Raw genomic sequence first — 115,343 nt, 5'->3', positions numbered from 1 at the left:
TTACACGAGGGAAGGCGCTAAAATCACCCTTGGATTTGACCCGGAGGATAATAAGAAGGTGAGTATCCGGTACACATTCCCGGAATAACCAAAGACGACCAAGCCCCTGCCCCGCAGGGGCTTCTGCTTTTAGCCCATGAGCCGACCATGGACAAAACCCGGAAATCCGGCTATAACGTCCTGGAGTCAACCAACACTCGGGTACCTATGACCATACGCAACCAAGTCCCCATGAGCGCGAATAAGCTTCCTCATGGGGCTTTTCAGTGGACGCTCAGCTTCAATCTGGACCAGCTCCAGGCCGACCATTTCCTCGTTGAAGGTTTGGAGCTGCCCTCCAACCTCCGTTACGCCGTCAAGAAACGGCAAATCGAATTCCTCTGCGGCCGGCTCTGCGCCAAGGCCTGCATGGAAAACCTCGGCTATGAGGCCCCTCCCCTGATCCCAACCGGTGAAGACCGCGCCCCGATCTGGCCCGCGGAACTGGTGGGATCCATCTCCCATACGGACCGCCTCGCCACCGCTGTGGTGGGACGGGCGACACAAATCGAATCCATCGGCATCGATATCGAGCGCGTGATCGCGGAAGCCACGCCCCAGCTGATCAAACACATCTGCTGCGATCTCGATGAACTCGAGGGGGTCCGGGACGCCCAAAAGATTTCAAGGGAAGAAGCCCTGACCCTGATTTTTTCCGGCAAGGAAAGCCTCTATAAAGCGATCTATCCCCAGCTCCGCCGCTTTTATGGATTTCAGGCCGCACGCGTGAAAGCCTTCGGCAGCAACCGGCTCAAGATCATGCTGGTCACCGACCTCAGCGATAATTTTGAAGAAGGCACCAGCTGGGATCTGCAATCCCGCATGCCGTCCGCAGATTTGATTGAAACCATGGTGTTGAAACCGAGGCTCTGAATCCTAGGCCAGCTTGCGCAGCGAGCGGCCGATGCGATCATTCCAGCGTTCAATGTGTTCGATGCCTTCCCGCAACGCGGCCTGCAGATCAGGTATATGCAAGGGCTTGCGCAGGACATCGCGAGCCCCGACGCTGAAGCAACGCTCCACAATGAGCATGCTTTCGACGCCGGTCACCACATAAACCTGAATCCCTTGATTCATATTCATGCAGGCCCGCAAAAGGTCATCCCCAAACATTTGGGGCATATTGATATCGACAAAGACCAGACGTATCTTCTGATTCCTGATCTCAGCCAGGGCTTCCTGAGGATCCTGGAAAGGCATGACAAGCACATCCTTTTCCTTACTGACGATCTGTTTCATCAGCGAAAGAATCAGAGGATCATCATCAATCAAGGCAATTTTGTAAGGTTTTTCTATGAACATTCATCTCACCGCAGGTTGATTTTCAAAAGCAATTTCGACCCATTCGCCTGGAACTTGACTTGTAATTTTGTAAGATCCAGGCTAAGTGAGATCCCAAGGGAGGTACCTATGCGCAATTTCCAAGTAAAAAAACTGGCAGGACTCGATTGTATCGTGACCGAAAAACCCGGCAATCAAAAGGCCGTGATCCTTCTGCACGGTTATGGCGCTGACTTCCGTGATCTCGCCTCCCTTGCCGTGGAACTCGATCCCGAGGAAAACTATGATTGGTACTTCCCGAACGGCATCCTGCCGGTGGCTATCGGCCCGCATGTGGAAGGCCGCGCCTGGTTTCCTATCGATATGGTGGCGTTGCAGGCCTCACTTCAAACGGGCAACCGCCGTCCCTTCGCCGATCGCGTCCCGGAGGGGCTGACACGGGCCAGCGAAGCCATTCAGGAACTCCTGGGGACTGTGCAAAAAACTCATAAGACCGTGGTATTGGGCGGTTTTAGCCAGGGCGCCATGGTCAGTCTGGATGTAAGCCTCCACAGTCCCGAAAAACCGGCGGCCCTCGTCCAGCTCTCCGGAAGCCTGGTCGCCATGCCGCGCTGGGAACCGCAGCTGGCCCGTCTTGCAGGAATAAAAGTTTTCCAATCTCATGGACAGGGCGACCCTATTCTGCCGTTTGACGCCTCGGAGGACCTGGCTCGCCTTTTCAAGCAGTACGAGTATGAGCTTGAATTTGTTCACTTTCCCGGCGGGCACGAAATCCCCTGGAACGTGATGACGTCCCTCAGGAAGTTCCTCAGCCAGGTCTAATCTACATATTTCCATGTAAGGACGGTCTCCTCAGGCTTAATCTTCATTCCGCGAAGCCGATAATCCTTCTGGATGAGGGTTCATGTAATGAAGTGGCGCCAACAAACCAGCCTCGGCGCGCGCTATACAGCGCGTACACTGGTCATTTTCCTGGTGATCTCCACCTTTTTTACCCTGCTCTTCCAATGGCTTGATCGCTATCAATGGATGACCTCGGCGCATTTGATCAGCTTCTTTGGGCTGTCCGCCCTGCTGGTGCTCGGCTGCGCGCTATACGTGAACAGTCATCTGCAGCTCGTCCGACCGCTGCGCGCCTTGAAAAAAAGGCTCAGCGCGTTCCAGGTGCAAAACATCCTCGACAGGGAAACCTTTTTCGAAGTGAAACGACATGTGGCGAGCGACTTCGATGAGCTTGAGAATATGTTCCTCATCTATCTCCGTCAGGTGCAGATCGAACACCGTGAAGCTCTGGTCGCCAAAAATAATCTGGCCAGCCTGAACAAGAACCTCGAACGGGAGCTTCAACTTCGCAAAACGCAGCTCGAAGAGCAGATCGCGAAATCCTTCAACGATCGCCGGATCGCCGCTCTGGGTGAGATGGCCGGTGGCATTGCTCATGAAATCAACAATCCGCTCGCCATCCTCGTGGGTCGCGCCGGGCAGCTTCGTAAATTCGTCAGCACCTTGAACTGCGATCAGTCCGAGGTCGAGATGATCCTGAACAGTATTGAAAAAACGATCTTCCGTATTCAGGAAGCGGTGACGGATTTGGAAACCATAGCCAGCAACCCCTCCACCGAGGAAGTCAAACTCTTGCATTTCGGGCGCCTTTTGCAAAGGATCCGCGATCTGAGTATCAATCGCTATGCGCCACGCGGCATCCGGGTGGATTTCCCGGAAACCTTTGAAGCGACCATCGAAGCCCGTGAAGTGGAATTGGCCCAGGCCTTCCTTTATCTGATTGAAAACGCGAGCGAGGCGGCCCTTCAGTCCGCAACGCCGTGGTTTCGGGTCGAGGTGCAGACGCTGGATGCCGACACCTTGCGTGTTCGACTGATCGATAGCGGTCAGGGTGTGCCGGAGGACGTTCGTGATAAAATCTTCCAGCCCTTCTTCACCACCAAGGAGGTCGGCCAGGGCCGTGGAGTTGGCCTGAGCCTGGCCATGAGCATCATCGACAGTCATGGCGGTCGCCTCTATTTTGACTTCAACCAGACCCATACCACCGTTTGCGTGGAACTGCCCATATCACGGCAGAATCAGCTCGCGGCCTGAGAATCAACCGCTGCAAATTTCAACTCGCCGCCCGCGGACGAGTCCGCTATAATCCCCAAAAATCCGGTGCAAAACAGGAGGATCTGATATGGCAAGAACCCGCGCACTCGTGGAACGCGACCTTGAAACAGCCACACAGCATATGAAGGCTTTTGAAACGAAACTCGGCGGCAGCCCCGATAAGAAAACTCTGCGCCACGATGCAGCCTGGCGTCGTCTGAAAGCGCAGGTGAACAAATACAAGAATCAGCTGCACTTCATCGATAAGCGCAACAGGAAGCCTGAACCCAAGGCCTGATCAGAGTGGGAGCCACCAGCGCGTTTCCTCAAGCAGAGGATGATGCAGGACCTCGAGAATATCGAGGTCCGCCTCACAAAACGGCAGCTGAACGAGTTCGGGCAGGGTCAGCCAGCGCGCATCACTATGTTCCTTCAATTCAAAGCGCCCACCGCTCAGGGTACAGAGCAGAGGATAGAGCAGAATGCGGCGTTCTCCCAATGGAACAGCCTGGGCCCGCAATGCACCACGGATATGAACATCGATACCCAGCTCTTCCTGCAATTCACGGTGCAGGCAGTCGAAAACATTTTCTCCAGGTTCCACTTTACCGCCTGGAAACTCCCAAAGCCCCGGGTCACGCATTTCCGGGGAACGTTGGACAGCCAGGTAGAGCGGTCCATCACGCAGGACGGCACAGGCGACGGGCACATTGCGCATGATCAAACAGCCTCCTTGTGCAAAACGCGGATGATCGTGGATCTTTTGAGGCAAATATGCAAGAAAACTCTCGATGACGAAGGATACGAAGGGGAATTTCATGTTGCAAGGTCCGACGCTGTTTCAGGCCGAGAATCTCGGTGCTTTTCCTAACTTATCAAATTTGGCGCGCCTGCATTGGCGGCCAGTCAGCGCAAAGAGCCGTCCACCGCGCGCCGCACCTGACATCAGTGTGGAGGACAAGCTGCGGTTTTTGCGGGAACAAAAGATCGGCCGCCTGACGCTCCTGCCCGGCCCCAGACTCTGGCAGGGCGTCGTTGGGGAACAAAGTGGCCCCGCTCTCCGGGCCATGCTGCACCTGGATTATACTGCTTCGGCTCAGGGCCTGGCCTTCATCGAACGCTACATGAATGAGTGTTTGACGACCTATGCCAACACTCACACAGAAACCTCGACCACCGGCCGTTATTCCACCCAGCGTCTGCATGAAGCGATCGAAATCATTCGCCGCCATTGCGGAGCCGGGGATGAAAGTTTTGTCGTTCCCGCCGGCTATGGTGCGACCGGCGCGATCGAAAAAATTCAGAAAATCCTGGGCCTCTATCTGTCGCCCAAAGGACAGAAGCTGATTCAGGAGCAGATCGGCGTCGATCTCAAGAAGTCACTCGCTGAAAAAATCGTGGTCTTTGTTGGACCCTATGAGCATCACTCCAATGATGTCTCGTGGCAGGATGATGCGCTCTGCACCTTCGTCCGCATCAAGGCCCTGCGCGATGGCCCCTGCTCTAATGATGTGGACCTGGAGGACCTTGATCAGCAGCTCTCCAAATATCCGAATCATCTCAAACTCGGTTCCTTCTCCGCCGCTTCCAATGTCACCGGCATCAAAAGCCACCTGCGCGAGATCGCCGATGTCCTGCATAAGCACAAGGCTCTCTTCTGTGTGGACTATGCGGCCTGTGCGCCCTATGCGGATATCAACATGGAGCGCGATGCGATCGATGCGATCTTCCTCTCCGTCCACAAAAACCTGGGCGGCGCGAACATCGGTTTCCTTGTGGGAAGGCGCCATCTTTATGATATGAGCAGCAATCCCAGCTTTGGTGGCGGCGGAACAGTGGCCGCCGTAACGCCCTGGGAATATCACTTTCATCCCAGCATCGAGGAACGTGAATCCGCCGGTACACCTGCTATTCGCCAGACCTGGCAGGCAGCTCTCTCGTTTCAGATCAAGGATTGGGTCGGCAAGGACATCATTCATCGTTTGGAAAGCCAGCTGACCGACAGCATGCTGCAATTCTTCATGCAGCATCCCAAACTCGAGATACTCGGCAACTGTGATCCGGGCAAACGCTATCCGATCTTTTCCTTCCTCGTGCGTCATGGTCAGAGAAAACTTCATCACACCTTTGTCGCGGTGCTGCTGAATGATTTCTTCGGTGTGCAGGCACGCTCGGGTTGCGCCTGTGCGGGTCCCTTTGGCCATGAATTGCTCGGCATCGAACGCGATCTCTCCGGCAAATATGTGGAATTGATTCTGAACATCCTGAATGGTTTCAAACCCGGCTGGACCCGGATCGGCACGCATTACACCATGAATCGCGCGGAACTGGATTACACCCGCAAGGCGCTCAGTGCGATCGCCTGGTTTGGGGCCCTCTTCCTCGACCAGTATCGCTTTGATCCTTATACCGGCGACTGGCAGCACAAGTTTCCCAGCACCACGCAGCCCCGCCTGCAACTGGATGAAGCTCTGACCCTGCAGGACAGCGATCATCTGCTCCCGCAGCTGCCGGATGAAGCCTCGCTGGAAGCCTGCTGGTCGGACCAACTGGAGGAATTTTATCTGCTGGCCGCAGCGCAGCTGGCCCGTCTGATTTTGATCGAAAGTGCCGGCCGTGCCGCGGAAATCTCGCTCGATCAGCTGGCGACCGCCTGTTATCCCCTGATTAAAACTCAGGTGGAGCAGTTCACGACCAGCGAGGAAACGTTCCTCCAGAGTTTGATTCAGACCCTTTGTCCGCTGCTGGTTCCTGCTGGCAAGAAGCCCGAGGATTGCCATCATGATATCGAACAGCTCCTGCGCGGCCTTCTGTTCGCTCCGGAAAAGCATCTGCACCGTTTTGAAAGCTTTGAAGGCATCGATAGCAATCTGCCCTTTTTCTTTGTGGCCAAGGATCATCTGACGCGACCCATCATCTGGGAAAAGGTGCGGCTCAGCAGCTGCACAAGGCCTCTGGTGCAATCCTTACCAATCTGAAAGAGCAGTCGGCCTTGAGTTCGCTTCCGAATCAGCCGAAATCATGGGATGATTCGGAGGCTTCTCCTTATGCCCTCACCGGGTGACCGTCCAGCCGATATTTCCCTCAAGGCGCTGTTCATTGCCGGCAGCCTCTGCCTTCTTGCGCTCTGGTGGACCTGGCCGCGCCTGCAACCCAATCAAAAACTCTATGCGGAGCGGGATACGTCGCAGCTTTTTCGCTATGAACCGCGAGCTCTTCCCGACTTCCGCCTGACTGGTGCCCATAAGCCCTTGACCCGAGCCGCGCTCAAGGGACATTGGACCCTGATTTATTTTGGTTACAGCCGCTGTCCGGAGGATTGCCCGACCACCATGGGAGCTCTGGCATCCCTTTATCGCCAGATGGCAGCCGAAGGCCATGTGAGCAGTCTGCGTATTGTGATCATCTCGGTGGCCGCGGATGATGATGCACAGCGCATCCAGGATTTTGCGGCCTCCTTTGAAGCCAATTTTGAAGGCTATGCAGGAGCGCGCGAGGAACGGGAAAAACTCTTTCTCTTCTTCGATGCCGGGGTCGATCTCGCTCCGGAAAAAGGTCCTTATCAATATCATCATGCCACCAATCTGTTTCTCGTGGATCCTGAAGCCCACTATGTGGCCACCTGGAATAGGGTCCCTGACCGCGATACACTGCACCAGGAAATCTGCGGCTTCATCAATTGCCCACCCTGATCTTTTTCGCTATCATGAGCCCGCGTGATCGTCTTCATCTCCAACGCGAGGTTCGCATGAAACGCATGCAGCTGTTTGAAGTCGAGGATTTCTCATGGTTTCCTGATTATTTCCGGCGGTGCCTGACCATTTATCTGAATACTGTGCATCGCCTGTTTCACACACCGGAAGCCCTGGCGCCTCTTCTGCTCCGCCTGCTGCAAATACACAGGACCCATCATATCCTGGATCTCTGCTCCGGCGCCGGTGGAGCCATGCCGACCGTGGCGCGTCTGCTTCGTGAAAAACATGGGGAGCCCGTGCAGGTGACCCTTTCCGATCTTTATCCCAACAGGGAGGCGGCGGCTGTCATCAATGGTCAGGGGGAAGGCTGGCTGCATTATGAATTGCAGCCGGTGAATGCTGGTCAGGTGGAGCCTGAGAGGCAAGGCGTTCGCACGATGATCTGTTCCTTTCATCACATGCCGCCACCTGTGGCAAAAAAAATTCTAACCGATGCCTTTCAAAAGCGGCAGCCACTTTGCATCTTTGAAATCAGCGACAACTCCGCTCCCAAGGCGCTCTGGTGGATCGCATTTCCGGTGGGCATTCTGCTCGTTCTGCTGGTCACCCCGCTCGTCAGGCCCTTTACGTGGCGACAGTTTTTTTTCACCTATGTGATTCCGATTCTTCCGCTTTGCATCGCTTGGGATGGCGCGGCCTCGAATGCACGCACCTATTCGGAAGCTGATTTGAAGGACATGCTACGGGATCTGACCGCACCTGATTACAGCTGGGAGATCGGCACCGTCCGCCACAGGAACAACCCGAGTCCCATGCTCTACCTTCTGGGCCAGAGCGCCTAACCTGCGTCAGGCTCAACCGAAGCTTCATGAAAGGTCATGCGAAAGTTTTCAATCGCGACACCGAGCAGCGGACTTTGCTGACCGAGGTCAGGAAAATATTGACCATCGCCCATGATCTCCATGATCCGGGCCGTGCGCCCCCAGCCGCGCGCGCTGAGTTCGGTGACGTAGACATGATCTTCCCAGGATTGCATTAAAGTATGAGGGGACAGCGCGCTGTGCACGGGAAAGGGAATCAGACCTTTCTTGACCCGCGCTCGAAAAATTTCAATGCCCCGGAATCGCACCCGCCAAACCTCGGAGCCGTCCGCCTCGTGCACGACCTGAAACTCCGCCTGATCCTTGGGAATCCCCCAATTGCGGCGGCCATTGATCACGCTGGAAATCGACGACACAAAGATGCGCGATATGGAATGCAGTTTGCGACCCTGATACTGAATCCGCCCGGGAATAAACAGGAGTTCATGATAGGGACCACATTCGCCGCTCGAATAGTCGACCAGCATCAGAGTCCCAAAGCCACCGCGGAAATGCGGCTGCAGGTGCGTCCTAAGCATACCGCTCTGACGCACAAAATCCTGGGAAAAGCGATAAACAAAGACATAGCCACGGCCCGTCAGATGCCACGGAGCCGGCACAAATTCCGCTCGTGAGGCCGAGGAAGACACGCCATATCCATCCGTTGTCATGAATCCATCCTTGCTGCTGTCGACTTCGTTCTCAACACACACCTTCGCTCTGGACAAGGGCGGCGGCTTCAGGCAGAACAGGTCCGACGGCATCCTCCGTCAGTCCTGCCATGAGGTTGAGCATGAATCGCAAATCCGCATTATTCCGCAACCTGGCTCTGTTGTTCAGTTTCGCCGCCGGTTATGCTGTTGCAGCTTTAATGGCCGTAACAGCCGACAAGCTGACAGAGACCCCAGCTCCAGTCACCATAACACAGCCTGCCGCAACTGAAGACACAACATCAACAAAGGAACCAGCGCCCGCCCCCGTCGCGACGCAGGACACATCCGATGTGGCAGCCTTGCAGGCACAACTTGCTGAAAAAACAGCCAAAATTAGCGAACTCGAGCGCAAACTGGCCGCCCCAACCCACGAGAATGTGCATCCGGACGACGATACCCCGGAGTACCGCGAAAAGCTGGCCGCTGACCTTTTGGAAGTGACGCGCACCAAGGACATGATCCAGCAGGCCTTCCAGGCCTCGTCGCAGATGGTAAGCAAGGAACTGACCCCTGAAGGTCAGGAGGCCTTGAACCAGGCGATCAGCAAGATCTATGGCTGGGATAAGATGGAAAAGGTCTTCACCAAGGTCTATACCGATGTGTTTTCAGCTCAGGAACTGAACGATCTGTCTGAGTTTTACCGCTCCGACGTTGGCGCGGCGATGCTGAAAAAACAGCCTGAGGTGATGCAAAAGACCATGCAGCTGGTGCAGCAGATCAATCAGGAGGCGCAGCCGAAGCTGATGGCTGAGATGGATGCCATCATGAAAAAGCACCGCCTCAAAACCGCCAGCAAACCGGAATCCACTCCAACAAAAAATTAAAGCCGGAAGATTTCTTCCAGGACAGCCGCCACCCCATCCAGATTGTGATGGGGGGCCAGGCGATCCGCCACCGCCTTCACTTCATCATCACCATTTTCCATCGCAATACCCAGCCCGGCCGCCGCAATCATTTCCAGATCATTGGCACCATCGCCGATGGCAATGACCTCATCCAGGGAAATGCCGAGGTGCTGACACACCACAGTCATGGCCTGGCCTTTGTTGGATTCAAAGGCGCTGAGTTCGATCCAGGGATATTCCCGGAAATAGGTGAAGTGCACGAGTTCACCAAACTGCTCCTGCAGGGTTTGATAGATCACCCGACGATCCTCGCGCGCGTGCACAAGGATGGACAGCACCGGCCCCTGCGGCACCGAATCATAGGTGAACGGCATCGGCTTTTTTCCATACATGCCGATGAATTCATCAATCACGGGATCATCCTGCAGCGCATAAAAACCTTCGGCTTCATCCAGCAGAATATTTCTGACCCCGCCGAGACCTCGGCACACTTCCAAAAGACGATGCATGGTTTCAAAGGGAATAATCTGTGCCGCCAGAGGCTCACCATAAAGGCTCTTATGCACCATGCTGCCGGAAAGGGAAATGACAGGCGCCGGGCTTTGAATCGAGCCCACCAGCTGACGGATTGATTCCACCGGGCGTCCGGTGGCAATCACCACATGGATGCCCTGAGCCACCAGTTTTTTGAGGCAGGCGGCATTGCGCGGAGAAACCTGCGCCTGACGGTTGAGCAGGGTTCCATCCAGATCGATAAATACGGCCTTATAGGGATGCATCATCCTTCCTTATCAGCTGAGTGCGGGGCAGGATCGTCATGAATTCGGGCTCACGCAGAGCCTCATCAATCGTCCTGTCATGTTTCTTCTGAAAATCACCGGAGCAAAGCCCTTCCTTCGTGCAGGCAAGCCAGCGGCAGTAGCCTTTGAACGCGCGCGGGCGGCCGAGGATCAAAGCCTCATCCGAAAATTCCTGGATTCCGGCGCGATATTGGGGACGCACCGTGGCCAGCCACGCGACGGGAAGACTTCGCAGATCGATCTTCATGCGCGTGCTGAATTCCCGCCAGAAAGCGGACTGATGGACTTCGCGCGGCACGGGGGCAAAAAAATGGCACCAATCCTTTTCACGGCCGTCCTTGAGGGCACCACAGGGCAAATCGTGACGGCAGGGTCCGAGTATGTGATGAACAGTCCGCAGCTCATCCCGCACCGCGCTGAGCCGCCGGCTTTCCAATGTCCGCCCGGGTTCAACCCAGATCACCAAAGCCGCAGCCGCGGCCAGTTTCTTGAGTTCGCCGTAACTGTGATCATCCAGTTCAGAGAGGACATGACTGGCCAGCAGCACAAAGGGCTCAACCGGAACCTGAAGTTTCTTCATCAACTCCACGCGAGTGCCAGGAAATTCCCTTTGAATCTGCTGAGCCGCAAAGCGCATGGCTCCCGGCGAGCGATCATGGAGGGTCACCTGCGGTGCGGGCCTCCCTCCCAGCTCCAGAAAACAGCGCGTGGCCATGCCGGTGCCGCAGCCCCAGTCCACAATGCGGCTGATGCCATGGACGCCGGCCAGGGATTCCGCCAGGACCTGCAGGACGGCCTGCCATTTCCAGCGAATCCTTTGGGCCAGCGTTTGATCATAGGCGCTGAGCCAGCGCTCATCATGCCAGTAATCCGGCAAATGGCCGTCGGTGTCGAGGAAGCCTTGGCGCATTTTCTGAATCAAGTCCCAGTCCATTGGATTATCGTGCCTGATCAAAGTGGACGCAAAGAAAGCCCCTAGACTAAGGGATTCCTGGGTACTTTGTCCATGCGAAGTGAGTGTCTTAAGGCGGGGAAATTATTCGTTGCTGGCTTTTTGTTGCAAGCGACGCAGAATGTCCTGGAGCATCTCGATGGAAAAGTGGGTGCGGATGTGTTCGAAATAAAAAGTGTCGGCGCGTTCCGATTCAGGCTTGCTTTGATGGCAGAGCTTGATTTGCTCCACCAATTCGTGGCGTAAGGCCTGTTCCTCCTGCCGTTTCAAACGATATTTTTCAATGTTTATGATCATACCCTACCCTTCACTTGGCCAACGCTGCTTCGTCAATAATCTTAACGGTATCGGCTTTCTGCGCCTTAACGTTTTGCCAACAGCTTTTTAATTTAACCCAGGTTACAGTCTGTTAGCAGCGCCGCCGGAAACAATTACTGTGTTTGTAAGAACAGGAACGCCTGATTCAGCATGTTCTTCTGGCTATTTTCCGGGCCGGAGGCTAAGAAAAGATCCGCCGATCCGGATCGGTATGGCAACGCGTTCGTGCTCTCGGGAGGGTCGACTTTGCACTGCAGGCTTTTGAATTGATTAGGTTTTATTATTTCCTTTATATCTCGGCCGGGAAACTGCCGAAAAGGTAAATTAAGGGGGTTGCAACCATGAAACATTACCTTCACCGTATGAAACAGAGCTTCGGTCTGGCTGCCTGGATTTGTGCAAGCGCAGCCTGTTCCAATCCTGGGAAATCCGGTGGCGAGACCCCCAAAGCGGACCCGCCCAGACAAAGCGAGGACGCCAAGCCTGTTGTCGGCAACCCTACGGATGCAGCGGGAACGCGCATTATTCTCAGCTTCAGAAATCCTGCCGGACTGAAAAACATTACCGGCTATGTCGTGGGCGCTGTGGATCAGCATGGTTTCAAGGCCATCGATGCCGAGCATTTTGCGTTCTTCAGCCTCAAACCGGGGCGCTATGATTTCATCGTCGAAGGACAGCGAGCAGGCGATGATACCAGCCAGTCCAATGGCACCAACGTTGGCATTCGCATTAGCGGTGTGACGGTCAGGGCTGGTGAGGATACCATACTGCGGGAACCGATTGAACTTCAGCCAGCCTTGGCCATCAAGGGCGCGGTGCGTTTGCTCGATGGCGTGACGCACGGCGCCATCACGGTGCAGATTCCCGGAACGCGTATCAAAACCCAAACCGAAGCGGATGGAACTTTCACCCTGAGTCCGGTGCCACTGGGATCGCATGCGATCGTGGCTTCCAATCAGGGTTACATTGATGCCGCCTATGAGAGCCGCAGCTGGACCGATCAGGACACGCTCGAACTTCCAGCGGTCACGCTCCTGCCTCAGGACCAGGCCTTGGCCACGGGCATTCATTACAAAGGTGATGGCCTGCTGCCCAATGACGAAAATATTGTGACTGTATTTTTGGTTCGTCCTGCGGGTATGAATAAATTCCGGATCAGCGAGACGGCGGATTTTGCGGGAGCCACCTGGCAGGAATATCAGTCGTCCGTCGACCTCAAATTTCCGCCCGGTGGAGAGCGCAAGGTCTTTGTTCAATATACGAAGGATCTCCAGCAATACAGCGCTATATTCAGCGCGGATATTCCGATGACCCAGCCTTGATTCCAGGCAACGTACAGACAATCAGTGAAGGACACAGCGGGGAGGTTAGCATGAACTTCATGCTGGATTTGACGTGAATTCTCGTCACCGAAAATCTCTGGTGTGATGGACCCTACAAAAGGCAGATGGCAGGAAGAAGATGCGAGCAAAGTGAAGGTTCGATTGGGATTCCGCAGGAAATTCATGACAACCTCAGTTCCGCAGTGAGACTCAACAAAATCGCTTATTACAAATCATGTGCCAGATGCAGAATACTGGAAAAATCCGGAAATGGGCGGCATCGCAGCGCCTGCCTCCTTCAACTCCGCACCGCCATTTTCAATTGTAACATCATGATTATTCAGGAGTAATTGCCAGAATACGACCCACACGTTGCTGGGGACGGGAAGGCGACAAGACCCGCTTGATTGACCGACAGTGACCAGACTCTGACCATTGGGTTATACTGATTTGGGGTGTCCCGCGTCCAAGCATTGATTGTTGCAGGCGAACCGACAAACACAAACCAGGGAGTTTGGTTTTCGGGTGGTGTGCAAGCCTTTCGTCATGAAAGGAGCCTAAAGCCTGGTGACCAACACCCACCAACATGTTGGTGGGTTCCCTTCGCAAATCAATGTGCGGGACGCCCTACCCACGATTGAGTAGGCGTTTCATCTCTCCCAGCGCTTTTTTGTGCAGTTTCTTGAAGGATGGCAGACTGAGCTGCATTTCCTCAGCGACTTCGCGCAGGGTCTTCTCCTCAAAATACAGACGGGCGATCAGGGTCTTCTCGGGATCAATCATGCGATCCATGGCGTGATCGAGACGTCTTTGATCTTCGATCTCAAGCAGCATCGACAACTGATCCAGCCTTTGGTCCGGGGCTTCGATATCCTCCAGCTCCACGTCCGTTTCAAACTCCAGTCCGTTGCCCCAGACCGCTTCGATCTGCAGGAGTTCATGGAACTCCTCAGGACTCAACTTCAGCCGCGTGCGTATCTCCTCCTTGGAGAAGGTGAGTTCCCGCAGGTGGGCCTCCTCACGCAGGGCTCCGAGAGCCGCGAGCTTTTTCCGAATTTTGAAGGGCACCGGATGCCGCCGCGCCTGTTCCTCGCGCATGCTTTCCCGGATCAAAGGCCAGGCAAAGCCTTTAAAGGACCCGCGGGGCTTTTTATAATATTTCTGTGCCGCCCGAAACAGGGCCTCACGCCCGACGCTCTGCAGCTCCTGAAATTCCGCTTCATTCTCGACCTTGCTGGGGATGTGATAGCGCGCGGCGGCTTTCCTGACGAGCTCCCAGTGAGTTTCCACCAGCTTGTGCGGCATGATCTGGGCGGCTTCATGCAGAGCCCTGGCCAGCTCGTTCGAGCCCGGCAGGGCCGCCAGCTGCCGATCCAGGCGTGCCGGCAGGGGATGCAGCTCCCGGGCGACCAGGAGCAGGAGCCGCAGTCTGTCCGCCTCGCAAGAGGCTTTGTCAGCGTCCAGGTTCCAGCTTGCGGCCTGCGCGGCGACCCTGGTTAAAAATTGTTGAACATCAACCAGGGACAGGGTTTCCAAAAGGCTCTGGCAGCTCGTCCAGAGGTCCATAAATTGCACCTGAATCAAGGAGTTATCGTCCACCGTTGCTTCCTTCCGCTGGCCGTGGTTTCCAACATTTTAGCAGCCACAGACGCATCAGCAAATTCTTGCTTTTTTCGGCGGACTGACCTAAATCATCCATCCAAAGAAAAAATAAGGAGCAGGCCATGCCTCATCTGGCGGTTTACGGAACCCTGAGGGATCCCGATATTATCCGGACAGTTTTAGGCCGTGATCCGGCCCCCTGGGCACGCGGTACGGTGCATTTGCCTCATTGGTCCTGTTATTACGTCGAAGGCGCTGTCTATCCCGGCCTGAAGCGTGAACCGCAGGCTTTGCTCCCTATTCAGTTGTATCAGAATTTGCCCCTGGACTGCTGGGAAAAGCTCGTGGCTTATGAAGGCAACGAGTACAAACAGGTGGGCGTGAAGTTTCAGGGCATCACCTACACCCTTTTTGTGCCGCGCATCTGCACGCGTCTGAGTCCTTCCAAGTGGTCCCTGGAGATTTTTCAGGCCGAGCACAAGAATCGCTTTATGATGCAGCTTAGTCGGGAGTATGGGCAGGGAGCGTAAGGAGTCAGGAGCGAAAGGAGTGGTTGGAGCCGATAGCTCCAACCTGCCAGGAATCAGATTTATTTATTGCGCGAAAGCGAATTCAGCGCGACGATTCTTGGCCCAGGCTTCTTCGCCTTTGCCTGGAACCGCTGGTTTCTCTGAACCAAAGCTCACAGCCTGCAAACGGTCTGCACCGATGCCAACAGTCTCAAGATACTTGCGCACGGATTCCGCGCGGCGCTGGCCCAAGGCGAGGTTGTATTCCACCGAGCCGCGGTCATCACAGTGACCTTCGACTTTCAATTTTTCCTTAGTGTTTTTCATGTGAGCGGCGATGGCGTCGAGACGGGCCATGCCTTCAGCAGTCAGAGTCGCATCATCAAAGGCAAAGTATACGATCTCAGCTTTGAATTCCAACTTCCCGTCCTTGTCGACAGAGAATTTGTGTTCATCGGTTTTCTTCTCGGCGGTTACCACTTCTTCGATCTTCTTTTCATCATCTGTACAAGCGTTGCCGAGAAAACCCAAAACCATGACCGCAGAGAGCATCAACTTCATCTTCATCTAAAATACCTCCAGTTCATTTTCCGGATCATCACCTCGCGGCGAGATGCAAGGAGATTTCCACAATTTCCCAGAGCGTACTTGACTCGAATTGAAGGAGAAATTGTTTTGGCCTGTCGAGTGCTTGAACGATGCCATGTTCAACTCCTTGACACCCCAGGCCAGGACCCACTCCCCGGTTGTCGGTCCAGGGAAAAGGATGTTAGTGTCGGGTCATGATCGCAGAGAGACAGGGCATGGAACACAACGCAACACCAGTCAAGCTTGACAGTCTTTATCAGCGCGGTCGGCGTCTGATCCTGCTGCCGCTCACTCTTTCGTTGCTCGTTCATGCGCTGATTTTGCTCATCCTGTCCTTTTTGCCCGCCCCGGATCGGACCCCGAAAAGCGTCGCCAAGGTGCCGGTGCGCCTGGAGATCAAGGAAGTGCCACGTCAGGCGGATAAGGAAAAGTCGGATAAAAAGGACCTTGCGGAAAAAACTCCCGAGGAAAAAACCATCATCGAAGCGCCGCTGCCTGAGACAGAGGCTCCAACTGATTCGGCCTATCTGGGTGCGCAGGATCACAAAACCGCACAGGAAATGAAGACCCAGCCGCGCCCGAGTGCGAAGGCGGCAGATCCGACTCCATTGCAGAATGGGCCTTTGCGTTTAAAGGTGGAGGAGGCTCCGGGCGGCAAGGTGAAGGTTCCCGCCGGCAAGGACTACAAGGAATTTTTGCCCAAGCAGATCGATGTCATGAACACGGGGCACAATGATTATATCGACAAAAAAATGCCGGTGGGTCCGGTCCTCGATGTGAACACCACGGAGTATCGATTCATCGGCTATTTCACATCGGTGCGCAAGCAGGTGGACCTGGCCTACTATGATATCGGCCCTACGCTGCAGGATAAGGATTATATCCGGGAAAAAGTGGAAAACATCGGCAAGGCGCATCTGCAGGGTACGAGTGTGATTCAACTTACGGTCGCCCGCAGTGGGCTTCTTATCGAAACCAAACTCGTGCAGTCATCCGGTGACAAGGATGTCGATGAATTCTGGGAACGCGTCCTCAACCTCGCGGCCCCCTACCCGCCTCTGCCTCGGGATTTTCCGGAGGAGGAGCTGGTGTTCACCTATAAACTCTACTATGACTTTGTGATCGCCGGCGACCGCCGCACGCGACGTTTTATGTTTTAGTGCGACCCTGGCAGCGCGCGCAGATGCCATCCAATTGAAAGAGATGTTTCTTCGGTTCAAACTGATTCTGGCTTTTCAGATACCAGAGCATGGGCGCGAGCACTTCCTCGGGCACATGAATTTCGCTGGCGGCATCACATTCCGTGCAGTGGGTCATGATATGGGTGCTGGCTTCACAGGCCAGATGCGTACAGGCAATATAATCCCCGTTCGGCGCCACCTGATGCACGAGCCCCAGTTCCGAAAACCGATCCAGAATCCTATAAACGGTCACCGCATCCACCGACTCCTGCCCATCCAGCTGCTCCGCCGTCTTCTGCAGAATAACCTTGGGCGAAAGCGGCACCTTGGAATGGGCCAGGCATTCAATGAGCGCCATCCGCGGCTTGGTGAGCCGTGCCCCGGATTCCTTCAACGTTTTGACACAAAGATCCTTAAAACTCTCGCTCTTGCCCATGCCCTCATCCGCCTTCCCGGCCACAAGCGACCGTCAACCCGGTACTAACCTGGGACCCCGCCTTACGTCAAGCTGCCAGAAGATAACACACCGCCACTCCGGCCGTAAAATTTCCGGCAAGAAGGTGAAAAAACAGTGGAACGGTGATTTTGATTCAGTTAGGATCTGGCCCTCAAACGATTCCTCGATCGTTTATGGAGAGGTGGCAGAGTGGCTGAATGTACCTGATTCGAAATCAGGCGTCTGCGCAAGTGGACCGAGGGTTCGAATCCCTCTCTCTCCGTTCCCCTAAATCAGATTGTTTCCCCACAGTCTTTCAACGAACTCCTTGTATGGCAGTATGAGAATTCCATCCTCGGTGATCCTGGCTTTTTCTTCAAGACAGACAATGCAAGACTTCTTGAGCTCTGGGTACTCCTTTTTCAGTTCCCTAAGGCCTTTGAGATGGTCTCCGTGAATCCTGGAGCTGCTTTTAGCTTCAACTGCCAGTTCCAAGTCACCGACTATAAAATCCACCTCGATGCCGCTTGACAAATGCCAATAAGACAAATCATGCCATGCACCCGAGTAGCGACTGTATGCATGAATTTCGTGGAACACCCAATTTTCAAAGGCTTTCCCGAATGCCATCTGCTTTGGCTCCAATTGTTTTCTTTTCGCCAGTTGATTCACAACGCCAACATCATCGAAATAGAACTTGGGCGCCTGCTTCGTTCGCCTTTTAGGACGTTTGGTAAAAGCTGGCAGCTCCTTGCCAAGCAAAGTATCGACGAGAATCGTGAAGTATTCTTTAATGGTCGGGCTCGAAACGCCAACATCTCGCGCAATTGTTGAATAGTTCAGCACTTCGGTATCACTTAGCGCCGCTATGCGAAGGAATTCCGAGAACACCGGCAGGTTTCGAACTATGCCTTCGGCAGCGATCTCCTCTTTCAAGTAGTCATAGACGTAGGATCGAAGATAAGACTCACTTCGGTCCGGATTCAGATAATGCCGCGGCATGTACCCTGTATTGAGCATAGTAACAAGATCCCAGTCAGCTCCACATTCAGCCGCCGAGAATCCGGTCAATTCGAATCTTAAAGCCCGACCTCCAAGAAGATTGGCATGCCCTCTTTTCAGCTTACGTGCGCTCGATCCACACAAGGCGAAACTATACTGATGACTCTCGATGAGAGAGTGAATCTCATCCAACAAAAGCGGTATTTTCTGAATTTCATCGATTACTATTCTATTTGGCTTATTGGGCAGAGCTTGAAGTTCTTCCCGCAGAAGCTGCGGTCGACTGCTGTAACGAATGAAGCTCTCTGCTCGCAAAAGGTCGACAGAGTAAGCATCAGGATAAAGCTGCCCTAGCAGGGTTGATTTCCCTACCTGCCGTGGCCCCCACAAGAAAAAAGTTTCTGTCTTGCTCGCATCAATTTTTATTAGTCTTTTTAGCATAATACCATCACATAAAGCAGCACTTTAAATATTCATGCAAATTTAAAGTATCACTTTATACATTGATAGACAATGAGAAAATTTAATAAAATTCAATGAATAGAGCTGTCGGTCGATGCTTGCTGGAGCAGCCGCAACGATGCTATTGTGACCTAGACACACTTCCTCACCTGATTCGAAATCAGGCGTCTGCGCAGACCTCAAAGACACAAGAAACTACTAAAACCTTCTCATCTTGATCCCAAACCCTAGCCTCAAAGGCGAAAGATTGTCTGGCATCTGCAACAATCGGCGAGCGGGCTCCGATGAACGTGCGGAACGCTTGGACCCAGAACACACGGCCATTAGGTGACTTTACCTATCCCTTAAAGTTACCAGCCCGGTTTGCTAATATAGGATCAAATACTCTTACCATCGCCGGGAGTCAGCATGCAGAATTTTAAGTTCAGGAGTTTATTTTTGAAGGGCTGCGCAGTAACCGCAGCCTTCCTGGGTCTCACCAATGGATCCGAGGCTTTTGCGGAAAAGGTTCAGCTCAGAATCAATGAATGGCCGACTTACGTTTCCATGCACAAGAAGGAATTTGAGGCTTTTGCCAAGAAGAAGGGTCTCGACGTTGAGTTGATCGTCGTCAAGCCGGATATTAGCGACGAGCAGGTCCTGTTCGAAAACCTGCGAAAAGAAGAGATCGATGTCATAACACCCACCGAATCATTTATCCACGCCCGGCAAGGCAAATTGATGAATCTGATCGCGCCTATCGATGAGAGCAAGGTCGAAGGCTATGAGGTCATACCCGAAAGTTTGAGAAAATCAAAGTTTCACCACGACGACAAAGGCAAGAGCTATGGCGTCGTATTCATGGCAGGTTTGTACGGACTTTATTACAACAGCGAAAAGGTCAAGACTCCACCGACCAGCTGGGATGTTCTCTGGTCTGATGCGGCCAAAGGCAAATACAGTGTCTCGGCAGATACCTACTTTGTAAATGGACACATAAGTCAGTGGACGCTTGACGGACAGAATATCGAAAATGCTTATGACGTCGATAAAATGAACAAAGCCAAGCTCCAGAGTAAGCTGGACCACCTGGCAAAGGAAGCAGCCCACCTTTGGAAGGGCGTCGGGAATACGCCAGATCAATTGAAGAATCTCAATTATACCGCGAGCTGGGGCTTTGAACTTCCTTCCAACTGGCGCCTGGCCCATCCAAAGCCTGGCTCTCCCATGTGGGTGGACGTCCTGTCCATCTCGAAAAAAGCGGCCGCAAATCCTAAAAAACTCCAGGCCTACTATCTCCTCGCCAGCTTCACCAACACCAAGGAAGCGCAGCATCTCTTCATGCAGCGTCTGCGCGCTTTCCCCTTGAATGCCCAGGCGAAAAGCTTGATGAAGCCAGATGAGATTGCCACCTACAGACCTGGTGACAACTCACTTTTCGACGCCCGCTTCTTCTGGCGTCCGCTCACCGACAGAACCGGCAATACACTGATGGAGATGTGGAAAGCCGCTGTGAGCAAGCGCGGCAGTGCCATCTAAATCGAAATCAGATCGCCTCTTTCCATTGGACTGTAGGAGAGGACAGTTGGCCTTGGTCATGGCTTCAAGGACCGGCCAGCTGCCCTCCCCGAATTGATGCATAAATCCAAGCGGGAAAATTATGAAGGGTTGGAAATTAGGCCTCGTCATATTATTCGGAACAACACTCGGCATTATCCTACCCTCGGGTGCATACATGCTCAAGAGTCTTGACGCGAAGCGCAATCAGTTGCAAAAGCAGCTGGATGGGGAACACGCTCGCGCCATGGAACTCCTGACAATCGGCATGGCTGAGCCTGTATGGAACTTCGACAAGCTGAGTGCGGGAAAGCTAACGAGCGCCTTCGCCAAGGATCTCAGATATACCCGAATCGTCGTAAAATCTGCCGACGACACTGTCTTCGTCGATCTCGTCAATCCTGCGGTCAAGGGTGCCTCCATTCTCTCTCGCAAAGCCGGAATTCAGCGGGAGGACAAGGACATAGGAACGGTCGAAGTCGATATATCGACCCATGAGATGGATCAGGCGCTTAACGCTGCTTTCCTTGATATAGTTCTGGCAACCCTCGCACAGGTCATCGTAAGCCTCGGCATGGTTTACACTCTTCTGCGCTTCAAAGTGCTCACGCCCCTTAAACGGTTGGTGGCTCAGGCCAGGAAGCTTTCGAAGAAAGAGCTCGAGGAAACCTTTGAATGGGACGGCGGCGATGAAATCGCCGAACTCGGCTGCAGCCTGGAGTTCGCCAGGAGCGAGCTCAAGCAGCTCTTCGCCGCGATTGAAAAAAAGAACATTGAATTGAAAGGCATAAATCAGAGTCTGGAGCGCATAGTTGAAGAGCGCACGGCTACGATCCGCACCATACTTAACCACGTTCAGGCCGGGTTTCTTCTCGTTGATCAGCAGTTGCATGTGCAGGAGGGGTTTACCCGCAGCTGCAATATTCTGCTCCAGTGCAATGTAACCCATGGCGTGAACCTGACAAGCCTTCTGCGCCTCACGAACCGGGACGCGGATAACTTCAAGCTTGCTGTCGACCAGGTATTCGAGGATTTCCTTCCCGAGAAAGTATCGCTGGCACAGATTCCTGTTCGCCACTTGATTGGCGAGAGCGTCATCTCAGTTGAAGGAAGCACGGTTCGCAATCCCCAGACGGGCAACGTGCAGTTTATCCTCTTCACCATCGTCGATGTCACCCGCCTGCAGCAGGCCGAGGCGGAAAATAGCAAAACTCGCACCCTGGTCACCATTCTTAAGCAGAAGGATGCATTCATAGATTTCGTGCGCGAGTCAATGGGAAGACTCGAAAGTGCCCGGATCGCACTCTCTGCTCGCAAGCAAACCCAGGTCCGTACGGAGATCCATACACTCAAAGGCAACTCCCTGGCATTTTCACTGAATGAAGTGGGACGCTATGCTCATGGCATTGAGGAAGAGGCGGAGATCCGGATCGCGCACCTTGAGGGGATTGAGCAGCGAATCCAGGAGTTTCTGCGCTCCAATTACGAATTGCTACAGATCGACTTCAAAAAGGAATCGGAAAAAACCCATCAAATTCTGCAGAGAGACCTTATCGAGATGCTAAGGCGATTCGAATCACCAGAAATTCCCCAGGACCTTCGGTCGTGGATTGGAAACTGGGCCAGTCGCATTTTGCAACGTCCCGTCAAACAAATCCTCGGCCCATTGGAAACTTATGCTTTGGAACTCGCAGCTCGCCTCGGCAAGGATTTGAATTTCCAGCTTGAAGGGGCCGATACCTTGGTGCTTCCGGAAACCGTCATGCCGGTTATTCAGACTCTTACTCATGTGGTTCGCAATGCTCTTGATCACGGCATCGAAGCTCCATCCGAACGCGGGAGCAAGCCAGCTCGCGGCACGATAAGGATCAGCTTTGCCGATGAAGGCAGGCAGTGGAGAATCAACATCCAGGATGATGGACGCGGGATCAACGTCGCAAAGGTCAAGGCCAAGGCTCTTGAGAACCATGTTGCCACCGCAGAGGAACTGGATAGACTCTCAGAATATGAGCTGTGCGGCCTCATCTTCTCGGACTCCATTTCAACTGCAGACGAAGTCACCGATATCTCAGGGCGAGGGGTTGGGATGGCTGCTTTCCGTAATGCCGTGCAGAGTACGGGCGGAGAGCTGATGTTCAAGAATTCTCCTGGTCAAGGGTTTATGCTTTCCGCGAGCATCCCGAAGCCAGAATCGCTTATAAACGGAAATTTTCCTCTGGCCGCTTAAACTCTCTCCGGGAAGTCTTCGCTGGTCAGTCCGGGCCGCAGCGGCCATCCGTGAATGAGGCCAACGCCGAAAATCAGTTCGGAACGACGATGACGTTAAACGTCGGTGTCCGGTTATTCTTCTCATTCGATTCAGCGACGCGGCAATGGTTTGGCTGGAACTCTTCGCCGGCGCAGCTGTCGACATCGATGTAGAGATTGACGAGTCTCCTGGTCCATCTTTCTCGAAGGTAAACATTCAGGGTCAGCATTTCCGACGCGCCGGCGGCCAGAGCCGTGGGGGAATAGGCGTAGGCCTGAGGCTTACTGCCTATATAGAGGCCGGTATGATAAAAAGTCGAATCATTATGATCCTTGGCATCGACCGACAGCTTGTACCCTGAGGCGGTACGGTTTCCTTTGTTCGTCACTTTTAGCTTCGCAGTGAGTTGGTGGGCGCCGTCAGGAAGGGGCGTGATTTTTACATAAGTCAAAGGCGAGGGTACGAGATCTGCTTTGCGAATAGCCTGGGCGGATGCAAGAGATGAAAAACCAAAAACGGCCGTCAGAAGGCATAATTTCAGCATAAAAACTCCTAAACGGGAAAAATTTTTCCATCATATTTATGGTCCCAGCGGAAGCCTGACGAAATTGGTTTCGTCTTACAGCTTTTGAATCGATATGATGCGACTGCTGGAGCGGGCGTGGACCCAGGATCATCCCATCGATGTTTTTACTTGATCCCACCAGCCGTTTGTGAAACAAGCCAAACAGGTTCGTACTTCCTGATTGTAAGAAAGGGTTCTATGCAGCGCAAACTTGGATTGTTCCTGTTCGTTTCGCTTTTGGCCGGATTGAATCTCGGGCTCACGGCCTGCAAATCCACCCTGGTCAGCTCCGAGCCCTCACAGGTCGCACGCGATACAAAAGTGGATTCGAATATCTTTGGCGGCAGGTTTCCCTTGCTGCAAACCGTCACCGACGACAGCAGCGCTCAATTCAACATTCTGCTACCCAAAGGTTCGTCCTATCGCTTCTCGGTGAAGACCGGGAAAGGCCAGGATCTTGCCGTGAGCCTTCTTCAATCCGTTTCAAGGCCTCATTCCGATCAGACGATCGATCGCTTGAAAGTCAAAGGTCTTAACCCCAAAGAAACCTATCAACTGCTCGTGCACGACGAAAACGGAACCCTTCTGGATGAACGCGAGTTTTCAGCCCTGGACACTCACAGCAACAGTCTGACCTTTGCTTTCTCGTCCTGTCAGCTGGATGATCCACCCTTCCTCGCAACGCAGGCTGCGATCTATGCGAAGTTGAGTCACTCCAAGCCTGATCTCATCATCCTGGGCGGTGACACAATTTATGTGGATACCTTCGCGATCTTTCCCCCCGGAGGACCCAAACCAACCGAAGCCGATATCTGGACCCGTTATGTTTCGACCTGGAGCAAATTGAGTCTTTATCGCCTCAAACGTTTGATACCGACTCTGGCCACCTGGGACGACCACGACTTCGGCTCGAACGACGCAGCGGCCGACTTTCCTTATAAAAACGAAGGGACAGCTGCGTTTCAGGCTTTCTTTCAAGGACAGGAAATTCCTGGGGTGCACGAACATGGCCCCGGCGTGGCCACAAGCTATGACATGGCTGGTCAGCGCTTTATCTTTATGGATAACCGATCCTTCAGAATTCGCCAGGGAAGCATGGAGCGGTACGCGCACTGGGGTGAAAGCCAGGAGCAATGGCTTTTGGAAAAACTGAACGCCTCATCCAAGCCGACCTGGATAGTCGAAGGCAATCAATTTTTCGGCCTTCACCATGCGAAGGGATCCTTCCAGAGAGATCATCCGGAGAACTTCCGGAAATTTATGGACAGCCTCCAGGCGGCCCGTTCTCCGGTCGCGTTGTTGAGCGGCGATCTGCATTTTACGGAAGTTCAGGCTATTTCTTTCACACCTGAGGCGCCGCCGACTTCTTATGAATTCACCTTTAGCCCCTGGCACAGTCGTCCTGCCAAGAGCAGCCTCTACGATACCCAAAACTCGCGGCGTCTGGCCAAAGTCAATAAGCCCAATTTCGGATTGTTCAAGACCCTCGTTCGCGATCAGACTCTCAGCTTGAAGGTCGAAGCCTATGGGCCAGAGCAGGATGAAGCTTATTTTGTCCTGGACGCGTTGGAGATCAGTAAATAAAGTTGGTACGGGTTGAAACGCCGATCCTTTGGGGAACTTCATTGAAGAAGCATGTGCTATTCATTCACAGTGCCGGCTCCAAGAGCGAAGGGAGCGGTGGTTTGATCAATTATATTGCAGACCATCTTGATCAGACCTTCGAGCTCCATGCACCGGACATGCCCGATCCGAACAGCCCTCGCTATGCCGCCTGGAAAAACGAAATCGAAAAAAATCTCTCACTCTGCCCTGGCGAGGTCATCCTGATGGGTCACTCGCTCGGTGGCTCAGTTCTTCTGAAGTATCTGGCCGAGAGAAAAGTCACTCGCACCATCTCCGCACTTTTTCTGATAGCCGTCCCCTATTGGGGTACGAAAAATTGGAAGGTCGATGACTTCATCCTGCCCCAGGATTACTCGGCAGGACTGGCATCCATATCGAGGCTATTCCTTTATCGCGACCAACACGACGAAATTGTCCCAAATGAGCACTTGGAACTGTACAGGAGCGACCTGCCTCGAGCAGAAGTTCGGGAAACTGCTGGGAATGGTCACGCCTTTTTCAAAGGGCTTCCCGAGCTGCTGAGTGATCTGCAGAAGTTGTAGAATGCGAGCGGGAGCCATATCAGGGCATGGTCAAATATTCTTCTGGCAGCGTCATCTCTAACTGGAACTTGACTCGATCCTGGCCTTCAGCTGCTTCCGGATCCAATGCGATGTTTATCTTTCCACCTAAATTTTCCAAATATTCTCTAATGGCGAGCATGCCAACGCCTCGTCCCGAAACTTCACTGAGCCTTCTGCTCGTCGACACACCCAATTCAAAGATTAACATGGCAATCTCATGGTCACTATGATTCTTGTCCAGCTTGTTGATCTGTAGCCCTATCTGTTTCAGGCGCGCTAAATCCAAACCCTGACCATCATCGTCAAAAATGATTTTATAGTCGCGGGTTTCCTTTGTGATCGTAATGCGCATTTTTCCTGCCGGATCCTTACCTTTTTGCCTGCGAAGTTCTGGTGTCTCGATACCATGATCCATGGAATTTCTGAAAATATGGGTGAAAACATTCTTTAACCCTAACTTACCAGCATCATTGATATAAAGGTTTGAAGCCTGCACTTCCAGGGTGGGAACTGGTTTTCCAAGATCTTTCGCTAGCGTTAGCATGATATTTTTGAATTCATGAAACAGCTCAGTCAGGGGATAGTAGATTTCGCCGATGCACCTACGCCTAAGAATTGTCAATTTCTGCGATTGGCTGCTCGAAGGCTGTTTCTTTAGTTCGTCAAAAAAATGCAGAATATCTACGAATAGATCTTTTGAAATGGAAGTTTTTTCCAAGCCGTTGTCTTTTCGACCAAGCTTCTCTGCATTCACAAATTGATATTCCCCCACGATTTTCTCTATTTTATCAATGTTGTTTAACATTTCCACTTTGGGCCAGCTTCGGTCACTTCTCACCTTGGAATAAAAGTGTTCTTCTTCGTGAAAGAGTTCTGACAATTCTTTGAATCGAAAACCTCGAGCCAATCCTTTCAAAGTGTGCACATTGATAAATACGATTTTTAGTATGTCCTCATCGAAGATAGTATTGCACTGTATGAGCCTCTTATTCTCTGCGCTAAATCGTTCGAAGATATTGAAAAAGTCTGCCAGATGATGAGGAGGAATATCGATAAGAGCGTCAATGCGGGAAAGAAGAAGCTCTCTGGCTTCAGATTGCCTCTGCAGCTGATTTTCCTTGGTCACATCCTTTAAGGCGACGAGGATTTTTTCAACAATACCGTCTTGATTGACGACAGGATTCCAATCAGCCATCAGAGAAAGCTGCTCACCATTCGGCTTGATGTAAATAAAGTCCTTTTTTAAGGCATGAGCGTTGAGCTCAAAGCACAGTTCTTCTTCACCAATGGAGGCATGTAATACGGATTCAATAATTTTCCTGTCATCCTTGCTCAGATTGCTGTTTTTCAATAAAACATTGACCAAATCAATATGATTGACCCGGTCGATTCCCATTAAGTCTGATAGATGAGATGAATACTCAGGATCGATCGAACCATCTGGGTTGATCATTAAAAGACCCTGTTTGATATTTCTGAGAAAGGTTCTGACTTTAGCGGTCTTTTCCGAGACCAGCTTTTCCAAATTCCGGTTGAATTGCAGGACGGATTCATGTTCTTTTTGCAATTTCTTGTGAAGACTATCAATCTTATTGTTGGAATCCACCTGCTTCTGCCTAATCTTGTCACCCAATGCGAGGGATAATAATATGATTTCCAAAGCGGACCCGATCTGCATGATGTGGAGGGTAAACATGTTTGTAGGCATGATTCCCAGAGATCTGAATGAAGTCACTGTTGTGCCTAAGATGAAGGCGCCAAAAGCCAACAGGTAAAATTTCGCCTCTCTTTTGCCGCCTTTCAGCGAACTCAATGCAGTTATCACAGCTAAAAGAGCGTTGGGCGCGATCATGACTGCGGCAGCTCGAGTCGCCACGGAATACGGCAATAGAATCCCTGCGATCGCCAGTAGTAAGCTCATACCTGCAAGAAATTGACAACAGCGATTTAACGCTGTGAAGCTTCTATTATTGATCCCTAAAAAGTTTTTAGTGAACATGAGAAACCAGAGGGATACCCAGGATATTGATAATGGAATCGATTTTCCAGCCCATTTTGGGTAATCAGGCCATAAATATTGGAATGAATACCCTTCAAGAGAACTCTGGAAAAACAGGTAAGCGGTGATATAGAGGGTATAGACTATATAACTGAAATCACGGATGAAAAAATATAGGAATACATTATAGATGCACATAATCAGGATGATTCCATAATAGATCCCTATGATAAATCGCTTATGTAAATTGTGTTCAGAGAATCCTTGCATAGACCATAAAACCAAAGGAACCTGTACAGATGACTCTGTTTGAATTCGTAGGTAAAAGGGATGTCCTATATCTTTAGTTGGTACTTTAAAAACAAAATTGACAAAGTCAAATTCTCGCTGATGGAAAGGCAAGCGATCGCCACCGTATTTGACGGTGAAGCCGCCGACAGGATTGGGAATATACAAAGATATGCTATCCAGCAAGGGATAGGCTATTTCGAGCAGTCCTTCATTGTCGGCAAAACCTTGACCGTCCAAAGTGAATTTCAGCCATATGATTGATTTTTTCCAACCTAAATTAAGTGCCTCGGAGTCATTCGCGGTCCATTCGACATCACCTAATCGAGCAATTTGCTCAATAGACTTTTCGCCACTCAGATCTTCAAAGTAGTGAATGGAAGGCCCAATATTAACGCTTTCTATTTTTGAACCAAAAGCGTCCAACGGTTGCATCATGCTGGCAATAAAAATGCCGTATAGAAGCCACCTTGAGCTGCATTTAGCTATTTGGACAGTTGGCTTTTTAATTGGAGCGACCTCTTTCCAGTTTTCTCCAAAAAAATAACTCAGATTCTTATTCATATCGGTTTTTATTAACAAAAGTATAGTGACCCTGCAGGAGGGGATGGTGATCAAACTGAAGTGCCCCAGGGCCTTCCAGCGCCAGATTGCGCTCATGCCCTATTACTGATAGATTTCGCACTATTTATTTTTTGAATGACTCGGCTGAATTCAGATAGTCTAGCAGGGTAATGCGTTGGAACCGGAAGGAGTGATGATAGTGAAAACCGAGACCATCCAGAAATCTGTGATCCTTGAAGCTCAGTACGCCTGTTTCAATCGCCGTAGAACTCTGCGAAGCCTCAGTGAAGGCGAGCCTTCCCTTCGCGAAGAGTCTGGACTCCTCCGTGTGATGGATCCGTCAGCGCCCGAAAACACCTATGTCAATCGCCTAATTGTGCTGCAACCTATCGATCGTATTGCCTTGCTGAGCGCCATCAAAAACCATGACCAACAAAAGTTGAGTTTGTCTGTCGATATCCTGCCCCATACCCTTCGTCCTGATTTGTCTTCCATGCTTGTGGAAGAAAAATTTGTACCAGTGAGAGAGTTGATCGTTCTTCAAAGGAACCTTACGTGTTCTGCTGAAGAAAAGCAGAGTGGAATTTCAATTCGGAAGATAGGCCCAGGCGAAGGCACCTTGTTCCTGAATGCAGTTATGGCGTCCATTGGGCAGGAAGTTGCCCCTGAGATCGTTGCGGCCAAACAGCATTTCTACGAAAGTACGTCTTTCGTTTGCTATCTGGCCTCAGTCGACGAGCAGCTGGCTGGTCTAGCGACCCTTTACCTGGCTGGAGATCAAGCATGGCTCGCGAATGCATTTACATTTGAACCCTTCCGAAAACTTGGCGTGCAGAGCGCACTTATCCAAAGGCGTATCCAGGATGCAGCGGCACTCGGTGTCAGGGCGCTCTTCACGGATGTGGAATTTATGTCGGCCAGTTATCACAATCTGAGGCGATTGGGCTTTGATTTTCACTATGCTATCACAAGCTGGGAAAGGCCGGAGACTTAGCCTCCGACCATCGGCATGGGCGCTGGTTCGGACGTGCACCACACGCAGTATCAGGCACCACCGCCAGGCAAGGCTGGTCGAATGGAACTTTGTCAAAAACAATGTCCTTATATCAGTATATCGTCTTGATCAAACATCGGTTTTTTGTCTAAATCGCACCAGACCACGAGAGAACGTGGAGAGGGCTGCACTAGATGGAACAGGTTACCGTACAATCAGGCCGATGGATCGATAAAATGAGCGACCCTTCCGTGTTGAATGACCTTCTTCACCTGGCAAATTCCTTCGCTGGAACCAAATTCACCCAGGGACGCATACTCTCCCGTCGTTCTGATCGCCTGGTCATTCGTGTGGGTTCTGTCGTGGTGAAAGCGCATGCGCCTGGAACTCATGCTGACAATCTGAGGGCCCGTCTTGAACTTCTGTTTCATGAACCGATGCAGAAGATATTTCTGACGCCTTTACATCACGACGTTTGGCATGTCTCGGGTCAGCTGCTCGCCACACTTTGGCCTGTCGGCGTGCCGCTTGAAGGTCATCTCGGGACGGCGCCCTGGGACAAGGCCGCTTGTCTCCTGGCGCAGCTGCATAGCCTCACCATCACGTCCACCCAGCACGCAAGGAAATTGCCGCGCTGTCGGGCCATGAAGAAAGTTGGACAGACGCTGGCGCAACTCGAAGACGCAGGTTCCGATCCCACGGATCCAGCTGTGAAAGCGGTTCTCAGCGCGGCCAGGACACTGAATTTGGACGATGACGATGGGGAGCTGACAACGATGGTGCACGGAGACTGGCACTTCGGGCAGCTTCTTTCCCTGACACGGGGCGACCACGATACTTTACGTCTGATTGATCCTGATGATATGGGGCTGGGTGACCCTGCTTGGGATCTGGCGCGGCCTGCCGCTTTTTTTGCAGCCGGTTTGATTCCTCCCGATGTCTGGATGTCGTTTCTCAAGCACTACCGGAACGCGGGAGGCCCTGCCATTCCTGAAGACGGTGATCCGTGGCTTACCCTGGAAAAACCTGCGCGCGCGTTGATTGTTCAGTGCGCAGCGTCAGCTCTCATAAGAGCAAGGCGAAAGAAAAGATCCATACTCGACGCGGAGCGACCTTTGCTTGAAGCCTGTCAAAGAATTGCTAGTATGTCTTCACAGGCTTGATTCATAGATTGCAACAGGTATGGCGAATCCTGCCATCCACCTTTACAGGAGAAGTATATGAACATGACCATGCAATGTCCGAAGTGCCGAGGCACGATGCGGACCCACAATCGCCACAATGTCCACATTGAACAGTGCGATAACTGCCGCGGTATTTTTCTCGACTATGGTGAGCTTGAGACCCTGAGCCAGTTGCAAAATCAATGGGTTCAGCAGATGCCACCGCCACCTGCCCAACCTATGCCGGGACATCCGCCCTGGGGCGCTCCGCAGCCTCACTATGCCCATCCGCACTATTATAAAAAGCGCGGGCTGATGGGTATGCTCTTTTCATCCTAAAGCCTAAGATCTCGGACATTGCTGTCCGTAGGGTTCAGGTCGAGCGCCTGGCGCAGAAAAGTCAGGAACGCTCGTTCCTCCCGAATGAACGTGCGTGGTGGATGCATTGAATCCACCGACATTCCATTTAAAGCTGTCTCAAAATCTCGACTATGCCTTGCGCATTCGGAAAGTAATGCATCGCGACCCATGCGAGGGCAACATTGGAGATCAGCACCAGAAGAAAAAATAGATACGTCTTTTTCAAGGCAGTTTGAAACCAGCGATCACCCGAGAATGTTGGGAAATTTCTGTTAAGTCGCCTGGCCAAACCGATTCCCAATACAACCTCCAATGCAACTTCCCCGAGAATGGCTGGAGCCGTTACCAGCATGGTGCCACAGACAACGAGCATGGCAAGGACGGATGAAGCGGCCAAGCCAATCAAGATGATCGGAATGACCACAGGCGCACTCTCGTCGCCAAGGCCAACATCTGGCAGCAACACGTCTTTGGCCGGAACTGAAGGAACCGCCTCGCCTTCCCAGCTGGCCGAAGCTCCTCCTCCCGAAAAGCTTCCTCCGCTTCCCTTTATTTTTTCTGTCGCGACCTGACCTGAGAGGCTAGAGCCGTGTGGAAGAGTCTCGAAATCTCCAATAAGAATGTCCTCAGGTAGAACCTCCAGACGGGAAGGTTTGCTGGGAAATAGACAGAGGATCCAGAGTCTCAAATAGACGAAAAACGAGAGATAACTCAGTACTGTTACGAGAGTATAGCGGAAAACCAGATGATTGAGACCCAAAAGCAGGAGAAGTTTGTTGAACCCGAACGCCGAGACAAGCATAAGCGAGAGAAGGATCGACATGTGAAGACGCAGCGAGTACTTCGCATTCAATCTTTGAAGAAAGGCTTGAAGACGCACGCTTTTTCTATCAGGCAAAGTCATGTTTCTGGGGTCTCCACGAGGCAGTGAATTGCCATATAAATAGTATAGGTTTTTGAGCGTGTCTTCCTTCAATTCTGGAGAGACGAGGACGATTCATTTCTGGAATGCAGGATTGGATCGCTATCAATTCGACAGGGCGGAAGGCACGATTTCAAACTCCATCGCCGCGTCCAAATCTGGCAGGATCGCATTATCTTTCATACTCACAAAGCGGCCGTTGGCCTGCAGGCGCACGGCACCGCGCCCCGCAGAAGTCAGCACATAACTCTGAGCTTCCACCGAAAGTGTGCAGGCCCACAGTACAAATCGCGTTCCCAAACCAAAATCCTCAAGGTCAATACAGCTTTGGCCGCAATATTCCGCCGGCGTGTTATTGAGATCACAGCTCGGCGGTGCAGGATGGGGAACAGACAACCGCCAACCATTGTCAAAATTTGAAAAGCGGAAGCTTAAGGCCGTGCTGCACTCCGTCATGCGCAGGCTTTCCGTGACCGGCTTGCGAGCCACAGTATCATAGGCCCAGGCTGCGTTGCCAGTCAGGCAAAGTCCTGAACCTTTGACTCGCAGTTTATAAGTCCCTTGGCTCAAAGCCAGGGGTCCCATGGCAATGGAAGCCGGGAGGATGTCCAGCAGCTCCACCTGCAACTGAATAGGGACTGCATCGGCGCTGGCACGAATGCTGATGGATAGTTTCGATTGAAGAGCCACGCTTGGAACACGGGTGAGCCATGACCATCGCAGATGATTATCCACGGAGGTAAAGGTCAAGGTTTGCGATTGTATGGTGGCGCTCTCCATTACGAGGCTTCCGCGTCCTAGAACACGACTGAAATTGGCATCATCAAAAGCCTGACAACCGACGGCAACAGAATCTGTCCCTGGATTGATATCCTTCAAAAGATCCGCATCGATCTGCGGATCCACAAAACAACCGAGAAAAGCGCCTCCCACCGAAATCGGTTCCAACGCAACGGCATCCACGGTGTCCACCGCTTCTTCGGTCTCTTCGGCCTCTTCCGGGGCCAAAGTCTCGGCACGCGCGGATTCGCTGGAGGCAGTCGTCGTCTCGCTATCACGATTTTGCGCAAAGTTCATGCCTTTGCATCCAAGCAGCATTGCCAGGCACAGCGCAAGACAGCCGTTCGCCGTTTTCATGACTCCTCCTGATTCGATGGACTCTTTCCTTATCGGATCACGCGCGTTCCACTCTGAATTTCGTTGGGCAGGACCGCCAGGGCCGGCGCGGCTCGGGAAATGTTAAATAATTACATTGAGCTAAACGGCGTTCAAACAGGCGGTTTCAAAACTTTTGCCTGGTAATTATTGGTGAGGGCATCCGGCAAAACCGGCACAAAATTACTAGACAATCTTTATTTCCAATTGGCACGTTTGCTGGTAATCATCCCCTGTATTGCCAGGCGGGGCGTAACCTGTCGCTGCGATTCACTTGTCCACAGCTGTACTATTGTCCGGAGGTTCAGTGGCTCATCCTCATCGACGCCTCACCACGATGGCCTTGCTTCTGGCCATGTTTCTCGCTTCCATGGAAATGACCGCGGTTTCAACAGCGATGCCGACGGTCGTGGGAGATCTTGGCGGCATCCAATACTATGCCTGGGTGTTTTCGGCCTATATGCTCACGTCCACCGTAACCGTGCCGATTTTCGGCAAGCTGTCCGACCTGTATGGTCGAAAGCCGGTCATTCTGTTCGGTATCGTTCTTTTTCTCGTCGGCTCGGTGCTCTGCGGTCTTTCCAGCAGCATTATTCAATTGATCGTATTTCGTGGTCTTCAAGGTTTCGGAGCAGGGGCCTTGCAGCCTATCGCTTTAACCATAGTCGGCGATCTTTATTCGTTGGAAGAGCGTGGCAGAGTCCAGGCGGCTTTTAGCGCCGTCTGGGGCATTGCCGGTATCATCGGCCCCCTGATGGGCGGTCTCATCGTCAAGTATCTGAATTGGCAGTGGGTTTTTTACATTAATCTTCCCTTTGGCATTGCGGCGCTCGTGGTGCTCATGCTTGCGTTTCACGAACAAGTCGAAAATCGACGAAGGCATCTGGATTTTGCGGGAGCGGCTGTTCTTACCATCGCCGTGCTGAGTCTGCTGCTGGCAGCAAACGGCGAATACCCCTTGCTTCTTGGCATCACCGGCATCGCGCTGCTGTTTCTGTTCGTCTTCATCGAGCAGCGTTCGCCAGAGCCTTTGCTCCCGATCGATCTTTTTTCCACGCGTCTCATGGCTGTGTCGAGTCTTGCCGGCGCTTTGCTCGGTGCGGCGATGTTTTCCGTGCTGACCTACCTGCCGCTCTTTGTTCAAGGAGTCATGGCGGGAAGTCCGACCGAAGCGGGTTTCACACTCACACCCATGATCGTCGGCTGGCCTCTTGCAGCCGCGATTTCGGGGCGTTTTATCGCTCGCATTTCGTTTCGCTCTTTCGTTCTTGCTGGCTCTTTTTTGATTCTAGGTTCGGCCGCCGGCCTCGCCCTGGTCGTGCAATCCAAAGCCGGGTACGGGATGATATACGCTGCAATGCTGGCTTTCGGCATTGGTCTTGGTTTAGCCAATACGGCTTTGGTCATTGCAGTGCAGACGCATGTGGAATGGAAGCTGCGCGGAGTCGCTACGGCCAGCACGATGTTTTTTCGCACGATAGGAGGGACGCTGGCCGTGGGACTGCTGGGCGGCATTTTAATGCAATTCCTGACCGATCAAGCGCACATTTCAGCCGAAACAGCCAGCGCCCTTCTTTCACCTCACGGCGGCCAGAGCTTGTCGCAGGAGTTGTTGAGAGAGGCAGCCTCAGCCCTTGGACAATCCCTTGTCCCGGTTTTTTGGATCATATTCAGTTTTACGGTCATTTTGATCTTTGTCGCGCTCAAGTTTCCAGGCCGGACCGTGGACCGGCCGCCTTCATAATTAATGGCCTCATCAGAAACGCGGCCCCTGGTCTCAGACCTGCGTGAACGCTGGACGGACGACGTCCTCACTTAGGCCAGGGGCAAAGATTTCAATAAATCGGTAAGCAAAATCCGGCAGAAAATGCCCCCGAAGAATGCCGACCTTGGTGACGTTTTCGCCGAAAATATGACTCGTGTCCAGCAGACGCAAGCCCTGATCACGGGCCGGATGAAAGGCCATCGGCGCGATAATGCCAATACCGAGCCCGATCTCCACATAAGCTTTGATCACGTCCGCATCAATCGCCGACAAAACGATGTCGGGAGTCAGACCCGCTGCCTGGAACGCGGCATCGATATGAGAGCGGCCTGTTATGGCTGTCTGATAGGTGACGATCGGGTATTTCGCCAGGTCTTCGATAGTGGGCCTGGTGACATCGCAGAGTGGATGCGCGTCGGGAACGATCACCACATGATGCCAGGTGTAGCAGGGATAGGTTGCAATATCCGGACTTTCATCCAAACCTTCGGTGGCGATGGCAAGATCCACTTCGCCGCTGGCCAACATGCTGGCAATTTCACGCGGTCCTCCCTCGTGTAAACTCAAATGCACGCGCGGAAAACTCTCGCTAAAACTCTTCACAACCTCGGGCAAGGCATAGCGGGCCTGGGTATGCGTTGTCGCAATCACGAGGTTCCCCTGATCACGACTGGCAAATTGATCCGCCAGACGCTTCATGTTCTGGCTATGAACCAGAATCTTATCAACCATTTCAGCCAGCTCGCGCCCAGCAGGTGTTAAGCCCAGCAAGCGTTTGCCGCGGCGAACGAAAATTTGCAGGCCCAACTCTCCTTCCAGATCTTTGATGTTGCGGCTGACACCTGGTTGCGAGGTACTGAGGGCCAAGGCCACTTCCGAGAGATTGAAATCGCGGCCGATGGTTTCGCGGATGATGCGCAGCTGCTGGAAATTCATCGATCCCTCGAATACAGCAATTCCTTACTCGCCGTGACGATGAGTTCAACACACTCATCGGCGCTCATCCACTCCGTGCTCACCTGGAGGGAAGGCTGTTCGGGTCTTTCAAAGGGCGAATCGATTCCTGTGAAGCTCTTGATTTCCCCAGCCCGCGCTTTTTTATAAAGGCCTTTCACGTCACGCTGCTCACAGATTTCCAGCGGCGTATCGACAAAAATTTCAAAGTAGCGATCATCGCCGATACACGCCCTGACGATTTCCCGGTCACTCTTGAATGGCGAAATAAAGGACGCGATCACCACCAGACCCGCCTGATTGCAGAGGTGAGCAACCTCAGCCGCCCGGCGCAGGTTTTCCGAGCGGGATTTCTTATCAAAGCCCAGATCCTGACACAATCCAAGCCGTAGATTGTCGCCATCGAGCAGCATGGCATTGATTCCGGCATCAAATAACCGTCGTTCCAGAATCGCTGCAATCGTGGATTTCCCCGAACCGGATAGGCCGGTGAACCAGAAGGTGATGCCGCGATATTTCTGGCGTTCTTCGCGTTCATTTACACTGACCTGACTGATGGTCCGTGTCAGATGCAAGGCGCCTCCCACGGCCTCCACACTCTGGGCGGCGCGATCGATGATCATACCGGCGGCCACGGTTTCATGCGAAATCGGATCCACCAGAATGAACGAACCCGTTTGCCTGATCTTCTGATAGGTATCGACGAACAGCGGCAAGGCTGAAGTCAGGGACACGCGTCCGATTTCATTCATGCGCAGTCCATCGGCCGGCTCGCTGGAGAGATCGTCGATCTTCACCATGTACTTGATATCCGAGATCATCACATTGGAATAACGGGTGGTATGCCGGACCAGATAATTTTTTCTACAGACCAGGGGTTCGGCCGACATCCAGATCATCATGGCTTCAAATTCATGACGGGCCTGGGGCACATTATTCTTACGTACGATCATATCACCGCGACTGATATCCACGGCATCGGCTAAGGTGAGCGTGACCGACATCGGGGCAAACGCTGTCTCCAGCTCTCCATCAAAGGTGTGTATGGCACGGATGCGACTGGTTTGTCCGGAAGGCAGAATCACCACTTCATCACCGGCGTGAATAACTCCTGCTGCAATCGTGCCCGCATAGCCTCTGAAGTCCTGATGAGGGCGCTGCACGAGCTGCACGGGAAAACGAAAATCGACCATATTCTGATCCGACTCCACATAGACATCTTCGAGTCTCTGGATGATCGTCGGCCCTGAGTACCAGGGTGTGTTCTGGCTGCGATTGACGATATTATCGCCGAGCAGAGCGCTCACGGGAATAAAGTCGATATTGCGAATGTTGAGGCGCGAGGCGAAGCCGGTAAATTCCGTCTTGATATCTTCATAAACCTGTTCGGACCAACCGACGAGGTCCATCTTGTTGATGGCCACAATGATTCTTGGGATTTCCAGCAACGAGGAAATAAACGCATGCCGCTTGGTCTGTACAGTGATGCCATGTCGGGCGTCAATCAGGACTATGGCCAGTGAGGATGTGGACGCGCCCGTGGCCATGTTTCTTGTATATTGTTCGTGACCTGGGGTATCGGCAAGGATGAAGTGTCGCTTCTGCGTCGAGAAATAGCGATAGGCGACGTCGATGGTAATGCCCTGTTCGCGCTCCGCTCGCAAGCCGTCGGTGATGGCCGCGAAGTCGATGGCACCGCCCACCGTGAGTTTATTTTTTTGCAAGGCGGCAAGTTGATCTTCGTAGAGCCCCTTCGTATCATGTAAAAGGCGTCCTATGAGCGTGGACTTCCCATCATCCACGCTGCCGGCGGTCGATATGCGGAGCAAACTGCGCCCCTTATCGTCTTTTAGTATCGGCATCAGAAATAGCCCTCCCTCTTTTTCAACTCCATCGAGCCTTCGGTATCATGGTCTATGATCCGAGTCATGCGTTCCGAAACTCTTATCGTCATCATCTCCTCGATGATGGCCTCGATCGTCGTGGCGGTCGACCGAATGGCTCCTGTACATGGACTGCAGCCAAGTGTCCGAAAGCGACACATAACCTTTTCTGGTGTTTCATGCGGGTTGGCCGCGCCGGATTCCAGAGGGATCAGCTGCTGGCCACGCACAAAGACTTCACGTTCTTTGGCAAAGTAGAGCGGAACGATGGGAATTTTTTCGCGGGCAATGTACTGCCAAATATTCAGCTCCGTCCAGTTGGAAAGCGGAAAGACGCGAATTGATTCACCTTCGTTGATCTTGGTATTGAAGAGGTCCCAAAGTTCCGGCCGCTGCAATTTTGGGTCCCATTGGCCAAACTTATCGCGAAAGGAAAACACGCGTTCCTTCGCTCTGGATTTCTCTTCGTCCCGCCGGGCGCCACCGATGGCGCAGTCGAAGCCGGCCTCGGACAAGGTTTGCACCAGGGCCCTGGTTTTCAAGAGCGCGCAGCACTTCTGAGTTCCCAGTGCATAAGGATTGGTACCCTGAGCGATCGCCTCCGCATTTTTTCCGACCACAAGATGTAAGCCCAGTCGCGCGACCATTTCGTCGCGAAAATCATACATTTCCTGGAATTTAAAACCTGTGTCGACGTGAACAACAGGAAAAGGAATTTCACCGGGATAAAAAGCCTTTTGACATAGACGCAGCAAAACCGATGAGTCTTTACCTACCGAGTAGAGTAAGACGGGATGAGAAAAGGCCGCGACTGCTTCCCGCAACATCATGATGCTCTCGGCTTCCAGCTGATCAAGGTAAGATAGCGTATATGGTCCGACCTTCATGTTTTTCTCCATAAAGCGCTGGCGGAAACGATCGAAAGATTTTGTTGGCCCGATGATGGACCAGATTTAAACAGTTCGCAACAAATCGTTATCTGGATGCACATCGGGGAGAACTCTGTTATGGATATCAGCAACGGTCCCTACTTCTGTCGTTCAGTTAAATTAAACTGCCGCGTGTACGCGGTTTGAAGGAGCACGACGATGCGCGCTACCGAAAAACCACCGATCTTCGTCATAGGCACCGGACGATCGGGAACCACGCTCATGCGCCTGATGCTATGTGCCCATCCACGCATCTATATCAGCCATGAAGCATCATTCTATGTGTGGGATGCCCTCTATGCGCGGGGGCGCAATGCACGAGACTTTCTGCGCTATTACGTCCAGACCTTCTCGTTTCGTTGGCTCGGCATCGACCCGACGGATGTGTTGCGCAGCGTCGACGCGTCCTGTCCGCGGGATAAGGCCCACCAGGCCTTCACGGCGACGATGCGACTTAAGGCGGCTCAATACAATAAACCACGCTGGGGTGATAAAACTCCAAGTCATACAGCTTACCTGCGAAAAATTTTTGCAGACTATCCCGATGCGCGGGTGATTCACATGGTGCGCGATCCGCGCGGCGTGGTGATGAGCCTCTCCCGTATGCCCTGGGCTTCGGACAGCCTTGTCGCCAATTCCCTGTTTTGTGAAACGGCGCGCGCCCAGGTGGAACCGTTCAAGGATCGCGTCATCGAAGTGAAACTGGAAGATCTGTTGGCCGAACCGCGGGCGACCATGCAAACGGTTCTGGATTTTGTCGATGAACCTTGGGACGATGCGGTGCTGAATCATTCCGCGCACCTGCCTGATACGGCGGACATGCCTCCTTTTGAATGGCTGGAAGGGGCCGCGCGGGAACGCAGCGCGCCCAAGGCCCGGTGGCAGGATCTCTCCGCGCTGGATATTCGTCTGATTGAATATCTCAATCGCAAGGGTATGAAAGCCTATGGTTATAAGCGTGCTGTGCTGGACACCGAGCCCAGTCGCGTGGCTATGATCGGGCGCTTTCTGCAAGAGCTGCCGGAAGCCCTGCGTTTTGCGTTCTGCTATGCGCGCCTCGGCTGGCATATTCGGCGTGCAGAAGCGTTTGAGAGTCCTTTGGCAAAACGGCTTCTTGCGGCTCTGAATCCGGCGGCCTTGAAATTTTATCCCGGCGAGATGCCTGATCCGCCTGCCTTGAAACCTGGTTGGGAGTTGAGTGTCTGATGGCAGAGGCAAAAAATCCAGTGCAGGGTGACCTGACCGTAACCGCCCTTTATACGTCCATGACCTGGGTCTGGGGTGGTTTTCGGAACGCTGAACTCCTGCTGACACGTGATGCTAAAATCGTTTTCGCTGTGGCCAATGTTTTTTTGGGTGTGATGAAGGCCTTTCGTTGGCGTCTGCCTTCGCTGCGGCATTCGCTTGTGCAGCGCCATGCACTCATCGATAAGGCTGTCCTGAATGCGAACCCAAGACAGGTTTTGGAATTCGCCGGCGGCCTTTCACAACGGGGAATCGAGATGAGCGCGGATCCAGGCGTGCATTACATCGAGCTTGATTTGCCCGCGATGGTGGAAAAGAAACGCCAGCTCTTGCAGAGAACAGGACAGGGAACTGAAATACTTAAGCGGCGAAACTTTCAATTGCACGCGGGTGATGTGATGACAACGGATTGGGAACAGTGGATTGATCCCGAACAATCCGTGTCGATTGTTGCGGAAGGTCTTTTGATGTACTTTTCCGCAGAGGAGCAGCGCCAGCTCTGGAGGCGCTGTGCCGCGGTGGTGCAACGTCATCCGCAAAGCACGTTTATTTTTGATCTGCTGCCTTTCTGTGAACAACCGCGACCAGGAATCCTTGGCCGGACTCTCGAATTCCTGCTGAAGAGATTTACGCAGGGGCAGTCGTTGATCTTTGATCAACGCACGAGGTTTGATATCGCGGCAGAATTACGGGCGGCAGGCTTCTCACGGGTCGATACACTCGAACCCAGGAGCGTCCCAAAATCCTGGGGTATTCCTTACCTGGGACGTCGTACGCAGATGCTGATCTTTCGCTGCTCTTGATGAGGTGAAGTCTTCTTTGAAACTGTCGGCTCTTGACCGGGTTGATTCACCCAGCCGCACATACACTTCTCACAATCAGCGAGCGGAACCTGCTGCTCGCCGCATGAGCTGATCCATCTCAATTATTTGTCTCTTGTATGACCGACACGCTTAACTGCTATCGGTCATTGTTTGTATGAAGCACAAGGAAACAAGGGCAAGTAAAAATTTTATCAGCTGGACACGTTTGTCGTTTTCACGTATCAACGGTGAAAGTACAAAGACCAGATAACCTGCAAAAATTATGTAAAGAAGCAAAGGAGATGTTATGCTTTTTCGCTCTCGCATTGTCCTTTTTTTAATGTGCGCCTTGGGGCTGCAATCGTCGGCCTGGAGCCAGACGGATGCTCTGGAGCCTGTGACAATCGTTGATATACTCAGCGAACCTGAAAACAATTTGCATCACGAATTGATTCTGTATCTCAACGAGCAGGGCGATATCGAAAAGATCAGCCGCGTAAGCCCGGAAAGCGAGCAGTCTTTCACCCTGGACGATCTTTTAACCCAGGAGATCGTCCTCGCGCAAAGCTCGGGTATCGATGCCGTGCTGATCAGTTGCGCCGACTGTGATCCCGACGTTGGTGGCAGTCTCAATCTGCGCTATATTTATAACGGCATCACCAAGACCTATCAAAATTTCAGCATGCGTATCCAAAGAAGCGGTCGCATCTGGACCCTTTTAACCCAGGATGGAACCCCCATCTATTCGCTGACGTTAAAGGCTCGTAAAGTCTTTGGAGCCACTGTTGGCATCAAAGAAATTGGAGTGAATGAATTCAAACCGAGCAACATGTTTGTGGCGAAACGCTCAACTTTGAAGCCACATAGTTGGAATGAATTACAACCGGGCGGCAATACTGTATGTGCGCGCGGCGACGCCTACAAATTTTATGTCAATCCGGGATCCAGCGATAATCTCATCATCGATTTCGTTGGAGGCGGAGCCTGCTGGGACTATGACACCTGTAACAAGGCCACAGCCACCTTCAATGATTCTCCTGACCTGCGTGACTGGGAAAAACAAGGCTTGGAAGGGATTTACAATCGGAATCTAGCGCAAAACCCTTTCCGTGAATGGAATCACGTCCTCGTTCCCTACTGCACGGGTGACATTCATTGGGGCGATTCGGAAATGACCTATAGCAAGGACGGCAAGTCCTTCACCATTCAACACAGAGGCGCGGTCAATGCCCAGGCTGTCCTTCGCTGGGCTCAACAGGAATTCCCCCATGCGAAGAATATTCTGGTCACCGGCACCTCCGCCGGATCCTATGGTTCCGTATACTGGACGCCACAGATCAAGGAAAGTTTCCCCGAAGCCCGTGTTGCACAGGTGGGCGACAGCGGAGTGGGCGTCATCAGCCAGGACTTCAAGGTCAAAAACTTTCCGAATTGGAATCCCTTCGGACACGCTCCCAAATGGATCCCTGAATTGAATGTTTCCGCCGAGGAATGGATCAAGATGGATCTTTTCGATGTGTATGCTGCCGTGGGGCGCCACTACCCGAATATCAACCTTGGTCAGTACAGCTCGATCGCCGATGACAACCAGGTTTTCTTCTATGAAGTGATGGGTGGCAAGGGTGGAGTCGCCGACTGGCAGAAGGCCATGCTCGCATCACTGCACACAATTCGCGATACGACCCCTAATTTCAACTACTATGTTGGAACGGGATCAGAACACTGCATCCTGTATCAGAAGTTTTTTTACAGCATGAATGTCGCCGGGACGGCCTTTGTTGATTGGCTGTGGCAGGCGGCCAACAGTGAGCAGATCTCTCAGGTGGAATAACCGTCCTCAAGGATTGAGCGTATGCGAGTTTGGTCTCGGAGATAACGGGACCCTACTCGCAGAGCGGCCACTGTCGCCCGGTTCCGAGAATGCCATAAATTCCGTGTTTCGTTTTCTGAAAACGTTGTAGCATAGGAGAAAGCAAAACCGGAGCCCTCCATGCAAAAAGCCCAGTCATGGCCGATGATTATCATTGCTCTGTTCCTTCTATGGACTCACCCATCTTTGGCTTATGAGGCCGATCCCATAGTTCCGAACCGGGATGCCATCGCCACAGGTTACTCGATTGAGAAATCCACCCTATACTTGGAAGATCCCAATCATAGCATTGAAATCGAAGCTCTCCTGAAGCCAGAACAAGGCATCTATCCGTTCAAGCGGGTTGAGAAAGGGCTCACTTTTGGGTACACCCATAGCCGATTCTGGATCCAATGGGAAATTACGAATCCCGATGAAAAGCCCCTCTCTTTGATTCTCGCGCTCACCTACCCTATGCTCGATTATGCCAGCCTTTACACGGTGCATGACGGACAGCTCATCAGTAAACAGAAGGGTGGCGATGTTTTTCCCTATGCCTCCCGACTCATGCCGGGCCGGAACTTCACCTATGCCGTCGAAGTCCCCGCTCGGTCGACCCGGACTTTCTTCATGGAAACATACAGTAGCAGCGCCTTGACTCTGCCTTTGACTCTTTGGGAGAAGGATGCGCTCGTGCGTCACGTGGCACAGGAGCAACTCATCTTTGGCCTCTACTTCGGGGCGCTCGCAGCGCTGTTCTTTTACAACGCATTTATTTACGTCTCGACCGGATATAGCCGAGCCTATGCTGCCTATCTGCTGGTCATGGTATCCAGCATTCTGTTCTACCTGGCCTGGACTGGATTCGGGATGCAGATCTTCTGGGGAAATTCGCAGTTCATGGCTCAACGAGGGTGGCCGTTGGCTGGAAATCTGCTGGCACCCTCCGTATACGCCTTCCAGATTTTCTTTCTCGGCTTAAAACAGGCCATGCCACGCGTCTTTCAGGTCTTGAGAGGGATGATCATCTTTCATGCTCTCGTCTTCATTGCCTGTCTTGGGTTTCCTCTTCACGTCGCTCAAAAACTCGGATTCATGTCGGGCGCCCTGGGATGCGTCGTCGCTTTCACGATCAGCCTTTGGTCAGCCATGCACGGCAACCGGCAGGCGAAATTTTTTCTCATGGCCTGGTCGGTTTTCCTTATATTCATCGCCCTGGGAGCGGCCATCACACTGGTTGATCTGCCCCTCCCCATCGCTCTGTCGACCTATGGAAGTCAGATCGGATCTGCGTTGGAATGCATCGTACTGGCCATGGGTCTGGCCGACCGCATCAATCAATTGCAGAAAACCCGTATTCAGCAGTCACAGAAAATCGCAGAGCAATGGACGCAGATTTCATCGCTCAAAGACCGCCTGGAGTTCCTGCTTCAGTTCACCCGGAAGGTCGCCCGCACACGGTCGGCCACCGAAGCTGCTCAGATCGCTCTGAATCTTGTCGAGAAAGTGATGCCGCAGCTGAGGTTGCATCGGGCTCTCTTCATCGGCGAAGATGAGCAGGCTCAGGCTTTGCAATTGTCCCAGCGATCAGCATTTGAGGTCGAGTCCACCACGGGTCATCCGGTCCCGTTGGTCGCCAGTGATCTGGATAAGGATCATGACAGGACCTGGTGTCTGAAGGTGGAAGGACGGGAAAAGACTGAAGGCTGGCTGGTTCTGGAAGCCGATCAGCCGTTCAGCTGGGCTGATCTTGACAAGGTCACCCTTTCCGGCGTCCTGCAGTCTCTCGCGATGGCGCTTGAAAATATCTCACACTTCACCAATCTTGAGCTTAAGGTGCAGGAGAAAACGCGCGATATCCGCTCTTTGCTGCAAAGCAGTAATCTGGGCATCATGGCGGTCGTTGGACCGAACCTTGTGATTGATCGTGAGTATTCGCCTTTCCTGGAAGACATCCTGGCCGAACGCGATTTGGAAGGGCAGAAGGCGCTTACCTTGCTATTCCGCCACAGCAGTCTCAGTATCGATCTTATAGCCAGGGTTGAGCAAACCATGCTCGCGAGCATGAACGAGGATATTCTGGTTTTCGAGATGAATAGCGGAAACTTTCCTCGCCGCATGCAGCTGACGCTGGCCGATGAGAGACAGCGTTCGATCGACCTCGATTGGGCACCGGTTCAGGATCGATATGGAAAGGTCGCTAAAATCCTGGTGACCTGTCGGGATGTGACCGAAATCGAAGCCGTTCGGATTCATGCGGAGGAGCAGGAAGCCGAACTCCAGATCATTTCGCAGCTGATCCACATCTCAGCGGATCAGTTCCAGCGTTTTTATCACAGCAGCCGTCACTTCCTCGATGAGAACCTCCGACTGATTCGTTCCAACTCGAATTTCGCGACGGAGATCATCAAGGTGCTCTTTATCAATATTCATACGATCAAAGGATCGGCACGAACGCTGGGCCTGACAGATTTGACAGACAAGAGCCACCAGCTAGAAACCGAACTCAGCCTGACCCAGCATGATGAGCAAACCTGGAATCAATCTCGCATGGATAACCTTCATCAGGACCTTGCGCTGATCCTCGATCGATATGCGACAGTTAACAAGGAAAAACTGAATCGGCATGATCATCAGAATAATTATGTCAACATAAGCCGTAAGGAACTCCTGCTTTGGCACCGGGAAATTCAACAGATCCTGCGGGCACTCCCTGTACAGCAGTTTCACGCGGTGCTCAAAAGCCTCGATGAACAGCTTGTGCATCAGCTTTTTGTACCGTTGCCCGCCCTTCTTCTCGAAAATCAGATCCCGCTCGTTAAACTTTCCAAGGATCTGATGAAGGAGGAGCCTCACTTTCACATCATGGGTGCCGAAGGGCTTTTCCTGTCGCTCGAAGCGGCTGAAACATTGCGTAGTTCCCTCGTCCATATCCTGCGTAATGTGATGGATCACGGCATCGAAACAGCGGCTGAGCGGGTCGCAGCAGGAAAATCCTCGAAGGGTACAGTCCAGATCCAGGCGATCCATGGAACGGATGGCCTTCAGCTGATCATTTCCGACGACGGTCGAGGTCTCGCGATCCGCAAGATACGGGAGATAGCGATCATCCAAGGACTGGTGGACGAGCACAAGCCGCTCAGCGCCCTGGAAATCGCGTCCATGATCTTTGAACCTGGTTTCTCAACAGCTTCGAGACTCACTGAAATCTCGGGCCGCGGTGTGGGTCTGGATGCCGTGAAGCAGTATTTGGGCCGCTTGCAAGGGTCGATTGACCTGACGCTCTTGAAAGAAAATCCCTCCATTGTTGAGTTCGTTCCGTTCCATATGAACATCAGGCTGCCAGGAGAAACCTGCTTTTTCATGGAACCCTCTCAGGGGGAAATCCTGGATCATGCGGGTTGATGCGAGTCGGGCACGCTTGAATGATGGCAGTTCTGACATGTGAACGGCCAACTCAAGCATAAATGTGGACCCAGGCCCTAATAAGAAGGCTGACCTGCAATATTTTTGGCTGCCTATGTCCTTCACAAGGTTTGTTCCTCCATACCTTGCTGAAGGAAACGTTCATGAAAAATGTCAAATATTATCCCCTACTTCTCGCGTTAGCCTGCGCCTGTGGCAACCCGGATCAAACGTCCGAGCCCAAGACCATCACCAACGGTCGGGTCACCGGCAATTTTTCCAGCTGGATCACGACCAGCTCGAGCACCAAATTTGAGGACTCCAGGACCTGGGCTTTGGAAGGTGGTATGACATACTTTCCTGAAGTGGCCTGGTCGCCGACCGCGGATATCCTGTGGACCTATGACTCGTCCGCAATTCACGCCACCCGTGGTGAGATCAAGGCGAAAGAATTGCAGAAAGACACAGGACCTTCGGCCATCCTCCTGGCTGACTGGTTCCGCTATCTTCCTATTGAAAGCTTTCCAAGTCCCCTATGGTCCACCTCTGCAGCAGGCAACATAAGCTCAGGTTTCTTCTTAATCGACAATGTCAACTATCTTGACGAGTCAAGAGACCTGCTCGATGAAATCTACTTCAAGACTTTTGTCCGCATGAAAGGGGAAAATTCCACTGGCATCGTGAGCACGAAGATCATCGCTGTTTGCAGCGGCCAGGAGCCCGTCGCCCATGGAAACGAAACGATCCTGATGCCCAAACCTATTTTCACGGAAATCGTGCACGAATCCGATCTTCGTCCACAAACCTTAAAATTGAATGATTGGACCTATTTCAAAGCCGATGTCATCGTCAGAGAGGGCGTCTATCAACCCATGGCTGACCGTTGCCGGCCCGCAGAGGGCGAGCTTGTCGCTTATCTCGATATTCAAGTCTCCAAAACAGGCGCTGGCTCAGCCACGACTCAGTTCATCACGACGGAGATGATCACCGTGGGTGGGGATGAATAATGCTGCGCCTCATCCTCATTTCATGCCTGGCTTTATTTTCAAGCGTGTCCCTGCAGGCGACGCCCCTCTTTGATTCAAGCACTCACTGCGTGAAGGACGGGGGATTCTACTTTGGTTGCGCAAGGCAGAAGCACGTTCTTCCCAGTCTTATGTCCAGCGACAGCTCTTTGAAAATCCTGGGCGATCTGCCTCAGAAGCTGCGCCTCGGCTATCGTTTTTATTGCAGCAACGTGACTGGTTTCGGAGATCTGGATGCCAGACTGCAAATCGGCTCCGAAACGGTCGGTTTGAGTCGCACTCAGGAAGCAAAACAGCAGGAGTTGACTTTGCTGCTCGCACCTGGGTTCACACCAACGCTGGAAGTGGGAACGACCAGGAAATCGACAAGACTGGTGGAAGGGTGCCGTTTCGAACTGACTTCGGCCAATGTCCTCCCCCTCACCAGTACCGTCAGTGCCGTCTTTGATCTTCTGCAATCCAGAAAGCAGATCGCGGAATACCTGACCAGAAATGCGGAAAACACTGATGCCGCCATCAACCGATCCTTGGGCTATATGCAAGGAAGGAAAGCCGAATGGCAAAGTCGAATTGATCGCGCGAACAAGGCCATGACTCTGTATCAGAAAAAGCTGGATGGCCTGGATCCGGGCAGCGAGGATCGCTCCAACTATGAGCTCAAACTGGCTGAACAAGCCAAAGCCAAGGATATTTATGAGGATGAAATGTCCACTTTGAGTCTCGTGCTCGCTGACTTTTCGCCTTTATCCGTGAAAGCATACGCGGATGAGCTGCTCCGCAGTTACAACGCAGAAGCCGACTCCCTCCTTGCTTATCTCGACGGCTTCAAGACCGCGGAGAGCGATGTTGAAATCGAGATCGTCCTTTGCACACTCAACCCAAATCGCCCGTCTTGCGGAGAATGATCCATGATGTTCTTTGGGAATGCATTGAAAAAAATAGGGATTTTTGCGCTCCTGCTGGTGGCAGCGCCAGCCTTTTCCTTTAAAGTCGATACTCATGTTTGGATCGCTCAGCAGGTCATAAACGACTTGCGTTCCAATAATAACCATATTTCCATCCCAACCCGGGATCTTGGAACCTTGATCGGGGAAATCGACGTTGGATCAGCGCAGGACATCATCAACTATCCGGCTTATTTCCGTATGGGAGCGATCGGTCCCGATGCATTCCCGGGCGTTCTTGAAGGGCAGATGATTATTCACCCCGGAGCTGATGACCATCGGTGGGGTACCGGCCAGTGGCTACGACACCTTCTAAGCAAGGCCCAACCGGGTAAAGAGAGGGCCTTTGTCCTCGGCTTCCTATGTCATGCCGCAGCCGATATCTTTGCTCACACTTATGTCAACACATACAGCGGTGGTGAGTTTGACCCTAAAAATGGTTACGAGGAGGAGGAGCGGCACTTTACTTTGGAAGGGTATATCTCCGTTCGCAATCCTAAAATTCTGAATGAAAAAGGTGAATTCCTGGGGGAAGCGTACCAGCTGGTTATGGATGGCAATCAACTCGCAGTGCCTGTCGATTTCGTTTTGAACCATATGCTTTTCGGTGACGAGGCGATATCCCAGTTCCAGGGACAACCATCCAGCATCTTCGGCGCTATGAAAGCGACGAAGGATCAATTGGATGACTTGCTGCGACCTGGCGGCAAGATGGATAAGATGGAAGAGGAAATCATCAGGTTCATCGCGCTTCAGCAAGCTGGTTTGGAACTGAACCGCGATGAAGCCAGGAAGCTCAACGAGCTTCTGAGGGAAGTCCAGTCTTTCAAAGACAAGTCCGCAGAAGGCTTGAAAAAGCTTGTCGAGATAACGTCCAAAACCCTCGGTGAAGCTCAAAAGGTTCAGGGACGTTTCGAGCGAGCCCAGATTGATCTTCTCGAAAAAACCAGCAAGAAGAGCCTTGAGCTTGCACATCACACGATTCAAACGCAAATTAAGATTGTGGATTTGACGCGTCAGCTGGCTGAGGTGGTCGTTGAAGAATGCGTCAACGTCTGCGAAACCAAGGTTGTGGAGGAAAAGACTTGTTCTACCGAAAAACCCTGGGGCTGTCTGAACTGGATTATCAATCATACCACCGTTCTCGTTTTTCCCGCCGAGTGCGCCCAGTGCAAGGCACTGCAGGACAGCGGTATACTGAAGAAAAAGAATCTGCAAAAGCTCCTGGATAAAGAAAAGGAACTTTATAGAAAACTCCAGAATGAATTGGATAAAACCTTTGACGAAATCAAGAAGGCGCATGATGAGCTTATCAACGCACGCCTGGCCACTCTAAAGTTTGCGGAGACACTCCTGATCGAGGCGATCGAACAGGCTCGCATTGCGACCTCCACCAACCCCCTCCGGGAAACCCTGAAGAGCTGGTCGCAAAACATAACCTTGGTCGGTCGCGAATATATCAAGGCCAATGGCCAGGTTATCATAAACACGATCAATCCTGATGCCAGCAGTAAGTTCAAACCTTTGCTGGACTGGGTGGAGTGCCAGCTTCCCAAAGCGGCCGGCATCCCAGGTTTCATCCCCAATGTGGCGTGCGCTACCGAAAGCTATGTATCGCAGATGATGGAATCCATCGAAAAAATCAAAAAATCGGCGCTTTACTCGATTCCTATCGTACGTGATGTCCTGGCCTTCCAGGAAAAGATCGTAAACGACGTCAAGGCCAAGGTTACGGAAGAAGCCTTGAATGAGCTCGGCAAGCTCATCAAGGTGGATGTGAAGCATCTCTATGAAATCCTGGCCAAAAAAGTTGATGACAATGAACTGGACGCCTCGTTTATGAACATGAGCCACAGGCGTACAAAGGGACTCATAGTTTTTGATCGACCTGGACAGCGCATGTCAGATCGCGTGAAAGCTGAAATGCGGCTTACGGAATCCGGCACTTTCAATGACAGGCTTTATACGGTCGTCGCCAATGCGATCCGCTTGAGCAAGTTGTCATTGATGGATGGAAGCCAGTTGCATCGGCTCATACGTACTATGAATCAGGATGCGGATGCTCATCCATCGGATATGCAGGCCTTGAGGATAGCTCTTCCCGGCGCCATTCTTTTGAATGCCATTCGCAGTATTGACGGCAATCACCAGTGGATCCAGTCGGCACCCTCCCTCCCCAAAGTGGAAGGCTGGAAGCGTAACGTCTGTCGTGCGAAACGCTTTGCCATGCAGTTCGGCAAAGTTGAAGAAATCCATTACGAGGGCTGTGAGAAAAGCGGCTATCCGGGGTTCGAGTATCACGAAGCACCACATCACGGCTTCCGTCTCTTCATGAATCCCAGCTTGCGGAATACTATCTTCAATCGCATCTTCACGGAGATCCTCGCACCCGGAATTGAAGCCCCTAAGACTTTGAATCCCAACTTCGATGAGGTTCTACCTTCCGGTTATGAGTACCGTGTCTGCGAGAAGCAGCCATTCCCGACGGGCAATCCCAACGACAGCACCTGTGCGGAGCAGGTCGTTGCACTGCAGTTGAAAACTCTTCATGCTGAACTCAAGATTCCTGCTGAAGTCCTGGAACAGGTCAAGCAAAATGTCTCAAAAGGCACGTATTCTTCCCTCAAACCTCTGTTTGACTATGAAGCGATTCATCATAAGTTCAAGGAAGAAAATGCCCTGAGCGAGAACGAACTTCGGGAGATGAGCAGGAAGAGGGCGGCCTGGCAGCAGGATGCGGCCAGGTTCCGGAGCATGCGGGAGAATGTCGTGGCGATTGCCGAAGATGTCCTGGACGGCTCCGGTGATCTGCGAGGGGCTGAGAACCAATTGATTGATATCCGTAAGGTTCTCCGGAACTCTTATTGTGACGGCAGAATGAGCGGCCATCGTGATATTAAAGCGTTCCATGCTGCCGTATCTGCCAGCTACGGTAAACTTGCCTTCAAAGGCCTGGTGGCAAACATTAAATTCCAGGATTATAATTACTTCGAGGACAAAGCCCACGAGCACGTCCAGCTCATCGAGGATCGTTATGCAACCATGAACAGCATGAATAGTGCTACCCAGGCGGAATTTAATGATCTTTATGTGGATGCTCTGTGCAAGGATGTGGATGTTCTCCTCCTTCACCTCGGCGTTAGCATTGACAATGCTGCGATCGACGATTTGAATCGTGAGCTTGCCGATCTGAAGAAACGCATCGAAGGAGACATATCCTCTCCGGGGACCGTTACGTCAGGCGCAGAGGATATCATTCGACTGGCAAAATCGCAGGTGATCGACGCTCTGCTGTTGGAAAACTACAAGGGCGCTCTGGAATTTTACACGCAGGGCATGGCTGAGCTGGATGAGCTGGAGCGTAGCCTGGCCTCACCCATGGCCAACTATAAAGCTCTTATGGAGGCCATTGCAGCCGCACGGGATACCTTGGCTGAGGTTTATCAGCAACAGCTTGAACCCTCGGCGCTGAAGGCCCGAATCAAGAAAGAGCAGAAGGAATTCGATGACAATGCCGAGCTGATCGAGGGGCTTGCCACACCGGGGTCGACTGCCGCCAAAACCTGGAATGTCCAGGCATCGAAGGAACCAGCTGATGTCACACCGTCTGCGTCCCAGGAAGATCTTGTCCATATCTTGCAGTATTACATTGACTCGAATAAGCTCGCTGACGTCTTGATGAAGGAGATCGGATGATGAAATCAGCCAGATTATGTTTCTGTTTGAGTTCCTTCGGATTGGTCCTAGGGATTCTTGCGGCTTGTAAAACGCCGGCAACTGACAAAGCAGGGGAAAAGGCTCTCAGCCCTTGTGTTACTCAGGTCAAGACTGAACAGGACCTTCTCTGGCTTTCATTCGTGGATAGAGCCGTGACTCGCGTTAATGCGCTGTCCATGGTGGATCCCCTGAATCCCCAGGTCGTCATGTCCATCGATACAGAGTACGAGCTCGAGCCTCGCAATGTCCTGACTATTGGGGATACATTCCATATCTTCAGCGATGGTGCTGTCCTGTCCTACGCTGGAATTCAGAGTCGGAAGCCCACGAAAACCGGAGAACGCCTGTGGTCCCAGCGAATCGATGGGAAGCGGGTTATCGTCCATGACGAGCAGCTCTATATGTCAGGCCTTTACCTGAGCCGTGGCGTGATCGAAAACGGGGCGCTGGAAGTCAAGGCGTCCCTAATGAAAGAGGATTTCACCCAGGAGGGTTCCGAGGACATCGTCGTTACCGACGATTATCTTTATAACATTCGGACATACAGTGGGCTGGAAGTGGTCGATTATAAAAACATGCCCAATCTCACTGTCGTGACCGAGATTGATATGCGCCATGCGCAGCGCATGCTCCGTTCGGGGAACTACCTGTATTTGATCGGTACGAGCCGCCTTGAGTCGGTATCGAACGACGAGGTAGGCCTCCAGATCGTCGATATCTCTCAGCCGGCGGCGCCGCGTTATGTGAAATCCATCCCGATTCCGGGGATGGAGGAGGACATTGTGGAGTGGAATGGAAAGCTCTATGTCGGAGGCACAGGCGCCCTCCACACGTTCGACAAATCAGATCCTGAAAATCCGAGGCTGGTGCACAGTCTGGATCTGACAGGATTAGGCGGCAATTCCCCTGGTATTGATGGTGCTGTCAGCAGCATCACTGTCCGCCCTGATGGGATCGCCTATGTATCCCTCGTCTGCCAAGGTTGGATCATCCTGGACCTCCGCGGAAGTTCCCCTGCCCTGGTAAAAAAGCTCTGAAACATGACCTGGACAAGAGCCGATCGATTCAATGCCGATCGGCTCACTGCCAGCACGGAAGGATTGATTGCGAATTTACGGACATTCGAGGTCGCCATACCCCAACCCAGTGAAAGCCAGGCATCACCCCGTCCCTATCGGTATCACCGGACGTCTGAAAAAACGCTGGGATAGATAGATTTGAAAGTACGATGAACGAAAATATACAGCTAATTCAATTAGTTATAGCCACTTAACGGCTGGCCTCAAACGGAGGCGAGTTTTCGCTATTCAGACATGCCGGGACTGGCCTTTTTTGGCCCAGCTGGGGTGCCCGCAACGTCAGTAAAGAAATCGTTCGCGGCATGGTCGAGAAGCCCTGCAATATTTCTTCCTTGTCCGTATCTCCATGGGGTCATACCGATCCACACCGTGACAAGGAAGAAATATGTCTCTCAATAAATCACTCATACTCTTAATGCTCTTCTTGAATGGCCTGCCACTATTCGCTCAAGAATCTTCCACAGAACTTAAAAGAGTTATTGCGGTACAACAGGCGACCATTACCACATTGAATAAGAATCTCGAAGATGCAGCCACCGCCGCAGCCAATGCTCGTAAGGTAGCTGACGAGGCCTTATCAAAAGCAAATGCTGCAGCCACAGCAGCTGCTAATGCCCAGACATCAGCTAATGCAGCCGCGACGTCTGCTGGACGTTTCTTTACCAGTAGCACAGGTGGCGGCGGCCGTTCCTGTCAAACACAATGCGGTTCGCAGGGCGCGTCGTGTGTCGTGGCTTACGCGGGAAATTGGCCTTTCGAAACATGGACCTGCAATGCCGATCCAGCTGGCAACCTTCTATGCCTATGCGCTCGCACCTAGCCTCTTGCAAACGATCCCTGAAAGGTTGAAACATGAAATCCAGGCTTTGCCTGGTTCATGCCGAAACGAGATCACGGCTGATACGTGACGGGATCGCGCAAGACCCCTCTACCTTGACGCACGACACTCGCCTCATAAGATTACCCAGACTCCAGAATCATCCAAACCCACTCCCGGCTTTTCCGCTTGTGAACCGGGCAGGCCGGTTTTATAACTCAGCATAAAGAGGAGACCAGCCATGACAGAACGCAAAAACTCGCGGGAATATCCACAGGAGCTTTGGAATCTTTTCGACCAGTTCGTGCATGGTGATATCGATAGACGAACCTTTTTTTCGCATGCTCAAAAATTCGCAATTGGTGGGCTTACGATCGCTGCCTTGTGGGAGAGTCTCCGTCCTCATTATGCCTGGGCCATTCAAGTTGAAAAGAATGACAAACGCATTAAAGGTGAAACGGTGACAGTGGATTCTCCCCAGGGAAATGGCAAAATCACGGGTTACCTGGCACGGCCGGCCGAACCAAAATCCGGGAAGCTGCCCGTTGTCCTCGTGGTGCATGAAAACCGCGGTCTGAATCCTTATATTGAAGACGTAACACGACGCTTCGCCGTTGAGGGCTTCATCGCCTATGCTCCTGATGGACTGACAAGCGTCGGAGGCTATCCGGGGGATGAAGACAAAGGCCGTGAGCTCTTCAAGAAAGTCGATGAAGGGAAGATGACGGCGGACTTCGAGGCTGCAGCCCGCTGGTTGAAAGCCCGCTCGGATTCCAATGGGAAACTGGGTGTCGTCGGCTTCTGCTTTGGTGGCAAGATCGCCAATACTCTGGCCGTCCGTATGGGAGCCGATCTCCAGGCTGCTGTGCCGTTCTATGGGTCCCAGCCGGCGAGCCAGGATGTGGCGAAGATCCGAGCGGCCCTCCTGATCCACGATGCCTCGCTCGATGAACGCATCATGAAAGGGTGGCCCGCTTACGAAGAGGCACTCAAGGCGAATAAAGTCGATTACACCCATTATACTTATGAGGGTGCGCAGCACGGCTTCCACAATGATACGACACCCAGGTACGATGAGAAGGCTGCGAAATTGGCTTGGTCGCGCACCGTGGATTTCCTGAAAAAGCATTTGAAATGAACAGGCAGGCAACAGAGCTTGCCTAGTTCGCTACCAGCGGGATAATCGATACCGCCCCGCGTGCCAGGCGATCGATTGTGAATTCATTTTTGACCGTCCAGCTATCGTGATAACGATAGAGAGCCGGATAGGAAGACGAGGCCGGATACTTTTTGTTCTTTCGCGCCTTGTTCCAACTCGTGTCCAGATACCCATCAAAGTCCCCGTTCTGAATATCCGCACTCGGAATCCCGGGCATAATCTCGGCCCAGCCTTGGGGATCGCCGGATTTATAACGCTGCCACTGGTAGAGGCCGATCTCATGAACCATCCAACGAGGCCGGCGCTGCGGATGACCAAGGCCGGTAATGAAAGTGCGACTGAGCGGGTTCGAGCCGAGGAGATAGTTCCAGGTTTTAACGATCACGTCGCGATACTTCGGATCGTGGGTCACACCATAGGCTACCATGGCCGGAAAGGCGATGGCATCGCCGCTGAAATACCAGCCGACATTGTTTTGGACAAAGCGCGGCAGCGGAGCCCCGAAAGGAGCCGCATAGGGTTTTCCACTGTGTCCGAGCGTGGTGTCCCCCCAATCCACCAGAGCATCATAAGCCCGTTTTCTCAAGCCCGGTGAGGCCTTGTCAAGAAGCCCTTCGGAAGCGGTAAACATCGAAACGTAAGCCGCCAGCCAGGGGCCAGTCAGCGACCAGCTCCAACGCTTCACCTTTTTCAGATCCGCGGGCAGGGCTCCCTTAAGCGCGCCTGCATACGACGCGTCCCCTGTTGCCACGAGAAGATTGGTGGCGGCGACGAGCATTTCATCAGCCCATTGCGTTGGTCCCTCCGTCCAGGGATCATACCAGCCGGCGTCCTTAAAATACCCCGCATCCTGGTGATGCTTCTGAAAACCCTGGAACGCACGCTTCGCCGCATTCAGATAGGCTTTGGCCTTTTCTGGTGCATATTTCTGAACGAGAGGCGTGTTATAAGCCATCGCCAGCACGCCGGCTGTGTAAAGAGTTTCCGCGCGATTGGGACCCATGGTCTGATCGTAGAGCTTGCGACTCGGCTTGCCCTCCAGAGGTTGGCCCTGCTCATAGCCTCCGGAACCGTCCTGCTTCTGCGGGCGCAGGTAAAAGGGAACGGTGCCATCCTTCGGCGTGTTCATCACAACCTTGTATAGGAAATCAAGTTCATAAAGGGCCTCATCCAAAAGATCGGGAATCCCATTCCCCGACTCGGGGATCTCCAGGGATTCGCCGAGCGTCTCCACTTCATTCGGAAAGAGTTTCATCGCCATAAGAAGTGAGGCCGAGACATCCGCCGTGTTGTGAGGGTACTTGCCGCGATCACCGGCATCCATGTGGCCGCCGGTGAGGTCCGCCCGCTTCCCTGTGCTCTCGATAATGGCATCATCAAGATGAGCCGCTGGGCGATTCCAATGCGTGACGTCTGCATTCAAACCATGCTGGCCATCCCGCTGGTGCAGGAGGCCACGGATCAGCGTGTAGCCAATTTCATTGTAGGCCGTGGAGCTGATACGGAAAGAGAAGGACGAGCCGACGCCAGGCACGTACAGATGATAATGTCCAGGCTGATGAAAGGAGGTAAAATCCAGCGAATAGACATGACTTCGCGACCAGGGTTCCTGATCCGCCGTGACATCGAGGTGGACTTTGCCCTCGAAGACCGCGCGACCGCTCGCTTCGTCAATAAGGTGAAACTTGCCGGCACCGGAGAAATCCACCGTACCCTGACCGGTCCAGGCCGAAAGATAGGCAATCTTCGACTCCTTCGTGCCATAGGCCACCTGATTCACATGAATCACTTCGTTCGGTTTCGTTCCATCCCAACGAAACTCAAAGGAAGTGCCGACGTTCACGCTCTCATCCACGGCCAGTCTATAGGCTTTCCCTTCTTTCAGAGGACGCGGCAACTTCAGGTAGATCCTATACATGACCTGGATCCTGGCGTTGTCCCCGAACTTTTCATCGTCAGACCAGGGTGCATTTTCCGGCCAATGACGTCGCTGCACGAGCACTGGCGTAACGCCGCTTTTAAAATCACCGTCCTCGCTACTGAAGAGACGATACTTGGAATTCTGAGCCGCCTCGGCCGCGCGATACTCCTTCTCGGGAAGGATCAGTTGGATCCAGTCCTGGTTAACAACCACGACATGGGCACGCGCCTCTTCCGGTGGAACCGGCGGCTGTTCTCGCAAGGGTGATCCGGCCAAGGACGGCCCGGTGGTGACCAGGGGACACAGAGTTATCACGCCGACGCTCAGGAGTTCGAATAGCTTGTTTTTCACAATCTTCTCCCTCAAACTGGATTTCATGGAATTTGTATGAGAATCGACTGGCCAGTCGCGGAACGATGCATCCCTTGCCTTTTAGTTCCCTCGATCGAAGCCGTCAACCTCTTTGTGCTCAAGGAAAAGCTGTCGGCAAAGACCGCCGTTGCCGAAAACGGACAGAAAAGATGGTGGAAGGCAAAGTATGAGACGGAGGATGCTTGGGTAGCGGGCGGACAATTCAAACCTGGACAAGGGTTCGGGCTTGCCTCAGGCCTTGGCCGAAACCAATCCTGAGGCCACTGGAAAAATTGCACCTTCGGAAGACTCAGTCGATGCCATTCGCCTGCATTCTCTCCCAGAGCAGACGAGCCATTTTAATGGAACCGGTACGACTCGGATGAATGCCATCCCAACTTATATTCCCTGCACCTTGCATGGCTTCTCGCGTATCAATGACTTCACAACGAAGCGTGGTGCTTGCACAGATAGCCGGCACACGCGACATGGCATAATCAACGGCCTCCTCCAGGCCTGAAGCAAAGGTGGTTGTGTAATAGTAGCCAAGGAAAAAAACACTTTCGACTCCATCCTCCTCCATTTGAGCGACAAGATCCATTCCTTGACTTATGGCTTTCTCTATCACGCCAATACAGGTTTGATTAAACGCTCGGCAGGCTCCCATGTTGGATAAAACATCGTTGCCTCCACCATTCATAATCACGGTCCGTGCAATGCCAGCCTCTCGCGATTGCTGATACTGGCGGACAATTCCACTCATGACGGCACCGTTGCGTGCATACGAATCGATGTCCTTGGACGAGAGCGATTCAAGCTCGCTGTTGATCACACCATTCAAGGCGAAGATGCTGTCGCCTATAATGATAGTTTCATTGGCGACAAGGTTCTCGCTTGTCTCCAACGCATCGTGATATACGGCCTCAGCGTTTCCCGCATAAGCACGAAAATTAACGAAAGATAGGGCAGCAACAACACTCACTTCTAAAAACAGGCGCATGACTTTGACTCCCTCCATAGCAATGGGGAATGAGAAATCTAACATTCGTGAATGGGACGATCGTCTTGCTTCTAATACTTCGCGTTTGTAGGCTTAACTCAATTTACCTTTTATCACCCTGATCCAAATGGGTCGGCAGGAGGGAAGACCTTGAGTTCAGATGAATCCAGGTGTTCTTATCAGCAGCGTGGGGCCTGCAAGCGACCCCACCGTGCTGCCTATGGGCTTCCATACCACCTGGGTCTTACCCAATACCCGATCAACCTGCAGAGCCACCTTCCTGCCAAAAGCCTCGATCAGAATAACTAAACCTTGAGCGTCCTGCTCCATGCCCACATAATCACCCAAACGTATAAAGGCATAGTGGACGTCCTTGATCCGCGTCAGTTGATAGCCGTGTTCCCAGACCTGGCGTTGATTTGATCTCTATGCGTCCGCTGATGGCCATGATATTGGCTTTCACCACGTCCAGCCCCACACCACGCCCACTGACATCGGTGACTTTGTCTGCCGTGGAAAAACCAGGCGAGAACAGAAAGTTATGAATGTCATGATCCGTCAGGACCTCAGTGTTCGCATCAGGATCGAGCAATTTGCGATCGATGGCTCTCCTGATAACAGCCTGCCTGTCAATTCCATGACCATCATCAGCGACCTCGATCAAGACGGATTCGCCTTTGCGAAACGCTTTCAGTGAGATGGTTCCTTCCGGACACTTGTTGGCCGCCTTTCGCTTTTCCGAACTCTCAATGCCATGATCCACAGCATTGCGGCAGAGATGCATGAGCGGATCGGCAATTCGCTCATCCATTGAACGCAAGGAGATCATGTGCATGGACAGGATGCGCTCATGAAGTTCCCTCACGTTCTTATCCAACTGAGCGATCAAGGTGCGGAGCCTTGGATCCAAAGATCTGCGGCTGAGACTCGCTTCGATCTGGCTTTTGATAACAACCAGTTCACCAACCATATCCATCACGGCATTGACGCGAGCCGAATCTATTTTTATCGCTAAATTTGCTGGCTTTGCGGAGCTGCTTCCCATGGTCGTTGACTGCATAGATTTGCGCAGTTCGGGGCCGCTTTCAGCGTCACTGCGGATCTGCCGTAACGCTGTGAGCATACATGAGGACGAGCCCTTCACTGTATGATAGACGCGAAAAATATCAGCCAAGGCTTCAACCCGTCGATCGGCCTGCTCCAGGCTCATCAAGGGCTCTTCACACGCTTCCAACAAAGATGAAGCTTCTTCCACAAATGTTTGGCGCAAGTACGCTGCATCATCATGTTCATTGCTTTGGTTCAGCCCTTGCCCGGCCACCATGATGTCTCCACACTGCAATCGCGTCTCATGGCTACCTCGGTTCCTCTTTCGATTTCTTTAGCTGATTTGTTCATTAACATCACATCGCACGCGACTCATCGACATCATGCGTCCATAGTAAACAACACGCATACAATTCGTTTCAAAAAAAACAGACGCGTGCTGTTAATAAAAATCGAAGCGCGTCCGAGAGGTCCCATGGTTGGTGATACGTTGTGCCTTTATGGAGGAGAGAGCATGCAACAAGATCCGGATCAGCCGGAGGGCAAAGACGAGAAGAGGACTTTTTCCGCGCAAAAGTCCTTGGGACAGAAGTATTTGGGGTTTCGTCTTGATGACGAGATCTTTGGTTTCGAACTCCTGTCAGTTCGTGAAATCATACGGATGACCGACATTACACATATACCCAGGTCACCGGCCTTCATACGAGGCATTATCAATCTACGCGGAAAAATTATACCTGTCGTCGATCTGCGCAAGAAATTCTGCCTGCCTGCCCGTGACGATACCGACGTGACCTGCATCATCGTCGTCGATATCGGCAATATCGAGACAGGTGTGGTGGTTGATCGTGTGGCTCAGGTTCTTTCTTTTGAAAGCAACGATATAGAAGAGTCGCCTTGCTTTAGCGGCAAACATGAAACTGACTATATTCTAGGCATTGGCAAACGTGACAACAAAGTCGTCGTTCTGCTGGACGTCGCCAAAATAATGGCAGCCGATGAAATTGATGAGTTGGTGAATCACGTCAAAGGCATGCAATCCAAAACTGGAACATGAAAAAGGAAAATTCCCGTGAGAAATATGAGTTTAGGCGCAAAATTGTATCTGGTTATCGGCATTCTATCCATCGTCACGCTGATGGTTGGATCCCTGGGTTTAATTAAACTTTCTGATATGAATGATCGTCTCACCGAAGTCATAGAGAAGACGGCACGCCGCGTCGAGCTTGCTCGCATCATGAATCAGGAACTGACCGCGATTCATCGTGCTGAAAAAAACGTCATGCTCTCCGAATCCGAGGAGCAAATGCAACGCTGGGTAACAAGGGCCAAGGAGATTCGCGAAAGCCTTGCGCGAAGAGAAGATGAAATGAAGCGTTTGGTTTCGGAAGTAGGTCGGCGGCAACTCGAGAATTTCGATAAGAAATTTGCTGAGTTTGTTACCGTTCACGAGAAGGTCTTGGAGCTGGCCCAAGCCAATTCCAATATCAAGGCCCGCGACATGTCATCTTCGGCTGGCCGCGAGGCGTTTCGTCGTTCCGAAAGGGTGCTTCGTGACTACATCAAGATCGCTAAAGGCGACCAGGCCCTTCTCGCGACCGATATCCTCGCGGACGCTTTCGCCCTTCGTCAGGGGGAGAAAAATATCATCCTTGAGACGACGATGGAACGCATTGAGCATTTTGAAGCCGAGACGGATCGACTCGCTAATGTCATTGAACAAAAGCTCAAGCAGCTCAACAGCGGTATTACGGGAGAAGAGCGCCGCCTCGTCGAGGAATTTGAGCGCGATTGGGCCGGGTTCATCAAAGTTCAGCAAGGGGTTCGAAAACTATCGCGGGAAAATACCAATTCCAAAGCCTTTACCTTATCCGTAGGACAAGGACGCCAGGCGATAGACGCTGCAGAAGCTGCCCTCATAGAGATTATTGATAGGAACCGCGAGATGATGAAGAATGTCAAGGCAGAGGCCAGGCAGAACTTTGACTCTGCATTCCTGCTGATGGTCTTGATGAGTGTGGCTGGCATTCTTTTTGGCCTTGTTTTTGGCTACCTCGTGGTCCAGGGTGTGACCAAAGTTCTGAAGCAGGTATTCGGAGGGCTGAGAAAGTGCAGCACAGAGGAGCTGGAAGGAGCCAGCGCCACCCTGCGTTCCATCATGAACAGTCTGAGCGACGGATCCCAGCAGGTGTCGTCGGCTTCGACCCAGGTATCGAACGCCTCACAAGCCTTGGCGGAAGGTGCCAATGAGCAGGCCTCTTCACTCGAAGAAACCTCAAGTTCCTTGGAAGAAATGGCTTCGATGACGCAGCAAAATAACAACAATGCCCAGGAAGTGAATAGCCTCATGATGAAGTCGGGCGAACTCATCAACCAGTGTCAGGAATCGATGAATCGCCTGGTCAAAGCCATCGAAGAGATCAAAAGCTCTTCGGATGAAACAGCCAAGATTGTCAAGACTATCGATGAAATTGCGTTCCAAACCAATCTTTTGGCCCTCAATGCGGCCGTGGAAGCAGCGCGTGCCGGTGATGCAGGCCGCGGGTTCGCGGTGGTCGCGGATGAGGTTGGAAACCTGGCGCAAAGGGCCAGTGAGGCTGCTCGCAATACCGGAACGCTGATCGAACAGTCGGTAAAAAATTCCGAACGCGGTGTGGGTGTGGCCCAGGATACCGCGAAAGCCCTGGAAACTGTTATCAGCAGTTCGCAAAAAGTCGCCGGGCTGATCGCCGAAATTGCGGCATCCAGCAAAGAGCAGAGTCAGGGTATTGGCCAGATCAACCAGGCTGTCGCCCAGCTCGATTCCGTCACGCAGCAGAATTCCTCGGCAGCCGAGGAATCGGCAGCGGCCTCGGAAGAACTCAACGCCCAGGCGGATCAGCTTCTGCAGTTGGTACGCAATCTTGAAGCTTTGGTGGGAGTAGCCCAGGCTGCTGGCACGGCCGAATCTGTCACGCGTCCCGTCCAACATGCTATGGCCCGTCCTGCAGCGCAGAAAAAAGTTCTGAACTTCAATGGTGACCGCCGCATGAAACCTGCGATGGGACAGAAGTCCGATCTTAAGCGGAACATGGATCGTGAAGCAGAGAAAAAACTACCATTGGATTCCAATGATGAGAAAGAAGTTATTGGTTTCTAATTAATTCCATCTTCCAGTTGCGGGCTTCTGCCCGCAGCCTTTAAACGGGTCCACCTAGCCAATCACAGAGCCTCTCTAATCCTCTTTATCCAGAAGATTGTGATACACAGTGACGACATCGTCATCTTCTGAAAGAACATCAATAAGATTTTCCAGTTTTACCAGCGCACTTTCATCGGTGAGTTCTTTTTTGGTGAGAGGAATTCTAACGAGAGAGGCTTCGTCAGGAGTGATGCCCAGCTGCATGAGCTTATCCTGAATGGAACCAAATTCTGACATATGACCGGAGACTTCGTAATGATCATCGATAAGTTCGATTTCTTCCGCTCCGCCATCAATCATCGCCAGTGTAAAGTCATCTTCAGAACGAACCGCTTCTTTCGGGATGACGAATAAAGCAATACGGCTGAACACAAACTCCAGTGAGCCCGTGGTTCCGAGCGAGCCGTCATATTTGCGGAAATAGCTGCGCACATTGCCGACTGTCCGCGTTGGATTATCCGTTGATGTTTCAACAAATATGGCCACACCACCCGGTCCATAGCCCTCATAGCAGACGTCTTCAAAGCCTACGCCATCGGAACCTTGTCCTTTTTTTATCGCTTTCTCGATATTCTCTTTGGGAACATTCAGTTTTTTGGCGCGCTCGACCGCGACTCGAAGCAGAAAATTGTTGGCGAGATCCCCACTTCCACCCTTGGATGCCTTAAAAACATCTTTGAGGGCTCGAGTGAAAATTTGTCCCCGAGCCTTATCAGCAGCACCCTTGCGCACGGCTATTTTAGCAGACTTTCTTCCCATATCTTCCTACCTGGTTATCATGGCCTCTTTGACCTGATGAGTACCCTAAAAGAATATTATAGCGATGAACAACGTCAAGAAAAACAAATTCTGGCGAAGCCCATGAAACACCAAGGGACGATATAGCATCAGCTCTGGACTCTGTGCCCATCAATTTTTTTGATTCGAAACGCCCCATCCCACAGCAACACCCTGAACTGCATTGCCGATAGGGTACAGATCGACATCAATTTTCATGTCGTAGAAGACAGTGCACTGCCCAAAGCCTGCATTCTTCCCGTAGTTTGGGCAATGGGTGATGGTGTGATCGTTTCCTTCAGCGCGAAGATGGAGATCGAAATCCTTGAGAATTCCATTGCGGAAATCAGGTTGGAGGATCAGGGCGAAATCCTTGTTTCCTTTCATGGCGCCCTGCCCTGAAAATTGGGGATTTTCGCCGTCCTGTCGCCGAAGATTCACCTGGCATGCGTAGGAATCATTCAGGAATGGCTTCGTTCCGAGCGGGTCCAGGTTCCAACAGTAGAGCTCAGGGCCGAGCTGGGCCCGGATACGCTCCGGATCATAGGGATCCACTCCACTGACGGGTGCGGAATCGAGCAGTTTTCTCGCCCAGGGCCCCTGGAAACTCAGCACGATATTATCCAGATTATGGACGAATTGAGCGGAAGGAGGATACGGGCGACCCTTTCCCGGTGCGCTGGAGAGCTCCAGGCGGCAATCCCCATTTCCATGCAGGGGCGCCTGCTCCTTAACACCCTTGACGACAGGACAGTTCAAAGACCGCTTAAAGGAAAACGCGCCGGGGTAATAAGGGTCCTGCAGCTGCAACTGAATCGTGCTCTTGTCCTCAGGCCCTGCCGTCAGCGAGAGCCGGCCGCTCAAAGTGGTTTGCTTCAGTGGCAGGGTGAAAGTCAGTACGGTGGAGGTCGCTCCGTCATCCGCACCAGGGAGCCATTCCTTGCGGGATAGCCATAGGTAGCAGTCTTCGTGCTCGCTGCAGGCCAGGCTCATCCTCTCGCCATGGTAGCGAGTCGCGCCGAAGTCCATTTCCTGGCGAAAGCGCTCTTTCAGAAATTCGGTCAATCTCTGTGCTTCGGGTCCTGTGAATCGGAGTACAAGATTCTCCTCCTGACCAAGGTCGATCCTGACAGCAGAGAACGCGGTCCAAGGCAAAAACAGGTATAATAGTGTATTGATCGCAAGTTTTTTAATCATGTCTATGCGTCCTTTCTACGAGGTTCGGGCTCAACGCTATAGACGAGATTTCTTTGGAATTTATACAGCGCCTTCGATTTTTCGCCAGGCGCAGAGCGTGAGGAGCTGATGTGTGGCTAAGGTCTGCGGAAGGTGAGTTGTGATAGAGCGCGACCTGATCATTTGAAGATGGTCAGAATCCTTCAAATTCCCCTTTTCTCACGCTCTCGACGGCAGCGGCCACCTGATCCGGGTCTTTTCTTTTAAACCCCTTGTGGCGCATATCATCCAAGTCGCTCGATTTCGATTGAGCTTTGGGTCGAGCATGGCCAATGCTTGAAGGAGCCTTCTTAATTATACGTCGATATTTGGAACTTCCCTCCTCACAGGAAGGGCAAAGGGCCTTCTGATCCCAGCCGGATAGATCATTCATCATGATGGTGGCTGTGCCTTCATATCCGCAGGCTGAACATTGTACATCGTAAACTGGCATGAGACTCTCCGCTTCCGAGGTTCAGCGTGAGCATAGCACAGTCCGACGGTATCCAGCTTAGGCTTTTCCCGAAGCCACGGCGGGACCTGATGCTGGTTAATTTGACGCGGAAACGCGGCTGGACTCCTCAACGTAGCCCATGGACAGAGAGAGGGACCAGTGCTAACTCATAGCAGGCATCTCAGTATCGCAGGAATCGGAACCTGGAGCGGCTTATGATGATTGGCGATGACTTCATTCCACCCGACGAACGTTACGAGCCAGGATCCCATGCGCGGCAATTTTCGAAAGCCGATGCCGCGCGGTACATCGAGCACCTTTATCCGGGAGTCTCCATCGTGGCTCTGGAATATCTTGCTGGTGGATATAGCAGCGCGAATTTTTCCGCGCAGTTGCCACAAGAGAAAATCGTCTTAAGGTTTTTCGCTGGCGGTCGGGATGGTGGCGAGCGTGAAATTTGGCTGCTTCGACTCACGGACCAGATTGAAGTCAGAACGCCGAAAATCTTGAGAGTGCTCCGTGACGGCGAACAGATGATCGCAGCCCAGGAGTTTGTTGAAGGCAAGCTGTTGAGCGCAGTCTGTCAGGATTCCGAACAATGGCGAGAAAACTTTTTCGCTGTCGGTCGAGAGCTGGCAAAAATTCATGCTCAAAGGTTCGGAAAATCAGGGTTTTTCGACCGAAACGGCTCGGTTCGGGAAGGCGGCGAAGATTTTTGCAGTTCCCTACTCGCTTATGTTCGGGAATCGATGCAAAGTCGCGTAGGTCAAAGGTTGGGTTGGCAGCTTGCGGCTGAGGTGGATGCTCTTGTTCAAAAGCATGGGTCGATCGTTGAGGATACTTATAGCGGACCCCGCTTGACCCACTGCGACTTCAATCCAAAGAACATAATTATGACGTCCGAGGGACAGAACCTTCGCGCGTCCATACTTGATTGGGAATTTGGAATTTCAGGCCATCCGCTGATGGATTTTGGGAATTTTTTTCGCTTCTCGGAAGACCATCCAGAGGGGGCTGAAGCGGCTTTCATCGAAGGTTATAGTCTTGGCGGCGAGACATTGCATCCCCGATGGGCCGATGCAGCGAAGCTGTTGGATTTAGCGTCGATGTGTTCGTTCCTGGACGGGGATCTCGAGAGTCCACGATTACTGAGAACGGTTCGCATGGTTGTGAATCGCAGCATTCGGTATCTGAGTCGGGCATAAGCTGACGGTGGAGTATGCCCGGAGGCCGACATCATCGGCTGGTCCGTGGCAAGGTTTTATTGAGCAGACGAGGCCGCTTCATGCGCCAGCCTCGGATCGTGATTCAAAAGCCTCGCATTTCCATCACGGATTTCACGCGATCAACAGCAATATAATAAGCAGCCTCTCGATAGGAACACTTGAACTTCTTCTTGACCTTGATCAGCTGATCCCAGGCCCTCTTCAGCCATCGGTCCAATTCAAGATAAACCTGATCCCGTTCCCATTGCAGTCCCTGCAGGTTCTGACACCATTCAAAATAGGAAACTGTCACACCACCGGCATTGGCCATGATATCAGGGATCACGACCTTGCCCTTTGCATCCAGCGATCGGTCCGCCTGCAGAGTGATGGGAGAGTTGGCTCCTTCGACGATAAGTCTGGCTTTCACCTGATCCACGTTATCACTGTGGATGACTCCCTCCAAAGCCGCAGGGATGAGGATGTCGACCTCATGAAAAAGCGGCGCCTCACTGTTTTCCGAAACAGAGTCACAGGCGATCTCTCGTGCGCAGTCCACCACGCTATCATACTCCCTCCGTTCATAGAGAAACTTGACGAGCTGTTTGACGTCAAGGCCTTCTCGCCGCGAAATGGCTCCTCGGACATCGCTCACCGAAACAATGCGGGCCCCCATGTCCTTCAAGTGAAGAGCCGCTTCACTGCCGACATTGCCAAAGCCTTGAATGGCGACCGTCGCATTCTCAAGCGAAATACCCTCCTCCTCTGTGGCCCAGGCGGTCACCGTCGCAACACCTCGGCCGGTTGCCTCACGCCGGCCTTCAATACCTCCCAGCTGAACATTCTTGCCCGTGGCGACCGCCGGCTGATGACCATAAATCTTGGAATACGCATCAACGATCCAGCTCATCTCTCTTTCCCCTGTGCCCATGTCAGGTGCTGGAATGTCGATACGCGGACCAATCAGCATATGCATCTTCTCCACGTAACGCTTGGTTATGACCTCCAATTCCTGCGGCTTAAAGTCCTTGGGGTTGAGCTGGATCCCCCCTTTGCCACCACCATAGGGCAGATTGAGCAGGGCAGATTTCCAGGTCATGAGCGAGGCAAGGATTTCGGAATGCTCAAGATCAACGCTAGGGTGATAGCGCAGGCCTCCCTTGAACGGCCCACGCGCCGAATTGTGCTGGACCCTGTAGCCATGCAATACAGTCATTTGACCATTTTCGCGAATCAACGGAATTTCAACTTCAATCCGTCGATCAGGATTTTTAAGCAGGACCTTGAGGCGCGAGTCCTCGGCACAACCTAGCATCTCAAAGGCCTTGTCCAGATATCCTTCCAATGATTCATGGATGGTTGAAATGCTGGCTTCCATCGTAACTCCTTTGGATATTTATGTAGTGAAATAGAGCCATAAGGAGACGGGCTCGCCCCCTACGGACCTGATCTTAACGGATGCAGGATCAGGAGTGAAGGCACGATAGAGATCCTAGGATACGCGATTCAAAACCACATTGGCGTTGAGGGTCGATCTTTTGACATCCAATTTGGCTACACGACTTCTAAGAAAAGCCATAATCGCGTCCTGGGATTGGAATTGGCCTCGAATGTCGACGTAGTGTTGAGCCAGCTTCTGATAATCTTTGATCATCAGAAAATACCAGATAGCAAAAAAGTCCAGCCCTTGAAAGATGACCGCATTGTTCTCTTTATACTTCTCAATATTTTTTTGAAATTCCACGGGCATCTCGGTCCAGTGGATGCTGGGCCTTAGATGATGGCCGATGTGATAGCCATCGTTGAAACATATCCTATTGTAGCGGCTGTTGATGCAGGTAATGCTGTTTCTGAAGCAGTTGTCAGGCGCCTCAGCGTCAATGAAGGCATGCTGGGCCCAGTTGCCTGACATCATGGCAAGACGAGCAATCACAAACGGAAGAACAAAAACGACAAAGGTGGCGGAACTATTGAAGCGCCAAAGGAAAGCGCAAAGCAGAAAATACGATAGCTCCCCTAGCAAGACTTTCCTCAGAAAGTGCCAACGTTTTTTTCGCCAGAAATAATAACTGAGGTCGACAATACCGACAAAGAAAAAAGACGTGAAATACTTGAGGAAGTCGGAGAACCTATCGCGCTGGAAGTTCATCGTGCAGCTGAGATCACTGATCGCATTATTTTCGGGATGATGCATCATGATGTGATGCGAATAATAAGTTTCTGGTGTCTGACCAAAAAACGGAGCGATAAACCAGGGTATGATTTGATTCATCCAATGATACTTTTTTTTGAAAAGAGTTCGATGTGAGGTATTGTGCAGCATAAGGATCAGAGGTCCAAGAAGGATTACCGTATTCATCAACAGGTAGGGTACGGCTATCCACCAGCGGAAATCAATAAAAAGATAGACAGCAACGGGCACTGAAAAAGTCAGTATACGCATACAAAGCCAGATGAAGGGCAAATCCCGCTCGTCCCGGATCAATGCCAGGAAAACTTTCTCGAACCGGGAGTAGTTTGCTTTGGGAATGAATGTTGGATCCTTGATGATCAAGTTCATGACTTCTCCATCTTAGGATGTTTTCTGGATTCCTGGCCCAGCTTTGGACTCAAGATCGGGTTCGGTGACAACCTGAAGAAGTCGCGTCAGGCCTTCACCTTTCCAGGCTTTTTCTGAGACCAATTCGGTATCCTCGATATAAGTTCCAAAGAGGCGGTCCATGACCGAGGTCAGAAAACCATAATTCCCCTCAATTCGGGCATGGTGCAGGGAATGGCTCGCAGCCGAGTGCATGATAAGAGCAATTCGCTTGCCACGACTCATGCGTATGAGCCACTCGAAGTTAACATGCTGCATGATGCTACCCATCGAGTTCACAGCAATCAGAACGAACATAGTGATGGGGCTGAGACTATTGAGAGAGGAACTGAGCATGATAGGCAGAACGAAACCAATGGTCAGAAAGCTGCGTTCAAAAACCGACTGATGCAGAACGGAAAGAGGGGTCGTAACCCGGGAACGATGGTGAATGGCATGAAAACGGAAAAACGATTTCTTGTGCATCAGCCGATGAGCTGCATAAAACCATATTTCAAAGAAAGCGAAATGACCAATGAACACAACGGCATCCTGTGTGATCGATGTTACCGAAAAATGCACGATCCCTGTCCGCAGCAAAAAAAACGACGTGACAGAGTCCGCCAGCAGAATCAACAGAGCCTGTTTGAATTCATTCTTATACTGCTGTTTAGTGACGGAAATGCGGTAAATCTTTCTTCGGCTCATTAAGGCACAGAGGCCAAAAGCTATCATGAAATAAAACAGCATTTCGGCATTATGGTTGATGTACTGCTTCAGGAAGGCCAGAGGCCAATCGGCAAGCTTCAGGTCGGGCAGCATCGTGGTTTCAAGTACCTGATTCAAGGACCCACTCTCAAACTGGCTCATACATATTCCTTTGCCATTAGCGACAACAATTTCATATTCAAGCTGTTTGATCGGATTGATTGTCGATCTGCGCAGACTCGTAATCGTAAGCATGGGAGACCGTAAATTTCCCATCCCGGTAAATCCAGGACACGGCCTGACCGGTTTTCAGATGCGAGATTCCATAGCAGTCGCGAGGCAGCTCCGGAGCATGGGATTGAACCTTGCTCAGCAGGTCAGCTATCGCGATAGCACTTCGGGCTTCCCAGACGTTTCGCCCAATATAAATTTGGGAATGCCGCCCCCTATCAAGTGGATAGACAGCAAGATAGGACATATCGGAAGCCTTCAGAGTGCTGATGCTGATATGAGTTCCAGGGTCGTGGTTGAAAACTCTTATACAAAGCCAGGGAAACTGGACCATCACTTCCAAGGCGAGTTTGAGACCTCCCAATCCCGACATTCGGAGTCTGGTCACGGCACAGTAGGACATGGCCATCCAGGTCCCGATACAACCACCAAGTATGACGGTCAGAATAATTTTTATGGTTCCTGGCATGGCATTCTATCCAATGATTCAAGCTTGTCAAAGAACACAAGCGGGATGGGATGATAGGGCAGGCGCGGATTGTTGCCGACCTTGAGGAGATCCGCGACAAAATCCACACAATTCTTCCCCGCAAAGCAGAAAACGGATGCATCCAGATCATTCGCATCGATCAAACTGTGGACATATTCTGAAACCTTGTGTGGGTTCTCCAGAACGACCGGAATAAAGCGCCATTGAAACGCATGCTGAAACACATCCAGCTGTTCCCTGCTTGGAAAGAGAATCAATTCGATGCGAGCATGGTACCCATAACGGATCATGCTCCAAACAGCACGAAAGTTGGACGCCTTGCCATTGGGTTCCTTATGTGCCAGAACATAAGACCCGTCTTCATATTGAAGCAGCAGACTCACATGCCCGGCCCGGAATATCCGGTTACTGGTCACTCCAATCGCTACTGACTGAGTTTTAAGATCGACTGGAATGGCCCGCAACTTTTCAGTCAAAGGTTCCTTTTGGTGAACAGACAGACGCAAGAAAAAGTGAACCGCAAGGAAAGCGGCACAGCCGACAAGGAGAAAAACCATTATCATACGGCCAACTCCGCTTCAGGTGCTTTTTCGGAACGCTGCCGCAGACTGGTCAAAGGTTTGCCAGAAGCGACCTGCAACGTGATGTCATCTGTGTCAGGAATATAGGTTCCAAACATGTGATCCATGAATGAAGTGAAGAGACCGAAGTTTCCATGGATGCGACTGTGATGCAAGGCATGGCTACTGATGGAATGGCCGAGCAGCGATCGCCACTTCTGCCGCTTGGTGCCTGCCAGGACTTCAAGATTGGAATGCAGCATCATGGTCCCAAAGGCATTGGTGATAAGAATTAGATTGAATGCCGCTAGCGGAAGCAGACCGAAGTAGCTGAACGCAAGCAGCGGAATGATAAATCCTGTCGCCGAAAACAAGCGATCCGTAACCGAACCAGAAAAATTGCTAATGGGTGTACAAACACGCGACTGATGATGAATTGCATGAAATTTGAACAGCGCGCGACTGTGGAGCAGACGATGCGAACAGTAAAACCAAACTTCAAAGAACACAAAGTGAGCAGCAAACACCAGGATTGTCCAGGCCCAGTTCAGGCTTGTCAAAGGTCTAAGCAGGCCGCTTTGGAACAAAGCGATTGTCAAAAACGAATCGACAAGCAGGACTACGAGGCTGTGTCTAATTTCGCGTTTAAGCTGATTCTCGCTAACCTTGATGGCAAAAATTCGTCGTTTCTTATGCCACAGATAATAAAAGAAAAAGCCAACACTACACACAAGCGCAATGGCGAGCACGTTCATAACAAAGTGTCCCAGAAGCACTAAGGGAAGAGACGTAGAATCGATCGGAAAATCAATCAAGTTGGTTATCTCCTCGCAACATGGTGTGCCTTGCAATTGGCTTGGTAATTTTCAGAGCAATACTATGGCCAGTGTGAAAAACCCGCTATTACCCATAAGGGTGCCATCCTTCATATAATCTCCCTGAACGAATTTCTTCAGTTCAGCGGACATCTCTCTAGCTTCTTGAGTTAAATTTCTCTTCCAAAACTACTTGAAAACACAGAATTTTTATTGTGAATTTTGATGCTTATCGGTCCCGTGATCAGGCGACTCAAGCCAGACATGGATAACACTTTGGATGCAGCGCCTTAGCTGGCAGTTTATCCAAAAGGAATCGCCTGAAGATTGGAGATTGAAGGTGACAGTAAGTAACAATATATGAGCAACACGACGGGAATGAGGCACTTTTCCAAAGCCAAAGGCCGCCCTTTTTGTGTAGATTTTTAGTGTAAAGATCGCACTTATATATCTGTTATAACAGCATATTTCAGCATCCCTTACTCACGCATTCAATTCCTCCGATACGTTTTCTGTATATGCCATTTAACTCAAACGTTTTGATCAAGGCGCGGCCCTATAGGGTCCGGCGACCGGGAAGGATGAGCATTCGCATGAAGAACGTTTCTCTGCTTTCTTTGCTAGCGTTGGGTATGCTTGCCGTAGCGTGCGGCCCCCATACGGAATTCCTGAACCTGCGGCGGCAGACCAAACAGAAAGAATCCGCAGAGCTCAGGGGAAGTGCGGCCGACGAACTGAAAGACAAGACCTGGCCCACTCTGCAAGCGGAGCGGCAGAAGGAATTGAATGACTTCCTGTCGGCCAATCAAAAGGCACTCGATGCGTTTACGAAAGCTCCGATCGGATTCAACGGCACGCCGGCGATCATTCTGCGTCTCCTTCCCGATGTGATCCCTGAACTCTGGTCCGATGCCTCGGTCGACTCTTTCGCGGGGCTTTTCAAAAGCCAGCCCGGTGACCCCTTCTATTATGGTATGAGTCTGACCAAGGCTCCATCCAGCACGCCCACACCATCCATGGTGCAGTTCACATGCGCCGCCTGTCATACGGGTCGCGTGATCGGATCGGATGGCAAGGAACAGCTGCTGGTCGGCGCTCCCTCCACCCGCTTTGATATCAACGGCTATCGCTCGCTGCTGACCGCCTCGGTCACACATCCCAATTATCTCTACGAAAAGTTCCGCGCGGCACTGCTGACCAAGGCCGATGGCACGCTCTACGGACCATCGCGCATAGCCGACGAGCGGCTGGACAAGGCGATCTTCCTCAGCGGTCCGGAAGGTGGACCAACCGTCGGGCAGACCATGATTGAGCAGTTCAAGGCCAGTCTGCTCCAGCGCGGTGCCTTCGTGCAGCAGACTCTGGGTGCCTTCACCTATCACGGGGATGCGACTCTGCTGAAAAGCAGTCCTGGCCATGTCGAGGCCTTCGGCTTCGCCACCCTTGCTTTCCTGCCTCTGCAGGAATTCCAGGCCAATCCGAGTGCGACGGTGCAAAAATACTTTGGCCGGAATCCTTCGGTGGCCGATATCATGAGCGTCTGGCGTCAGACGGATCGAGTCGCCGCCCAGTGGGATGGCAATATCAAAAACCCTTTGATACGAAACCTCGGCGCAGAGCTCGGGGTCGCCGGTGATGCACGCTTCGTGAACTTCCAGAACGCGGTGACCACGACTCCCTTCGTCTCGGACCTGCCTGCTCCGGTTTATCCCTTTGCAGTTGACCTTAAAAAGGCGCGTGAGGGCCGGGAAATTTACCTGAATGCCTGCGCCAGCTGCCATGAACATGAGAGCTTCATGAGCGTCGACGCGGTGGGTACCGAACCGGGGCGCGCGACCGGGCTGACGGCGGATGCCCGCCTGCTGCTCGTGAAGAACCTGAAAGCTTCGTGCAGCGATCTGGCGAATCCCGATTGCATCGCCCCGGACGAGGATATCATCGTGCCTCGCCAGGAGAATCCTGGATACCTGGCTCTGCCGCTGACCGGCATCTGGGCTCGGGCTCCTTATCTTCATAATGGATCGGTGCCGACCATGACTCAGCTTCTGATTCCATCAACACGCCCCGCCGTCTTCAGGATTGGCAGTCTCAAGTATGATCAAACCAATATGGGCTTTGTCTGGAATGAGGATGGAAAGGCTTTCGATACCTCGATCCTTGGCTATTCCAATCAAGGACATGCCGATATCAAGGTGTTTAATGGTGGCATCGATTTCAGCAAAAAAGAGGATGAGCTCAAGGCTTTGATTGAGTATCTCAAGACTCTTTGATTCGAAGGATTGAGGCAGCCCGCCTCAATCTTCCACCCACATGGGCACCACTGCGTATGAGCCGGGCGAACCCTGGTTCAGACGCTCGGCGGCGGCACAGGCCGTCTCCATAGTCTTATGGGCATAACAGGGCTGCGGGCCTTGCCCGGGAATGAACTTCAAGATCACAAACACGGTGTTTTGATTCATGAAAAGCTTCTCCCTGGATTTGCAGGTCGTTTTGCAGAAGCCCCTTTTTAGCAGCACCCTCTGCCATCCACTGAATTGGGATTGCCCGAAGAGTTTTCATTCAGGATAGGCACAGATTGGAAAAGGTATGTGGCAGCAGCCTTGCGAGGGTCAGGCCCAAGGATAGGTGATGGATAGGATCGAGGATGGAAGGAAGGCCCTCAGGCCTTCCTTCGATATTTCCTTAGGTTCCAGGCGAGAAGTCCCACTTGCCGTTGTTGCAAGTATAGGTATTGCCTTGATAGGTCGTGACAGTGTTGTGCGAATAGATCGTGACACCGTTCGCACCCACGCAGCTCTTGGGAGCCGAGCCAATGCCAGGCGAGAAATCCCATTTGCCATCGTTACAGGTATAGGTATTCCCCTGATAGGTCGTCACCGTACTATGCGGATAGAGGGTCACACCATTGGCGCCGAGACAGCTGCTCCCTGTATTCGGCGTGGGCACGGGGGCTCCGCCCTTCGCTTTCCAGGCGGCTTGCACCGCTGCGAAATGCGGGATCGACAGCATTCGTCTGACTTCGGATAAGTCATAGGCGGAAAGGTTCCCCCCATTCATGAACCGACCGTTCTGTTCACTGTTCATGATGGAGATCGTATTTTGGAATTTATGGGCGAATCCAAAGACGTGACCCACTTCGTGGTTGGCTGTCCAATGCCCTGCCCACTGTGGCGGCACATCAAGCCTATGAACATTGCCATTCAGCGGATGCGCCTGGCCATAATAGGAAACGCCTGCGGGTGCACGATAAAGTTTGACCACGCGATCCGCGCTGCAACCTTTGAACACTTGAATTCGACCATCGCGACCGCCTGCATCCAACCAGATGCGCACAGCCTTGACCACGAGATCAGCAACACCGGCCTTCACACCCGTATCACAAACAGCAATGGTTGCACCGGGTTTCAGCATATAGGGGCTATCAGCCGTTTCCCAACCGTTGCCGACGAGAATGTTTTTGGTTTCACTGGTTTCCGTTTCGGAACTCTTGCCGCAGGACAGAAGGAGGATGAATAAAATGGGGACGAACTGGATCCGACTCGACATAAGACACTCCAAGCTTGCATTGACTGACAGATGTGCGCGTTACGACTCTTACCTTGGGGCAGAATCATTTTTCGCTATGCAAATGCAGGGCCTATGTCCCATGAAACTGGACCCAGAACCCTTGTCCTGTCTTAGCTTGCGGGATGAATGGAAAAATTGGGGTAAAGGGAAGCGACATGTGTTCACAATTTTGACAGGCGCTGAACAGTCTATGGATAGGCCTGTTGCCGCTCTTGACAAAGAAGCAAAGCAGGACGGCTAAGCGGAGGGTATAGCGCCAAGGGCCTTGTCCAGCTTCGATTTCAAAGAGGTTAAGGATTTGGCTCCGATCCAGCGTTCCATGATTTGGCCGTCATGAATAAGGATAAGAGTCGGCAGACCACGGACTCCAAATTCGGTGGCGATATCAATCTCCTCATCTGCATTGATCTTGACGAAGGTGAGAGTGCCTCGGTATCCGTCTTCCAAGGCTTCCAAAGCCCGGTTCAAGTCAAGGCAGGGAGCGCAACTCGGGCCCCAGAAGTCAACCAGAAAACTGCCTTTTGCTTCCATGATTTTGGATCGGAAGGTCTCAATGCCATTCATCGTGATCACAGCGCGTCTCCTTTCAAATTGCAGACTTTAATATAACACCATGGCTCGGGGTGTCTTCATTCATCTTTCCAGGCGCTTCCCAAGCAAACGCACGGAAGGATTGCGTATCATGCGAGTCTTTGCATCGTCACCAATGCACAAAGTTTTGTATTCCCGGCCTTTCTGCCGAACAGCATCCAGGAACGAGGGAATCCATGAACCTGTTGCACATTGTGCTTCTTTTTATACTGCTTTCGTGGAGCGAAACCCAGGCCTTCGGGCTCGATATTGGGGGAAAATATCGCGCCCTCGATACCAGCAGCGTGGAATTCCATGCCGATCCAGGTTGCGCCAAGGCCAACGGAGATCCCTCAGCTCTGGCCCTTCTTCCGTTCGAGAAACGCCAAACCTTGACCATAGGCTTTGTTTCCGACTCGTGCTATATCCTCCGCACCCAGGTCGAGGGCTCGTCGTCTCCGCTCTACATCACCTCCCCACTCAAGTTTCCATTTTCCGTTTATAATGCGACCAATGGGGCGGAGGGCATTCGAGCCGGTTTCAAAATTCTGCATGTGAATACCGTCCCTTTGCAGGATGGGCTTAACGAGCTCTACCTCATTTACCGCCCCTATCCGCAACAGTACTTTTATATTCTGGGTTTCCTCTTCGAGGAGAAGGAGTTCTTTGCCTTCTATCCTGGCTTCATGGCCCTCCTGTCCTTCGCCTATGGCGCCATCATCGTGCCTTTGACATTTTTTATGATCCTGGGCCTGGGCAGTCGGAACTTCATCTATGTACTGTACGGCGCCTTCACGATCTCCTTTCTCATCTATGTCGAAAGTTACAATCAATTCGTCCTAAGTCTCTTTGGACTTTCCGACCTCATCCTTCATAACCGGTTTCAGGAAACGACCACGTTCATCGGCGCGTTCGCCCTGCTTTTCGCGACCCTTTATATCTATGGAATGATCGGGAAGAAAGTGGGAGGCAAATGGATCGATGTCACCGCGCTGGTCCTGTCCCTCTCCTGTCTGGTCCAGGCCTCCTCCTCGTTCATTGACGTACAATTTGCTTTCCATCTGCAGAATCTGACCATAGTCGGCGCCGCGCTGATGGGATTCATCATCTTTATCTTTGCCATCAAAAAACGTCTGCGCGGATCGCTCATCATGATGCTGGGTTATTGCTGGATCGCCTGGTTCGAGAATCACTTCATAGCTTTCATCAACGGCATCATTACGCCGAGTGCCTTTTCGCAGCTCGGACAGGTGATTGGTGGAGCTGGAGAAATCTGCTGTTTTTCGATTGCGGCGGGTATTATCTATCTGTCGGAGTTGAAGAAACGTGTGAAAACCGAGCATGAGCTGGCGGAAAGAATCAACAACCTGAATGGGGCACTCGAACGACACCTTGAGAATGTTCAGAAGACCGTCGCGGAGAAGGTCCAGGACATCAAGATCATCATGAAAAGCATCCAGCAGGGGATCTTTACCATCCTGCCTCAAGGTCTGAAGATCCACGAGGAATACTCCCAGCATCTCGAAACCATTTTTGAAAGAACGGTGATCAAGGACATCGAAGCCTGTGATCTGCTGTTTGCCCATGCCGCGCTTGGAGCTGACGAAAAGGATCAGGCGCGATCCTGCCTGCTTCTCGCGATCGGTGAGGTTGAGATTTCGTTTCAGCTGAATCGCCACTGTCTGCCCGCCGAAATGCAGATCGAGCTGCCATCTGGTTCCACGAAAACCCTGGAACTGGAATGGATTCCGATCGTGCTGGACGGCATGACGGAGAAAATCCTGGTTACGGTCAGGGATGTGACGCAGCTGCGGAAATTATATCGTGAGACCGAAGCCGCCAAGCGTGAGCTGCGGATGATCGGCGAAATCCTCGCGGCTCCCTATGATCATTTCGAGCGTGTCATGCAGAAGAGTCTAAGCCTTCTGGAAGAGAATCGTTCCCTGATCAAGGGGAGTCCTCAGCATGATCCTGAAGTCCTGAATGCCATTTTCATTCGCATGCACACCTTCAAAGGCCTGGCACGTTCCATCGGAGCCCGGGAACTGGCGACGACGATTCATGATGCCGAGCGCTACTATAGCGACCTCCAGCATCGAAGCGACACGATGTGGAACATCGAGAAATTTCAGACGGACTTTGACAAAGTCGATCAGGTGCTGCATGAATACCTGGCTCTTCACAAGCGCAAATTGGGTCGTGGCAGTGATCAGACACAGGGGCATAAGCTCGAACGAACCATGCTCGGACAATTTGTTGATAACCTCTACAGCCTGAAACCTGAAGATATCAGCCTCGCCGGCCGCCGCCTCCTGGCTCCAGTGGCCAAGGGACTGACGGGCCTTTATTTTGTGACAGCAGAAAGTGCTTTTGCTGAAATCGTGAGCGATGCCAGGGATCTGGCTCGGGAATTCCATAAACCCGAACCTCAGGTCCAGGTGAACATCATGCCGTGCTATCTCACCCGTGAAGCTTATGAAACACTCAATAGCATTCTTGTTCATCTGGTTCGAAACTCGATGGATCATGGTATTGAAACCGCAGAGGCCAGAATTGCAAAAGGCAAGAATCCGGCCGGTACGATCACGGTCGGCCTTGAGATGATCGACGGTCAGGCTCGCATCAGCTTCAAGGACGATGGCCAAGGTCTTGACCTCGAATTGATTCGAAAGAAAGCTATTGAACAGTCGTGGATCGACCCGCGACGGGACCATGCTCCTCAGGAGCTGGTCTCGTTTATTTTCGAAGCGGGTTTCAGCACGCGCGAAGTCGCTACGGAGATTTCAGGCCGCGGCATCGGAATGAGTGCCGTGAAAGACTTCCTGTCTCATTTGGGCGGTAGCATCGAAATCAGTTTGCAGTCGGCCGCGGTCGCTGACGTCGGATCCATTCCGTTTGAATTCGTGATGTACCTGCCCTCGTCATGCGGCAAGGTTCAGCACTGGCTGAATGAGGAAATCGAAACCCAGGAGCGTGGGCCACGCAAAGCCGCAGGATAACCAGCACTCGGTTCTGGTAGTGAAGTGATTTAAAATCAACACGCCTCGATAAGTCAGGACCCCCTGCTGCAGGAAATATCGAATCTCCCTGCGGTTCCCATCACCTTTCCCTGTGAAATGCAGCAAGGTATTTCATGCAAGAAAACCAACTCATGTCATCGGAAGACTACAGCACTGCACCTTTCCCTAAACAGTCATCACCCGGGTCCGTTCATTTTTGTCAAATTATCATCCTTCATTTTTGCAGGAACGATTATTGCACCGCTAAAAAAGTAAATTGCATTTGACAATGAACATTTATCACGAGGTAAATTTATGCGTTCTTATTTTGCTGCTGTTGGTCTTGCGTTGGTAACTCTTGCCAGTCCCATGAAAGCTGATTCCATGGAAGCGGAAGAAATCCTGAGTGATGAGGAATTCCTGAGCGAGGAACAAGCGCTTCCCGAACTCGATGCCACGGAAGAGGAGAGAATTGGAAACTGGAATCAATGGAGATGCTATGCCAGATCTCCTGGATTCTATCGGCCGTTTATGGGCGCGAGCTTCTACTTCAGACCAGGATCCGGTGAAGGCCAACGGGCTCGCAGGATCGCCCGTCTGACTGCGATTCGGACCTGCCAGTACTACACAAGGCAGCAGTGTTACAGTAACGTACAGCGGGACTGTTACGTGGTCCGTTAAGACAGAACTCCCGTCATCCTAATCCCAGGGTTCGGACGAAGGCAGCCTTCGGCCCGACCCTGGTCTTTGCGTCTAAACGTGTGCTCGTATCACTTCTTGGTAAACTTCATCGCGTCTGCTGACAGAGCGGTTGCGGTCAGGTCGTCTGCATAGTCGACAGACATGCCGCCGGTCTCGAACTTGACCATGATCAGGAACTTGCCCGTGGCGTCTGCCAGGGTCCCGTTTTCATCGAGTTCCTTCAAAATGTTCATTTCAACATAAAAGTGCTGGCTGCCCAGCTCCTTCACCGCGACGGGTTTTGAGATGCCGAAGACATAGCTTTCAAAGCCTTGGCTTGGTGTCTTGCATGCGTCATCGTCAAAGTCGTGATAGGTGACCTCAATGTTGCCATCGGCCAACAGCTTCCAGCTCTCAGTCGCGCTGAAGAACTGACCGGCAACATCGGGATTTTCAATCTTGATACAGGAACTGGTCCATTCACCTGTGAAAAGCGTTTTTAATTCTGCCTGCTTGGCTTCAGGAAGAGGTCCGACTTGTGGAGTCGGTGTGGGTTCTGGATCAGGTTTCGTGGTGTCATCCGGGTTCTTGTCATCATCCCCGGTTTTGTCGTCAGAAGACGAATCTTTGTCGTCATCATCAGCGACCTTATCCTTGTTATCCGTTGTCTCCTGTGTGTTGCCTTTGGGCGTGCTGCCAACTGTCGGCGCACTCTCTGATTTTTGACAGCCGGAAAAGAGGAAGAGACCAAAGAGGGCGCTGACATAGAACAAAAACAAAGATTTAAAATACGACCTACCGCTCATGAAATTCTCCTTTGAGTAAGTATCTGTGCCTTTTTTCCCGCTAGTGCAAGTTCCGTGACACTAATTTCAAAAATTCAGCTGAGCCCTATCTTTATTTTTTTAGCCTGATTCTTTGCACATGAATTTCCATGCTTTACCACAAGCCTTGTGCTTGATAAGCAAGGCTTCTGTCGGGGTGGCGATATCAGTGGCGCTGTTTATGACTTGACCATCGTCCAGCATTTGTTCGTTCCAGGATTGACAGGCGTCTCACATGCACCGCATCTCCAAGTTCGAAAAGAGGAAAACTCAAAAAAGGAACCACGCGGCGCGCAAGGGAATCAACCATCGACCGCGGTCACCACGTGTCGCAAGCTCAGCGAAAACACAAAGAATCCCATACAGTTGGTAGCACTCGTCAGTGATGATGACAGAATTGGGCCGCGCAGCACCCGGCGGACCGATAACTTCCATCGAGAGCTATTGACTGCATAGAATCACGAGCAGGATCCCATCCGATCCAGACTCGCGAAATCCTTGCAACGATTCCAATCAAAATCTGATGTCTGATCTTTTGGACATTTGTTTTTCGTCTCGTGATGCGTGTCCCTTGGCCTTGGTCATCTTATGTCCGAGCCCGTGGACACGAAGTCCTGCTTGCTGGACAGGATCATGCGAAGATATTTCAGGAAAATTTTTTGGACGAACAACAAAACACTTTCAAACGTGAAACGTTGTTGCTAGAAGAAGTTCGAAATTCTTGAGCCGAAGGCATCGGCTCCATGTGTTGTCATTTATCCAGGTAAAGGAATTCAAATGTCGAAATCTCTTCTGTCTTCCATCGTGCTCGTGGCCTATCTTGGATCATCCGTCCCTGCCTGGGCCAATGTCGAAACCACCTCGATCGCCGTAAGGAATGCGCTCGCGACGAAGTCGGTGGTTCACCAGGAACCTTTCCGGAGTTCCGATGCCTTGCCTACGGCACCGATTGTTCCTGTGACTGCCGTCGATCCCTTGATCGTGGAGGACATCGAAACGGGAACCACATTGCAGCTCTCGTTGCCGGCTGATCGAGCGGTGGAAGGAAACGAAGTGAGCCAGGGTCTGTTTGTGTATGCAGATCCTGAGCAGAATGTTGACCACGCTTTGAAAATTCATCCGGATGGTGCCTTTCAAGCCATGGTCGTGATCAAGGACGCGAGCGCCCCGGACAGCTATGCGTTCCCTCTGGACCTTTCGCATGGCGTTACACCCGAATTGCAGGACGACGGATCCATCGTTCTTCTGTCCGCTGAGGGAGAGATGGTCGGTCGCTTCAATACACCGTGGGCGAAGGATGCTTTGGGACGTCCGGTTCCAACCCATTATACTTTGGAAGATGGTGTTATCATTCAGCATGTGGACCTCTCCCAGGTGACAGCATTCCCCGTTGTCGCCGATCCTGATGGCTGGTTGGGCTGGGCCCGCTGCCTGGCGAGTGTCGCAGCTTTTGCAGCGGAAAATACTTTTATTTTCGCAAAACTCAAAAAGATCGGCGGAGCCAAGAAATTTGTGAATTCCTTAAAGAAGCTGAAGAACAAGAATGAACGCAAGAAAGCCATCTATGAGCTGGTCGGGAATATCACCGGCGTTGATAAACTGAGCGCCTGCTTCTAAGCTCCTCCTCCAGAGATCCAGGCCGGCATCGCAAGGCCTGGGTCTATCCTGCTTCCCCGCATCCGTCACCTGTGGGCAAAAACAACCATTCATGAAACCGATAATGTGTCGATAAGAGATACAGGAAACCCTTGCGAAAATGAACAGGTCTGGCATCGATGCGGTTCTCGATTGAGACATACTTTCGAATTCTGATTCTACTCGGAATCCTCTGTCCTGTTGCCTCCGAAGCACAGGCGGGCGAGGCCTCGATTATCGATGTGCGTGAACTCACAACGCGCCATGGGGCGATCAACCTCGACGGTCCCTGGGAATTTTACTGGCAAAAGTTTGTCGACCCGCTGGATAGGGCGACAGCCCCTGATGATTTCATGCCGGCCGGCACAGGCTGGAAGAAACGGGATTATCCAGGCGAAGGCTATGCCACCTATCGCATACGTGTCAAAGGTTTCGAGTTTCATCAAAAAGGCTATGAAATTGGCCTCTCCTATGTTTTGAGCTCCTATCGACTTTTCATGTATCCGGAACAGGATCCCAGCCGGATGGTGCAATACAATATGGGCGAGCCAGGGGAGACGAGACGCACGACCTTTCCTCGAACTCTGGCCCATGTCTTTCCTTTTCATCCGCGAGGACCTGATGAGGTCTGGGTGATCACGTTTCATATTGCCTGCTTTCAGCATTCCAATGGCGGCCTTCGCAGCACACCCGAGATTGCACCGGGATCCCTGTTGAGCGAGAGAGGGCGTCAGGGAATGGATTCGGCCTTTTTCTGCGCGGGTATACTTTTCATCATGTTTCTTTATAACCTGATGCTTTTCATCCGGCGCCCGGAAGACAAAGCCAGTCTCATCGGAGCCCTGGCGATTCTTGCGATGGCGCTGCGATCGGTCGCCACCGACAACATGCTTTACCACCTCATGGGGAAACCCAATCAGCTGATTCTCGATATCAATCATGTCCTGGAATACACGACGATGACGGGAACCGGCATTCTTTTTTGCTATTTCCTGCAGCTGACATTCCCATCGGCTGCCTTTCCACGTGTTCTCAAAAACTTTTCCATCCTGTCCTCGCCTCTTTTGGTCTTGACGCTCGTCACGCCCCCGACTCTGTTTTCCCGGTTTCTGCCTCTCTACCAGGTCTCCACTGCGTTTTTCATTTTCCTCGGTGTTGTGGTGGTGATACGGGCGTTTAGAATGCGCCTCGATGGTTCCCTGGCGATCTTCTTGAGCGGCATATTCATCCTGGTTTCGTTTTTCTACGATCTTTTAGTGAACTACGGATGGCTGCCTCATCCCTTCATCCTTCAGTATGCCACGGCTGTCTATACGTTCCTCGGCAGCGAAACGCTGGCACGACGGTCTGCCAAGGCCTTTCGGACGGCGGAGAAACTGCAAAAGGACCTGAAAAAGGAAGTCTACAAGCAGACGGCTGAAATCAAGCAAATCATGGCGTCGATTCCTCAGGGCATCTTCACCATGGGACCCAGCCTTTGCATTGAGGGGCAGTATTCGCAGCATCTCGAATTCATTTTACAAACCGAAGCTCTGGAAGGACGCGAGGCTTTGCCTCTCCTCTTTGCCCAGAGCAATGTGGATGCGGAGCAGCTCTCCATGTTGCACAGCGCACTCCTGGCTTCCATGGGCGAGGAGCTTCTGGTTTGGGAATTCAATCAGCACTGTCTCATTCGGGAATTCCAGGTCAACAATTCCAAATTGGGCGTCCGAACCTTTGAATTGGATTGGCATCCGATTCCCAACCCGGCCACCAGGATTGAGCAGATTCTCGTCACCCTGCGGGACGTCACGGACTGGCACATCCTGCAGGCCGCCAACAAGCAGCGCGAAGAGGAATTCAACCTTTTGCTCGAACTGGTGCCGATTCCGGTCGGCCGATGGCGGGACTTCGTGAAGCAGTGCCATGAACTTCTGGCGAAAGTTCTGCCCCAACAGGCACATGACTCCGCACGCACAGAGCCTGATGTGCGTGCCGCAGCCATCGCCTTGCATACGCTCAAGGGTCTGTCCCGATCGATCGGCTGCCGTCATCTTTCAGTGGCTGTGCACAGCGTGGAAGAGCGGCTGCGCTCCCTCACGGAGCACACGGCCTCGTACCGCATCCTGAGGCAATCGGTGGACGAGCTGCAGCAGCTGCTCATCCGTTATGAAACCTTATGGACCGACATGTTGAAACGCAGTCTGGATGAGGGTCAGCGGCAGGATAACCGCGATGATTTGTTGGAGGAACTGGCCTACCAGAGACAGCAGGCGCGAACGGTGCAGGCACCGCAGCCCCTTCATGGATTGATCCAGACGCTGGATAGCTATATTCAGAATTCACTCTATATGTCCCTCTTCAGTCTTCTGCGTGAAGTCACGGAAGCCATGATTCCCTTGGCCAAAGAACTGGGCCGTCTGCCGCCTGATATCCATTTGGAAGGGACCGATGCATGGGTTCACAAGCGAACGGCTCGGGTTCTCCGCATGGCGCTCGTGCATCAAGTCCGCAATGCATTGGACCATGGTCTCGAGACTCCGGACGAAAGGCAGAAGATGGGCAAGGATCCGCGCGGAACGATTTACTGGAAGGTGACGGTCAATGCCGGCAAGGTTTGCATCAGCTGTCGCGATGATGGACGCGGGCTCGACCTGGAGGCTTTGATCAGCAAGGCAGCCCAGCTGGGCTTTTCGCGTGAGGCTTTGAACGCCATGCCTCATGGGGTCATGGATGTCATGTTTATCAGCGGCCTTTCCAGCCGGGATGCCATCAGTGAAGTGTCCGGTCGCGGCATCGGAATGGACGCGCTGCGCAGCATGATTATGGATATCGGAGGCAATGTCTGGGCTCAGAGGCTCGGCCGACAGGAAGCCGAAAAACAGTTGCCGGCCTTTGAGACCGTCATCGAACTTCCCGCCCACCAATTTCTTCCCGTGAATGAACCGGTTCCGCTCAGTGTCGGATTCTGATGACGTTCAACCACAAACTTTGGCACCGCGCTCATAGGCAGGACGGCTCTTGCAACGGGTCATCCAATCCTGGACTCTTTTAAACTCGCCCAGCTTGAGCTGATCACGGCCCTTATAGAAAACATCCAGGCAGTCGACCCAAGGAAAATGTGCGATATCGACGATGGAATACTCCGGACCAGCGATATACGGAACAACGGCCAGGCGATCCTCGAGCACCTGAAGCAGGCGGCGCGTTTCCTTCGTATACCGCTCCACAGGGTAAGGATGATCGCACTGCTGCTTTGCATAGTGGAAGAAATGACCGAACTGTCCAAACATCGGACCGATATGGCCAACCTGAAAGAAAAGCCACTGCAGCGCTTCAAATCGCTCGTGGGCCTTGCGTGGGAAGAGCCGGCCTGCCTTGTCCGCGAGATAAAGAAGGATGGCTCCTGACTCCATTAATGTCAGAGGCTTCCCCTCAGGTCCCTGCGGATCAATGATGGCAGGAATCTTGGAATTGGGACTGATGCGTATGTACTCGGGGAGAAACTGATCCCCGCTGCTGATATCGACGCGATGGGGCTCATAGGGAAGTTCGAGCTCTTCCAGTGCGATGCTCACCTTTTGCCCATTGGGCGTTGGCAAACTGAACAGCTGGATACGATCGGGGTGTTGCATCGGCCACTTCTGTTGCTGGGGTTCACTCATGTTTTTTCTCCATACTGGTGTGACCCGACGACTATCGCAGAATTGGGGAAGCCAGGCAAACCCCCTCGCATCCATTTTGTGAGATCTAATTGAAGAGCATCCCCACAATCACATCCGTGATGCCATTCTCCACCGAGGTCGCAACGACTTTCGGGAGCAGATTGATGGCGGGCGTGATGCTGGATTCATAGATCACCAGCCACTGATCGCTGGAGCATAGTCCGGTCCCTGTACAGGAGACGAGGTTGAGGGAGCCTGTCTGCAGTTTCAAGCCTTCCGCTCCCGTCAGCGGTTTTTCACCGGCCGGGACTTCCTGGGTGCCGCTGGTCTGCGCGATAAATTCCGTGGTCGAGACGGCACCCTGATACGGCTGTTTAAGATGGACGTTGTGGGTGACGCCCCGCACCTTTTGGTAACCGATCGGTGATTTCAGCTTATAGTCATAATAATGTCGCGCGATCACCTTGCCCTGAGCGTCCGTCTTGTCCTTCATGCGTATGCTCTTGGTGAAGACGATATTGTCCGATGCTGTGGACTCGACATATTCAGGCCAACGGGCGAAGGCGAGATATTTATCCAAAAGAGCCTTGCTGTTGGGATAAACATCCTTCTCCACCACCACAAAAAAGAGGATGGAAATGGGAAAGCCTGCGGAAGGAATGACCGCTGCCGTACAATAGCCCTGGTCCGCAATGCCATCAGCACAATCAGCTGGAATGGGCGGCACGGCCTTTCTCTCGTCGCCATGAGAAAGGGTGGCCTGAGTCCATGCATACAAACCCATAACAAGTAATTTCCAAAGTTTCATCGTTATGCTCCTGCAGGTTTTTTGATCCTGGTAAAGTGCGGCGATTATGGATCAGTGCAGGAGGAACGACCATTGAAAACTCGTGATGGCTTCTGGTGATTTTTCGATATGGCTCCACCGGGAGAGCGGGTTTATAATCGCTCTGCAGGGCCAACATTCTGCAGGCGTCCCAGCATACAGGGCCTTTCGTTGCCTTCACTGTAAAGCTCAAACAATCCGCTGGCGCTCCTGCTGATTTTCACCGTGATGTCACGTTCCATATAAAGCGGCCCTTTGAAACTGGCATCATTCCGCACGGGTTTTTCCCAGTCCACACCCTCGACAAACGCCAGGCTGCGGCTCAGGGCCCACATGCCGTGACAGATATCGCGCTCGAAACCGAAAATTTTGGCCAGATAACGGGACATATGAATCGGATTGATATCCTTGGTGATCCAGCCAAACTGCTTGCCGGTCAGCATCGGAACCGGGAACGAGCTCTTCTCCGTGGCATCCGGCAGAGGCTGCAGCAAGCCGGCGCGTGGACTTTCCTTATCCTCGGTCTTGAATTTACGCCGGACGAGAACGGTCGAGAGACTTTCCCACATAAGTGTGGAACCCTGTCTGATTTCGGTTTTGAAATCGATTTCCAGGCCCTGCGGACGGCGACGCTCTTCCGCCAGCCGGAGAAAGGCATCATAACGCTCGCCCAGATGTAAAGGAGCATGCTGGAGGACGTGATTGCGCAGATGAACCGCACCGAGGACCTTGAGCGGGAAATTTTCATCGGTCATCATCTGAAGATGCAAAGGTCCAAAATAGGAATGCGGAAACAGCAGGGGAACCTGTTTGCCATCAAAGGGTGCCGCGCAGATTTTTGCGTAAGCGGCCACGGCGGATGGCGTGAAACGGAAACCGGGCCATTCCAATTTGGTCCGCGGGAGCGTCTGCCCTTCGTGATAGCGACGCCGACCGAGGACAGCTTTGAAGTAGAACGGAAGGGGAAGAGGCAGACGATCGACTTGATAATGCTGAGCTTCCATGAGCTTCTCCATGCCTTGAGGATCAAGGTTTACTCAAATGCAATATTCCTAAAGCCTTAACGTCCTGATAGGGGGCTTGCGGCCCTGGCTTTCTGAATTCCCCATTTGAATGAGTGATGCTTTGAAAAAATATCTCTTATATCCGCTCTTTATTGCCATAATGTCCTGGATTGCCGTCAAGGCCTTTCATCGCGAACCAAAAATCAAGACGCCGTCACCAACAGAACCGTCGCCGCAGGCCAGCGACGGTCCAGCTCCTCAGGATCCGGCCAAGGATGTTTCACCCGCCATAATTACACCTGCCGCACCGAGACCACTGTCCGATATCCAGCTGCGGCTTCAGCAAAGCTACAGCCCGGACGCGGAAAGTGGCGTCAAAAAAATTTTGCAGGAGGAGTTGAAGGTGGATGACCTGCCGGCTCTGATCAAAAGTTCCCATGGCGTGCGCTAGGTCAGCTCGATCCTTCTCCCTTTCATGATGAGACCTGGGACATCGAAACAGAGCTTCACTGGACCGATGAAGGAAACGGCCGTTTTCAATCGGACTACCAGATTACGGCCAGCAGTCCCTCCAAGGGCCGCTTCTGCAATACCAGTGGGACAGGTGCCGCCAGGGCCTTCCGGACGATTCAGGATGCCGGCCTGCTTCTTGAGATCAGTCCCGACATGTTTATTCATGCCTTCCACCTGCCGGACGCCGATGTGCTTTCCGGAAACTTCTATTCCGTCGATGACTCGGGTAAAACCCGCTACCATGGGCCGATTATCCTGAAGAGGCGGTAACGGCTCACGCCGGGTCGCGGGTTTTGAGATTGCAAAATTCCGCCCGCCCTGCCCCGGAGACCATCCCCCTTGGTTTAAAAACGGCATGCAGGTAAGGCAAGTCATTCAGCTGATTTAGAGAAACTGTCAGTATTTGCGGACAGGAGGGTAATTTTGCATTCGCGATATTTTTCATGCTGAGCAAATTCGAACTTCATGTTGAGCAATCGAGGGTTGTATAACTGTACCACTGTACGAGTTTACTCAAGTCTCCAGCTACGAGGCCGCAGGACATGAATGCATATAGTGAATCGCCGTCCCTTGTATTCAGAAACAAGGCATTCAATCCGGAATTGGAAACACTCACGGCAGATCTGAAGGAGATGGGCCGCAAACTCGCGCCTGGCAATTTGAGTCGTGAAGCCTATATTGAAAAAAACGGCACGCTTTCGATTCTCTTCATGATCGATATTCAAAAGTGGAAAATCATGAATTTCGGCAAGCGTGGGGATTGCCTGCAACTCGACATTCCCGAAAAAACAGCCGCCAACTTTTATGACTATTTCCACGCGGCGACACCGCACGAAAAACTTCGAGTGCTTTATCGCATCACACCGTTTCAGGAAAAAGCCGTGATCATGGCTCAATTCCTGAATCCATGACAGCATCACGAATCTGTCCATGCCCCCCGATGCCAAAACTCTCCCCTCACCTTCCAACAGCCTGTCCTGAACCGATCAAACCACCCGCATCGTGATCGATAACTGCCTGAGTCAACCTGTGCCCTGGCATGGGCGATCATTAGTGGCCAAAAAGGCCACATCACGGCAACCCTTGCATGACAAAGAAGGCGACCGGGTTTATAACCCTGGTTGAAGCCACCAACAAGGGCATGTCATGGATTCTGAACTCCTTCTGCAACCCCTGCGTCTCGGACGTCAAACATTTCCCGGCATCTGGCGGGTGATGATGCCACCTGCTTTTCAAAAGCTCCGCTTTCCGGATGAGAAGCAGGCCGATTGCATGAACTGCCCGAAGTCCTGCTATGAGGAGTGGCGCCCGGATTACCGCTGCTGCACCTATCACCCGCGGATTCCCAATTTTCTGCTTGGGCTGGCCTGTCGAACGCCGGAAGGCCATCGCGCGGTCGATGAGCTTCTCGAGCGCGGCATGGTCCTGCCCGAGGGTATGCACAGCTCCCCGCGGCAGTGGCTCGATTTTGTGGATGATGAACACGAGGACCTGTTCGGAAAAAGTCAGAAGGTGCTGTGCCCGATGCTCGACCGGGTGAGCGGTCACTGCCGTGTGCATGCATTTCGCAACTCGGTGTGCTCCACCTATTTTTGCGACAAGGAACAGGGTCACGCCGGTGAAGTCTTTTGGAGCCAGATTCAAACGCTCGGTTCGCAGCTGGAAATGCGTCTGGCGCAATGGGCTTTGCGGGAAATTGGCTTTGACCTCGACGCCTCGATACGGGCTCTTAACGAACTTGCCTCGGATCTGACTCAAGCCTCCAGCGACCAGGGCTGGCATCCTGCGGCCCTGCAGCACATCTGGGGCGAGCATGCGGGTCGGGAAAAGGAACTGCTGCTCGCCTGCGCGGATGTCATTGTAAAAAATCGGGATCGGCTGTGGTCCATCGCCCGGCAGCAGAGGATCGAGGAACCTCATGACTTTGATGCGGCGCTGCTGGAAAAGGTTCCTGAGGAGCAGCAGGAAATCCTGGAGGAACCGGATACGGAATGGACGGAAATCGTGGACCTGGAGGCTCTCTGGGAGGACTGTCGCATCGCCCATGACGCGCTTTGGGAGGAACCCTCCGGACTTTTCACCCTGAGCCCTCAGGTGTCTTTCGTTCCCAATGAGTATCAATCCCAAGAGGAACGTTACCATCAGGCCAGGCCCTTTTTCCTGGAATACCGATTCCAGAATCCGGAACGCTCGCTTTATTTCAGGCTCGCGATCCGTCGCGAGGAAAAGGCCTGGCTCGACTCATTTGCCGGTTCCTTTCGCCCGCTGCCAACGGCAGGAGTGGAAACCCAGGAATTTCTGAAAACGATGATCCATCGCCGCGTGCTGCGGGCTCAGGGACCTGCAACCTGAACGGAACCGGAAGGCACCGGAATTTCCGTCACGAGCGATTTGGGCTGACCGAAGACAGGATTATCGTTCTCATCCCAGGTAAAGCGCTGGGCCCGAACGTCCCGATCCCAACCGGCCCCTCGATAGCGGGCCGCATGATAGACAATCCAATCCTCAAGACCATCCGGCGATCGGGTGAACGAGGCATGCCCTGGACCAAAAACATCCATCGTGCGGGAAAAGGTGGGGCCGTGCTTGACCCAATTCTGGCGGTTCATGATCGCACCGCCCTGAAAGGTCAACTGGATAAGATTGTAATGATCCGTCCAGCTCGCGCTTCCTGAATAGATGACATGAATTTTGCCGTTACGCGCCAGAACCTGAGGGCCTTCATTCACGTAAGGTGCCCCTCCCTTGCGTTCAAAATCATGTTCCGGAATGGACAGAACCACGCGATCACTGCCGACCGGTTTGACTTCGATGCGGTCCAATTCCGCGAAGCCTTCCCCCTTGGCAAAGCGCAGAGTCGTGGGACCGGCAGCCAGCGAGGCAAAGGCCTGGACCGTTTGAAAATTGTCCCAGCCCACGGAGGGATAGGACACAATCTCCTGCGGTCCATCATTGATTTTCAAAACATGCGTGCTCACCGCCTCGGTGCCGTTGGCATAGCGTATATCAATCTGATAATCACCAGCGCGCGGCGTTTCAAAAGCAAATTCCACGAAACTGTCAGCCTGGTCGATATTGCCCACCGTCATGCCTTCGGAGGCCCAGCGTTCGGGTCGCACCAGAGCCTTTTGCAGAACGGCCTGCTCCGCTTCCATGCGAATAAAAGGCTGATCCGGCTGCTGCAGGGTCCACGGGTTGGTCATGGGCGCCATATAAAGATTCTGCGTGATGTCGCGGTCATCATCCCACCCGGACCATATGAAGTACCGCCGGCCATCATCGGCTTCCAGGATGGTGCCATCGATGGCCCAGCGATCCGTGGCCGGCGCGATTTTACCCTTGAATTGATAGGGTCCCAGGGCATCCGTGCCTTCACTTTCCAGGACAAACATGCGATGCGTTTCATTGTCGCCATCAGAGGCGGCATAATAGATGTACCAGCGGCCATCGAGAAATTGCAGCTCCGGAGCCCAAAGCTGATGGGAATGCTCCGTGTCCCTTGGGGCTTCCCAGACTTTGACGGATGGCACACGACCGATATCGAGCAGGCTTCGGGCTTTGGAGATGTAGATCGTGCTGCGGCCATCCGAACGGCAGTAATAATAGAAGCCATCCTTGTACATGACCCAGGGATCCGCGCCGGAACTCACGATGGGATTACGGAACACGCTCCCGGACGCACCGACGACCTGAAAGGAATCCGTATTGAGGTTGATCTCGGGAAGGCGGGGACGGCAGCCCGAGAGGATCAACGCTATCAGGAACATCACATTGTAAAGACCAAACCCTGGTCCTGGCCGCATCACATTCTCCGCAGGGAAGCGTCCGGAAAACTCAAAATAGTCAGCGCCGGCTTGATCAACCTGATCGCCGCGTCCTCAGCGCCGGCTTGATCAAACTGATCGCCGCGTCCTCAGCGCCGGCTTGATCAACCTGATCGCCGCGTCCTTGAGATGTGCTGAGACAGAGGTCTGACAGCACCTGACTTTTTTTTCGGATTGCGGGTATCCGATCCTGATGATCGCACCGGGAATGTTCCGGTTTCTGAGCATCCGATCCCGATGACCGCACCGGGAGTTCTCGGGCGGCGGGCATCAGATCCGCTGATGTCCGCGCCGGGGTTTTTGAATGGTTTATTCTAGACTGCAGAATTGTACGATGTCGAGCATTGGATGCAGGAATCCCTGCAAATCAAGTCTGATAGCTTTGTACCGCGGCCTGGCCAAGACCCTTTAAAAGACGCAGTGTGGCGGCCTCGCTCTCCTTCTGCAAATTCCTTCCCGCGGTGGGAGGGTTTGCCTGGCGGGTGCTGCGATCCGCCCTGGGCAAAAGACGGCTGATCAGGCTCACTCCGTAAAGGGAAAATTCCGGGAAATTCATATAGAGAGTGGCCGCAACTTTTGCCGGTGCGCCCAGGATCTTGAAGCTGTCCTTCATGGCCACGGCCTTCACGATTTTTCGCGCTGCCCTTTCGGCGGAAAGAGAAAGAACGGGCAAGGAGGACGCCACGGAAAACCAACGGTACTCCTGCTCCTTGCGCCCACTGAATTCAGCGTTGATGAAGGATCCGGTCCGCATCAGACCCGGCACGATGGTGGTCACCTGGATGCCCTGCGGTTTGAGTTCCGCATAAAGTCCCAGCGAAAGTCCCAGGGCAGCAAATTTCGCACTGCTATAAGGAATCAGATGAGGAAGGCTGACCAGTGCACCGATGGAGGTGATATTGACGATCTGCCCCTGCCTGCGGGATCGCATGCTGGGAAGAACGGCAAGCGTGGGATAAAGAGCGCCCCAGAACATAACATTCTGGGCTTTCTCAAAATCCTCAATTCCTGTGGCTTCGAGCGGCGCGACTGCGATCGTTCCCGCATTGTTGATGAGGATATCGATCGGCCCATAAACACGTTGCACATGATTCACGAGAACGTCAACGTCTTCACGACGGGAAACATCACAGGGCACAGCCAGAACCGAAGCCGCCGCTTCCTTATGAATCCACGATCGCGCTTTCTCGAGTTCCTCCACACTGCGGGCACAGATCGCGACCCGGGCTCCGGCCAGAGCAAAGTTCCGCGCTAGGATCATGCCAAGGCCTTTGGATCCGCCCGTGATCAGAACAATTTTGCCACGCAAATTTCTGGTCCGTGACCGTGCCTGGTACGATCGCAACCCGAGGTAGCCTCCGGCCAGGACCAGCCCAGTCAGGGCCCAGGTATTCCCTCCACTCTTCATACAAGTTTCTCCCTTCACTTGAAATCCGTCCAACCTTTTGAACTTTGAGAGAGGAGACCATGGATTGGCAAGCGACAAAAGATCAGCCGCATGGATCATATTCACCTTCTGAATATTTCCCTGCAGATGCATTCATGCAGATCTTTGACCGTGTTGCGGGAAGGATGCAGGTGTTTCAACGAAAAGAATGGTAATGCCTATACGAAAAAATAAGATTTCATGTTGCAGAGCATTCATAGACAGCCCAAAGTCTTTCATGCATCCTGAGGCCAGGTCTGATTTCTGGATCAGGCTCTCCACACACCAAATGAAGAGTTCGGAAAAATCCTAAAATAAAAAGTCAGGCACAAAAAAGCGATCGGAGCTGAACCCGTGTGGGCCCGTTCGTGCCTGGATTGGGAAAGGAACATCATGCCAAACACAAAAAAGCTCATCGGTATCATTGGAGCGGGACCGGCAGGCCTTACAGCAGCTTATCTTCTGTGTAAGCGCGGTATGGATGTGGTGGTGCTCGAGGCCGATCCCCATTATGTCGGAGGCATATCGCGAACCGCACAGTACAAGGGTTTTCATTTCGACATTGGTGGGCACCGGTTTTTTTCCAAAGCCCAGGAAGTCGAGGATCTCTGGACCGAGCTTCTGCCGAACGATATGCTCGAACGCCCGCGTCTTTCCCGCATCTATTATAACGGCCAGTACTTTTCCTATCCGCTCAAAGCCTTTGATGCCTTGACCAAACTGGGCATCATCGAATCGTGTCTCTGTGTACTCTCGTATCTGCGGGCGCGCCTCTTTCCCTTCCGCAACCCTAAAAATTTCGAGGAATGGACCACCAACCAATTCGGCAAACGCCTGTTTGATATTTTCTTTAAAACCTATACCGAAAAAGTCTGGGGAATGAGTTGCAAGGACATTTCTGCAGATTGGGCCGCGCAACGCATCAAGGGCCTTTCCCTGGGGAAAGCGATTTTTCATGCCCTGCTGCCGGCGAAAAAAGCCAAAAGGAATGGTCCAGTCATCAAAACCCTGATCGATTCGTTCCGCTATCCGCGCAGGGGTCCGGGTATGCTCTGGGAAGCCTGCGCCGGCAGGGTGCGCGATATGGGTGGTCAGATTCTGATGGGGCATACCATGAAGAGTCTGCACTCTCACGGCGACAGCTGGCAGCTCGTCCATCAGGGAGCGGATGGCCAGCAGCAGGTTCTCAAGGTGGACGAAGTGATTTCGTCCGCTCCGCTGCGCGAGGTGACCTTGAACCTGTCTCCCAGGCCGCCCGAGTCGGCTCTCGAAGCCGCTCGCAATCTTCGGTATCGGGATTTCCTGACCGTTGTTCTTATCGCCAGGGATCAATGTCTCTTTGATGACAACTGGATCTATATCCACGAGCCCGGCGTTAAGGTCGGTCGGATTCAAAACTTTAAATCCTGGTCGCCCGAGATGGTTCCCGATCCTGAACTCTCCTGCTATGGGCTTGAGTACTTCTGCTTTGAAGGCGACGGGCTTTGGTCTGCGGATGACGCGTCGCTGATTGCGCTCGCCAGGCGGGAATTCGCCTCCATTGGCCTGTGTGCCGAGGATAAGATCATCGACGGCTGTGTCGTGCGGCAGGCCAAGGCCTATCCCGTTTATGATGACAACTATGCAGAGCATGTGGAAACGCTGCGCCGCGAGCTGGCAAGCAAATATCCCGGTCTGCATGTGATTGGCAGAAACGGAATGCATAAATATAACAACCAGGATCATGCGATGATGACCGCAATGCTCTGTGTGGAAAACATCATAGCCGGACAGGAGCTCTATGATCTTTGGCAGGTGAATGAGGATGCCGTTTATCATGAAGCCGGCAAGGCTGGGGTGGAAAACGCACTGGCTACGGGGCTTCGGCATGTTCCCATCCGACGTCAGGTCTCGGCTGTTTAAGGATTGAGTCTTGCATGTGACTTGAATTTGGTTGGACACACCTGTGGATGGACACGAACCAAATGGTACCCCTGCAAGATTCCTTCTGGACGGAACAAAACGCCTGGTCTTCCAGCCAGGGCAACGACTGCTGGCTCTATTGTGATGGCGAGGCTTACTTCAATGCCTTCATCAAGGCTTGCGAGCAGGCAAGGGCCACGATCTTTATCCTGGGCTGGGATATACACACGCAAACCAATCTTCAGCCGAAAAAGGAACCACCTGGCTGCCTGAAGGATTGGAGTCTGGTGGCGTTTCTACACAGGATTCTGCAAAAGCAGACGCAGCTTCATATTTATTTGCTCACCTGGAGACCGGCGCCGCTCTATGTTTTGGAACGGGAGAAGCTCCAGAACCTGAAATTCATGCATCCCCGTCTGCACTATCGCGCCGACGCTCACCATCCGGTCGGAGGATCCCACCATCAAAAGATCGTGGTGATTGATGATCAGCTGGCTTTCGCTGGAGGCATCGATCTGACGATAAGACGCTGGGACAGCTGCCTGCATGCAGCCGGCGACCCCCTTCGCAAAGATCCTGATGGTCACTATTATCAGCCCTATCATGATACCCAGATAGGAGTGTCGGGACCTGCGGCCGGGCAACTCGCCTCGCTGTTTCGTCAGCGTTGGAAACAGGTCACGGCTCAGACCATACCCCTGTCCCGACCCTCGCCGGTGCTGCCCAGAAAAACCCTGGATGGAACCGAGGCCATCGCCTCCTTTGTGGACACGCCGGTCAGCATCTCAGTGACGGATCCTGGTTTTCGCAATGCGCCGCCGGCGAAACAGATTGCCCGGCTGTATGAAGATCTGCTCCTGAGGGCTCAAAAATATATCTTCATTGAAACGCAGTACCTCACCTCCCATCATGTGGTGGAGCTGCTCTGCGAGCTTGGGCACCGCGCGGAAGGTCCGGAAATCGTGCTCATCCTTCCGGAGCGTCTGGGTCCGTGGCTGGAAAAAAAAACGATGAGCCACCTGCAGGCCATCGCCCTGGCCGAGGTTTTGGCCCACGATGACTACGGGCGGGTGAACATCTTTTATCCCTTCGATCGGGAACTTCTGCCCATCCATAAATATATCACCGTGCACAGCAAGCTCATGGTGGTCGATGATGAGTTTTTGACCTTGGGATCCGCCAACCTCAATAATCGCTCGATGGGGCTCGATACGGAATGCAATGTCACGATTGATGCGCGAGGCAGGCCGGAGTTGCAAAAGGCCATCCGGCAGACTGTGGCTTACATCGTTGCCCATTATGCCAATCACAAGGCTGACTATGCCTTCCGCAAGATGGAGAAGGCCGGCTCGCTGCTGCCCCTCATTCATTCCCTGCGCATGATCTCCCCTTACAAGCATCTGGCGGATTTCAAAATCCAGGCTCTGCCTGAGGAATGTCTCCCCTGGCTCGATGCGGAACTGCTCGATATGGATCGGCCGTCCACGCTGGAGGTGGCGCTGGATCGCTGGGGACGCATGCTGGAAACCGTGCAGCATCATCTGAAAATTCCACCCCGCATGATTACATTTGTGATGACGGGCCTCGCGGGGGCCGGTATTGCCGCTTCGCATGTTCTCATGGATCAGCCTCTGCATCCAGGTCTTGATCTTTCAGTCTGGGCGCCCATCGAGGATACGCAGCTTTCGGGGCTGCTTCTGATCCCTGCTGTTTACCTGGTGGCCTGTCTGGTGTTTGCCCCGATCAATCTGCTCATTCTCATGGCCGCCGGCTTTTTTCCAAGCATGCTGGCTCTGCCTTATATCATCCTCGGTGTCATCGCCTTGATTTGCGTGGGCTATGCGACAGGTCGCACGCTCGGGCGCATGTTCTTCCCGGACTTTTATGGCCGGCATCATCCTGGTGATTTAGCGGCTCTGTTTCTTTTGCAAGTTATGCCGATCGCACCGCATACTCTCGTCAATGCCGCTGCAGGAGCGGCCGGGGTTCCGTTCTTTCGCTTCATGCTGGCCACATTGGTCGGCATGATGCCCGGCTGTATCATGCTGATCGTGTTTCAGCGCAGTATCATCAAGGCCTTCATGGATCCAGGCTGGAAAACGTTTCTGCCTCTGCTCCTGTTCATCGTCCTCGTGAGTGGTGTGTTTCGATGGTCAAGCCAACGGTTCTCAAATTACGGCAGCCGGCAGGCTCCCCAGCATCCTTCGGACGGTTGATCCGTCTTTGGAAGCTGGCCATACCCGAATGGAAGAAGCTGAGCTGGGGGTTTCTCGCTCTGGTGCTGAGCAGCGGCATGGTCCTCGTTTATCCCAAAGCAGCTCAATACATCATTGATGAAGTGCTGGCCTCCGGGCGCTTCGATCGGCTTAAACCGTGGGTGGGCATCGTCTTTGCGACGTTTCTTTTGCAGGCCGTGTCCTCCTCTCTGCGTTACTACATTTTTACGACAGCGGGTGAGCGCATCGTCTCACGCCTCAGGCAGTCGCTTTATCAAACCATTCTGAAGCAGGAGATTGGTTTTTTCGATGCACGGCAAACCGGTGAACTGATGAGCCGGCTGGCCACCGATGCCACCGTGATTCAAAATGCGGTCACCCTGCATCTCTCGACCTTTCTGCAGAACCTCGGCATTGCGATCGGCGGCCTCATCCTTCTGGTTTATGTTTCCCCGGCGATGACCCTTGGCTTCCTTGCCACCATCCCGGTGATGATCGCTGGCGCCAGCTTTTTCGGGCGACGCATCCAAAAATTTGCGCGGGAAGGCATGGACGCCTGGGGAAGTTCAGCCAGCATCGCGGCGGAAACCATTTCCGGCATCCGGACCGTGCGTTCCTTCATTCAGGAGAAGGGCGAGTCCCGGCGTTATGCGACCGCAGTGAGCCTTGCTCTGGATTGGGGACGTCTACGCATCCAGAATATCGCTCTCTTCATTGGAGTTGGTTCGCTCCTGGGATCGGCAACGCTTGCCGGCGTGCTGTGGTATGGCGGGGAGTTGGTTATCACAGGACGGATGACCCTGGGTGATCTCACCTCATTTCTGCTCTATGCCCTGGCGGTGATGGTGGCTCTTGGAGGTCTGGGATCGCTCTGGACGGAATTCATGGCCACGCTCGGGGCTTCGGAACGCATCTTTGAATTGCTCGACCGCCGCCCCGAAATTCCCCTGGCGCATGGACTCATCCCACCCTCGATTAAAGGTCGCGTTCAGTTCAAACGCGTGAGCTTCCACTATCCGACCCGTCCCGATATCCCGGTGCTTCAGGATCTCAGCTTTACCGCGGAACCCGGCCAGGTGATTGCTCTGGTCGGGCCATCGGGCAGCGGGAAGTCGACCATTGCCGGTCTTCTGACCCGATTTTATGATCCGGTCCAGGGCACGATCCTGCTGGACGCCCATGATATTCGAACCCTCAATGGAGCCTGGCTGCGTCAGCAGATTGGAGTGGTTTCCCAGGACCCTTTTTTGATGAGCGCGTCGATTGCCGCCAATATTCGCTATGGCAGGTCCGATGCCTCGGATGAAGCGGTCCGGCAGGCCGCGCGTGATGCCTATGCGCAAAGCTTTATTGAAGGCTTTCCGCAGGGCTACGAAACACGGGTCGGCGAACGTGGTCTGCAGCTTTCAGGCGGGCAACGGCAGCGCATTGCCATAGCCCGCGCTCTGCTCAAGGATCCCCGCATTCTGATTCTGGATGAGGCTACCAGTGCTCTTGATGCGGAAAGCGAGCACCTCGTGCAAAAGGCTTTGGTTCACCTCATGAAAGGACGCACGACTTTTGTGATTGCGCATCGTCTCTCCACCGTGCGACACGCCGATCGTGTCCTCGTGATGGAACACGGCAAAATTATTCAGTCGGGCACCCACAAGACGCTCATGCAGAATACCACCGGCGTTTATTACCGGCTCGCCTGGCGCCAGCTGGAAAGACTTTGAACTCCCATCGCCGGGTCGGTTAAGATAGGAGCGTTTTCCTGATTTTTTTCAACTTCATCCTTGCGACGTATTATGACTCGGAACTCCTATCGGAAATGCTTTCTTCTTCTGATCGTCTTCGTGCTCTACGCCGGACTCGTGGCTGTGGGAGTTTATCATCATGAACCCTGGTTTGATGAAGCTCAGGCCTGGCTTCTGGGGCGTGACAGTCGACCGCTGGAACTGATTCAGGTTCACCTGCGATATGAAGGCAGCCCCGGACTTTGGCATTTCATCTTAAGTCTTGTGGCGAAGGCGGGTCTCCCTTATGCAGGCATGAATATCCTCGGGGCCTTGTTTGCATGGATCGGTGTGCTCATCTTTCTCGTGTATGCGCCGTTTCCTCTTTTCATCAAAATCCTTTATCCCTTTTCCTACTTTGTGCTCTATCAGTATGCAGTGATCGCGCGAAGCTATGTCCTGCTTCCGGGAGTTCTGTTCCTGGCGGCTGCCCTTTATCCGAAGCGCCAGCAGAGGCCTTTCCTTTATGCGCTCATACTGGCCCTGCTGGCCAATATCTCGCTTCATGGCCTGATCATGGCCTTTTGTTTTGCCACGACCGACTTCGTCGCCTTTCTGTATCATCACAAGACCCTGAATACCGCAGCGAAAAAGCGTTATGTCGCTGCATTTGGAATCGTGCTGATGGCAGGGCTGTTTGCGGTCTGGCAGCTGCGTTTTCCCACGGATCATGCCGCGGTTCATCCGAAGCAGGATTATAGTCTGGCTTTTGCTCTGAGGTTCACGACGCATTTTCTCAGCAATGCTTTGACCGAACGCTATATTCTGAGCGCCTGTATCGTGGCCGTGAGCCTCTGGCATTTTTGGAAGACGCGCGTGCTCAGTCTCTTCCTGGGACCTGTGCTGCTGACAGGTCATCTCTTTGCCTTTGTCTATTCCAGCCCCTGGCATGAGGGGATCCTTTTTCTGCTCTGGATTTTCTGCTTATGGATCAGCTTCACAAAGGATGGGCGTGATTCCGGCCGTCAGGGCTGGAATCGGCCCCTGGTGCAGGCAGGCCTGGTCGTGGTTCTCGGCATTCATATATCATGGGCGTATACGGCTTATACCAACGACTATAAACATACCTATTCTGCGGCAAGGCAGGTGGCTGAGCACTTGAAATCACAGAGAGCGCAGTCACCGTCCATCTTTGCCACCGGGTTTCATTCGATCGCGATTCTTCCTTATTTCGAGCGGAATATCTTTGCCAACTATCATCAGAGGTATGCAGCCGCCTTTTGGGATTGGTCCCGACGGAACACGCTCCAGCAGGATCTGGAGTTGATGGTTCTGGATGGACCGGACACCATTGTCCATGGGATCAAAACCCGCTTCAACACGGCGGCTCCCAGTCTGCCCGGTTATACGTCCCGAAAGTTTACCGGTTACATTTTTTGGAAGAATCGGGTGTTCGAAGAGGATTCGTATATCGTCTATGAGAAGATCGAGTTCAAACCCCGGCTGACTCCCGCGCCGCCGCGCTGGTACAACGCGTCGACGTCACGGGATTCCTTTCCGCGGTGATTGAGGCGGAGATTTCGTCTCCGCCTGCGAAGCTCGTTCAGGGTGTGGTCGAACAGAACTCACGAATAAAGACATTGGTCGCGGCATCCGTCGGGCAGTTGGCTGCCGTTTTCGCGATCGACGTCCCGAGCGGATTATTGGTCAGGTCGATCTCGGACACCACTTTAAGATCCTTCACCGGCGCCACGGTTGCCACCTGATTGCCGGACACCAGAAGATAGCTGAGCTTCGTCAGGTTCAGTGCAGGCGTCAGATCAGAAATCTGGTTGTTGCGGGCCTCCAGCGTGACCATTTCCGTCAGGGTCGCGAGAGGAGCCAGGGATGTGATCTGGTTGTCATTCAGAATCAATTCATGCATGGCGGTCAGCGAGCCGAGCGGGCTGAGATCAGCAATCTTGTTTTTGCGAAGTTCAAGGAGCGACAGTTTCGTCAGCCCGGAGAGAGCGCTCAGGTCGCTGATGGTGTTGTCGGACAAACGCAAGTCCTGCAGATTCGTCAGGCCTGCGACAAAGCTGATATCCTGAAGGCCATTGCCGGTCAACCAAAGTGAAGTCAAAGAGGTCAATGCGCTGAGGCTGTCCCAATCACTGGTCTTGATGCCATTGGCAGCCAGGGTACGCAGCTGAGTCAGCGAGGCCAGAGGAGCCACGCTGCTGATGGGGTTATTGGAAATGTCGAGACGGTCCAGCTTTTTCATCTGACTCAAAGCGCTGAGATCGGCAATGCTATTGCCCGACATATCGATATAGGTGAAATGATCGAAATAGCTGAGAGGCTTCAAATCGCTCAAGCCCTTTTTGCTGAGGAAAGGCTGAGCCTGTTTTTGCAGGTTGAGTTCCAGCTCCGTACAGTTGCGCGCGTTGAACAGCGTGGTGTAAACACCGATCTCACTGCCTGAGCCTTTCTCCAATTCCTCACGGCAGTAGCGACTGAAATCACTTTGGGAGGTGTCTTCCACCGGCGCGGCTTCGGCTGCCGCAACGGGACCACCCTGCTCTTCGGACTTGCCGCTTTTATCATCCTTACAGGCGGTAAGAATTCCGAATGCTGTCAACACTATTACAAATGATTTCATGGCATGCCCCACCCATTCCAGGTTTATATTTTCCGTTCTATCGGCACAACCAGGGAATAACATGAGGGGTTTTTCGAAATGAGCCTGAGCGATCTGCCGTGGTATCTGTCAGATTTGGCTCAATCCCTGCTGGAAAAAACCCCCAGGTCGCCATCACAATTTTGCAACACTGTTTTCCGGAAATATGATGAGCTATAAGAAGATAGGGCCGCTCTGGCCCTAATGTGTCCCTCTTTTCCAAGGAAACGGAACCATGAAAAAAGAAATCAGTGTTGTAGTCCTGTCTTTGCTCACCTCCCAGGCCTGGGCGCAGGCCCAGAATCCGAAGGATCTGCGCAACCAGGGGGAACGAAAAACGGAAGCAAAAATGGCTGCTGATCTGAAAAAAGGAGACACTTTTGCTGAAGCCACTTTGGCTGCAAAGAGCGGGTCCAAGGTCAGAGGAACAGTGCTCTTCAACCGCACGGACAAGGGTGTGCAGGTGATTGCATCCATCACCGGCGGACCAGCGGGCAAGCATGGTTTTCATATTCATGAAAAAGGTGACTGCAGCGCGCCCGATGCCTCGTCGGCTGGTGGGCACTTCAATCCCACCGGAGCACCTCACGCCGGGCTGAATGCTCCCACACGGCATGTCGGTGATCTGGGCAATATCACCATCAATAAGGATGGAAAGGGCATGCTGACAACGGACATACCCAATGTGAGTGGCTTTTCGGATTGGAATACCATTATCGGCAAGGCAGTGGTGGTTCACGCCAAGGCCGATGATGAAAAATCGCAGCCTTCGGGAGCGGCCGGCGACCGCATTGCCTGCGGCGTGATCGGAGCCACTAAAAAACAGGCACAGAAATAACACCGGAAAGGAGACGTCATGCTTTACAGGGCTGATTCCATACTCAATCAAAGAGTCGAAGCCACGGATGGAGTGGTGGGAATCGTCAAGGATATATACTTCGATGATGTATCCTGGATTCTGCGCTATCTCGTGGTGGATACAGGAGGCTGGTTGACAGGACGCAATGTTCTGATCAGCTCCGAAGCCCTGGTTGGGTTTAATGACGAAACTTCAACTCTGACAACCAGGTTGTCTCAGCAGCAAATTGAAAACAGTCCTTCATCGGAACTGGGTCAGCCCATCTCCCGATTGAATGAAATCCAACTGAGTCAATACTATGGCTGGACACCCTACTGGAGCGCCTCGGGTGGGCTCTTTCCCTGGACCCAAACCTACCGCTTTCCACGGGATAAGGATGCGCCCGAGACCGGTCCTTCCTCGCCGCATTTTGAAGCGGAGTTTAAACGCCAAAGTCGTCTCGACCCGAATCTTCGCAGCTTCAGCGATCTGAAGTCGTATAGCCTGAGGGCCACGGATGGTGACATTGGCCAGGTCGAGGATCTTTTGATTGAACCGGAAACCTGGAGGATTACGCACCTCATCGTCGATGTGCGTCTCTGGTGGCCAGGGGGTCTGGTCGCCATCGATCGCGCCTTCATCGAGGACATCAGCTGGTTGGATGAAAACATTGTGGTGGCGATGAGTCGTGATCAAGTGAAGAATGCTCCTCCCTATGACAAGGACAAACCGATCACCGAGAGCTATCAAACCCAGCTGTCCGATTACTATCGCGACATTCAAACCCATACCCAGAGGCCCATGATTCCGCCTCATCCCTGGGCTGAGGTTCCACCTCAGTTCTAATGCGGAGCTCGCGCCGCGTGGAGACAGGTTCTCCTGCGGCGGCTCCCTCATGCCTTCCACCTGCAATCTGCTTGATCAAATCTCCTCATCAAAGGTACCATGTCCAACATATGTTGAAGAATATGTTGATGTCACCTGAAGGAGGCTTCCCTTGCGTTGCACTTTTTTGGTTCCCATTTCCGTGCTTGCTCTAAGCGCCGCTCTCTCATCAGTCCAGGCCCAGTCGGCTGGTGGAAAAAAACCCCGCATGCCTCCCCCGCCCCCGCCGCCACCACCCGCTCCGGTTGAACACACGCCCTTTATCGCAGCGCCAACCGCCGGTCCCAGTGGTGAAGGTCTGGATCTGTCCGAAGGCCGTTATGGTTTCAGCTTTGGCTTTCCGGATGGCGGCAACTCGATGGGTGCGGGTTATGTGGGCGCGCGATACTTCACAGCGCCCGGCAAGGCGGTTGGTGCCTATCTGTTGCTCGGTGGAGACTCCGCTGCGAAAACGTCCTCCTTCGGCATCGCCGGCAAATACATGAGTTACTTTGCCCAGCGCGATCGCTTGCATCTTTATGGCTTTGGTCAGTTGAGCATCGGCAAGAACGGTGGAGACGCCAACAAAGGCAAGGATGATACCCTCTTCGGCATCGCCGGTGGAGCGGGTCTTGAGTTCGTCCTGCTGAAGGATTTCTCGGTCTCAGGTGAAGCCGGCTTTGGCTATAATACGCTGCCCGATGGAAAAAGTGCCTATGCGACCGGTACGGGAAAACTGGCCATCAATTTCTATTATTGAGGTTTCTGCATGTTGAAATCCTCGTGTTTTCTGGTTCTGGCAGGTCTGACAGCAGCCGGCTGCCAGCGATCGAGCACGGCGTCCGAACCTCGGCTGTCGGCTCAGACCTTGCGAACCAGTTCCTTGCGTTTCATTCAGGAAACCAGGCTTGTCGATTCCGAAGATTCGGTTGAAGGATCATCGGGAGGTTTCAATCCTTCGCCCTGGCCAGCCGCCGGATTCTGGCCCGCCACGCCAATGGTCCTGCCTGCCCAGGCTGCGGCCTATATCAATGCCACCTACGGAGCATCCCAGGGTTTCACCTATCAAAGTTTTGAATTCACAACGACCGGCTGCAACGCGACGGACGCCTTTACCCGGTATTTTGCAGCGATCGAAACGGTGCGAGGCACACCGCTCAGCAGCAGCGAACGGGAGAGCATTGAATCGACCTTTGCCGGTATTTTCTCAGAGGATGCTCTCGGATCCGTTCCCCAGGGCGCCTGTCTTTTTTATGATCTGATCGCCTGCATTGCTGATTTCTCCGTTCAGAATCAAACCGTCTTTCAAGAGGCGGCTGAAAGCGGGGACTTCGCCTCGGTCTTCGCGGGAGCCATGTCCTGCATCGCGGAAGTTGCTGGTTTGGATCCCACGGATACGACCGATCCCGTCGATACGTTTGATCCGGATTCCCTGTTTCCTGATGAATGATCGAATTTCCTCATGAAGGAAAATCCGCAGATAATTTTCCTTCGTTTTTTTCGCGAACATTTTGCTATGATCAGCCTCCAAAAATGTTCAAGAGGAGTTGATGAAATGCACCTTTTCAAGTTGGGATTGTTGGGCTCTCTGTTGGCAGGCAGCACTTTGGCGGGAGCGGCCAACGCGCCCTCGTTCATCCAGAATATGAGCGGCTGTTTTTCTGTACGCTTCAACTTCGTCGAGAATGGTGATCACGATGCGTTCTATAATCCGGTTTTGGAACGAGCGGAATTAAGCGAAAGCGATTCCGTCTGGCATCTCCGTCGCTACCTGATCCTCGGTGGCAACGAGCAGGTGCATTGGCGTGAGGAGTGGCGTCTCGTGGATCAAGCGAGCAACGTCTGGGAGCAAAAAGTTTACGGTCCTTTTGAAGATTTCCGCTACCAGTGCAGCGGCGCTCTTGTGGACGACAGCTGGCGCTGCGAAGCCCTGGGTGCTCCGAAACCCCGCCGGGATCGGGATCAGCCCTATGAAAAACTGGATCGGGAAAACACCCTCAAGGTCAATCCTCTGCGTTGGATTCACATGCAGAGAAATCATAAGCGCCGGGCGGATGGTTCGCTCTATGCGGTCGAGCTGGGCTGGAACCAATACGATCGGACCGATGAGGCTTCCTGTCAGGTGACACCGCAGCCTTAAACACCCAGGCCTCGCCACTGGCGGGGCGCCTGTCCGTGAGTTTTCTTTTCCGAGACCTGCAGCAAATTTCAGCGTGCCGCGTTCTGGTAAATGGTGCGCTGCTTTCCTTTGGGGTCTTATTATGTCCAATAGACAGATCGAATCCTGCGACAGTTCCCCGGTCCTTCCGGAGTCTCAAACATTTCAGGATTTTGAGGGAAAACTGCTCCTCATGCGGCGCCGGAAAAGCTGCCCGGGGTGCGGCCGCGTGCACGGTCCACCCCAGGCCCGATGCGAATCCCAGGAGGCCAGAACCCAGCCACCCGAGTCGGATGAACTGCAACTCCCCTGGACCTTTTAGGGATACCGCCATCACGGCGAATCCTGATTGTCACCCGCCATACTGTTTGCTAGCATTTTCTTATCGAGTCCCTCGATATTTTTCCAAAAGAGGATCAAGGAATGAAAGTTGCGCCTTTGTTTGCCATCGTGTTCGCGTGCGCTATGAGTATGGCCATCCCCCAAAAGGTTGAGGCCAAAGATAAGTGGGTTTGCATGAAAGATGGTGAGGAAATCAAGATCAAAGGCAAAAAGCCCAAGGAAAAGCAAAAGAAGTGCACCGAGCAGGGCGGCGTCTGGGAGAAGAAGGCAGCCGATGAAAAGCAGGAATCAGGCATGGGCGGCGCCTGGTAATTGGAAATGTCCTCCTGGGCCCGAGGGCCCGGGCCTCAGGCTTCCACGCCGAACTCCAGCTCGTCGAGTCCGACCTCCTGATCCCAATACGTTCCCAGCCAGCGATCCCAGAAGGAAAAAATCACCCCAAAATTTTTGCCATGATGCTCCGGGGCCTTGCTGTGGTGCAGGTGATGAATATGGGGGCTGATCAGGACCGCGCGCAGCCAGAGCGGATAACGCACAGGCAGAGGCGCATGGTGCAGATTCACCGTGAACATATAAAGAAAAAATCCTGGTCCCATGCCGGCCATCATCCAAACCGGAGTGCCGTTGGGCAGAATCAGGTGAAGAACACCCAGGGAGACACCGGCAGCCAGGCCACGGGCTCCATTCAAAAGAAAGGGTTCCAACGGATGCTGCCGCAGGGTGGACAGGGGCGTGAGAAAGCGCGCCTGATGATGCAGGCGATGAATCCACCAGAGCCCTGAAACCTGATGCAGCGCCCGATGCATGACATAGGCCGCGAAGTCGATGGCCAGCATTGTGATCAGAGTCGCAAGAAAGCCTTCCAGAATCTCCGCCGCATAAAATCCCTGAGAGCTTTCCCAGGTCAGAAGACTTTCATAGGCCCACTGAAAAAGTGCCAAATGCAAGGCCGCGATCGGCAGCCGCAGGATCAGCAATTGAAAGAGAGCCCAAAGGCCATCCTCCCGCATGAAGCGGCGATGCTGCCAGCAGAGGTTCCATAGATAATGCCAGGACTGTCCCAGGGACCAGCCTTGCGAGCGGCATAACCAGAGTATTCCCATGAGAGCGGCCGTGCTCAGGTACAGGGGACAGAATGGGGACATAAGGCCGAAGCTTTGCAAAAGGGTTTCCCCCAGCCAGACTCCGGCTTCCTCAAGTCCCGTCATACGCATCCCCTGTTCGTATCAAGGAACGATTCTAACCGATTTCATGCATCACTCACAGCTTCCTGGCGTCAACCAGCGCGCAATTTCCTTTTTCTCCAGCTCATACTCGGCCTGCAGACAGTTGGCGAGAGCAATGCGTTCATCCGCAGTCAGGGCATCCTGAACGTCTCCGCTGGTCGACTCCAAAGGATTCTTGTGAGCCCCGAGCGGCATGGATTGATCCACCAGTATCTTGTAATCCACCTGAGCCCAGCCGGTCAGACTATTGAGCGGCGCGCGGGAAGCCGTTCCGTGGCAGGCCCCGCAGTTCATGTACCGCAAAATCTTCGCCGGATCGATCTGAGGATTGTTCGACAGGCGATAGACATTCCCGCGACCGGGCGCACGATTGAAGATATCCCGCAGATCCACCACCCGCCGTCTCTCAGCACATTGAGAGATAAATTCAGGCGTGCGACTGCGACCGTTCAAAGGCACGAGCGGCCCAATGCTCGGACCAAAGGCGGCAGGATTCAGAAGGGTTTTCTTCTGCGTGGAACCTGAGCTGACCGGAGCCTCCCGCCAGCTCACTGTCCGTTGGCCGGCGGCCTGAGTCATCGCATCATTGATGCGTTTCACCGTTGCCCAGGCCTCGGCATCCATCATGGTTTCGTCCTTCCGCACGTGAAAACCGAGAGGGCTGATCGCTCTTAAGCCATTCGGATGGCAGCTGACGCAGCGCTTGGGATTGGAATTTCCCTCGGGCTTGAAAGCTGTTTGACCACGACCGTTGCGGATAAATCGTTGAAAATAAACCTGTCCTGGCTGCTGGCCTTGACGACGGTCGAGTGAGACCATCGTAAACACTTTCGGCAGAGAGACTTCGCCGTTTTCTTCCGCGGCATAATCCTGGGCCGAAGGTATCGGCGAACCTGGAGTGGGGCGGCCGGCTTCACTCTCCGGATCCTCCGGCAGGGCGAAGTTCAACCAGCGATCAAAATTCACGGGGGGATTCACCCGGTCCCCGGGAACATAAATCATGAGCAGAGATGCGGTATCGCGATCAAAGCCTCCGGAATGCCGACTCTTGTATCGCACCGAAGGCCAGCCCAGAGCCGCGGCCCGGGCTTCGATATCCTCGGGAATCCGGTATTCGAAGTTCGCCGCGCCGTTCAAAAAGAGTTCCGCAGGTGGCTGCTTCTGCGGCGAGGAACGCACGGGCGTGTCCTGCGCGGACGGCGCCACATCATTGCGGTTGACGTAATCGTTCATTCTTTGCAGGCAGACAGGTACCTGCGGACCAAAGCAACTGCGTATTTGTTCCGCCACGGTCCGCGAACCGAGGCTGCTCTCCTGTAAACCCTCGGCTGTTTCGGAACGCCAGCGTTCCAAATCCTGCGGCGCGGGTCTTCCATCCGAACAGTCCAGTGCCGCCGCCATGAGAGTGTGAGGGCTCAACGCAGCACCGAGTAAAGTCCAGAACCATGGAGCATGCTTCATGGTTGTCCCTCCAGAAGCAGGGCATTATTTGCCGTCATGAGATGACGTTTGCCGGTGCTCTGATCATAGACCATGAAGTACATCCAGCCATCCGAACGGAAATGAGGAAACAGAGCGTACTGTCCCGGTCCCATATGGGTGATGACCTGAAGTTTTTGCGTCCAAAGGTCAAAGAGGAAAATATTCGACGTTCCTGCATTCAAACGCGCCTGGAAGTCCGGATCGTCTGGACTGGAATAGCCCAGCAGAGCGTATTGATAGGGCTTGATATAGTCATAGCTGGCCACAAAGCGATCATCGAAAGAGAAGCCCACTTTGAGTCCATCAAAACAAAGGCGCCCGACCAGCTCCTTGTTATAACGTGGTGACTGCGGATGCTGGCTGTCCTTGCTCAGCTTGTAAAGCTCATAACCGATATGCTTGAGCTTGTTGTCAACGCGTCCTTCCAGACGACTGACAAGAAGCTGATTGGATGGAGCCAGACCCCAATCCTTTTCCCAGGGTGTCTCAAAACTTTGAGCTTCGCGCCGAACCCACTTTGTTCCATCGTATTCCAATGGCTGCAGCAAAAGACGCGACTTTGCGTTGCGAAGAAAAGGTTCATGCCCCTGGCCATCGTCACTGCGAAAATCACCGGTGGCGGCCAGATAATCCGCCCCGTCCAGGCTGGCCCCGACCGACTGATAGAGTGGAATATTGATATCATCCCCGGCGGTGCAGGCGTCCTCGCTGAAGTCGATGGAGGTGGTCAGCGGATTTTTCAAAAGGCTGGTCGAACAGATCGCGGTGCCATGCCCCTGGAATACAAAGGCGGAATCATCCGGGAAAAAGCTCGGATCATAGAAGGCATCGACCGGGATATTGCGGAGGGTTCCTGGCTTCACCAGAAGGCTTTGCAGATCCACGATCCCGCTGGGCGATCCTCCATAGGCCATGAAGCGTCCATCCGCCGAGGAACGAATCCAATATTCCGTCTCCTGACCGAGTTCGGTCAAATGCCGAAGTTCAGTCCTGGTTTCCACTTTCCATGCCGCGAATTCCGGCTGCTGACTGACGTCCGGGAAAATGTCCCGCCCATTTTTCTGCTGACGGAAGCAGCTTTTCTGATCAGCGCCGCAGGCAAACATGAGCATGCCGCGCTCCTGATTTCTTTTCGCCCAGCCCCATTCCTTCATCGCCTTGAGATGATCCCGAACCTGAGGCGCCATCATGGGCTCACACTGCGTGGGCCCCTGATAAGGAGCGAGCAGCTCGTTCAGGTAAGGCATGCCCTGCTCCAACCATTCCTGCACCGCTTGAAATTCGTTTTCCGTCAGAAGGTTCGGGGCTCGCAAAGGCATGGCTGTGGTCTGCCGCAGCTCCTCCTGCAAGGCACGGGCGCCCTCGTCCCCCAGAGCCTCCTGCATCACCTTATTCCAGGTCCCCACATGCAGACCGGCACTCCAAAAGCCGAGTTTCGCCGGTTTGATCTTCAGCTCCTCATCCATGCTCTGACCGGAAAGACAGTAAAGTTTCTCCTTGGCTGTCATGGCTTCATTCTCGAGACAGCGTTCCTCGACATCATAATACTTGTTGGACCAGCGCACGATGGTCTGCTCCGAGTTCATGGCATGACACGAACTGCAGGCTCCATCCCGGCCGATGCCCAGGATATCGGCCACTCTTTGGGCCCGTTCATACGCACTCCCGGCCATCCCAGGCTGAGCACTCAAAAGGAAAGATCCAAGGACTCCGATGATCAGACGGTTTGTCTCCATAACTCACTCCTGACGTAATTGATAAGGATCGTAAACATCGAAAAATTCGATAGCGTCCATGAGAGGTTGAATCAGAGGTTCCGGTCCGACAAAGAGCGACCAGACATAATCCGCGGGTCCTGGCTGAGTGGAGCGATGGATCAGGCTCCAGAAATCATCCGTCAAACGCTGACGAAAGTCGTGCTGAGTCCAATTCAAACCCGCATACTGATGACAGCCCGTGCAATTGGTTTTGTGATTATTGGGGCCAGGTTCCAGATAGGGGTTGCTGCACCAGTTGAAAAGTTCGTGATCCACCAGCAGGTGGGATATGGCCGCGATCGGCTCGGGCCAATGGGTTGCAATGGTCTGCGTGCGCAAAGGTTCCTGCCAGCCATCGACACTGCAAAGCCGATAACGGGTCCAGGGGCTTCTCCAGTTTGCGGGTTGATCTGCGGATAGCTCCTGCCTCTCTTCGGCACCGAGCCAGAGGGAAGTCCAGAACCAATGCTGCTCAAGGCGCAGGGAAGCATGCAGACCGGTCAGGTGAAATTTCTGCCCCGAGGGCAAACGTAGAGCGAAAGACTCCGCCGCGGCGGGCTCGTGACTGTCATCCGCCTGCCACTGTGTGTTCTGCCACTGCCGGCTCAAGGCTGCGGCATCCGTCGCGAAGCGCTCCACCAGAAAACCCTGCTCACTGCGCCGCCAGCTCGTTTTCAGAAAAACCGCGCGTTCCGGCCAAGCCAAGGGTTCGCAGTCCTCCTGCCTTTGTCTTTGTTTTTGGCAAATTTCCAGACGATGGTAGTTCTGCAGCAGAAACCACATGACCTCCTGGTTGAAGAGAATCTTCTGCATGCCGGGAATGGAGCGCTGCTTTTCCTCGGTATCAAAGGTCGCAAGCCACTCGTCAAAGCGCTCTGTATTCCAGTCGGGTTCCTGAAACTGCAGCCGATCATTCCAGAGCATGGCGCTCTGAATTTCGCTCAGAGTAAAGGGACGGCGCTCGCGGCGACCGCTGACCCCCAGCTGTTCATAGAGGTGGCGGAAGGCGCGCTGCAGATCCTCGCGACTGTACCATGTCTGCCAGCTCATGAAGGCCTGTGAACCCTGGCCCGGCAAAAGACGCAGCATGCGGCTCCAAAAATTCCAGCCGAGCTGCCTTTGCAGCAAAAAATCCACGCCGCGACTCGGATCATCCATCTCCTGCCAAAATTCAGACGGAAGATTGTCGGGACTCTGCAAAAGGTAACGGGCTTCCCGGCTGGTCTTCAGCTCGCTGAGGGATTGATCGGCGCTGCAGCTGAACACCGGAATAAAAAAAGGAAGCCACCGAAGCCTGTTCATGACTCGCACCTCTTCTTTGACTGCGCTCTTAGTCTAGCAACAGCGCCATCCGCTGCGAGGCGGCAAAATCCGTCCAGTCAGGCTCTTGCAAATGTTTTTGATTTTTCCATTGGCTCAGTGGTCAGGGCGGGGGAGCGGAAGGGGAAGACTCCCTGGGGTTTCAGGGAGTCCATCCATGCATTATTTCTGAACAGCAGCCGGGGCGGTCGCGATCTTATAAATTTCTTCAACACCCGAGAAGAGACCTTCGAATTTCGGTGTCTCCTGTTTCCACAGAAAATCAGGACGATCATAACTCAACCACTTGCCACCAATCACGTCCCCATTGCGGTCGAGCTCCACGCGGTAGCGATAGTCCACAGAGGCTTCCGCGTCCGCCAGGTTGTAAGCTCCGCGATCATGATGGTAAGGCACTTCCACGATATACTTCATGGTCGTGGTCACCGTCACCTCTTTCACTGTGCGTGGAGCGGCATCATACGAACGACCTTCCTTCACGCTTTCGATTTGAACCGAGTAACCATGGACTGCCTGGTTCCAGACTTCATCATCACGCGTAACATCCGCCACGAAACCTTCCTTCATGCGCGCGACCTGGTTGGTCAGCACGAGGTGGAAGGCGCCGGCATTGGTATCACGACATTCGATGCTCTCGCCGCGGGCGGTGAGTTCACCGGTCAAGCGTTGGATTTCAGCTTCCCTGGCTTCCGCTGTCCAGGTGAAATAGGGGCTGCCTTCCGCAGCGTTGCGCACTTCGTCGATTCTGTCCTGAATTGAGCTCAGATCCTCTTCACAGCGGCCACCCAGAAAACTGACGCGCGGCGCCGGCACATGATGCAAAAACATCGTCAGAAGACCGTTGATATCCGAGGAGGCAAATGGAATTTCCACACCGGTTTTGCCCTTCACAACCACGGCTTCCGGCTCATCGAAAGCCAGCGTCGCGGGAGCCCAGGCATGGCACAGACCTTCCCAACCTGGAATCGGACGCAGACGGGCATCATACTCCGGCTGGCCCGGAACGCGCTTCAAGGCACCCGTGCGTTCACGCTCAGTCCGTGTGGTGCGATAGTCTTCGAAACCCATATAGAGGTCATATTTTTCAGCAGGGGAAAGCACGGCGATCTCTGCAGGAGTCAAGGCCGCGAAAGGTTTGATGGCATAAGCATAGCGATCGAGTTCGGCACCCGGCTGGGACCAGCGATAGGTGAGGCCACCCTTGTATGTGGGCCAGTAGTAATCGCTCCAGGGTGTTTTCGGAAGTCCCGCGGACAAGGGCAGGAGATCAAACTTCGTTTCGTACTGATACTTCTGCGAGAGACCATCGATTCCCATGATGGCAGGATCATTGCGCCGGTTCCAGGCCTCCTGAGTGAGACTGTCCTGCGCGGGCTGTCCACACGCGTTCGCGAACATCAACACGATCACCAATTTCAAGCCATGCTTCATACTTTGTGCTTTCCAAGAGAGGTTGAGTCTTTCTGACTAATCCAGTGGTCAGGGAGCCGCAATCTAGCAATTAGTCGTTGGAAAGCAACATAAAACCGCTGACTATGCAGCCAAATTCACTAAAAATAAGGTCGAATGACCCATCGAGGAAAGTTTCTTACATATTATCCCCAGGAACCGCGCAAGAGGGATCAACGGCAGTGCCCCGCCCCCTGGACCACAAAGCGGGTCGTCGTCAGCTCCCGTGCGCCCATGGGTCCATAGGCATGGAGCTTCGTGGTCGAAATGCCAATCTCCGCTCCGAGTCCCAGTTCGCCGCCATCATTGAAGCGCGTGCTGGCATTGATCGCGAGGCAGGAGGCATCGAGCGATTCTTCAAATTTTTGAAGCACAGAAGGATCGTTGCTGATGATGGCTTCGGTATGATGACTGCCATGCTGCAGAATATGATCGATGGCTTCATCCTCGGAGCTAACGAGGCGCACTGCCAGGATTTTATCCAGATACTCCGTATCCCAGTCCTCAGCCTGGGCCCGTTCCCAGCCTTCCTGCGGCCCGAGCGACCAGATGCTGTCGTCCACGCGCAAACGCACGCCAGCATCCGTAAGTGCCTTGAGAAGATCCAGCAGAAAACCGGACGCATGCTGCTCATGCACCAGCAGGGTTTCGATGGCATTGCAAACCGAAGGCCTCTGCACCTTGGCATTCAGAGCGATGGCGCGCGCTTTGTTAAAATCCGCGTCGGCATGCAGATAGAGATGGCAAAGGCCCTTGGCATGAGCAATGACAGGAATTTTCGCGTGTTCCTGAATCATGCGAATCAGACCTTCCCCACCCCGCGGAATAATGAGATCGATCAGTCCCACGAGTTTCACCATATCCATCGTCAGCTGCCGGTCTCCACCAGGAATAACCTGCACGGATCCCCTTGGCAGAAAGGGAGCGATCGCCTCCTGCACCAGAGTGCCAAGGATGGCATTGGAGTGTTCCGCATCGCTGCCTCCTTTCAGGAGAATGGCATTACCGGATTTAATGGCCAGCGCCGCGCAATCGATCAGAACATTGGGACGACTTTCAAAAATCACCCCGATGACGCCGATGGGGATCCGTTTCCTTTGAACGATCAGACCATCATCCCGGGTATGCGCATCTTCAATTTGCCCAAGGATGGGCGGGCTTGAGGCTATGGTGGAAAGAGCATCAGCGAGTCCCTGCAGACGCTCTGTTGTCAGAGTCAGACGATCGATCATCGCTTCCGAAAGTTCGTTCCTCCGTGCCGCCTGGATATCCTTGTCATTGGCCTCAAGTATGGCCGCACGTTGGGACAGAAGAATGTCCCGAATGGCGAGGATTGCCCGTTGCCGGTCCTCCTCCCGATAACGCCTGAGGCGCACACTGCTGGCCTGAGCCTGTCGGGCTTTTTCAAGCAAATCCTCCCGCGTGAATTCCTTCATGGAGCATCCTCCCGCAAGACAAGGTTATCCTTATGAACAGCAACCTTGGATGGACAGTAGCCCAGGATGCGACTGATGTCCTGACTCTGACGCCCCTGAATTTTGCGCAGCTCCGCCGCGGAATATTCCACCAGACCCAGCGCGACGATGCGATTGCCACAGAGGATCTTCACGCAGTCGCCACGACGGAAACTGCCTTCCACGTGATGAATCCCCGAAGGTAAAAGCGAGCGATTGTTCAGCACGGCCTCACCCGCCCCGCGATCGATTTTGATCGTGGCTCCCAGTCGTGCACTGGCCGTCAGCCACCGATGTCTGGCCTTTTGGGTCGCCGTCGGGCTGCCTTCGAAAAAAGTACCGCCACCGGCCAGGGCTTCCAGCACAGGCTGATCCTTGTTATAGGTGGCCAGCACCACGGGAATGCCGAGCGGCGTGAGTTTGCGAACGGCTTCGAGTTTGGTGATCATGCCACCGCGTCCGACGCTGGATTTTCCGGCCAGGTTGAGATGTTCGAAGCGTTCATCAAACGCCACCTGACGCAAACTTTGGGCGTTCCCAAGTCCGGGATCACGATCATAGAGCCCATCCGGTGTCGTGAGGATGACGAGACCATCCGCTTCCATCATTTCCGTGACCATCGCCGCCAGTTGATCGTTATCACCGACGGTGATTTCAGCGTAACTCACCGAGTCATTCTCATTGAGGATGGGCGTGATGCCGGCCAGCAGCATTTTATTCATCATGTTTTTCAGATTAAGGATGCGCTTGCCATCCCGCATGTCCTCATGTGTGAGCAGAACCTGAGCACACTGCCTTTTATACAAATGAAAGGACTGCGTGTAATAACGCATCAGGAGTGGCTGTCCCACAGCGCTGCAGGCCTGAAGATAAGCAATGCTGCCATCCGCTTCGCCCGGCATATGCCGACGCCCGACCTGGATGGCACCGGAACTGACGACGATCACTTCGATGCCCGCCTGCAGCAGGCGGCAGCAATCAGCGGTGATTTGATTCATTCGGTTTTGATCGACACCGGTCTCAGGATGAGCCAGCGCCGCGGAACCAATTTTGATCACCAGCCTTTGACACTGGCCGGGCCATTCGGAGCGGAGGGAAATGGTCATAGGCGAACTCCTGGCGTTTCGGCCTCAGCTTAACCAAAGGCTTGAGGAAACGCAGCGAAAAGTTCGCCAGGTGGGGACGCTTTCGTAGGCTATTCTGGGAAATTCTGTCCGTCGCCTATCCCAGTCGTCTGACTTGACCTACACACGGGTCGGCCAGGCCCGCTGCAGAATCCCGGCGAAGTCGACTCCCTGACCGAGTGTTCCAAACGTATAACCCCAGTCGTGCGCCAGCCGCGATAGACAGAAGGCTTCGGCCACCGCTGTGGGTGCCGAACGAATCAGGAGCGCAGCCTGCACTCCCAAAATCAAATCCTGAGCCAGTCGTCGTGCTGTCGCTTCCGTGCCTGTTTCCGTTTTCAGGCGCTGCAAAAGGCTGTCCCGATGTTTATCAAATATGGGATGTCCCTTGGCCCCACTGAGTTCGTTTTCCACCACAGCCAGCGCCTGGGAATTTTTTTGCAACGCGCGCAGAACATCCAGACACATGATGTTGCCCGAACCTTCCCAGATGGAATTGAGCGGCATTTCCCGATACATGCGGGCCAGG

Annotated in this window: 103 protein-coding genes and 1 tRNA gene (2 of these 104 running past the window's edge); 54 read left to right on the top strand and 50 right to left on the bottom strand. The window is 53.0% G+C overall.

Annotated features, from left to right (window positions below):
- Together OLTU_RS08210 and OLTU_RS08205 are read left to right on the top strand one after the other, a co-directional pair.
- Window positions 1-88, top strand: the end of a protein-coding gene (locus OLTU_RS08210) for a hypothetical protein (RefSeq protein ID WP_141732272.1). The gene continues 2,126 nt to the left of window position 1, outside the view; only the last 88 of its 2,214 coding nucleotides appear in the window; its start codon lies beyond the left edge, outside the window; it ends in the stop codon at window positions 86-88.
- Window positions 89-231: 143 nt separating this feature from the next.
- Window positions 232-912 carry a 4'-phosphopantetheinyl transferase family protein gene (locus OLTU_RS08205; protein WP_218109918.1) on the top strand — a complete coding sequence of 227 codons (681 nt, stop codon included), beginning with the start codon at window positions 232-234 and terminating at the stop codon, window positions 910-912.
- Window positions 913-915: 3 nt separating this feature from the next.
- On the opposite strand, the gene OLTU_RS08200 is transcribed toward OLTU_RS08205, so the two are convergent.
- Window positions 916-1,341, bottom strand: coding sequence for a response regulator (locus OLTU_RS08200; RefSeq protein ID WP_141732270.1), 426 nt, complete (start codon window positions 1,339-1,341; stop codon window positions 916-918).
- Window positions 1,342-1,449: 108 nt separating this feature from the next.
- Between OLTU_RS08200 and OLTU_RS08195 the strand changes: the two genes are divergently transcribed.
- The 3 genes from OLTU_RS08195 to OLTU_RS08185 all read left to right on the top strand — a co-directional run bounded on the left by OLTU_RS08195 (window position 1,450) and on the right by OLTU_RS08185 (window position 3,715).
- Window positions 1,450-2,142: an alpha/beta hydrolase gene (locus tag OLTU_RS08195; RefSeq protein ID WP_141732269.1), complete on the top strand. Its 693-nt coding sequence runs from the start codon at window positions 1,450-1,452 to the stop codon at window positions 2,140-2,142.
- An 87-nt stretch (window positions 2,143-2,229) separates the two neighbouring features.
- On the top strand, window positions 2,230-3,417 hold the full coding sequence (locus tag OLTU_RS08190; RefSeq protein WP_176736440.1) for a sensor histidine kinase: 1,188 nt from the start codon (window positions 2,230-2,232) through the stop codon (window positions 3,415-3,417).
- An 88-nt stretch (window positions 3,418-3,505) separates the two neighbouring features.
- On the top strand, window positions 3,506-3,715 hold the full coding sequence (locus OLTU_RS08185) for a hypothetical protein (RefSeq protein WP_141732267.1): 210 nt from the start codon (window positions 3,506-3,508) through the stop codon (window positions 3,713-3,715).
- Here the strand turns inward: OLTU_RS08185 and OLTU_RS08180 are convergent, their stop codons facing one another.
- Window positions 3,716-4,135 (bottom strand): (deoxy)nucleoside triphosphate pyrophosphohydrolase, encoded by a 420-nt coding sequence (locus tag OLTU_RS08180; protein WP_176736439.1) that lies wholly within the window; start codon window positions 4,133-4,135, stop codon window positions 3,716-3,718.
- A 73-nt stretch (window positions 4,136-4,208) separates the two neighbouring features.
- Between OLTU_RS08180 and OLTU_RS08175 the strand changes: the two genes are divergently transcribed.
- Genes OLTU_RS08175 through OLTU_RS08165 form a run of 3 tightly spaced genes read left to right on the top strand, consistent with a single transcriptional unit; the run spans window position 4,209 to window position 7,954 of the window.
- Window positions 4,209-6,395: an aminotransferase class V-fold PLP-dependent enzyme gene (locus OLTU_RS08175; RefSeq protein WP_141732265.1), complete on the top strand. Its 2,187-nt coding sequence runs from the start codon at window positions 4,209-4,211 to the stop codon at window positions 6,393-6,395.
- 48 nt (window positions 6,396-6,443) lie between these two features.
- A complete protein-coding gene (locus tag OLTU_RS08170) occupies window positions 6,444-7,109 on the top strand; it encodes an SCO family protein (protein ID WP_141732264.1) in 666 nt (221 codons plus the stop codon).
- A gap of 14 nt (window positions 7,110-7,123) precedes the next feature.
- Window positions 7,124-7,954: a hypothetical protein gene (locus OLTU_RS08165; protein ID WP_218109917.1), complete on the top strand. Its 831-nt coding sequence runs from the start codon at window positions 7,124-7,126 to the stop codon at window positions 7,952-7,954.
- Here the strand turns inward: OLTU_RS08165 and OLTU_RS08160 are convergent.
- The gene (locus OLTU_RS08160) at window positions 7,951-8,643 is read right to left on the bottom strand and encodes an acetoacetate decarboxylase family protein (protein ID WP_176736436.1); all 693 of its coding nucleotides are present in this window, start codon (window positions 8,641-8,643) and stop codon (window positions 7,951-7,953) included. The two genes, OLTU_RS08165 and OLTU_RS08160, sit on opposite strands and share 4 nt — an antisense overlap.
- Window positions 8,644-8,765: 122 nt before the next feature.
- On the opposite strand from OLTU_RS08160, the gene OLTU_RS08155 reads away from it, so the two are divergent.
- The gene (locus OLTU_RS08155) at window positions 8,766-9,509 is read left to right on the top strand and encodes a DUF2059 domain-containing protein (RefSeq protein ID WP_176736435.1); all 744 of its coding nucleotides are present in this window, start codon (window positions 8,766-8,768) and stop codon (window positions 9,507-9,509) included.
- On the opposite strand, the gene OLTU_RS08150 is transcribed toward OLTU_RS08155, so the two are convergent.
- The 3 genes from OLTU_RS08150 to OLTU_RS08140 all read right to left on the bottom strand — a co-directional run bounded on the left by OLTU_RS08150 (window position 9,506) and on the right by OLTU_RS08140 (window position 11,579).
- Window positions 9,506-10,309, bottom strand: coding sequence for a Cof-type HAD-IIB family hydrolase (locus tag OLTU_RS08150; RefSeq protein ID WP_176736434.1), 804 nt, complete (start codon window positions 10,307-10,309; stop codon window positions 9,506-9,508). The two genes, OLTU_RS08155 and OLTU_RS08150, sit on opposite strands and share 4 nt — an antisense overlap.
- A complete protein-coding gene (locus OLTU_RS08145) occupies window positions 10,296-11,252 on the bottom strand; it encodes a small ribosomal subunit Rsm22 family protein (RefSeq protein WP_218109916.1) in 957 nt (318 codons plus the stop codon). Before OLTU_RS08145 ends, OLTU_RS08150 begins: the two co-directional genes overlap by 14 nt.
- Window positions 11,253-11,366: 114 nt before the next feature.
- On the bottom strand, window positions 11,367-11,579 hold the full coding sequence (locus tag OLTU_RS08140) for a hypothetical protein (protein ID WP_141732258.1): 213 nt from the start codon (window positions 11,577-11,579) through the stop codon (window positions 11,367-11,369).
- Window positions 11,580-11,941: 362 nt separating this feature from the next.
- On the opposite strand from OLTU_RS08140, the gene OLTU_RS08135 reads away from it, so the two are divergent.
- Entirely contained in the window at window positions 11,942-12,922 is a 981-nt protein-coding gene (locus OLTU_RS08135) for a peptidase associated/transthyretin-like domain-containing protein (RefSeq protein WP_141732257.1), read from the top strand.
- A 627-nt stretch (window positions 12,923-13,549) separates the two neighbouring features.
- Here the strand turns inward: OLTU_RS08135 and OLTU_RS08130 are convergent.
- Window positions 13,550-14,521 carry a sigma-70 family RNA polymerase sigma factor gene (locus OLTU_RS08130; protein ID WP_141732256.1) on the bottom strand — a complete coding sequence of 324 codons (972 nt, stop codon included), beginning with the start codon at window positions 14,519-14,521 and terminating at the stop codon, window positions 13,550-13,552.
- Between the two features lie 125 nt (window positions 14,522-14,646).
- Between OLTU_RS08130 and OLTU_RS08125 the strand changes: the two genes are divergently transcribed.
- The gene (locus tag OLTU_RS08125) at window positions 14,647-15,054 is read left to right on the top strand and encodes a gamma-glutamylcyclotransferase family protein (protein WP_141732255.1); all 408 of its coding nucleotides are present in this window, start codon (window positions 14,647-14,649) and stop codon (window positions 15,052-15,054) included.
- Window positions 15,055-15,117: 63 nt separating this feature from the next.
- Here the strand turns inward: OLTU_RS08125 and OLTU_RS08120 are convergent, their stop codons facing one another.
- On the bottom strand, window positions 15,118-15,600 hold the full coding sequence (locus OLTU_RS08120; RefSeq protein ID WP_141732254.1) for an OmpA family protein: 483 nt from the start codon (window positions 15,598-15,600) through the stop codon (window positions 15,118-15,120).
- Window positions 15,601-15,815: 215 nt separating this feature from the next.
- Here OLTU_RS08120 and OLTU_RS08115 point away from each other — a divergent pair, with 215 nt between their 5' ends.
- Complete coding sequence (locus tag OLTU_RS08115) at window positions 15,816-16,781, top strand: energy transducer TonB (RefSeq protein WP_141732253.1); 966 nt, start codon at window positions 15,816-15,818, stop codon at window positions 16,779-16,781.
- Here the strand turns inward: OLTU_RS08115 and OLTU_RS08110 are convergent.
- Window positions 16,771-17,238 carry a Fur family transcriptional regulator gene (locus OLTU_RS08110; RefSeq protein WP_141732252.1) on the bottom strand — a complete coding sequence of 156 codons (468 nt, stop codon included), beginning with the start codon at window positions 17,236-17,238 and terminating at the stop codon, window positions 16,771-16,773. The genes OLTU_RS08115 and OLTU_RS08110 overlap by 11 nt on opposite strands.
- A 196-nt stretch (window positions 17,239-17,434) precedes the next feature.
- Here OLTU_RS08110 and OLTU_RS08105 point away from each other — a divergent pair.
- A tRNA-Ser gene (locus tag OLTU_RS08105) sits at window positions 17,435-17,521 on the top strand.
- Between the two features lie 5 nt (window positions 17,522-17,526).
- Here OLTU_RS08105 and OLTU_RS08100 read toward each other — a convergent pair.
- A complete protein-coding gene (locus OLTU_RS08100) occupies window positions 17,527-18,681 on the bottom strand; it encodes an ATP-binding protein (RefSeq protein ID WP_141732251.1) in 1,155 nt (384 codons plus the stop codon).
- A 429-nt stretch (window positions 18,682-19,110) separates the two neighbouring features.
- On the opposite strand from OLTU_RS08100, the gene OLTU_RS08095 reads away from it, so the two are divergent.
- On the top strand, window positions 19,111-20,220 hold the full coding sequence (locus tag OLTU_RS08095; protein ID WP_141732250.1) for an ABC transporter substrate-binding protein: 1,110 nt from the start codon (window positions 19,111-19,113) through the stop codon (window positions 20,218-20,220).
- Window positions 20,221-20,416: 196 nt separating this feature from the next.
- Window positions 20,417-22,465 carry an ATP-binding protein gene (locus OLTU_RS08090; protein ID WP_176736433.1) on the top strand — a complete coding sequence of 683 codons (2,049 nt, stop codon included), beginning with the start codon at window positions 20,417-20,419 and terminating at the stop codon, window positions 22,463-22,465.
- A gap of 73 nt (window positions 22,466-22,538) precedes the next feature.
- Here OLTU_RS08090 and OLTU_RS08085 read toward each other — a convergent pair whose 3' ends face one another.
- Window positions 22,539-23,030: a hypothetical protein gene (locus OLTU_RS08085; RefSeq protein WP_141732248.1), complete on the bottom strand. Its 492-nt coding sequence runs from the start codon at window positions 23,028-23,030 to the stop codon at window positions 22,539-22,541.
- Window positions 23,031-23,249: 219 nt separating this feature from the next.
- Here OLTU_RS08085 and OLTU_RS08080 point away from each other — a divergent pair, with 219 nt between their 5' ends.
- Entirely contained in the window at window positions 23,250-24,635 is a 1,386-nt protein-coding gene (locus OLTU_RS08080) for an alkaline phosphatase D family protein (RefSeq protein WP_141732247.1), read from the top strand.
- A gap of 53 nt (window positions 24,636-24,688) precedes the next feature.
- A complete protein-coding gene (locus OLTU_RS08075; RefSeq protein ID WP_369696375.1) occupies window positions 24,689-25,219 on the top strand; it encodes an alpha/beta fold hydrolase in 531 nt (176 codons plus the stop codon).
- Between the two features lie 19 nt (window positions 25,220-25,238).
- Here the strand turns inward: OLTU_RS08075 and OLTU_RS08070 are convergent, their stop codons facing one another.
- Complete coding sequence (locus OLTU_RS08070) at window positions 25,239-28,187, bottom strand: 7TM diverse intracellular signaling domain-containing protein (protein WP_141732245.1); 2,949 nt, start codon at window positions 28,185-28,187, stop codon at window positions 25,239-25,241.
- Between the two features lie 103 nt (window positions 28,188-28,290).
- Between OLTU_RS08070 and OLTU_RS08065 the strand changes: the two genes are divergently transcribed.
- The 3 genes from OLTU_RS08065 (at window position 28,291) to OLTU_RS08055 (ending at window position 30,587) form a co-directional block, all read left to right on the top strand.
- The gene (locus OLTU_RS08065; protein WP_141732244.1) at window positions 28,291-29,085 is read left to right on the top strand and encodes a GNAT family N-acetyltransferase; all 795 of its coding nucleotides are present in this window, start codon (window positions 28,291-28,293) and stop codon (window positions 29,083-29,085) included.
- Between the two features lie 236 nt (window positions 29,086-29,321).
- On the top strand, window positions 29,322-30,248 hold the full coding sequence (locus tag OLTU_RS08060; protein WP_176736432.1) for a phosphotransferase family protein: 927 nt from the start codon (window positions 29,322-29,324) through the stop codon (window positions 30,246-30,248).
- A 69-nt stretch (window positions 30,249-30,317) separates the two neighbouring features.
- Window positions 30,318-30,587, top strand: a complete 270-nt coding sequence (locus OLTU_RS08055; RefSeq protein WP_141736762.1) for a TFIIB-type zinc ribbon-containing protein — start codon at window positions 30,318-30,320, stop codon at window positions 30,585-30,587.
- Between the two features lie 127 nt (window positions 30,588-30,714).
- Here the strand turns inward: OLTU_RS08055 and OLTU_RS08050 are convergent, their stop codons facing one another.
- Both OLTU_RS08050 and OLTU_RS08045 read right to left on the bottom strand, forming a co-directional pair.
- The gene (locus OLTU_RS08050; RefSeq protein WP_141732242.1) at window positions 30,715-31,512 is read right to left on the bottom strand and encodes a hypothetical protein; all 798 of its coding nucleotides are present in this window, start codon (window positions 31,510-31,512) and stop codon (window positions 30,715-30,717) included.
- Between the two features lie 123 nt (window positions 31,513-31,635).
- Window positions 31,636-32,667: a hypothetical protein gene (locus tag OLTU_RS08045; RefSeq protein ID WP_141732241.1), complete on the bottom strand. Its 1,032-nt coding sequence runs from the start codon at window positions 32,665-32,667 to the stop codon at window positions 31,636-31,638.
- A gap of 355 nt (window positions 32,668-33,022) precedes the next feature.
- Here OLTU_RS08045 and OLTU_RS08040 point away from each other — a divergent pair, with 355 nt between their 5' ends.
- Window positions 33,023-34,429, top strand: a complete 1,407-nt coding sequence (locus OLTU_RS08040) for an MDR family MFS transporter (RefSeq protein WP_141736761.1) — start codon at window positions 33,023-33,025, stop codon at window positions 34,427-34,429.
- Between the two features lie 33 nt (window positions 34,430-34,462).
- Here OLTU_RS08040 and OLTU_RS08035 read toward each other — a convergent pair whose 3' ends face one another.
- From OLTU_RS08035 to cysD, 3 genes are read right to left on the bottom strand one after another with little or no spacing between them, the layout of a single operon-like run.
- Window positions 34,463-35,386 (bottom strand): CysB family HTH-type transcriptional regulator, encoded by a 924-nt coding sequence (locus OLTU_RS08035; protein ID WP_141732240.1) that lies wholly within the window; start codon window positions 35,384-35,386, stop codon window positions 34,463-34,465.
- Complete coding sequence (gene cysN, locus OLTU_RS08030; protein WP_141732239.1) at window positions 35,383-37,266, bottom strand: sulfate adenylyltransferase subunit CysN; 1,884 nt, start codon at window positions 37,264-37,266, stop codon at window positions 35,383-35,385. Before cysN ends, OLTU_RS08035 begins: the two co-directional genes overlap by 4 nt.
- Complete coding sequence (gene cysD, locus OLTU_RS08025; RefSeq protein WP_218109912.1) at window positions 37,266-38,174, bottom strand: sulfate adenylyltransferase subunit CysD; 909 nt, start codon at window positions 38,172-38,174, stop codon at window positions 37,266-37,268. The genes cysN and cysD overlap by 1 nt, the downstream gene beginning before the upstream one ends.
- 201 nt (window positions 38,175-38,375) lie before the next feature.
- Here cysD and OLTU_RS08020 point away from each other — a divergent pair, with 201 nt between their 5' ends.
- The 11 genes from OLTU_RS08020 to OLTU_RS07975 all read left to right on the top strand — a co-directional run bounded on the left by OLTU_RS08020 (window position 38,376) and on the right by OLTU_RS07975 (window position 54,238).
- Window positions 38,376-39,422: a sulfotransferase family protein gene (locus OLTU_RS08020; protein ID WP_141732237.1), complete on the top strand. Its 1,047-nt coding sequence runs from the start codon at window positions 38,376-38,378 to the stop codon at window positions 39,420-39,422.
- On the top strand, window positions 39,422-40,264 hold the full coding sequence (locus tag OLTU_RS08015) for a class I SAM-dependent methyltransferase (protein WP_141732236.1): 843 nt from the start codon (window positions 39,422-39,424) through the stop codon (window positions 40,262-40,264). The genes OLTU_RS08020 and OLTU_RS08015 overlap by 1 nt, the downstream gene beginning before the upstream one ends.
- A 307-nt stretch (window positions 40,265-40,571) precedes the next feature.
- Entirely contained in the window at window positions 40,572-42,095 is a 1,524-nt protein-coding gene (locus OLTU_RS08010) for a pectin acetylesterase-family hydrolase (protein WP_141732235.1), read from the top strand.
- 183 nt (window positions 42,096-42,278) lie between these two features.
- On the top strand, window positions 42,279-45,518 hold the full coding sequence (locus OLTU_RS08005; protein WP_218109911.1) for a 7TM diverse intracellular signaling domain-containing protein: 3,240 nt from the start codon (window positions 42,279-42,281) through the stop codon (window positions 45,516-45,518).
- A 164-nt stretch (window positions 45,519-45,682) separates the two neighbouring features.
- A complete protein-coding gene (locus OLTU_RS08000; RefSeq protein WP_141732233.1) occupies window positions 45,683-46,525 on the top strand; it encodes a hypothetical protein in 843 nt (280 codons plus the stop codon).
- Entirely contained in the window at window positions 46,525-47,448 is a 924-nt protein-coding gene (locus OLTU_RS07995) for a hypothetical protein (RefSeq protein WP_141732232.1), read from the top strand. Before OLTU_RS08000 ends, OLTU_RS07995 begins: the two co-directional genes overlap by 1 nt.
- Window positions 47,449-47,451: 3 nt before the next feature.
- Complete coding sequence (locus OLTU_RS07990) at window positions 47,452-51,183, top strand: zinc dependent phospholipase C family protein (RefSeq protein ID WP_141732231.1); 3,732 nt, start codon at window positions 47,452-47,454, stop codon at window positions 51,181-51,183.
- 173 nt (window positions 51,184-51,356) lie between these two features.
- Window positions 51,357-52,241 (top strand): LVIVD repeat-containing protein, encoded by an 885-nt coding sequence (locus tag OLTU_RS07985; protein WP_176736431.1) that lies wholly within the window; start codon window positions 51,357-51,359, stop codon window positions 52,239-52,241.
- 3 nt (window positions 52,242-52,244) lie between these two features.
- Window positions 52,245-52,415, top strand: coding sequence for a hypothetical protein (locus OLTU_RS32260; protein ID WP_218109910.1), 171 nt, complete (start codon window positions 52,245-52,247; stop codon window positions 52,413-52,415).
- 253 nt (window positions 52,416-52,668) lie between these two features.
- On the top strand, window positions 52,669-53,103 hold the full coding sequence (locus tag OLTU_RS07980) for a hypothetical protein (protein WP_141732229.1): 435 nt from the start codon (window positions 52,669-52,671) through the stop codon (window positions 53,101-53,103).
- A gap of 238 nt (window positions 53,104-53,341) precedes the next feature.
- Window positions 53,342-54,238, top strand: a complete 897-nt coding sequence (locus OLTU_RS07975; protein ID WP_141732228.1) for a dienelactone hydrolase family protein — start codon at window positions 53,342-53,344, stop codon at window positions 54,236-54,238.
- A 22-nt stretch (window positions 54,239-54,260) separates the two neighbouring features.
- Here the strand turns inward: OLTU_RS07975 and OLTU_RS07970 are convergent, their stop codons facing one another.
- A complete protein-coding gene (locus OLTU_RS07970) occupies window positions 54,261-56,531 on the bottom strand; it encodes a glycoside hydrolase family 9 protein (protein ID WP_176736430.1) in 2,271 nt (756 codons plus the stop codon).
- A gap of 36 nt (window positions 56,532-56,567) precedes the next feature.
- Here OLTU_RS07970 and OLTU_RS07965 point away from each other — a divergent pair, with 36 nt between their 5' ends.
- Window positions 56,568-56,810: a hypothetical protein gene (locus tag OLTU_RS07965; protein WP_141732226.1), complete on the top strand. Its 243-nt coding sequence runs from the start codon at window positions 56,568-56,570 to the stop codon at window positions 56,808-56,810.
- 31 nt (window positions 56,811-56,841) lie between these two features.
- Here OLTU_RS07965 and OLTU_RS07960 read toward each other — a convergent pair whose 3' ends face one another.
- The 3 genes from OLTU_RS07960 to OLTU_RS07950 form a co-directional block, all read right to left on the bottom strand.
- The gene (locus tag OLTU_RS07960; RefSeq protein ID WP_176736429.1) at window positions 56,842-57,531 is read right to left on the bottom strand and encodes an SGNH/GDSL hydrolase family protein; all 690 of its coding nucleotides are present in this window, start codon (window positions 57,529-57,531) and stop codon (window positions 56,842-56,844) included.
- Window positions 57,532-57,687: 156 nt separating this feature from the next.
- Window positions 57,688-57,861 carry a chemotaxis protein CheW gene (locus tag OLTU_RS33145; RefSeq protein WP_141732224.1) on the bottom strand — a complete coding sequence of 58 codons (174 nt, stop codon included), beginning with the start codon at window positions 57,859-57,861 and terminating at the stop codon, window positions 57,688-57,690.
- A 10-nt stretch (window positions 57,862-57,871) separates the two neighbouring features.
- Complete coding sequence (locus OLTU_RS07950) at window positions 57,872-58,801, bottom strand: chemotaxis protein CheA (RefSeq protein WP_218109908.1); 930 nt, start codon at window positions 58,799-58,801, stop codon at window positions 57,872-57,874.
- 15 nt (window positions 58,802-58,816) lie between these two features.
- On the opposite strand from OLTU_RS07950, the gene OLTU_RS07945 reads away from it, so the two are divergent.
- Both OLTU_RS07945 and OLTU_RS07940 read left to right on the top strand, forming a co-directional pair.
- Window positions 58,817-59,635, top strand: a complete 819-nt coding sequence (locus OLTU_RS07945) for a chemotaxis protein CheW (RefSeq protein WP_218109907.1) — start codon at window positions 58,817-58,819, stop codon at window positions 59,633-59,635.
- Window positions 59,636-59,659: 24 nt separating this feature from the next.
- Window positions 59,660-61,717 carry a HAMP domain-containing methyl-accepting chemotaxis protein gene (locus OLTU_RS07940; RefSeq protein WP_218109906.1) on the top strand — a complete coding sequence of 686 codons (2,058 nt, stop codon included), beginning with the start codon at window positions 59,660-59,662 and terminating at the stop codon, window positions 61,715-61,717.
- A gap of 75 nt (window positions 61,718-61,792) precedes the next feature.
- Here OLTU_RS07940 and OLTU_RS07935 read toward each other — a convergent pair whose 3' ends face one another.
- The 3 genes from OLTU_RS07935 to OLTU_RS33140 form a co-directional block, all read right to left on the bottom strand.
- Complete coding sequence (locus OLTU_RS07935; protein ID WP_141732220.1) at window positions 61,793-62,518, bottom strand: YebC/PmpR family DNA-binding transcriptional regulator; 726 nt, start codon at window positions 62,516-62,518, stop codon at window positions 61,793-61,795.
- Window positions 62,519-62,668: 150 nt separating this feature from the next.
- Window positions 62,669-63,733 (bottom strand): hypothetical protein, encoded by a 1,065-nt coding sequence (locus OLTU_RS07930; RefSeq protein WP_141732219.1) that lies wholly within the window; start codon window positions 63,731-63,733, stop codon window positions 62,669-62,671.
- Between the two features lie 172 nt (window positions 63,734-63,905).
- Window positions 63,906-64,205, bottom strand: coding sequence for an FmdB family zinc ribbon protein (locus OLTU_RS33140; RefSeq protein ID WP_141732218.1), 300 nt, complete (start codon window positions 64,203-64,205; stop codon window positions 63,906-63,908).
- A gap of 215 nt (window positions 64,206-64,420) precedes the next feature.
- On the opposite strand from OLTU_RS33140, the gene OLTU_RS07920 reads away from it, so the two are divergent.
- A complete protein-coding gene (locus OLTU_RS07920) occupies window positions 64,421-65,410 on the top strand; it encodes a phosphotransferase family protein (RefSeq protein ID WP_141732217.1) in 990 nt (329 codons plus the stop codon).
- Between the two features lie 103 nt (window positions 65,411-65,513).
- Here OLTU_RS07920 and OLTU_RS07915 read toward each other — a convergent pair whose 3' ends face one another.
- From OLTU_RS07915 to OLTU_RS07890, 6 genes are all read right to left on the bottom strand, one after another.
- Window positions 65,514-66,788 carry a Glu/Leu/Phe/Val family dehydrogenase gene (locus tag OLTU_RS07915; protein ID WP_141732216.1) on the bottom strand — a complete coding sequence of 425 codons (1,275 nt, stop codon included), beginning with the start codon at window positions 66,786-66,788 and terminating at the stop codon, window positions 65,514-65,516.
- A 114-nt stretch (window positions 66,789-66,902) separates the two neighbouring features.
- Window positions 66,903-67,970, bottom strand: coding sequence for a fatty acid desaturase family protein (locus tag OLTU_RS07910; protein WP_141732215.1), 1,068 nt, complete (start codon window positions 67,968-67,970; stop codon window positions 66,903-66,905).
- Window positions 67,971-67,982: 12 nt separating this feature from the next.
- Window positions 67,983-68,858, bottom strand: coding sequence for a sterol desaturase family protein (locus OLTU_RS07905; protein ID WP_176736428.1), 876 nt, complete (start codon window positions 68,856-68,858; stop codon window positions 67,983-67,985).
- Between the two features lie 37 nt (window positions 68,859-68,895).
- Complete coding sequence (locus tag OLTU_RS07900) at window positions 68,896-69,396, bottom strand: hypothetical protein (RefSeq protein ID WP_141732213.1); 501 nt, start codon at window positions 69,394-69,396, stop codon at window positions 68,896-68,898.
- Window positions 69,381-69,893, bottom strand: coding sequence for a hypothetical protein (locus OLTU_RS07895; protein WP_218109905.1), 513 nt, complete (start codon window positions 69,891-69,893; stop codon window positions 69,381-69,383). The genes OLTU_RS07900 and OLTU_RS07895 overlap by 16 nt, the downstream gene beginning before the upstream one ends.
- 83 nt (window positions 69,894-69,976) lie before the next feature.
- Window positions 69,977-70,792: a sterol desaturase family protein gene (locus tag OLTU_RS07890; RefSeq protein WP_141732211.1), complete on the bottom strand. Its 816-nt coding sequence runs from the start codon at window positions 70,790-70,792 to the stop codon at window positions 69,977-69,979.
- A gap of 632 nt (window positions 70,793-71,424) precedes the next feature.
- On the opposite strand from OLTU_RS07890, the gene OLTU_RS07885 reads away from it, so the two are divergent.
- Window positions 71,425-73,062 (top strand): c-type cytochrome, encoded by a 1,638-nt coding sequence (locus tag OLTU_RS07885; protein ID WP_218109904.1) that lies wholly within the window; start codon window positions 71,425-71,427, stop codon window positions 73,060-73,062.
- 24 nt (window positions 73,063-73,086) lie between these two features.
- Here the strand turns inward: OLTU_RS07885 and OLTU_RS31825 are convergent, their stop codons facing one another.
- From OLTU_RS31825 to OLTU_RS07875, 3 genes are all read right to left on the bottom strand, one after another.
- A complete protein-coding gene (locus OLTU_RS31825; RefSeq protein ID WP_176736427.1) occupies window positions 73,087-73,251 on the bottom strand; it encodes a hypothetical protein in 165 nt (54 codons plus the stop codon).
- A 223-nt stretch (window positions 73,252-73,474) separates the two neighbouring features.
- Window positions 73,475-74,338, bottom strand: a complete 864-nt coding sequence (locus tag OLTU_RS07880) for a zinc metalloprotease (RefSeq protein WP_141732209.1) — start codon at window positions 74,336-74,338, stop codon at window positions 73,475-73,477.
- A gap of 258 nt (window positions 74,339-74,596) precedes the next feature.
- The gene (locus OLTU_RS07875; RefSeq protein WP_245676860.1) at window positions 74,597-74,923 is read right to left on the bottom strand and encodes a thioredoxin family protein; all 327 of its coding nucleotides are present in this window, start codon (window positions 74,921-74,923) and stop codon (window positions 74,597-74,599) included.
- A gap of 221 nt (window positions 74,924-75,144) precedes the next feature.
- Between OLTU_RS07875 and OLTU_RS07870 the strand changes: the two genes are divergently transcribed.
- On the top strand, window positions 75,145-77,928 hold the full coding sequence (locus OLTU_RS07870; RefSeq protein ID WP_218109903.1) for an ATP-binding protein: 2,784 nt from the start codon (window positions 75,145-75,147) through the stop codon (window positions 77,926-77,928).
- 315 nt (window positions 77,929-78,243) lie between these two features.
- Complete coding sequence (locus OLTU_RS07865) at window positions 78,244-78,609, top strand: hypothetical protein (protein WP_141732206.1); 366 nt, start codon at window positions 78,244-78,246, stop codon at window positions 78,607-78,609.
- 89 nt (window positions 78,610-78,698) lie between these two features.
- Here OLTU_RS07865 and OLTU_RS07860 read toward each other — a convergent pair whose 3' ends face one another.
- The gene (locus tag OLTU_RS07860; RefSeq protein ID WP_141732205.1) at window positions 78,699-79,415 is read right to left on the bottom strand and encodes a hypothetical protein; all 717 of its coding nucleotides are present in this window, start codon (window positions 79,413-79,415) and stop codon (window positions 78,699-78,701) included.
- A gap of 99 nt (window positions 79,416-79,514) precedes the next feature.
- Complete coding sequence (locus OLTU_RS32855) at window positions 79,515-79,637, bottom strand: hypothetical protein (RefSeq protein ID WP_281181135.1); 123 nt, start codon at window positions 79,635-79,637, stop codon at window positions 79,515-79,517.
- 573 nt (window positions 79,638-80,210) lie between these two features.
- Between OLTU_RS32855 and OLTU_RS07855 the strand changes: the two genes are divergently transcribed.
- A complete protein-coding gene (locus OLTU_RS07855) occupies window positions 80,211-81,050 on the top strand; it encodes a hypothetical protein (protein WP_141732204.1) in 840 nt (279 codons plus the stop codon).
- A 158-nt stretch (window positions 81,051-81,208) separates the two neighbouring features.
- Window positions 81,209-84,019 carry a 7TM diverse intracellular signaling domain-containing protein gene (locus tag OLTU_RS07850; protein WP_141732203.1) on the top strand — a complete coding sequence of 937 codons (2,811 nt, stop codon included), beginning with the start codon at window positions 81,209-81,211 and terminating at the stop codon, window positions 84,017-84,019.
- 6 nt (window positions 84,020-84,025) lie between these two features.
- On the opposite strand, the gene OLTU_RS07845 is transcribed toward OLTU_RS07850, so the two are convergent.
- The 3 genes from OLTU_RS07845 to OLTU_RS07835 all read right to left on the bottom strand — a co-directional run bounded on the left by OLTU_RS07845 (window position 84,026) and on the right by OLTU_RS07835 (window position 86,542).
- Window positions 84,026-84,712, bottom strand: a complete 687-nt coding sequence (locus OLTU_RS07845; RefSeq protein ID WP_141732202.1) for a glutathione S-transferase N-terminal domain-containing protein — start codon at window positions 84,710-84,712, stop codon at window positions 84,026-84,028.
- Between the two features lie 85 nt (window positions 84,713-84,797).
- Entirely contained in the window at window positions 84,798-85,520 is a 723-nt protein-coding gene (locus tag OLTU_RS07840; RefSeq protein WP_141732201.1) for a hypothetical protein, read from the bottom strand.
- Between the two features lie 131 nt (window positions 85,521-85,651).
- A complete protein-coding gene (locus tag OLTU_RS07835) occupies window positions 85,652-86,542 on the bottom strand; it encodes a MaoC/PaaZ C-terminal domain-containing protein (protein WP_176736426.1) in 891 nt (296 codons plus the stop codon).
- Between the two features lie 121 nt (window positions 86,543-86,663).
- Between OLTU_RS07835 and OLTU_RS07830 the strand changes: the two genes are divergently transcribed.
- A complete protein-coding gene (locus tag OLTU_RS07830; protein WP_141732199.1) occupies window positions 86,664-86,993 on the top strand; it encodes a hypothetical protein in 330 nt (109 codons plus the stop codon).
- On the opposite strand, the gene OLTU_RS07825 is transcribed toward OLTU_RS07830, so the two are convergent.
- On the bottom strand, window positions 86,990-87,298 hold the full coding sequence (locus OLTU_RS07825; RefSeq protein ID WP_141732198.1) for a hypothetical protein: 309 nt from the start codon (window positions 87,296-87,298) through the stop codon (window positions 86,990-86,992). The genes OLTU_RS07830 and OLTU_RS07825 overlap by 4 nt on opposite strands.
- Window positions 87,299-87,597: 299 nt before the next feature.
- On the opposite strand from OLTU_RS07825, the gene OLTU_RS07820 reads away from it, so the two are divergent.
- Both OLTU_RS07820 and OLTU_RS07815 read left to right on the top strand, forming a co-directional pair.
- Window positions 87,598-87,966 carry a hypothetical protein gene (locus OLTU_RS07820; RefSeq protein WP_141732197.1) on the top strand — a complete coding sequence of 123 codons (369 nt, stop codon included), beginning with the start codon at window positions 87,598-87,600 and terminating at the stop codon, window positions 87,964-87,966.
- Between the two features lie 235 nt (window positions 87,967-88,201).
- Window positions 88,202-89,407 carry a hypothetical protein gene (locus OLTU_RS07815; protein ID WP_141732196.1) on the top strand — a complete coding sequence of 402 codons (1,206 nt, stop codon included), beginning with the start codon at window positions 88,202-88,204 and terminating at the stop codon, window positions 89,405-89,407.
- Here the strand turns inward: OLTU_RS07815 and OLTU_RS07810 are convergent.
- Together OLTU_RS07810 and OLTU_RS07805 are read right to left on the bottom strand one after the other, a co-directional pair.
- Window positions 89,389-90,858 carry a family 43 glycosylhydrolase gene (locus OLTU_RS07810; RefSeq protein WP_141732195.1) on the bottom strand — a complete coding sequence of 490 codons (1,470 nt, stop codon included), beginning with the start codon at window positions 90,856-90,858 and terminating at the stop codon, window positions 89,389-89,391. The genes OLTU_RS07815 and OLTU_RS07810 overlap by 19 nt on opposite strands.
- A gap of 388 nt (window positions 90,859-91,246) precedes the next feature.
- Window positions 91,247-92,287 (bottom strand): SDR family NAD(P)-dependent oxidoreductase, encoded by a 1,041-nt coding sequence (locus OLTU_RS07805; protein ID WP_176736425.1) that lies wholly within the window; start codon window positions 92,285-92,287, stop codon window positions 91,247-91,249.
- Window positions 92,288-92,698: 411 nt separating this feature from the next.
- Here OLTU_RS07805 and OLTU_RS07800 point away from each other — a divergent pair, with 411 nt between their 5' ends.
- The 4 genes from OLTU_RS07800 to OLTU_RS07785 all read left to right on the top strand — a co-directional run bounded on the left by OLTU_RS07800 (window position 92,699) and on the right by OLTU_RS07785 (window position 99,707).
- The gene (locus OLTU_RS07800) at window positions 92,699-94,207 is read left to right on the top strand and encodes an NAD(P)/FAD-dependent oxidoreductase (protein ID WP_176736424.1); all 1,509 of its coding nucleotides are present in this window, start codon (window positions 92,699-92,701) and stop codon (window positions 94,205-94,207) included.
- 62 nt (window positions 94,208-94,269) lie between these two features.
- Window positions 94,270-96,423, top strand: coding sequence for a phospholipase D-like domain-containing protein (locus OLTU_RS07795; RefSeq protein ID WP_176736423.1), 2,154 nt, complete (start codon window positions 94,270-94,272; stop codon window positions 96,421-96,423).
- Complete coding sequence (locus tag OLTU_RS07790; RefSeq protein WP_141732192.1) at window positions 96,357-98,141, top strand: ABC transporter ATP-binding protein; 1,785 nt, start codon at window positions 96,357-96,359, stop codon at window positions 98,139-98,141. Before OLTU_RS07795 ends, OLTU_RS07790 begins: the two co-directional genes overlap by 67 nt.
- 72 nt (window positions 98,142-98,213) lie before the next feature.
- Window positions 98,214-99,707, top strand: coding sequence for a hypothetical protein (locus OLTU_RS07785; RefSeq protein WP_141732191.1), 1,494 nt, complete (start codon window positions 98,214-98,216; stop codon window positions 99,705-99,707).
- A gap of 37 nt (window positions 99,708-99,744) precedes the next feature.
- Here OLTU_RS07785 and OLTU_RS07780 read toward each other — a convergent pair whose 3' ends face one another.
- Window positions 99,745-100,761 carry a leucine-rich repeat domain-containing protein gene (locus OLTU_RS07780; RefSeq protein WP_218109902.1) on the bottom strand — a complete coding sequence of 339 codons (1,017 nt, stop codon included), beginning with the start codon at window positions 100,759-100,761 and terminating at the stop codon, window positions 99,745-99,747.
- A gap of 274 nt (window positions 100,762-101,035) precedes the next feature.
- On the opposite strand from OLTU_RS07780, the gene OLTU_RS07775 reads away from it, so the two are divergent.
- The 6 genes from OLTU_RS07775 (at window position 101,036) to OLTU_RS07750 (ending at window position 105,314) form a co-directional block, all read left to right on the top strand.
- Window positions 101,036-101,638, top strand: coding sequence for a superoxide dismutase family protein (locus tag OLTU_RS07775; protein ID WP_218109901.1), 603 nt, complete (start codon window positions 101,036-101,038; stop codon window positions 101,636-101,638).
- Between the two features lie 18 nt (window positions 101,639-101,656).
- Entirely contained in the window at window positions 101,657-102,484 is an 828-nt protein-coding gene (locus tag OLTU_RS07770; RefSeq protein ID WP_141732189.1) for a PRC-barrel domain-containing protein, read from the top strand.
- 151 nt (window positions 102,485-102,635) lie between these two features.
- On the top strand, window positions 102,636-103,262 hold the full coding sequence (locus OLTU_RS07765) for a hypothetical protein (RefSeq protein ID WP_141732188.1): 627 nt from the start codon (window positions 102,636-102,638) through the stop codon (window positions 103,260-103,262).
- Window positions 103,263-103,271: 9 nt separating this feature from the next.
- Complete coding sequence (locus tag OLTU_RS07760; protein ID WP_141732187.1) at window positions 103,272-103,952, top strand: hypothetical protein; 681 nt, start codon at window positions 103,272-103,274, stop codon at window positions 103,950-103,952.
- A gap of 105 nt (window positions 103,953-104,057) precedes the next feature.
- Window positions 104,058-104,642: a DUF6607 family protein gene (locus tag OLTU_RS07755; protein ID WP_141732186.1), complete on the top strand. Its 585-nt coding sequence runs from the start codon at window positions 104,058-104,060 to the stop codon at window positions 104,640-104,642.
- Between the two features lie 441 nt (window positions 104,643-105,083).
- A complete protein-coding gene (locus tag OLTU_RS07750) occupies window positions 105,084-105,314 on the top strand; it encodes a hypothetical protein (RefSeq protein ID WP_141732185.1) in 231 nt (76 codons plus the stop codon).
- A gap of 35 nt (window positions 105,315-105,349) precedes the next feature.
- Here OLTU_RS07750 and OLTU_RS07745 read toward each other — a convergent pair whose 3' ends face one another.
- The 8 genes from OLTU_RS07745 to OLTU_RS07710 form a co-directional block, all read right to left on the bottom strand.
- Entirely contained in the window at window positions 105,350-106,216 is an 867-nt protein-coding gene (locus OLTU_RS07745) for a sterol desaturase family protein (protein WP_141732184.1), read from the bottom strand.
- 42 nt (window positions 106,217-106,258) lie between these two features.
- Window positions 106,259-107,689, bottom strand: coding sequence for a hypothetical protein (locus OLTU_RS07740; RefSeq protein ID WP_141732183.1), 1,431 nt, complete (start codon window positions 107,687-107,689; stop codon window positions 106,259-106,261).
- Window positions 107,686-109,446 carry a hypothetical protein gene (locus tag OLTU_RS07735; protein ID WP_141732182.1) on the bottom strand — a complete coding sequence of 587 codons (1,761 nt, stop codon included), beginning with the start codon at window positions 109,444-109,446 and terminating at the stop codon, window positions 107,686-107,688. The genes OLTU_RS07740 and OLTU_RS07735 overlap by 4 nt, the downstream gene beginning before the upstream one ends.
- 3 nt (window positions 109,447-109,449) lie before the next feature.
- On the bottom strand, window positions 109,450-110,769 hold the full coding sequence (locus OLTU_RS07730; protein ID WP_141732181.1) for a hypothetical protein: 1,320 nt from the start codon (window positions 110,767-110,769) through the stop codon (window positions 109,450-109,452).
- A 180-nt stretch (window positions 110,770-110,949) separates the two neighbouring features.
- Complete coding sequence (locus OLTU_RS07725; protein WP_141732180.1) at window positions 110,950-112,218, bottom strand: hypothetical protein; 1,269 nt, start codon at window positions 112,216-112,218, stop codon at window positions 110,950-110,952.
- A gap of 191 nt (window positions 112,219-112,409) precedes the next feature.
- Window positions 112,410-113,672 carry a glutamate-5-semialdehyde dehydrogenase gene (locus OLTU_RS07720; RefSeq protein ID WP_141732179.1) on the bottom strand — a complete coding sequence of 421 codons (1,263 nt, stop codon included), beginning with the start codon at window positions 113,670-113,672 and terminating at the stop codon, window positions 112,410-112,412.
- Complete coding sequence (proB, locus tag OLTU_RS07715; RefSeq protein WP_141732178.1) at window positions 113,669-114,796, bottom strand: glutamate 5-kinase; 1,128 nt, start codon at window positions 114,794-114,796, stop codon at window positions 113,669-113,671. The genes OLTU_RS07720 and proB overlap by 4 nt, the downstream gene beginning before the upstream one ends.
- A 138-nt stretch (window positions 114,797-114,934) precedes the next feature.
- Window positions 114,935-115,343, bottom strand: the 3' end of a protein-coding gene (locus OLTU_RS07710; protein WP_141732177.1) for an isovaleryl-CoA dehydrogenase. It continues 1,226 nt past the right edge of the window; 409 of the gene's 1,635 nt are visible here — the last part of the coding sequence; the start codon falls outside the window, past its right edge; the stop codon is at window positions 114,935-114,937.

Source organism: Oligoflexus tunisiensis (assembly GCF_001748245.1).
GTDB classification, from domain to species: Bacteria; Bdellovibrionota_B; Oligoflexia; order Oligoflexales; family Oligoflexaceae; genus Oligoflexus; species Oligoflexus tunisiensis.
This window is presented reverse-complemented; position numbering and strand designations above follow the sequence as displayed.

Bases quoted from the DNA above. Each gene is read 5' to 3' on its own strand.
- OLTU_RS07865 (WP_141732206.1), top strand. From the start codon at position 78,244: ATGCGTTCTTATTTTGCTGCTGTTGGTCTTGCGTTGGTAACTCTTGCC.
- OLTU_RS08090 (WP_176736433.1), top strand. From the start codon at position 20,417: ATGCTCAAGAGTCTTGACGCGAAGCGCAATCAGTTGCAAAAGCAGCTG.
- OLTU_RS07790 (WP_141732192.1), top strand. From the start codon at position 96,357: ATGGTCAAGCCAACGGTTCTCAAATTACGGCAGCCGGCAGGCTCCCCA.
- cysD (WP_218109912.1), bottom strand. From the start codon at position 38,174: ATGAAGGTCGGACCATATACGCTATCTTACCTTGATCAGCTGGAAGCC.
- OLTU_RS07935 (WP_141732220.1), bottom strand. From the start codon at position 62,518: ATGGGAAGAAAGTCTGCTAAAATAGCCGTGCGCAAGGGTGCTGCTGAT.
- OLTU_RS31825 (WP_176736427.1), bottom strand. From the start codon at position 73,251: ATGAATCAAAACACCGTGTTTGTGATCTTGAAGTTCATTCCCGGGCAA.
- cysN (WP_141732239.1), bottom strand. From the start codon at position 37,266: ATGCCGATACTAAAAGACGATAAGGGGCGCAGTTTGCTCCGCATATCG.
- OLTU_RS08185 (WP_141732267.1), top strand. From the start codon at position 3,506: ATGGCAAGAACCCGCGCACTCGTGGAACGCGACCTTGAAACAGCCACA.
- OLTU_RS07750 (WP_141732185.1), top strand. From the start codon at position 105,084: ATGAAAGTTGCGCCTTTGTTTGCCATCGTGTTCGCGTGCGCTATGAGT.
- OLTU_RS08175 (WP_141732265.1), top strand. From the start codon at position 4,209: ATGACGAAGGATACGAAGGGGAATTTCATGTTGCAAGGTCCGACGCTG.
- OLTU_RS08000 (WP_141732233.1), top strand. From the start codon at position 45,683: ATGAAAAATGTCAAATATTATCCCCTACTTCTCGCGTTAGCCTGCGCC.
- OLTU_RS08080 (WP_141732247.1), top strand. From the start codon at position 23,250: ATGCAGCGCAAACTTGGATTGTTCCTGTTCGTTTCGCTTTTGGCCGGA.
- OLTU_RS07885 (WP_218109904.1), top strand. From the start codon at position 71,425: ATGCTTGCCGTAGCGTGCGGCCCCCATACGGAATTCCTGAACCTGCGG.
- OLTU_RS08180 (WP_176736439.1), bottom strand. From the start codon at position 4,135: ATGCGCAATGTGCCCGTCGCCTGTGCCGTCCTGCGTGATGGACCGCTC.
- OLTU_RS08020 (WP_141732237.1), top strand. From the start codon at position 38,376: ATGCGCGCTACCGAAAAACCACCGATCTTCGTCATAGGCACCGGACGA.
- OLTU_RS07965 (WP_141732226.1), top strand. From the start codon at position 56,568: ATGAGAATCGACTGGCCAGTCGCGGAACGATGCATCCCTTGCCTTTTA.
- OLTU_RS08060 (WP_176736432.1), top strand. From the start codon at position 29,322: ATGAGCGACCCTTCCGTGTTGAATGACCTTCTTCACCTGGCAAATTCC.
- OLTU_RS07785 (WP_141732191.1), top strand. From the start codon at position 98,214: ATGACTCGGAACTCCTATCGGAAATGCTTTCTTCTTCTGATCGTCTTC.
- OLTU_RS07745 (WP_141732184.1), bottom strand. From the start codon at position 106,216: ATGCGTATGACGGGACTTGAGGAAGCCGGAGTCTGGCTGGGGGAAACC.
- OLTU_RS07810 (WP_141732195.1), bottom strand. From the start codon at position 90,858: ATGCGGCCAGGACCAGGGTTTGGTCTTTACAATGTGATGTTCCTGATA.
- OLTU_RS07820 (WP_141732197.1), top strand. From the start codon at position 87,598: ATGAATGCATATAGTGAATCGCCGTCCCTTGTATTCAGAAACAAGGCA.
- OLTU_RS08040 (WP_141736761.1), top strand. From the start codon at position 33,023: ATGGCCTTGCTTCTGGCCATGTTTCTCGCTTCCATGGAAATGACCGCG.
- OLTU_RS07850 (WP_141732203.1), top strand. From the start codon at position 81,209: ATGCGGTTCTCGATTGAGACATACTTTCGAATTCTGATTCTACTCGGA.
- OLTU_RS08150 (WP_176736434.1), bottom strand. From the start codon at position 10,309: ATGCATCCCTATAAGGCCGTATTTATCGATCTGGATGGAACCCTGCTC.
- OLTU_RS08190 (WP_176736440.1), top strand. From the start codon at position 2,230: ATGAAGTGGCGCCAACAAACCAGCCTCGGCGCGCGCTATACAGCGCGT.
- OLTU_RS08005 (WP_218109911.1), top strand. From the start codon at position 42,279: ATGATTATCATTGCTCTGTTCCTTCTATGGACTCACCCATCTTTGGCT.
- OLTU_RS07915 (WP_141732216.1), bottom strand. From the start codon at position 66,788: ATGGAAGCCAGCATTTCAACCATCCATGAATCATTGGAAGGATATCTG.
- OLTU_RS07835 (WP_176736426.1), bottom strand. From the start codon at position 86,542: ATGGAAGCTCAGCATTATCAAGTCGATCGTCTGCCTCTTCCCCTTCCG.
- OLTU_RS08165 (WP_218109917.1), top strand. From the start codon at position 7,124: ATGAGCCCGCGTGATCGTCTTCATCTCCAACGCGAGGTTCGCATGAAA.
- OLTU_RS07720 (WP_141732179.1), bottom strand. From the start codon at position 113,672: ATGAAGGAATTCACGCGGGAGGATTTGCTTGAAAAAGCCCGACAGGCT.
- OLTU_RS33140 (WP_141732218.1), bottom strand. From the start codon at position 64,205: ATGCCAGTTTACGATGTACAATGTTCAGCCTGCGGATATGAAGGCACA.
- OLTU_RS07995 (WP_141732232.1), top strand. From the start codon at position 46,525: ATGCTGCGCCTCATCCTCATTTCATGCCTGGCTTTATTTTCAAGCGTG.
- OLTU_RS07755 (WP_141732186.1), top strand. From the start codon at position 104,058: ATGCACCTTTTCAAGTTGGGATTGTTGGGCTCTCTGTTGGCAGGCAGC.
- OLTU_RS08155 (WP_176736435.1), top strand. From the start codon at position 8,766: ATGAATCGCAAATCCGCATTATTCCGCAACCTGGCTCTGTTGTTCAGT.
- OLTU_RS08195 (WP_141732269.1), top strand. From the start codon at position 1,450: ATGCGCAATTTCCAAGTAAAAAAACTGGCAGGACTCGATTGTATCGTG.
- OLTU_RS07960 (WP_176736429.1), bottom strand. From the start codon at position 57,531: ATGCGCCTGTTTTTAGAAGTGAGTGTTGTTGCTGCCCTATCTTTCGTT.
- OLTU_RS07905 (WP_176736428.1), bottom strand. From the start codon at position 68,858: ATGAGCCAGTTTGAGAGTGGGTCCTTGAATCAGGTACTTGAAACCACG.
- OLTU_RS08070 (WP_141732245.1), bottom strand. From the start codon at position 28,187: ATGAGCGCAATCTGGCGCTGGAAGGCCCTGGGGCACTTCAGTTTGATC.
- OLTU_RS07730 (WP_141732181.1), bottom strand. From the start codon at position 110,769: ATGAACAGGCTTCGGTGGCTTCCTTTTTTTATTCCGGTGTTCAGCTGC.
- OLTU_RS07775 (WP_218109901.1), top strand. From the start codon at position 101,036: ATGAAAAAAGAAATCAGTGTTGTAGTCCTGTCTTTGCTCACCTCCCAG.
- OLTU_RS08200 (WP_141732270.1), bottom strand. From the start codon at position 1,341: ATGTTCATAGAAAAACCTTACAAAATTGCCTTGATTGATGATGATCCT.
- OLTU_RS07980 (WP_141732229.1), top strand. From the start codon at position 52,669: ATGTCTCTCAATAAATCACTCATACTCTTAATGCTCTTCTTGAATGGC.
- OLTU_RS08135 (WP_141732257.1), top strand. From the start codon at position 11,942: ATGAAACATTACCTTCACCGTATGAAACAGAGCTTCGGTCTGGCTGCC.
- OLTU_RS33145 (WP_141732224.1), bottom strand. From the start codon at position 57,861: ATGGAGCAGGACGCTCAAGGTTTAGTTATTCTGATCGAGGCTTTTGGC.
- OLTU_RS08095 (WP_141732250.1), top strand. From the start codon at position 19,111: ATGCAGAATTTTAAGTTCAGGAGTTTATTTTTGAAGGGCTGCGCAGTA.
- OLTU_RS07910 (WP_141732215.1), bottom strand. From the start codon at position 67,970: ATGAACTTGATCATCAAGGATCCAACATTCATTCCCAAAGCAAACTAC.
- OLTU_RS07880 (WP_141732209.1), bottom strand. From the start codon at position 74,338: ATGTCGAGTCGGATCCAGTTCGTCCCCATTTTATTCATCCTCCTTCTG.
- OLTU_RS07770 (WP_141732189.1), top strand. From the start codon at position 101,657: ATGCTTTACAGGGCTGATTCCATACTCAATCAAAGAGTCGAAGCCACG.
- OLTU_RS07900 (WP_141732213.1), bottom strand. From the start codon at position 69,396: ATGCCAGGAACCATAAAAATTATTCTGACCGTCATACTTGGTGGTTGT.
- proB (WP_141732178.1), bottom strand. From the start codon at position 114,796: ATGACCATTTCCCTCCGCTCCGAATGGCCCGGCCAGTGTCAAAGGCTG.
- OLTU_RS07825 (WP_141732198.1), bottom strand. From the start codon at position 87,298: ATGGTAGCGGGTTTTACCCGAGTCATCGACGGAATAGAAGTTTCCGGA.
- OLTU_RS07805 (WP_176736425.1), bottom strand. From the start codon at position 92,287: ATGAAGAGTGGAGGGAATACCTGGGCCCTGACTGGGCTGGTCCTGGCC.
- OLTU_RS07740 (WP_141732183.1), bottom strand. From the start codon at position 107,689: ATGAAGCATGCTCCATGGTTCTGGACTTTACTCGGTGCTGCGTTGAGC.
- OLTU_RS08205 (WP_218109918.1), top strand. From the start codon at position 232: ATGAGCGCGAATAAGCTTCCTCATGGGGCTTTTCAGTGGACGCTCAGC.
- OLTU_RS07945 (WP_218109907.1), top strand. From the start codon at position 58,817: ATGTTCATTGCTTTGGTTCAGCCCTTGCCCGGCCACCATGATGTCTCC.
- OLTU_RS08100 (WP_141732251.1), bottom strand. From the start codon at position 18,681: ATGCTAAAAAGACTAATAAAAATTGATGCGAGCAAGACAGAAACTTTT.
- OLTU_RS07760 (WP_141732187.1), top strand. From the start codon at position 103,272: ATGTTGAAATCCTCGTGTTTTCTGGTTCTGGCAGGTCTGACAGCAGCC.
- OLTU_RS32260 (WP_218109910.1), top strand. From the start codon at position 52,245: ATGACCTGGACAAGAGCCGATCGATTCAATGCCGATCGGCTCACTGCC.
- OLTU_RS08045 (WP_141732241.1), bottom strand. From the start codon at position 32,667: ATGAAAACGGCGAACGGCTGTCTTGCGCTGTGCCTGGCAATGCTGCTT.
- OLTU_RS08015 (WP_141732236.1), top strand. From the start codon at position 39,422: ATGGCAGAGGCAAAAAATCCAGTGCAGGGTGACCTGACCGTAACCGCC.
- OLTU_RS07940 (WP_218109906.1), top strand. From the start codon at position 59,660: ATGAGTTTAGGCGCAAAATTGTATCTGGTTATCGGCATTCTATCCATC.
- OLTU_RS08055 (WP_141736762.1), top strand. From the start codon at position 30,318: ATGCAATGTCCGAAGTGCCGAGGCACGATGCGGACCCACAATCGCCAC.
- OLTU_RS07990 (WP_141732231.1), top strand. From the start codon at position 47,452: ATGATGTTCTTTGGGAATGCATTGAAAAAAATAGGGATTTTTGCGCTC.
- OLTU_RS08115 (WP_141732253.1), top strand. From the start codon at position 15,816: ATGATCGCAGAGAGACAGGGCATGGAACACAACGCAACACCAGTCAAG.
- OLTU_RS08140 (WP_141732258.1), bottom strand. From the start codon at position 11,579: ATGATCATAAACATTGAAAAATATCGTTTGAAACGGCAGGAGGAACAG.
- OLTU_RS08050 (WP_141732242.1), bottom strand. From the start codon at position 31,512: ATGACTTTGCCTGATAGAAAAAGCGTGCGTCTTCAAGCCTTTCTTCAA.
- OLTU_RS07875 (WP_245676860.1), bottom strand. From the start codon at position 74,923: ATGAATGGCATTGAGACCTTCCGATCCAAAATCATGGAAGCAAAAGGC.
- OLTU_RS07800 (WP_176736424.1), top strand. From the start codon at position 92,699: ATGCCAAACACAAAAAAGCTCATCGGTATCATTGGAGCGGGACCGGCA.
- OLTU_RS08120 (WP_141732254.1), bottom strand. From the start codon at position 15,600: ATGAAGATGAAGTTGATGCTCTCTGCGGTCATGGTTTTGGGTTTTCTC.
- OLTU_RS07725 (WP_141732180.1), bottom strand. From the start codon at position 112,218: ATGAAGCATGGCTTGAAATTGGTGATCGTGTTGATGTTCGCGAACGCG.
- OLTU_RS07735 (WP_141732182.1), bottom strand. From the start codon at position 109,446: ATGGAGACAAACCGTCTGATCATCGGAGTCCTTGGATCTTTCCTTTTG.
- OLTU_RS08125 (WP_141732255.1), top strand. From the start codon at position 14,647: ATGCCTCATCTGGCGGTTTACGGAACCCTGAGGGATCCCGATATTATC.
- OLTU_RS07920 (WP_141732217.1), top strand. From the start codon at position 64,421: ATGATGATTGGCGATGACTTCATTCCACCCGACGAACGTTACGAGCCA.
- OLTU_RS08160 (WP_176736436.1), bottom strand. From the start codon at position 8,643: ATGACAACGGATGGATATGGCGTGTCTTCCTCGGCCTCACGAGCGGAA.
- OLTU_RS07795 (WP_176736423.1), top strand. From the start codon at position 94,270: ATGGTACCCCTGCAAGATTCCTTCTGGACGGAACAAAACGCCTGGTCT.
- OLTU_RS08010 (WP_141732235.1), top strand. From the start codon at position 40,572: ATGCTTTTTCGCTCTCGCATTGTCCTTTTTTTAATGTGCGCCTTGGGG.
- OLTU_RS08035 (WP_141732240.1), bottom strand. From the start codon at position 35,386: ATGAATTTCCAGCAGCTGCGCATCATCCGCGAAACCATCGGCCGCGAT.
- OLTU_RS08085 (WP_141732248.1), bottom strand. From the start codon at position 23,030: ATGCTGAAATTATGCCTTCTGACGGCCGTTTTTGGTTTTTCATCTCTT.
- OLTU_RS07975 (WP_141732228.1), top strand. From the start codon at position 53,342: ATGACAGAACGCAAAAACTCGCGGGAATATCCACAGGAGCTTTGGAAT.
- OLTU_RS07855 (WP_141732204.1), top strand. From the start codon at position 80,211: ATGTCGAAATCTCTTCTGTCTTCCATCGTGCTCGTGGCCTATCTTGGA.
- OLTU_RS07840 (WP_141732201.1), bottom strand. From the start codon at position 85,520: ATGAAACTTTGGAAATTACTTGTTATGGGTTTGTATGCATGGACTCAG.
- OLTU_RS08110 (WP_141732252.1), bottom strand. From the start codon at position 17,238: ATGGGCAAGAGCGAGAGTTTTAAGGATCTTTGTGTCAAAACGTTGAAG.
- OLTU_RS07860 (WP_141732205.1), bottom strand. From the start codon at position 79,415: ATGAGCGGTAGGTCGTATTTTAAATCTTTGTTTTTGTTCTATGTCAGC.
- OLTU_RS08170 (WP_141732264.1), top strand. From the start codon at position 6,444: ATGATTCGGAGGCTTCTCCTTATGCCCTCACCGGGTGACCGTCCAGCC.
- OLTU_RS07930 (WP_141732219.1), bottom strand. From the start codon at position 63,733: ATGATTAAAAAACTTGCGATCAATACACTATTATACCTGTTTTTGCCT.
- OLTU_RS07815 (WP_141732196.1), top strand. From the start codon at position 88,202: ATGGATTCTGAACTCCTTCTGCAACCCCTGCGTCTCGGACGTCAAACA.
- OLTU_RS32855 (WP_281181135.1), bottom strand. From the start codon at position 79,637: ATGCTGGACGATGGTCAAGTCATAAACAGCGCCACTGATATCGCCACC.
- OLTU_RS07845 (WP_141732202.1), bottom strand. From the start codon at position 84,712: ATGAGTGAACCCCAGCAACAGAAGTGGCCGATGCAACACCCCGATCGT.